Here is a 112795-nt window from a genome sequence, read left to right as displayed (position 1 = left end):
ACCTTCTAGCCGTCGCGCAAGCAGGCAGCGGGCGACAGGCCGGGCCGACCGGCTAGATCACCTCGTCCCGCAGGTAGTACCACTTGTACAGCAGCGCCTGGCCGATGCGCCGGAAGGGCGCGAAGACGTGTCCCGGCAAGGGCGAGTTGTAGATGGGCAGATCCCAGTGCGCGCCCGCCTGGCCCATCAGGCGTTGCGCCATGCGGCGGCCGGCGGCGGCGGAAAACGACACGCCGTTGCCGCCATAGCCGCAGGCGTAGTAGATGTGCTGCGACGGATCCGGCTGCGCGATGCGCGGCATCATGTCGTGGCTGACGTCGACCCAGCCCCACCACGAATAATCGATGTCCACATCGCGCAGCGCCGGGAACTTGCGCGCCAGGCCTTCCCGCAGCAGGTTCAGATGGCGCGGATGCCGCGCGTCCGCGCCCGACACGGCGCTGCGGCTGCCGATCTGCATGCGGCCGTCCGGCAGCAGGCGATAGTAGAAGCGCAGCGTGCGCGTATCGGTGATGAATACCGTGCTGCGCAGGCCGGCGGCTTCGCGTTCGGCGGGCGTCAGCACCCGCGTGACCATCGAGTTGGACAGGATGGGCATGATGCGGCCCGACAGGGCCGGATGCAGCCCCTGGGGCGTATAGCCGCCGGTGGCCACCGCCACCCGGCGGGCGCGCACCTCGCCTCCGGGGGTTCGCAGGCGGTGCACGCCGCCCACGGTATCCCAGCCCTGGACCGGGCTGGCGGTATGCACGCGCACGCCGAGCGCGCGCGCCTGCCGCAGATAGCCGTAGGCGAGCTTCAGCGGATGCACGCCGATGCCGTCCGGTTCCAGCAGGGCGCCCGCCGCCTCGCGGTCCGCCGTATAACGCGCATGCAGCTCCTCGCGGCTCAACATGCGCGTGTCGTAGCCGAATTGCTCGCGCATGACGCGCGCCTCGTTTTCCAGGAAAGCCATCTTCTTGGCGCGATGGGCGGTGTAGAGATGGCCGCCCGGCTGGGCGTCGCACTCGATGGTGCCCACGAGGCTCTTCCAGTACTCGAAGCCTTCACGTATCTCCGCATCGAGCCGGCGCGCGGTTTCCAGGCCCCAGCGCGCGATCCATTGCGATCGATACAGGCGGCCGGAGGCGTTCTGGCCCTGGCCGCCGTTGCGGCTGGTGCACCCCCATGCCGCGCGGTTGGCTTCGAGCACGACGGCCTGCACGCCGTGGTCGCGCGCCAGCGCGAGCGCCGTGGCCAGGCCCGTGAATCCCGAGCCGATGATCGCCACGTCGACGTCCATATCGGCCCGCACGGGGCCGTCGTCCGGCGGCGGGGCACCGGCGGACGCGACCCAGTACGTGGGCGCGTAGTCCTGTCCCAGGCCGGTCGGCGAAACGAGCGGGTCGAACAAGGGATCGTAGGGGGCCGGGCCGGCGCCGGGCGGGACGCCGGCGGTAGCGGCCGGGGAGGGCGTGGGAACGTATGCGGCCACGATGAATCCCCAGGTAAGGGAAGCGGAAGGAAATGACCGGCGTCAGGCGGACGCAGCTTGGCGCGCGGGCAGCGGCGGCCGGTTCTTGCGAAAGGCGTTCTTCACCAGGATCTTGCCGTCGCGGAATACGAACAGGTCGACCATGTTGGCTTCGATGCGCGTGCCATCGGCCTGGGTGCCGGTGAAGGTCGATTCGGATACGCCCCGGTCCCCCGCAACCCAGTGCGTGCCGTTGCGCCATTGCGCGTCGGGCACGTTCTCCCAAGCGGCCGCGAAGGCCCGGCGCACGGCCTGCGGGCCGACGTGGCGGCTGCCGTAGGACTCCGGGCCGGCGACGGTTTCGAATACGCAGTCCTCGTGCATGAACGACATCAGGCCATCGATGTCGTGGCGATTCCAGGCGTCGGCGAAAGCGGCCAGCATCTCGGCGCTGACGGTGGCGGGCATGGGCGGTCTCCTCGCGGTTTCATGGTGAACGTGCGGCACAGCGTACGTAGCGCGGCGCGCGCGGCTAAGTACCAGAGCGCCGCGTTCGATGGGTCCAGGCGGATGCAGGTTCCGGTTGACAGCGGGCCGTCCGGCGCCTAGAGTTGCCAAAAATAAGTGGTATGAAACGTTCCGTTTTTCGGAATGAACGACAACCCCCACGATTCCGCCAGACAACGGCGAGGAGACCCTCCCATGACATCCAGCACCGCAAATCCCCCGAGTTCCGGCCCGCAGCGCATGACGCCTTCCGAAGCGTTCGTGGAGACGCTGGCGGCCAATGGCGTGACCGACATCTTCGGCATCATGGGCTCGGCTTTCATGGACGCGATGGACATCTTCGCGCCCGCCGGCATCCGCCTGATTCCCGTCGTGCACGAACAGGGCGCCGCGCATATGGCCGACGGCTATGCGCGCGTATCCGGGCGCCATGGCGTGGTCATCGGCCAGAACGGGCCCGGCATCAGCAACTGCGTGACGGCCATCGCCGCCGCCTATTGGGCGCACACGCCCGTGGTGATCGTCACCCCGGAGGCAGGCACGATGGGGATCGGGCTGGGCGGTTTCCAGGAAACCAACCAGTTGCCGATGTTCCAGGAATTCACGAAGTACCAGGGCCATGTGACCCATCCCGCGCGCATGGCCGAATTCACCGCCCGCTGCTTCGATCGCGCCATGGCCGAGATGGGGCCGGCCCAGCTGAACATCCCGCGCGACTACTTCTACGGCGATATCAAGGCGGAAATCCCGCAGCCGCGCCGGCTGGACCGTGGCCCGGGCGGCGACGAAAGCCTGGAGCAGGCGGCGCAGCTGCTGGCCCAGGCCCGCTTTCCGGTCATCATCGCCGGCGGCGGCGTGGTGATGGGAGACGCGGTGGAGGAATGCCGCGTACTGGCCGAACGGCTGGGCGCGCCGGTGGTCAATAGCTACCTGCACAACGATTCGTTCCCGGCCCGTCATCCCCTATGGTGCGGGCCGCTCGGCTACCAGGGTTCGAAGGCGGCGATGAAGCTGATCTCGCGCGCCGACGTCGTGCTCGCGCTGGGATCGCGCCTGGGGCCCTTCGGCACCTTGCCCCAGCATGGCATGGACTACTGGCCCAAGGACGCGAAGATCATCCAGATCGATGCCGACCACAAGATGCTGGGCCTGGTGAAGAAGATCACCGTCGGTATCTGCGGCGACGCCAAGGCCGCGGCCAAGGCCCTGACGAGCCGGCTGCAGGGCAAGACACTGGCCTGCGACGCCACCAAGGCGCAGCGCGCCGACGAGATCGCCGGCGAGAAGGCCGCCTGGGAGAAAGAGCTGGACGAATGGACGCACGAGCGCGATCCCTACAGCCTGGACATGATCGAAGAGCAGAAGCGCGAGAAAACCTTCAGCGGCGGCCAATACCTGCATCCGCGCCAGGTGCTGCGCGAACTGGAAAAGGCCATGCCGCCGGACGTCATGGTGTCGACCGACATCGGCAACATCAACTCGGTGGCCAATAGCTATCTGCGCTTCGACAAGCCGCGTAGCATGTTCGCGGCCATGAGCTGGGGCAACTGCGGCTATGCCTTTCCCACCATCATCGGCGCCAAGGTCGCGGCGCCGCACCGGCCCGCCATTTCGTATGCCGGCGACGGCGCCTGGGGCATGAGCATGATGGAAACCATGACCTGCGTGCGCCACAACATCCCGGTCACGGCGGTGGTCTTCCACAACCGGCAGTGGGGCGCGGAAAAGAAGAACCAGGTCGATTTCTACAACCGCCGCTTCGTCGCGGGCGAACTGGACAATCAAAGCTTCGCCGCGATCGGCAAGGCGATGGGCGCCGAAGGCATCGTGGTCGACCGCATCGAGCAGGTGGGCGAGGCGCTGCGCAAGGCCGTGGACCTGCAGATGAACCATGGCAAGACGACCATCCTGGAAATCATGTGCACGCGCGAGCTGGGCGACCCGTTCCGGCGCGATGCCTTGTCCCGGCCGGTGCGCTATCTGGAAAAGTACAGGGACTACACCTGACCGGCGGCCATCGCTGTCGCCACGGCCGGCGCCATCGCGCCGGCCGCATTCCAGCCTTGGGTTCCCCGCGAGGTACGCCATGCTTGCCTTCGATCACATCCTGGAAGCGGCGCGCGACGATCCGCGCCGCATCGTCCTGTGCGAGGCCGAGGACGCCCGCGTGCTGCGCGCGGCGTCGCGCGCCCAGCGCGAGGGCATTGCCCGCGTCGCGCTGGTAGGCGACACCGCTCGCATCGCCGGGGCCGCCCGCGGGGCGGACGTCGTGCTCGACGGCATCGAAGTGCACGACCCCGCGGCGTCCCCCTTGCGCGAGGCCTACGAGGACGCGTTGTTCCGCTTGCGCGAGGCCAAGGGGATGAGCCGCGAGGCCGCCCGGCTGGCCGTGCGCGATCCCTTGTGCTTCGCCAACCTGATGGTGCGGGAAGGCCAGGCGGACGGCGCGGTGTCCGGCGCGGTGCATACCACCGCCGACGTCGTGCGCAGCGCCATCCAGATCGTCGGCGTGGACCCGGCCTTCCGGCTGGTCTCCAGCTTTTTCATGATGATGTTCTGCGAACCCTATCATCGCTGCCAGGGTGGAATGATCTTTTCCGATTGCGGCCTGGTCGTCGATCCGGATGCCGCCCAGCTCGCCGATATCGCCGTGGCGGCGGCCGACAGCGCGCGCACGCTGCTGCACGAAGAGCCGCGCGTGGCGATGTTGTCCTTTTCGACCAACGGCAGTGCCAGGCATCCGGCCGTCGACAAGGTGGCCGAGGCCGTGCGGCAGGTGCGCGCGCGGCGCCCGGAGCTGGCGGTCGACGGCGACGTGCAGCTGGATGCCGCGCTGGTGGAGGAAATCGCCCATCGCAAGATCCCCGATTCGCGTGTGCATGGGCACGCCAACGTGCTGGTGTTTCCCAGCCTGGAAGCCGGCAATATCGGCTACAAGCTGGCCGAACGGCTGGCGGGCGCGAAGGCCATCGGGCCTTTGCTGCAAGGCCTGCGCAAGCCGGCCAACGATCTGTCGCGCGGCTGCGAGGCGGACGATATCTACCGCGTCATCGCCGTTACCGTGGCGCAGGCGCAGGCCATGGCGTCGGCGACTTCCATGATCAGCCGCGTATCGACCGGGCGCGACAGGTCCAGCGCGATGCCGCGGGTGTAGTAGGGCGACAGGTCCTGGCCCACGCCGACCGCCAGCACGGCGGTCTGCCGCGCGGCCTGCAGGCGCGCGACCACGTGCCGCAAGTGGCTATCGAGGTAATCGGCCCCGTTGGCCTGCACCGTCGCGGCATCCATGGGGCCGCCGTCGGAGAACACCACCAGCAGCCTGCGCGGCGCGCCCTGCTTCGCCAGGCGCGCGGCCGCCCACTGCACGGCTTCGCCGTCGACCCCTTCGCGAAACAGATCGGGCTTGAGCAGGGCCGCGATATCGGCCCGGGCGCGGCGCCAGGAGCGGCCGGCGGGCTTGAAGACCAGATGGCAGACTTCGTTCAGCCGGCCGGGATGCGGCGGACGGCCCCGCGCCATCCAGTCCAGGCGCGCCCGGCCGCCATGCCAGCCGCCCGTCGTGAAGCCCAGCACCTCGGTCGGCACCGCCAGTTCGTCCAGCACCCGCGCCAGCGTATCCACAATGGCCGCCACGGCTTCGATACGATTCTTCATCGAGCCCGAGCAATCGATCAGGAAGTTCACGGCGGCATTGGCGCGGCGCCGCAATTGCGGTTGCCGGAATACATCGCGCTGCGCCGGCGAGCTGACCAGCCGCGCCAGGCGCCGGCCGTCCAGGCGGCCGGTTTCCTGGCCGAAGGACCAGCCGTCCTCGGTGGGCGCGCACATCGCGGCGGCCAGGCGATGCGCCAGGCGCGTCCGGTTCAGGCTTTCGGTGGCGATGCGCCGGTCCAGCGTCTCGCGCAGCGCGCGCAGCTGTGCCGGGCGGACCAGGCGGCCGGCGTCCGCTTCGGCGTCGTACCGCCGCGTGTAGACGCGATAGTCCCGATAAGGCGTGGCCGGGGGGACGTCGCCGCCATCCCCCGCCGTGGCGGCGCGGTCGCCATCCGCATCCGGCGGCGCCGGTAGCGGCGCGAAGTCCAGCCGCGCGGCGCGGGCATCGCGGGGCTGCGATACCGCCCGCGCCGGCGCGGCCGGCTGCGACGCCAGCAGGTGCGCCACCCGGCGGGCAATATCGCGCGCGGTCTCGCCGTAGGCCGCCTGGTCATGGCGCCGCGCGGGCAGTTCGGCCATGGCCTTGCCCAGAATGGGCGAGAGCACGGCGCGCGGCATTTCCATAAGGCCTTCCAGCGGCTCTGGCAGCGGCCATCCCGTCAGCCGCATCCAGGCCAGCTGCGTGACGGCGAACAGCAGCAGGCCGCTTTCGCTATCGGCCAGCCGCGCCTGCGCGAAGTCCAGCGACCAGCCCTGGAACAGCTGGCGCAGGTTGCGGCGCAGCCCCGGCATATGCGCCGGCGCCAGGCTTTCCGCCCGCAGCTGTTCCAGCAGCTCGACGACCAATGCCTGCGCGCCGTCGGGCGGCAATATGCGCCGGTGCAACCGCGCGTCCGAATGCATCAGGCGCATGGCGGCGGCATCGGCCACGCCGCGCAGGGCTTCGATATCGTCCTGCCCGGAATCGCGGCGCAGGTGCGGCGCGGCGAAGGGCATGGCGGCGTCGCCGCGCCACAGCATGCCGTCGCGGTAATGCAGCGTGCCGTCGCCCGTCAGGGCGCGCAAGGTGGCCGAGCACAGCGCCAGCAACCGACGCTGACGCGTCAGGCGGGCGGCATCGGCCGTCATCCGCGGCCCGATGCCGGCGCCGCCGGCCCGCCGTCCAGCTCGACGTCGAAGCAGCGCTGGAAGTATTCGCCCACGATGGGCCGCTCGGCTTCGTCGCACTTGTTCAGGAAGCTCAGGCGGAAGGCCAGGGCCATATCGCCGAAGATCCGCGTGTTCTCGGCCCATGCGATGACGGTGCGCGGGGACATCAGGGTAGAGACGTCGCCAGCCGCGTAGCCGCGGCGGGTCAGCGCCGCCAGGCGCAGCATGGCGTCCAGCCGCGCGCGGTCCTGTCCGGTGTCCATGTCGGGAACGCGCGCCAGTACGATGGCCGCTTCTTCCTCGTGCGGCAGGTAGTCCAGGGTGGCGACGATGTTCCAGCGGTCTATCTGGCCGTGGTTCAGCGCGTGCGTGCCGTGGTACATGCCGTTCAGATTGCCCAGGCCCACGGTGTTGGCCGTGGCGAACAGGCGGAAGCCGGGGTGGGGCGTCATCACCAGGTTGCGCTCCAGCAATGTCAGCCTGCCGTCCTTTTCGAGGACGCGCTGGATGACGAACATCACGTCGGGGCGGCCCGCGTCGTATTCGTCGAAGATCAGCGCCATGGGGCGCCGCAGCGCCCAGGGCAGGATGCCTTCCTCGAATTCCGTGACGTTGTGGCCTTCGCGCACCTTGATCACATCCTTGCCGATGAGATCCAGGCGGCCGATATGGCCGTCCAGGTTGACGCGCACGCAGGGCCAGTTCAGCCGGGCGGCGACCTGTTCGATGTGGGTGGATTTGCCGGTGCCGTGCAGGCCGTGCACCAGGACGCGCCGGTTGTGCATGAAGCCGGCAAGGATGGCCAGCGTGACGTCGCGGTTGAAGCGATAGGCGGTATCGATCTCCGGCACGTGCTCGTCGCGCTCGTCGAATACCGGCACCATCAACGGGGTGTCGATGCCGAAAAGGCCGCGCGCGGAGACAAATCGGTGGGGATGATCGGTGGGCGTCACGGCAGCCGGCTCCGGAGTTCTATATCGATTTCCGGAACAAATCATACCGGAATTATCCGGGCAAGGCCGTCCGAGCCAGGTGGCGGATCGGAATGGGCGGATTTCGGGACCGCGCCGGCGGGCCCTAGCCGACGTGGTGGCGCAACGGCGCGGCCGTGCCGGCCAGCGTTTCCTCCGGCCCGGCGCCCAGCAGGATGGCGCGCAGGCGCGCGCCGGCCTGCTGCAGCAGCGGCAGGCTGGCCAGCAGTTCATCGACGGTCTTGCGCGCCGTCGGGCCGTGGCAGGCGACGGCGGCGATCATCTGGTCCTGTGCGTCCAGTATGGGCACGGCCACGGCCACCATACCCAGAATGAATTCCTCGTCGTCCACGCCGAAACGCCGCGCGCGCGGTTCGGACAATTCGCGTTCCAGCACGTCCGCGCGCGTGGTGGTGTTGGGGGTGTGCGCGTCCAGCCGCAACAGCTCCAGCATGCGGCGGCGCGCGGGCCCGGGCATGTGCGCGAGGAACAGTTTGCCGCTGGCGGTGCAGTGCATGGGAACGCGCACGCCGTCGCCGAAGTGCAGGCCCAGCGGATGGGGCGCCTCGACCCGCGCGATGTACAGCACCTGGTCGCCGTCCAGCGCGGTCAGGTTGCAGGTCTCGCCGATGTCGTGCACCAGCTGGCGCAGCACCGCCACGCATTCGCGCGGCACGGGCCCGCCTTTCACCATATCCAGTCCCAGGGTGCGCGCGCGCGGCCCGGGCAGGATGCCGCCGGAGTGCGGCACGCGCACCAGCCAGCCGTCCTGCTGCATGTCGCGCACCAGCCGCATCATGGTGCTCTTCGGCACATGCATGCGCGCGGCCAATTGCGCGAGCGTCGGCGGGGCGGTCGAGCGCGCCACGGTTTCCATCACTCGCAGGACGCGCAAGGCGCGCGCGGCATCGGCAGTGTCGGTCATGTTGACGGGTCTTCTTGCGACGGTGTAATCGTGGTGGCGCGATCCGGGCGTGCCGGTAGTGACGCGATATGCGCGGTTTCCGTTTCAGTTTCGCGTTTGTTGCGCCGCGTCAGTCTGCGCCTCGTGTGGCGCGGCGACAGAATAGGCCACAACGTAGCGTAGGGGCCGTGCAAAAACAAGCTCCAGTGCGGTATGGCCTGCATGCAGGCAGGCCATCCCCGCACGGCCACCCGCGCGCGACGGAGACAAAAGCATGAAGCAGGAGTTCGACTACATCGTCGTGGGCGGCGGTTCGGCGGGCTGCGTGCTGGCCAACCGCTTGTCGGCGTGCGGCCGCTACACCGTTTGCCTGGTCGAGGCGGGGCCGCCGGATCGCAATCCGTGGATTCATCTGCCGATCGGCTACGGCAAGACCATGTTCCACAAGACCTTGAACTGGGGCTTTTATACCGACCCCGACCCGGGCATGAACGGACGGCGCATTTACTGGCCGCGCGGCCGCACACTGGGCGGCTGCAGCTCCATCAACGGGCTGATCTACATACGCGGCCAGCAGGCCGACTACGACGATTGGGCACGGCAGGGCAATGCCGGATGGGGCTGGGACGATTGCCTGCCGTATTTTCGCAAGCTGGAATCCAACGACCTGGGTCCCGCGCCCACGCGCGGCACGGACGGCCCGCTGCATGCCACGTCGATCAAGACCCGCCATCCGCTGGTCGATGCATTTATCGAAGCCGGGCGCGCCCATGGCCTGCCGCCGCGACAGGATTTCAATTCCGGCGAGCAGGAGGGCGTCGGCTATTACCAGCTGACGACGCATCGCGGCCTGCGCCGCTCCACCGCCGTGGCCTATCTGCGGCCGGCGCGCCGGCGGCCCAACCTGACCGTGCTGACGCAGCGGCACGTTACCGCGATCGTGCTGCGCGGACGCCGTGCCGCCGGCATCCGGATGCGCACGTCCGACGGGACGGTGCAGGAACTGGGCGCGCGCCGCGAGGTGCTGCTGGCGGCCGGCGCCTTGAACTCCCCGCAGCTATTGCAGCTGTCCGGCATCGGCCCGGCCGCGCTGCTGGGCGAACTGGGCATCCCGGTGCGTGCCGATGTGCCGGGCGTGGGCGAAAACCTGCAGGATCATCTGCAGGTCCGGTTGATCTACCAGGTCAGCCAGCCCATCACCACCAACGACGATCTGCGTACCTTGCACGGCAAGACGCGCCTCGCGCTGCAATGGCTGCTGTACCGCGGCGGCGCGCTGGCCGTGGGCATCAACCAGGGCGCCTTGTTCGCGCGCGCGCTGGACGAGTCGGATCGTCCGGACATCCAATTCCATTTCGGTACGCTGTCGGCCGACATGGCCGGCGGCGACGTGCATCCGTTCTCGGGATGCACGTATTCGGTCTGCCAGCTGCGGCCGCAATCGCGCGGCTATGTGCGGCTGCGCAGTCCCGATCCGCTGCAGGCGCCATCCATCCAGCCGCGCTATCTGTCGACCGAGCTGGACCGGCGCACCGCCATCGCCGGCGTGCGCTATGCCCGCCGCATCGCCGACACGGACCCGATGCGCCGGCTGATGGCGGCCGAGTTCCGTCCCGGGCGGGACGTGCGCAGCGACGACGACGTCCTGGATTTCTGCCGTGCCCAGGGCGCCACTATTTTCCATCCGTCCGGTACCGCGAAGATGGGACCGGACAGCGATCCCATGGCCGTGGTCGACAGCCGCTTGCGCGTGCGCGGCGTCGATCGATTGCGGGTGGTGGATTGTTCCGTGATGCCCACGCTGGTGTCGGGCAATACCAACGTGCCGGTGGTCATGATCGCGGAGCGGGCGTCGGACATGATCCTGGAGGATGCCCGCGCCAATGCGTAGCAAACGCGCCGATAGAGCGCATGGGGCGCCCGGCCGGGCGTACCCGGAATACACCTAGGATCGGTGTCCCGCGAGGTGGGTGCCGTAAGAACGAGAGGAGACAACCATGGAATATCACGCAGAACGTTCGCAGGTCCGCCGTGTCGTCACCGCTTCGGTGATCGGCGCGACCATCGAATGGTATGACTTCTTCCTGTATGGGGTCGTCGCGGGCATCGTATTCAACAAGCTGTATTTCCCCGCCGGGGATCCTTTGGTATCCACCTTGCTCGCGTACGCCACCTTCGCGGTGGGATTCATCGCACGGCCGCTGGGCGGCGTGATCTTCGGGCACTTCGGCGACCGCATCGGCCGCAAGAGCATGCTTATCCTCACGCTGATGATCATGGGCATATCGACGGTGCTGATCGGGCTGGTGCCGACCTATGACAGCATCGGCCTGTGGGCGCCTGTCGCGCTGCTGTTGCTGCGGGTGGCGCAGGGTATCGGGCTGGGCGGCGAGTGGGGCGGGGCGGTGCTCATGGCCTACGAATTCGCGCCGCAAAAGGACCGCGGCTTCTATGCCTCCATCCCGCAGATGGGTCTTTCCATCGGCCTGTGCCTGGCCTCCGGCGTGGTCGCCTTGCTGTCGGCCTTGCTGACGGATGCGCAGTTCATGGCATGGGGCTGGCGCGTCGGCTTCCTGCTGTCCGGCCTGATGGTGTTCGTCGGCCTGTACATCCGCCTGAACGTGCAGGAAAGCCCGGAGTTCGCCGAAGTGAAGCGCCGCAACCGGCAGACCGAGCTGCCGTTCGCCGATATGATGCGGCGCTATCCGGGCAACATCCTGAAGGGCATGGGCGCCCGCTACGTCGACGGCGTGTTCTTCAATGTCTTCGGCGTATTCGTGATCTCGTGGCTGACGCAGAACGTCAATGTCAGCCGTGGACAGGCGCTGGGCGGCGTGATGGCCACGGCCATCATCATGTGCTTTTTCATTCCCTATTTCGGACGCATGTCCGACCGGGTGGGACGCACCCGGGTGTACTTCTGGGGCGCCATCGTCAGCGGGGTATCCGCCTTTCCGGCGTTCTGGCTGATGATGACCAGCGGCGGCAATCCGCTGGTGCTGTGGCTGTCCATCATCATCCCCTTCGGGATCTTCTACGCCGCCGTCTACGGGCCCGAGGCCGCGCTGTTCTGCGAGCTGTTCGATACCCGCGTGCGCTATACCGGGATTTCCTTCGTCTACCAGTTCTCCGGCATCTTCGCCTCCGGCATCACGCCCATGATCGCCACGGTCCTGGTGCGCGCGGGCAACGGCTCGCCCTGGTATGTCTGCGGCTACGTGCTGTTTTCCGGACTGGTGTCGGCGTGGTGCGCCAAGGCGATCCAGAGCCAGATCGTGCGCAACCAGCAGCCCGCCGCCTACACGGCCGCGCCGCCGGCCTGATGGCATGCGCGGCACAAGGCCGGGCCTGGGCCGGGTGCCGCGCCGCGGGAGCGTCGACGGCCTTTAGGCCGGGACGGCCACGGCCTGGCGCTCCAGTTCGCGCACGACCCGGGCAAGCACGTCGATGCCCGCGTCGATGCGCTCCGGAGCGATGGAGTTGTATCCCAGGCGCATGGTGTTCAGCGGTATCCGCGCCGCGTCCTTGAAGAACACGTCGCCGGGCTCGATGACGACGCCCCGCGCCAGCGCCGCCTCGGCAAGGCGGTTGGTATCCAGCCACGCCGGGCCGCGCACCCAGCACGAGGAACCGCCCGTCATGGGCACCGCCTCGAAGTCCGGCAGGTGCCGCCGCAGCGCGTGACTTAACGCCTCGGCGCGTTCCTGGTAGGCCTGGGACTGGCGCCGCAGCAGGGCATGGTGGTGACCCAGGGCGATGAACAGCGAGAAGGCGCGCTGGATATAGGCCGAGGGGTGCCGCAGCATCAGCCGGCGCAGCGCGCGCAGTTCGACGATCAGCTCGCGCGGGGCGACGATATAGCCGATGCGCAAGCCGGGCGCGAATGCCTTGGACAGGCTGCCGACGTAGATGACATTGCCGCCGCGGTCCAGGCTCTTGAGCGCGGGAATGGGCGCGTCGCCATGGCGGTTCTCGCTTTCGAAGTCGTCCTCGATGATCATGCAATCGGCGTCGCGGGCCAGGTCCAGCAGGGCCTGGCGGCGGTCCATGGGCATGGTGACGGTGGTCGGGCATTGATGGCTGGGCGTCACGAAGATGTAGTCGCACGCCGCCAACTGGGGCGTGACGCGCAGGCCGTGCTCGTCCACGGGCAGGCCGGACAGGCAGGCCGTGCGGCTGGCGAAGATATTGCGCGCGTCGGGATAGCCGGGGTCTTCGATCCCCACCGCGGTGTCGCAATTGACCAGCAGGTCCGCGATCAGATAAAGCGCGTGCTGCGCGCCCACGGTAATGACGATCTCGTCCGCGCCGGCCCAGACGCCGCGCCGCGGCAATACCTGGGTACGGATCTGCTCGACCAGCGCCGGGTCGTCATGCGTGATCAGGTCCGGCGCCCAGCTGCGGATATCCAGGACGGAGAGCGCGCGGGTGCAGCATTCGCGCCATTCGGCCGTGGGAAACAGGCCGGCGTCGAACTGTCCGTAGACGAAGGGATAGGGCATCTTCTGCCAGTGCGCGGGCTTGACGATGTTGCGCTGCGCCGAGGGGCGGAAGCGCAGGCGCCGCTGCCAGCGGTTCCCGGCGTCGGGCATGGCCGCCAGCGCGGGCGGCGGCGCCGAGGGCAGCGCCAGCCTGCCGTCCAGCACATCGTCGCTGACGAAATGGCCGCTGCGCTCGCGCGAGACCAGATAGCCTTCGCAGACCAGCTGCTGGTAGGCGAATACGACGGTGTTGCGGGCAATGGCCAGCTGGTCGGCCAGGTGCCGGCTGGATGGCACGGGGGCGCCGGGCGGCAGATGGCCGGACAGAATCGCCGACACCAGCATTTGCCGCACCCGCTCCTGCAGGCTCAGCGCGCTGCCGATTTCACGTTCGAACAACTGGCCCCACATGACGGTGTGGGCCCGGGCGGCCTGGCAGGACATGGTGTTCCCCGTTGCGCGTCGCGCGGCATGCCGCCGCTGTCATGAGTCGTCCCCTTGCGCAAGATACACCGCGGGGCACGGCGGTAAAACCGGTGCCTACCCTTACCGTGGCCGCGCACGGGCCGGCAGGCACCTCGGCATGCGGCTCAGATGCGGCCTTTCCAGGGGACGAGGATTTTCTCCAACTGGCGCACCAGCAGGTCGAAGCCGAAGGCGAAGGCGCCGATCACGATGATGCCCATGATCACCGTATCGCTGGCGAGGAATTGCGCGGCGTTCAGCACCATGAAGCCCAGTCCGCGGTCCGCCGCCACCATCTCGGCGGCCACCAGCGTGGTCCAGCCCACGCCGATACCGATCCGCATGCCGGTGAAGATTTCGGGCATGGCCGCCTTCAGGATGACGTGGACGATGATCTGCAGCCGGCTCCCGCCCATGGCGTAGGCCGCATGGATCTGTTCGATGGATACCGACCGCACCCCGGCGCGGGCGGCGATCGCCATGGGCGCGAATATCGCCAGGTAGATCAGGAAAATCTTGGGGAACTCGCCGATGCCGAACCAGATGATGACCAGCGGCAGATAGGCCAGCGGCGGCAAGGGGCGGTAGAACTCGATGGGCGGATCCAGGACACCGCGCGCCACGCGGCTGACCCCCATCAAAATGCCCGCCGGAATGGCGGTCAGGCAGGCCAGCGCGAACGCCCCGAAGACCCGCGAAAGGCTGGCCTGCGTATGTTCCCACAGCGTGGAATTGGCCACGCCGTCCACCGAGGCCTGGATGAACTTCTGGTAGACGGCCTGGGGAGAGGGAAGGAACAGCGGCTTGACCATGCCGGTGTTGGTGACCAGGAACCACAGGCCCAGCAGGGCGATGGCGGTCAGCAGGCTGATATGGCCGCTGTAGCCGGCGCCCGGGGCGCCGTAGACCTTGCCGGGCGGGGCTGGGCGGCTGCCGCGGCTGCGGTCAGGCATGGAGGATGGCCGTCTCGCCGGCGGCGCGCTCGTCGCCATAGATGATGCCGAGGATGCGCTCGCGCATTTCGATGAAATCCTGACTTGACTTGATGGCACGTGCATCGCGCGACTCCAGGAACCGGCGGTTGAAATCCAGGGCGTACGTATGGGTGATGCGCCCCGGCCGCGGCGACATGACGATCAGCCGCGACCCCAGGAACAAGGCTTCCTCGACGCTGTGCGTGATGAAGAAGAACATCTTGCCGGTGTGCTTCCAGACGTCCAGCAGCAATTCCTGGATGGTTTCGCGGGTCAGGGCATCCAGGGCGGCCATCGGCTCGTCCATCAGCAGCATGGCGGGGTCGCAGGTCAGCGCGCGCGCGATGCCCACGCGCTGCTGCATGCCGCCGGACAGCTGGTAGATCATGTGCTGGTGGAAATCCTGCAGGCCGACCAGCGCCAGGTTGCGCGTGGCGCGTTCGCGGCGCGTCTGGCGCGGCACGCCTTGCAGGCGCAGCCCGAACTCGACGTTCTGCACGACATTCAGCCAGGGCAGCAGGGCGTGCTTCTGGAACACCACGCCGCGATCCGCGCCCGGGCCGTTGATGTGCCGTCCGCCCAGGGTGATCTCGCCGGTGCTGGGCGACAGGAAGCCGGCCAGCAGGCTCAGCAGGGTGGTCTTGCCGCACCCGGAGGCACCCAGGGCGACCACGAAATCGCCTTGCTCCATGGTCAGGTTCACGCCCTGCAGCGCCGTGACCGGTCCGCTGTCGCGCATCCCCGGATAGGTCACGCTGACATCGCGCAGCCGCAGGCAATCGGTCTGTTCCATCGTCCGCCGCTCCGCCTCTACTGCGCCGCGGCCGCTTTGGCGTAGCGATCGGTGACGAACTCGCTGTAGTCGCCCAGGGCCTTGTCGATCTGCTTCTGCGATTGCAGGAAGGTCGCGCTGGCCTGCAGGGCGCGCACCGCGCCGCCTTGCTTGCCGCCGCCCAGCCAGGTGGCCGACGCCTGTGCGTCCGCCACGGGGTAGTCCAGCAGTTTCAATGCGTCGATCATGTCCTGCGGCTTGCCGCCGATCAGGCGGACCATGCCCTTGATCTGCGGCGAGTCGACCGTCCAGGTCTTGCCATTGGCGCGGTAGTCGGCGTACGCCTTGGCCAATACCCCGGTGAAGGCGGCCATGAAGGCCGGGTTTTTCTGCGCCCATGCCTTGTCCGCGACGATGCCGTCGAAAGTCGGCACGCTGGCCTTGCCGATCTCGTCGGAGTCCGCGATCGTCTTGCCCGACTTCTGGATCTCGGTCAGCGCCGGCGGCCAGACGTAGGCGGCGTCGATGTCGCCGCGCTGCCAGGCCGCCACGATCTGCGGCGGCGTCATGTTCAGGATGCGCACGTCGCGCGGCGGTATCTTCCACACGTTCTCCAGCCCGACCAGCAGGTGGAAGTGCGAGGTGGAGACGAACGGGACCGCGATGCGCTTGCCCTTGAGATCCGCGGTGCTATTGATGCCGCTGCCGTCGCGCGCCACCAGGGCTTCGGATTTGCCGATGTTGTCCAGAATCCAGAACAGCTCCAGCCCGACGCCGCGGGTGGCCGCGGCGGTGATGCCAGTGGATCCGAGCACGCCGACGGGGACGTTGCCGGAAGCCAGCGCGGTGGAAATATCGCCGCCGGACTTGAACTGCCGCCAATCGATCGTATAGCCGGCCCGCTTGGCCGCGGCGTCGAAGCTGCCGTCGGCGATGGCCGTCAGGAAGGGGCCGACGATAAGCTGGTAGCCGACGACCACCTTGGTCTGCGCCAGGGCGGTGCCGCCGGTCAGCAGGGTGGCCAGCGCGAGCAGCAGGGCGCGGCACGCAATACGTGGAAACAATCTCATGGATTTCTCCTTGCGGGCGTCGGCGCGCACGGGCGCCGCTCGGGACGGGGGGTTGCCGGGCCAGTGTGCCCAGAGGCACACCACGGCACTAGGTCCAGATGCCCGCATTAGTAGGAGCCAGAGCGGGCGCCTTCCCTGTGGGAGGCACCGCGTCTAGGTATTACCACTTAGGGAGGAGGCGTGCCCGCCTATCCTATCTGACGAGGAAGCCGGCGCCGACGGGATCGTTGCGATCGAGCGTCCAGCGCGCGGTGCCCAGGATGCTGGCCGTCCCCTTCACCGTGGGCCGCACGGCACGGGTGCCATTGAGGTCGACCGTACCGAGCAGGCAGCCCTCGAAGGTACCGCTGCCCAGCAGCCCTTCCGACAGTATGGGCTGGTTCAAGCCCATTTTGCCGCGCGCCTCGAACATCGCCATCATTGCGCTGGTTCCCGTGCCGCCGGGCGAACGGTCGAGCTGGCCGTGGCTGAAGACGTGGACGTTCTTGTAGAAGGCGCCTTCGATCGTGGCCGGATGCCAGAAGGTGATGTAGTTCAGGTTGTTGATATGCGGCTGGGTCGGGTGCTGGATGGGGTGGCGGGCGTTGAGCTGATCGCGTACGGCAAGCCCCAGCCGGGATAGTTCGCTGCCGTTTTCCGGGGAGATGCGCAGCTTGCTTTGGGTAAGGTCCACGATCCCGAAATAGTTGCCGCCCCAGACGATGTCGGCCTTCAGCTCGCCGTAGCCGGGCACGGTGACGGGCAGGTCCTGGGCCGCGACGTAGGCGGGCACGTTTTCGAATCGGGTCCACAGGACCTCGTCGCCTTCCGATTTCACTTCGGACACGACCAGTCCCGCCGTGGTTTCGAAGCGGATGCGCGTCAGCCCGTCCGCCCCGCGGGGCACCAGGCCAAGCGCCACCATCGCCATGCTGACCGCGATCGTGCCGTGGCCGCACATATGCGAGTATTCGCTGCCATCGATATAGATCAGTCCCGCGTCGTATTCCGGTGTGGACGGCGGCGTCAGGAAGACCCCGAACATATCGCGGTGTCCGCGCGGCTCCCGCATGAGCGCCTTGCGCAGCCAATCGTAATTGGCTTCCAGGAAGGCGCGCTTTTCCAGGATGTTGGTACCGGCGGGATAGGGAATGCCGCTGTGGATGATGCAAAGCGGCTCGCCTTCGGTATGGGTATAGATGACATCGAACACGTCTTGCTTGCGCATGACTGATACTCCCGGATTCAGGTAAGGGATGGGTCGGCAGGAAGATTGGGGGCGCGGGCCATCGGCCCGCCGGGTTCAGCGAGGTTCGGACAGCATGTCCAACCCCACGGTCAGGTCCAGGATCACGATGGCCAGGAAGGCCGCGACGATCGTGGCGCCCGATAGGGCGGCGATGGTCGGATCGATGGTGTATTGCACGTAATTGAAGAGCTTGACGGGGATGGTGTTCAGGTCCGCCGTGGTATTGAAGATCGACAGCTCGACGTTGATGAACGACGAGATGAAGGCGAACAGCGCGCCCGTCACCAGTCCGGGTCGAATCTGCGGCAGCAATACCAGAAAGAAGGTCTGCAGGGGGCCGGCGCCCAGGTCGGCGGACGCCTCCTCCAGCGCGCGCTGTTCCGGTGTCATCATGGCCAGGACGCTGCGCAGCACGAACGGCAGCACGATCACGGTATGCCCGACCAGCAGCGCGGTAAAGCTGCGCGTCAGCCCGAAATACGAGCCGAACTGAAGCAGGGCGGCGCCCAGCACGACATGCGGCAGGACCAGCGGCGACATCAGCAGCGCCGAGATCGCCGCCCTGCCGGGAAACCGGTAGCGGGCCAGCGCCAGCGAGCACGGCAGCGCAAGCACCACGGCAACGGCCGTCGCGGCGCAGGCAAGCATGCCGCTGGTGGCGAACGCCGATAAATAGCTGGGATCGCCCATCAGTTGCCGGTACCACTGCAGCGTCATTCCCTGCGGCGGAAACGCGAGATAGGACGTGGTGGTCAAGGACGCGCCCAGGATGACCAGCAGCGGCAATACCAGGTAGGCGAGCAGGACCCACGACAGCAGGCGTATTCCGATTCGGGCGATCATGGCGAGCTCCTTGCGGGCTGGCCCAGGCGGCTCGCCAGCCCGATTAGCACGAGGGTGAAGACCAGCAGGACGATGCTCAGCGCGCCGCCCTGGTGTACGTTGAATACCGAGCTGTATTGCTGGAAGATCAATACCGACAGCACCGTGACGCGTCCGCCCGACAGCAGGGCCGGCGTGACGTATGCGCTGACGGCCAGCGTGAATGCCATGACGGCGCCCGCGGCCACCCCGGGCAGTGTCAGCGGCAGGGTGACATGGAGAAACGTCTGCCAGGGCGAGGCCCCCAGGTCGGAAGATGCCTGTTCCAGCGCGGGATCGATCCTGGCCAGCGTATTGCCCACGGCCAGCACCACGAAGGGCATCAGGATGTAGACCATCCCGACCAGGATGCCCAGCTCCGTGCCCAGGAACCGTACCGGACGTTCGATCAGGCCCAGGCCCTGCAGGGATTCGTTGACGATACCGTTCCTGCCCAGCATCACCATCCAGCCGAAGGAACGCACGATATTGCTGGTGAACAGGGGCAGCACCAGGATGATGACGCAGACCCGGCGCCAATGCCTCCAGCGCACCAGCCGCACCAGGTACCAGGCCAGGGGATAGCCGAGCAGCAGGCAGGCCAGCGTACTGCCCGCGCCGATGCGAAACGTGGTGGCGATGACGTCCCAGTGATAGCCGTCGGCCAGCACATTGATGTAGTAGGCCGGCGTGAATCCGCCCTGCGCCGGATCGAACACGCTGGCCAGGGCCACGACGCACAGCGGGGCGACGAAGAAGGCCGCGAACAGCAGCAGCGGCAAGCCCAGCAGGGCGGCGGGTACGCGCAGGGACCGGCTCATGACGGCTCCGCGATCAGGTGGACGCGGGAAGGGTCGAACGCCCAGGCGTTGGTCGCGCCTGCCTGCAATCCCGGGCGATCGCCGGCCAGCCGGGCTTGCAGCGGCTGGCCGCCGGCATCGCCCAGGACGACGGTGTGGCTGCCGGCGCGGATGACGTCCGTGATGCGTGCCTGGAACACGACGTGCCCATTGGCCATCGCGCCGCTTTCCAGTATCGCCAGATCCTCCGGACGCAGGACAGCCGTGCCGCGTTGCGGAATGCCGCGCGCGGGCTCGATGGACGCGATGCGCGTTGCCAGCGAGTCCAGGGCGATGGCCGCGCCGCCGGCATCGCGGGTAAACGGCAGCAGGTTGGCCTCGCCGATGAATTCGGCGACGAAACGCGTTACCGGCGCGCGATAGATGTCGGGACCGGTTCCGATCTGTTCGATGCGGCCCGCGTTCATGACCACGATCCGGTCCGCCATGGTCATGGCTTCCTCCTGGTCATGCGTGACGAACACGAAGGAAATGCCCAATTGTTCCTGCAGGTGCTTAAGCTCCAGCTGCATGCGCCTGCGCAACTTCAGATCCAGCGCGGACAGCGGCTCGTCGAGCAGCAGAAGCTTGGGCGCGTTCACGATCGCGCGGGCCAGCGCCACCCGCTGCTGCTGTCCCCCCGACATCTCACGCGGATAGCGCGCATCCAGGCTGGCCAGGCCTACCATTTCCAGGGCTTCGCGGGCCTGGCGAACTGCCTGCGCGCCCCGCACGCCGCGGCGCCGGGGACCGTAGGCCACGTTCTCCAGTACGGTCATGTGCGGAAACAGCGCGTAGTTCTGGAATACCGTATTCAGCGGGCGGCGATGGGCGGGCAGGCGGCTGACGTCCTGGCCCTCGATCGCGATACTTCCCGCATCCGGCGATAGGAATCCGGCGACGGTGCGCAGCAGCGTCGTCTTGCCGCAGCCGCTCGGCCCGAGCAGGGCGACGAACTCGCCTTGCCGTACCTGCAGATCGATCGCTTCCAGCGCGGTATGGCCGCCGAACTGCTTGCGCAGGCCACGGATGTCCAGCAGGACAGGCATTGTGTGTTCCCCGTTCTTGATCGGCACGGCCATGTCGTCAGCGCTTGCGCGCCACCTGCCGGTTCCAGGCATCGGTGATCTCCGCGCGCCGCGCGTTGACCTCGTTCCAGTCCAGCAGGCTCAGGTCTTTCACCGATCCCTTTTCACCCCAGGGAAGCTTGCGGGCGGTCTCCGGCGATACCTGCACGCCTTGCACGGAAGGGCCAAGGTAAAGACGGGTCGCCAGGCATGACGATGCCTGCGCCGTCAGCGCGGTATCGATGAACTTCTGTGCCGCGGCCTTGTTCGGCGCGCCCTTGACCAGGTGCAGCCGGGCGTCGGTGGCCCATACGCCTTCCCGCGGCACCGCGAATCCGATCGGCAGTTTCTTGTCGATCAGGTCCCAGGCGCCGACGTTGAAGTGCGCCCCGATCACCGCCTCGCCGGACTGGAAGGCATTGGTCGCGGCGCCGGAGCTGTCGAACAGCAGCGCGGTATCGAGCGCCGCCAGGCGCTTGTAGACGGGATCGAGATTGGACGGATCGACGCCCCATACCTTGGCCATGAACAGGACGAAAGGCACGCCGGCCGAGTTGGATGGCGACGGTATTGCCACCGCGCCGGCATATTCCGGTTTCCACAGGTCTTTCCAGGTCTGGGGCGGGGTGGCGATTTCCTTGGTGCTGTAGGTCAGGCCCAGCGAGTAATACCCGGTACCGACGGCATAGGTGGAACCGTCGCGCGCATAGATTGCCTGCGGCAGCAGATGGGCCATGTTCGGGATGGCCGCGGAATCCAGGCGGTCCAGCACCCCGGCGGCCTGGGCCAGTTCGCTGATGCCGCCATCCATCCATGCCACGTCTATCGTCGGCGCGTTCTTCTGCTGCTGGAGCTTTGCCAGCGTGGTCGTGGATGTGCCGATCTCCGGCGTCACCGTCACGCCGGTCGCCTTGGTGTAGGGGTCCGCGACGCAGGCCTTGAAGGCCTCGCCCCAGTTGCCGCCATACCAGGCCACCGTGATGCGTTCGGCGGCATTGGCGGGCCAGGCCGCGCAGGCGCAGGCGGCGCCGACGGTGCCTGCCAGCAAGGCGTTATGGATAAGTCGTGCCATGGCGATTTCCCCTTGAATGTGTCGTGGCCGCTGTGTGTGCCGTTGTCGGAATAGTGCCCGTGTGGGGGCAAACCGGGATTGAAATGTCTGGTCAGAAACTTGAATAATTGCGTCATCATGGGCACACCCGTTTCCGATCCCGCAGTGGAGGTCTCGCCGGCCTCGGGTAAACCCGAGCTGTCCGTGGGGCTGGTCCTGCTCGACCAGTTCACGCTGGCCGCGTTCTCTGGCTTCGTCGATGCGCTGCGGCTGGCCGGCGACCATGGCGGCAAAAGCCGCCGCATCCATACGACCTGGCGTGTCATGAGCTGCGACGGTCTGCCTCGCTCGTCAAGCGCGGGCCTGTCGTTGGCGGTGGATGGCGGCCTGGCGGAGGATCCCGCGGTTTTCGACTATGTCGCTTTGTGCGGCGGCAACGACTATCCCAACGCCAACCTGCCACCGGCCTTGCTGCAATGGATACAGCGCGCGGCGGGCAGTGGCGTGCGCATGCTGGGCATCTGCACGGGCACGTTCGCGCTGGCGCAGGCCGGTGTGTTGGGCGCCCGGACGGTCTGCGTGCACTGGAACGTGCTGGACGCATTCCGGGCGCGTTTTCCCGAGGTGCGGGCCGCGGTCGACAGGCTGTTCATCGACGAAGGCGATCTGATCACCTGCGCGGGGTCCACCGCGGCCATCGATCTGGCCTTGTATCTGGTCGAACGCCACTGCGGCCGTGACAAGGCCCAGCAGGCGATCCGCCATATGATGCTGCAGGGCATGCGGCCGGCGCGTGTCCCGCAAGCGCACTTCTATTCCGACGTGTCGGAAATCGGCGATTTGCGCGTACGCCAGGCGGCCCATTTCATCGAGCAGCGCATCGACGCCCCGCCGTCGCTGGACGCGATCGCGCGCTATGTGGGGGTGGGACGCCGCCAGCTGGAGCGGGCTTTCCAGGTGGCGCTGGGGGTCAGCCCCATGGTGTTTCAGCGCAATCTGCGGCTGCAGTACGGCTGCTGGCTGCTGCGGTCGAGCCGCCTGCCCGTGACGCGGATCGCCCTGGATTGCGGTTTCGCGGACGGCGCGCATTTCTCGCGGGAATTTCGCGGCCGGTTCGGGATGACACCCCGGGAGTACAAGCGGCAGGCGGCGCGGGCGGAAGCGGCCCGCGCCTTGCCGGATGCGGGCTACGACGGCGTAATCCCCGCCATCTCGACATAGCTTTTCCAGCGCGCCTTGTCCGCCTTGACGAAGGCGTCGATCTCTTTGGGGGTGGCCGGCGGGTAGGTCAGGAAGCCCTGTTCGCGATACGTCTTCTGCACGACGGGCTTGTCTATGGTCTTCTGGAATTCCCGGTTCAGCAGGTCCACGACGTCGGTCGGCGTTTTGCGCGGCGCGAACACGGCGTGCCATGTCACGACTTCGTAGTCGCTTTTGATCACGCTCGCGATGGTGGGCAATTGCGGCGCCCAGGGCAGGGGTTCGGAACTGGAAACGGCCAGCGCCACCAGCTTGCCGGCCTTGACCAGCGGGTCCACCACCGACCAGGCGTCGATGTGGAAGGTGTTGCGTCCGGCCGCCAGGTCGGACATGGCGGTCATGTCCTTGTAGGGGACGTGCAGCACGCCGGGCGCGCCGATCTTCTTGGTGAAGATGGTGCCGGCGATGTGGCTGGAGGTACCGATGCCGTAGGAACTGAAGCTGCTTTCCTTCTGGTGCGTGCGCAGGTATTCGACGAAGTCGTGGGCATTCTTGATGCCCAGGCCGGCATTGGCCACCAGGACCAGCGGCAGCTTGGCGGTGCGCGAGACCGCGGAGAAGTCGTTATCGGGATCGAAGGGCAAGGTCCGGTAGACGTAGGGATTGATGCAGAACGGCGTCGCGGTCGAGTACAGCAGGGTGCTGCCGTCCGGACGCGAAACCGCCACCTGCCGCGTGCCGATATTGCCGGCCGCGCCGGGCTTGTCCTCGACGATGAACTTGCCGCCCAGGCGCTCGCTGACGTCGTTGACCAGCAGGCGGGCGATCACGTCGGTACTGCCGCCGGATCCGTAGGGCACGATGACCGTGACCGGACCGGCGGGGTAGCCGCCGGGCTGCGCCAGCGCGAAGCGAGGCAGGGCGGCTGCCCCGCACAGGCCGCCCAGGACTTTCAAGGCATTGCGTCGCTGCATGATGTTCATGGATCGCTCCAATAGTTTTGTTCACGTCCGATCCCTTATTCACGGGCCGGGCACCATGCCCAGTCCCGCATCGGACGGTGCAAGCAAAAGCGTGGGCCGTTCGCGTTGGCGCGAACGGCCTGTAAAGAACAATAGCTTGGAAAGTCGGCCTGCCGCCCGCCGTTCAGCGGGCCTTCACCTTAGTCCGCCGCATGTCCGGCGATGGCGTCCGGCGCGGGCAGCTCGGTGTAGCGTTCGCTGAGCTGCCGGTAGATCCGCTCGATATCCCCGGCGCCGCCGTCGCGCGGAGGCTCCGTGCCGGCCAGCGCGGCGAACATCTGGTGCTTGACGAAGTGACGCCAGCTGACGGGAAGCGCGGCCATGATGCGGGTCATCGCGTCGTAGCGCGCGCTCGTCCAGATGCTTTCGAAGCGGGACCGCCCCGGTCCGTAGTCGAAATGCGCGCGCCGATGCCGGTCCGCCACATCGTCCGGCGCGCGTCCGTCGCCCCCGCGCAGCGCGCGCGTCGCCGCCACGTCCACCGTCATGTCCTCGCCTATCGCGACGCCATAGGCGTCGCGGGCGCGCTGCCGCGAGACGAAGCCGCACCGGACATCGTCCAGCACTTTTTCGACCGGGCGCTCGTAGGGGTCGCCGTAGCCGCCGCCGGCCGGGCCCTGCAGGCGGATCACGTCGCCCGGCGCGCAATTCACCAGATCGCTGTTGCGCAATTCCTCCGGCGCGGCGCCGTCCGGGTTCTTGGTAAAGCGCGAGTTCGCGCCCGCCTTGCCGCCCACCACGCCCCAGGCCGCCAGTTCCGAACGGTTGCGGTTGCGCGCGGTGACGACGCCGTTGGGCGCCAGCAGCTTGAATTCCATCGTGGCGGCATTGCCGCCGCGCAGCCGGCCCGCGCCGCCGGTGTCGGGTACCAGGCCGTAGCGGATGATTTCGATGGGGACTTCCGCCTCGTTGATCTCCACGGGGGTGTTCTTCAGGAAGGCGTTGTTCGCGCCGCAGCCTTCCACGCCGTCGTATTCCGGGCCGCCGCCGCCACCGCCGCCGCAGGGGCCGATGGACGACAGCACCTGGCGGCCGCCGCGCGTCGCGGTTTTCACGTTCAGCAGCGTCGATCCGCCGGCGGGGCAGGCCGGCAGGCGGTCGGGCAGGGCGCGGTTGAACACGCCGAAGGTGCAGGCCTGGATCACGGCCGCCGTCAGGCTGCGCATCCCCACCGCGGCGGGCGCCTGCGGATTGACGATGGATCCTTCGGGCAGCACGGCCCGCATGGGCCGCACCGAGCCGGCGTTCAGCACATTGCGCGGTGCCAGCGTATGCATCACGTAGATCAGGCCGACCGTGATCACGGAATGGTGGCCGTCGCCTCCGGTGGGCACGTTCAGCGACGACGCCACTTGCGGATCGCTGCCGGTGAAGTCCATTTCCAGTTCATCGCCGCGCACGCGCAGCGTGATGTGGATGCGGCAGGGATAACCGCCCACGGTGTCTTCGTCGGCGTACTCCGAGAATTCGTAGTCGCCGTCGGGGATGTCGCGGATCAGCGCGCGCGTCTGCTGTTCCGCGTAGTCCAGGATGGCCTCGGCGCCCTGCATGAATTCCTCGACGCCGAAGCGGTCGATGATTTCGTGCACCTTGCGTTCGCCGACGTTCAGCGCGGCGATCTGCGCGTTCAGGTCGCCGTGGTTCTGGTCGGGCATGCGCACATTCACCTGCATGATGCGCAGCAGCTTTTCGTCGATCACGCCGTCGCGCATCAGCAGCATGGGCGGTATGCGCAGCCCTTCCTGGTGCACCTCGGTCAGCGTGCGCGACAGCGAGGCCGGGACCGCACCGCCCATATCGGTATTGTGGATATGGCTGCCCACGAAGCACACCAGCGTGCCGTCGCGGAACACCGGCTTCCATACGTGCATATCGGGTGTGTGGGTAGAGACATAGCCGCTGTAGGGATCGTTCGTCAGGTAGATGTCCCCTTCGCGGTAGTCGTCGAACATCTGGATGACGCGGCCGTAGTCCAGGCCGGTGTACCAGGTCGCACCGAAGGTCTTGGGCGAGGCGAAGGTCTTTCCCGCCGGTGTCATCAGCTGGGCGGAGAAGTCCTCGGTTTCCTTGACGAAGGTGGAGTAGGCCGTGCGCATCAGCGTATAGCCCATGGCCTCGGCGGCGGCGGTGCAATGATTGGCAAGCACCTGCAGGCGGAAATTGTCTACGGTCACGACGCGGCTCCTTCGGCAGTGATGCGCAGATTGGCGTATTCATCGACCCGGCAGACATGGTCGCCGGGGATCACGGTGGTGCAATCGTCCTGCGTGACGATGGCGGGGCCGCTGAACCGATGGCCGGCGCGCAGCGCGGCACGGCTGTACAGATCCACGTCGCGGAACCCGCCGTCCAGCCACACGCGCACGGCGCGCTCGCGCGCCGGCGTGCCGGGCTGCGGTTCGTGGCGCGGGAAACGGGGCTTGTCGTTGTTGCCGGAAATCACCACGCGCAGGCTGACGATCTGTACCGGCGCGCGTTCGTCGGCATGGCCGTACAGGCGGCGATGCATGTCGTGGAAGGCCTGGCCTACCGCTTCGACGTTGCCCTGCTGCACATGCGCGGGATCCAGCACGGTGTCGATTTCATAGGACTGCCCGCGATAGCGCATTTCCGCGGAATACACGTACTCGGCATCGTCGATATGCCCTTGTTCCTGCCGCAGCCACTGGTCCGCGCGTTCGCGCAGCGCCGTGAATTCCTCGCGCACGGCGTCCAGGTTGGCGGGCGTCAGGTCGGTGTAGACGGTCTTCAGGAAGTCGCTCTTCAGGTCGGCAATCAGGCCGCCCAGCGCGCTGAGCGTGCCGGGCGAGGGCGGCACGACGATCTCCTTGACCCTGATTTCGCGCGCCAGGAAGCAGCCCAGCATGGGGCCGGCGCCGCCGAAGGCCAGCACCGCGTACTCGCGCGGGTCGATGCCGTAGCGCGACACCAGCCCGCTGACTTCCGTGTACATGCCCGATACCGCGATCTGGATAATGGCTTCCGCGGTTTCCTCGATGCCGCGTCCCAACTGCGCGGCGAGTTCGCCGACGGCCTTGCGCGACGCTTCGACATCCACTTCCACGGCCTGATAGCCCAGGTCCGAATGGCCCACCAGCCCGCAACAGACGAAGGCGTCGGTGATGGTGGCGCGCGTGCCGCCGCGGCGATAGCACGCCGGGCCGGGCCGCGAGCCGGCGCTTTCCGGACCGACCTTCAGTACACTCAGCGGGTCGACCCAGGCAATGGAGCCGCCGCCTTCGCCGACGGAAGAGACGGACACGGAAGGAATATGGATCTGGAAATCGCCGATCAGTTCGCCGACGCCGTATTGCGGCCGTCCGTCCATGATGACGGCGATGTCGGCGCTGGTGCCGCCGATATCCAGGCTGAGGCAGCGCGGGATGCCGGCGGTGGCCGCGACATGGCTGGCGCCGATCACGCCCGCCGCCGTGCCGGACAGGATCATCTGCACGCAATCGCGCTTGCCTTGTTCGGCGGTCATGACGCCGCCGTTGGATTTGGTCAGGCGCGGTTCCGGCCGTACGCCGGCGTTCTTCAATGCGCTTTGCAGCGAACCGAGGTAGTGCGCGACGCGCGGCTGCACATAGCCGCCGATGACCGCGGTGATGGTGCGTTCGTATTCGCGGATGATGGGCCAGGTTTCGCTGGAGCACGATACCGGCAGGTCCGGCGCGATGGAGGCGACGATCTCCTTCACGCGCAGTTCATGCGCGGGATTGCGGTAGGCATGCAGCAGCGATATCACGATGCCTTCGGCACCGGCGTCCTGTGCCGCCTGCACGGCACGCCGCACGCTTTCCTCGTCCAGGGGCTTGCGCACCGACCCGTCCGGCGCCATGCGTTCGGCGATGCCGAACACCATGCTGCGCTTGACCAGCGGTTCAGGCCGCCGCGACAACAGGTGGTACATGTCCGGCGTCTTCAGGCGCGCCAGTTCCAGTACGTCGCAGAAGTTCTCGGTCGCGAACAGCGCCAGCTTCAGGCCCTTGCGCTGGATGACGGTGTTGATGCCGACCGTGGTGCCGTGCGTGAAGTAGCTGATCTGCTCCGGCTGGATGCCATAGCGTTCGCCCAGCATGCGAACCCCGGCGATGACTTCCTCGCCCGGCTGGTCGGGGCGGGAGAAGACCTTGAGACTTTTGATTTCGCCGCTGTCTTCGTCGAAGACAGCGAAATCCGTGAAAGAGCCGCCGATATCGACGCCTACCCTGTACCCCATGCTGCCCCCGATCCGCGTTGCGGAACATCGTCGCGGCTTGCCGTGCGCGGGCAAGCCGGCTAAAATGTTCACTAGATGAACAATAATTTCATGCAGTGGTCAAATGAATGATAATAGGTCGGTACAAAGGTGTCTAGCCGTTCTGCGCGGTTTTCGCGGCGGCCCCGGGCAATCCCTAACCGCCTTGTCCAAGGCGGTGGATCTGCCCCATTCCACCGTGCTGCGGCTGTTGAACACGCTGCAGGGGGAAGGCTATGTGCGCAAGGAAGGCACGCTGTGGTCGCTGACGCCGCAACTGTTGGAGATCGGCTTCGCGGCGCTGGCCAACACGGGCGTGAATGAGTTCATCCAGTCATCGCTGCAGGAGTTGGCCAACCGCTGCAATGGCACGGTGAACATCGGGGAAAAGAGCCGGGACGAGGTCATCATCATCGCCCGCGCCAGTTCCGATGGAGAGCGGCGCAAGATCGTGGTGGTCAATCTGCGGGTGGGCAGTTCGCTGCCGCGCGACAGCGCCTTGTATTCGGCCCTGGACCTGCCGGAGGATGAATGGGCGATCGCGCGTTATCCCGATCGCAGGGTCACGACGGTGGGCATTCCCTTGTTCAACGGGCCCTCGCGCCGCCTTTCGCTCGGCTTGTCGGTGAACGACGATGAGTACCCGATGGCGCGGATAGAAACCGAACTGGTCGCCGGCTTGCGCACGGAGCGCGAGCGGATACGGAGCCTGATGCGCTTGGGCGAGATGTGAGTCTCAGCCAGTGACCGAAACCTTGTATATGCCGATGTTCTTGTTGAAGGACGGGTCTTTGACTCCGCCGACAAGGAGCAGGCCATGGGCGCTGTCGGCCCATGTGCCGGCGGGATTTATGTCGGCGATACCAGTGGATAGAAGCACGCGACAGAGCGGTCGGCGGCGTCGGCCCGGTGAGCGAGCTCCGGTATCCGGGTGGAGCAATCCGGGCGCGCGTTGGTGCAGCGCGGATGAAACGTGCAGCCCGCCGGCAGGTTGGTCGGCGCGGGGATCTCGCCGGTGATCTTCGCCAGCGCGATGCGGGCGCGCGGGTCGGGCACCGGCGACGAGTCGCGCAGCACGCGGCTGTAGGGATGCCGCGGCGCGTCCAGTACCTGGCGGGTGGGACCCTGCTCGATCACGCGCCCCAGGTACATCACGCACACCGTATCGCAGAAATGCCGGACCACGCCCAGGTCGTGCGATACGAAGACGAAGGACAATCCGCGTTCGCGCTTCAGGCGTTCCAGCAGCTGCAGGATCTGCGCCTGCACCGATACGTCCAGCGCCGATACCGGTTCGTCGGCAACGATCAATTGCGGATCGAGCACCAGCGCGCGCGCGATGCCGATGCGCTGGCGCTGGCCGCCGGAAAATTCGTGCGGATAACGGTCCAGCGCGGACAGCGGCAGCCCGACTTCCTGGATGGTGCGCGATACCTTGGCGTCGATCGCGGCGGCATCGCCCAGGCCATGCACGCGCAGCGGTTCGGCCAGCGTTTGCCGCACCGTCCGCCGCGGGTTCAGCGACGCATAGGGGTCCTGGAAAACGATCTGCATGCGTTGGCGCAGCGCGCGCAGTTGCGCGGCGCCCGCGGTTGCCAGGTCCTGTCCCTCGAAGCGGATGCTGCCCGCGTCGGGGTCGATCAGGCGCAGCAGCATGCGTGCCACGGTGGATTTGCCGCAACCGGATTCGCCCACCAGCCCCAGCGACTGGCCGCGCCCGACGTCGAAGGACACGCCATTGACGGCGTGGACGGTTTGCCGGCGCCCGCCCAGCCAGCCGCCGCCGCTGCGGAAGTGCTTCACCAGGCCGTTTACCTGGAGCAGGGGCGCATGCGGCTCGTCGTTGCGCACAGGCGTATGGGTGCTGTTCATGACTGTCCTTTCGATGGCGCGCGCACCAGGCAGCGCACCTGGTGCGATCCGTCGACGGCTTCCAGCGCGGGGCGCGCCGTGTCGCAGCGGGGCTGCCGCAACGGGCAGCGCGGCGCATAGGCGCAGCCCGGCGGGATGGCCGTGATGGGCGGCACGCTGCCGGCGATGGGTTCGAGCGACTCGGCGTCGGTATCCACGCGCGGCATGGCGCGCAGCAGGGCTTCGGTATAGGGATGCGTGGGTCGCGCGAACAAGGTGTCGACGTCGGCCGTTTCGACGACCTCGCCGGCGTACATGACGGCCACGCGGTCGGCGATCTGCGCCACCACGCCCAGGTTGTGGGTGATGAACACCACCGCCATGCCGCGCGCGGTTTTCAGGTCGGCCAGCAGGCTCAGGATCTGCGCCTGGATGGTGACGTCCAGCGCGGTGGTAGGTTCGTCGGCCAGCAGCACCTTGGGCTTGCAGGCCAGGGCCATGGCGATCATCACGCGCTGGCGCATGCCGCCGGAGAACTGGTGCGGATAGTCGTCGTAGCGGCTGGCCGCGGCCGGTATCTTGACCTCTTCCAGCGCCTGCACCGCCAGGGCGCGCGCCTCGCGCCAGGAAATGCCGCGGTGCTGGCGGACGGCCTCGGCGATCTGGTCGCCCACGGTCATCGTCGGGTTCAGCGACGTCATCGGCTCCTGGAAGATCATGGCGATGGCGTCGCCGCGCAGGCGCGCCATCTCTTTTTCGGGCAGGGTGGCCAGGTCCTTGCCTTCCAGCAATACCTGCCCGCCGCCGTGCCGGGCGCCGGTGGACGGCAGCAGGCGCAGGATCGACAGCGCCGTCACGCTCTTGCCGCTGCCCGATTCACCCACGACGGCCAGGGTTTCGTTCCGGTCCACCGATAGCGAGACGTCGCGCACGGCCGCGTGCCAGGCGCCGCCGATGCGGAATTCCGTGCGCAGGCCGCGCAGCTCCAGGACGGCATCCGTTGTGGTCATGAGTGCTCCGAGCGCAGCTTGGGGTCGATGGCATCGCGCAGCGCGTCGCCCAACAGGTTCAAGGCCAGCACCGTCAGCAGGATCGCGACACTGGGAAAGACGGTCAGCCACCAGGCATCCAGGATGTTCTCGAAGCCCTCGCGGATCATGCCGCCCCAGGTGGCCGCCGGCGGCGGGACGCCCAGGCCGATGAAGCTCAGGGAGGCTTCCGTGCGGATCGCGGACGCCATCCACAGCGAACCCAGCACGACCACGTCCGAGATCATGTTGGGCAGGATGTGCACGCCCATCAGGCGCAGCGGACCGTAGCCCAGCGCGCGGCCGGCTTCGACGAAGTCGCGCTGTTTCAAGGCGATGGTGGGCGCCCGCGCCACGCGCACAAAGGGCGCGATCTCGGTGATGGCGATGGCGATGATCAGGTTCTCCAGGCTGGCGCCCAGCATGGCCGCGACCATCAAGCCCAGCAGCAGCGTGGGGAAGGACAGCAGCACGTCCACCAGGCCCATGATGAACTGGTCCAGCAATCCGCCGATATAGCCCGCCAGGATGCCCAGCGAGGCGCCGATGGACATCGCGATCAGGATGGCGACGAAGCCCACCAGCAGCGATACGCGGGCCCCGTAGATCAGGCGCGACAGCACGTCGCGGCCGTAGCTGTCGGTGCCCAGCCAGAATTCCGCCGACGGCGGGTCCAGGCGATAGGCGATGTTCTGCTGCAGCGGGTCGTGCGGCGCGATCCACGGCGCCAGCAGGGCCACCAGGGCGATCAGCAACAGTAGCCCGAGGCCGACCCAGGACAGGCGATTGCGGCGCAGGGCCTGCCATAGCGCGTTGGGCCGGGTGGCGGGAGCGGGGGCGGCGATGGCGCTCATTTGTATTTCACCCGGGGATCGACCAGCCCGTACACCAGGTCGGTCAGGAGGTTGACGAGGATGACGCAGGCGGCGAAGACCACCATCAGGCCTTGCAGCAGCGTGTAGTCGCGCGTGTTGAGCGCGCCCAGGATCAGCTTGCCCAGGCCGGGCCGGTTGAAGACGATCTCCGTCAGGACCGAGTTGCCGATCAGCGTGCCGAAATACAGGCCGACGACGGTCACGATGGGGATCAGGGCGTTGCGCAGGCCGTGACGCAGCACCAGGCGCAAGGGGCGCACGCCCTTGGCGCGCGCCGTGCGCACGTAGTCTTCCCCCATCACGCCCAGCATGGACGAACGGGTGACGCGCATGACATAAGCGGTCATGATCAGCCCCAGGTTGAAGGCCGGCAGAACCAGCGCGCGCAGCTGCGCGCTCCAGTCGCCCGATACCGTGCTGCCGATGACCGGGAACCAGCGCAATTCGATGGCGAAGGCCAGCAGCATCAGGATCGCCGAGACGAAGGCCGGAAAAGACAGGCCTGTCAGCGACAGCACGCGGCCCAGGTAATCCGGCCAGGCGTTGCGCCGCAGCGCCGCCCACATGCCCAGCGGCAGGCCGAACAGCACGCCGATCAGGATGGATGCGGCGGTCAGCTGCAATGTCCAGGGCAGCACCAGCGCCACTTCCTGCAGCACGGTGCGGCCGCTGGCCATCGACACGCCGAAGTTGCCCGACAGCATGTCGCGCAGGAAGTGCAGGTATTGCAACTGTACGGGCTGGTCCAGGCCCAGCCGTTCGCGCAATGCCGCCAGCGCCGCGGCGCTGGCCTGGTCGCCCAGCATGACGGCGGCCGGATCGCCCGGGACCAGGCGCACGAGGACGAATACCGCCGTCAGCATGGCCAACAGGGTGGGTATCGCCAGCAGCAGGCGCTTGACGGCGTAGCGCATCATGATGGTGCTCCTTGCACGGTACTTTGCGCGGTGCCTTGCACGGATGCCGGCACGGCCTCGGGGGCGGTGCGCGCGGTCTTGGCCACCCATGGCGTGCCCGCGTCCTTGGGCTGGTCCGGCATCAGCCGCCGCGCGTCCAGGTTCTGGATGGCGCGCGCGGTTTGCCCGCGCAATACCAGGTCCGCCATGGCCGCGCCAACGACCGGAACCAGTTCGAAGCCATGCCCTGAAAAGCCGAAGGCATGGAAGACGCCCGGTGCATTGGGCGATGGGCATACCACCGGCAGCAGATCCTCTGTCTTGGCTTCCAGTCCGGCCCACACGCGCACGATGCGGATGTCGCGCACCGCGGGGAACAGATCCGTGGACGCCTTCGCGCCCTTGGCCAGCACGCGCATGCGCGCGGTGGATGTTTCCTTGTCCAGGTCCGGTATGCCCTGCAGGCCGCCGCCGATGACCAGCGTGCCCTGGTCCGATTGCTTGAAGGACAGGGACCGTCCCATGATGGAGACCACCGGCCGGATGAATGGGCGCAGCCGTTCGCTGACCATCATCATCGATGATTTGGTGGCCAGCGGGATATCGTCGCCCACCAGCGCGGCGATGCGCGCCGACCAGGCGCCCGCCGCGTTGACCACCGCCGGCGCCGTCCACTCCCGCCCGCCTTCGCCGACGATGCGCCAGTCCGCGCCGCGCCGTTCGAGGGCGACGATGCCGCAATGTTCCACCAGTTCCGCCCCGGCCTGCAGGGCGCTGGCGCGGAAGGCCCGCAGCGCGCGGTGCGGATCGGCCGCGCCGTCGCGGCGCGCGATCGACGCGCCCACGCAGTGCGTGCTCAGTTCCGGCAGCAGGCGGCGCAGCTCGTCGGGGCCGATGATTTCCTCGTGGGTGTAGCCGGACGCGCGCAGGCCGTCCACCCGCGCCTGCAGGCGCGCCAGCGCCGCCGGGTTCTCCGCCACGCAGACCTGGCCGTTCGCATGGAAGCCGCAGTCGTCGCCGACCAGGCCCGCCATGCCGTGCCACATGTCCATGGCTTCCAGCGACAGGTCCAGTTCGCCCAGGTCGCGATTCAAGGTGCGCACGCCGGCGGCGGTGGCGCCGGACGCGTGGCGCCCGACCCAGTGTTTTTCCACCACGACGACACGGGCTCCGCCGCGCGCCAGGTGCAGCGCGGCGGAAAGGCCATGCAGGCCGCCGCCGATGATGACGGCATCGTAGGCACGATGGCTCATTTGGCGTCGTCCCCGGTGTCCAGGCTGGCCAGTTCGCCCAGCGTCAGCGGCTTGAGGGGAGGGCGGATACGGTAGAAGCCGACTTCGGCCACCGGCCGCCGCTGTTTATCCGCCAGGATGTGCGCGATGGTGTACCCGCATTGGCGCCCCTGGCAAGGGCCCATGCCGGCGCGGGTAAACGATTTGATCTGGTTGGGACCGGGCTGGCCCAGGTCCGCGGCCTTGCGGATATCCCCTGCGGTGAGCTCCTCGCAGCGGCAGACGATGGTGTCGTCGGAGGGCGCGAAGACGCCGGGCCGGGGCGGATACATGGCGTCCAGCATGGGGCGCAGGCGCAGCATGTCCGCCAGGGCCCGGCGCACCGGGGCGGCTGCCGATGCCGCCGCGGCTTCGTTTATTTTTCCCGCGCGCAGCGCCATGCCCAGCGCCGCGATCTCGCCGCGCGCGGTCGCCGCCGTGGCGCCGCCGATACCCGCGCCGTCGCCGGCCACGTAGACGCCGGTCCGGCTGGTCTGGCCCCAGTCGTCCAGGACGGGCGCCAGGCAGGCCTGGCGGTCGCTCCAGGCATGCTCGCATTCCAGCGCGCGCGTCATATGGATGGATGGCACGACGCCCTCGTGGGCCAGCAACACGTGCGCATCGGCGCGCACCGTGCGGCCGTCCCGCGTGGTGTATTCGATCTGCTGCAGGCGGCCTTCGCCCAGCGCGCGAAACTCGCGCACGCCGCGGATGCGGCGCACGCCGGCGCGGCGCAGTTCGCGCAGCCAGCCCAGGCCCTTGCCGACTTCGCCGGCACGACGCAACGCATCGGCCAGATAGGGCAGCGCGCGGCGCCAGCCGTCGGCGGGCGAGGTGTCCAGCCAGCCGGCGACGCGGCCGCCGGCGCGCAGCAGCTGCGCCAGGTAAAGCAGCACCAGGGGCCCGCTGCCGGCGACCCAGACCGGCTGGGACGGCACCTGGCGCGAGGTCTTCAACAGGATCTGCGCCGCGCCCACGGTCAGCACGCCGGGCAGTGTCCAGCCGGGGAAGGGGTTGGGGCGTTCCTGCGCGCCGGTGGCCAGCAGCACCTGGGCGGCGCGCACGACCTCCGCGCGGCCCGCGCGGGTCATGTAGACGTGCCAGTCCGGCTCGATCTGCCACACCTGCGTGCCGGGCTCGTAGACGGCGCCGCAGCGGCGGAAGGACTCCGCCAGCGCCGCGCCGGCGCGGTACTCGTCGCCCAGCAGCCCGCCAACCGGCGTGGCGGCCACGGTTTCCACGGCGCGCCAGATCTGGCCGCCCGGCGCGGGCTGTTCGTCCACCACCAGCACGGCCATGCCGCTCGCGCGCAGCCGGATGGCGGCGCTCATGCCGGCGGGGCCCGCGCCCACGATCACTGCATCGAATTCGCGGATCATGGCAGCACGCTCCGTTTGCCGAACTGGCGCTGTACCTGCATGCCTTCGCGTACCGTCACCAGACAGGTCTGGGTCGAAGCCACGCCATCGACGATGGCCAGGCAGTCGAAACACACGCCCATCATGCAGTAGGGCGCACGCGGGCTTTCCTGCACGGGCGTGGTGCGCGTGGCGGGCGTCTGCTGCCGCAGCAGTACCGCGGCCACGGTTTCGCCGGGCTCGGCGGATACGGCCTCGCCGTCTATGTAGACCTTCAGCGCCTGCGCGCCGGGTTCATGCAGCTTGCGAAACATCGAAGCGCTCATGATGAAAAGCATCCAGAGAGGCCGGCAGCGCGCCGTCGTCCAGCGCGCGGGCCAGCGGCCCCGCGTGGAAGGACGCCAGCGTGACGCCGGAATGACAAAGCGCGGTCCACGCGCCGGGATACAGGGCCGAGCCGGCATACACCGGCCGGCCGTCGGGAGTCATGACGCGCAGGCAGGCCCAATGGCGCACCAGGCGCGCGCCGGCCAGGTCGGGCAGCACCCGCAGGGCCTTGCGGCTCATGCGGGCGGCCGCGTCGGTGGTGGTGTTCAGGTTGTAGCCGACTTCCTCCTGGGTGACGCCGATCATGACCGTGCCTTCGCCGGTCTGCCGCACGCCGCTGGCCGGCAGCGGCAGCAGGGGAGCCAGGCGCTCGGTGACCAGCAGTTGGCCGCGCTGGGGTCGCAGCGGCACGTCCAGTCCCACCATGCCGCCCAGGGCGCTGGAGCCCAGGCCGGCCGCGATCACGACGCTGGCGCCGGTGTGGCGTGCGCCGCCGGCATTGACCAGGAAGCCGCCGCCGGCCTGCGGTTCGATGGCCTGCACGGGATGCCGGTTAAAGAGCACGCCCCCGCGCCGCAGGAAGGCGCTCTGCAGCGCGGCCAGCAGGCGCAGCGGATTCAGGTGGGCGTCCTGGCTGCAAAAGCTGGCGCCGGTGACCGCGCTGCCCAGGCGCAGGGCCGGGAAGCGCCGCGCGAGCTCGCCGGCGTCCAGCATCTCGATGCAGTCCGGCAGCTCCGGGGTATTGGCATCCCATTGCGCCATGCGCCTGGCGCGGTCCTCGAATTCGTGGTCGCCCAGGCAGAAATGCAGCCCGCCGCGATTCTCGTACTGCAACATGATGCCCGTTTCGCGTTCCAGGTCGCGGGCGAAGTCCGGCCACAGCCGCGCCGCCTCGTGAGACAGCCGCTGATAAGGGATATTGCCGTAGCCTTTGCCCTGCACCCAGACCAGGCCGAAGTTGGCCTTGGCCGCGCGGTAGTCGGTATCGGCGCCGTCGAGCAGGAGTACGCGTTTTCCCTGGCCCGCCAGGCCCATGGCGATGGCGGAGCCGACCATGCCGGCACCGGCGACGATGAAGTCGTACTCGCGGTTCATGCGATTTTCCCGGTCGCGGTTAAGCTATAACCCGAAGCGCCACAGGCGCGCGGCCATTTCGGCAGGGTTATAGGGGTGTATACGTGGCGGAAACACTGAATCTTCGGCAGATCGAGGCGTTCAAGGCGGTGATCGAACACGGCACGGTCAGCCAGGCCGCGACGGTGCTGGGCGTCTCGCAGCCGGCGGTCAGCAAGCTGCTGGCGCACCTGGAAGCCGACAGCGGCCTGCATCTGTTCGACCGCGTGCGCGGCAAGCTGGCCGTCACGCCGCACGGCATGCGGTTGTACGAGGAAATCGACCGCATCTTCACCGGCTTGCGGCAAGTCGAGCAGGCAGTCGATTCGATACGCCGCGACGAGCAGCGCACCCTGTTCGTCGGCGTGCTGCCCGCGCTGTCGGGCTCCTTCATCCGTCGCGTGACCATGACCTTCCTGCGCCATCATCCCGACGTGCGCGTCAACATCCAGACCCGTGGCTCGCAGTTCCTTGCGGATTGGCTGGCCACCCGGCAGATCGATGTGGCGCTGGTCGGCAGCCGCGTCGACAACCCGTATATCGACCGCGAGCCGATGTTCCGGCAGCCGTTGATGTGCGCCTTGCCCGTCAACCACGAACTGACGCGCAAGCGCGTGATCCGCGCCCCGGACCTGGCCGGCCTGCCTTTCGTCGCCTTCGGCGCCGACAGCCAGACGCACCAGCTGGTGCAGTCGGCATTCGACCGGACAGGCATCCGCCTGAACGTGGTGCTGGATACCAATACGGCGCCGACCGCATGCGAGTTCGTGGCGGCGGGCCTGGGCGTGTCTTTGTTTCATCCGCTGTTTGCCGATGGCTTTCAGAATCGTCTCGTATTGCGGCGTTTCGACCCGGAAGTGCAGTTCCACTTCCAGTTGTGCACGATGCGGGCGTCGCGCAACGCCGGACTGGTCGAGGGTTTCGTGGCGGCCGCGCGCGAGGTCGCCGCGCAGGTCCCGCGCGATGTGCGCAAGGCGCGCGGCTGATCGCGCCGCGCGCGGACCACTAGCGTTTGACCGTGGTTGCCTCCGTGACCGGCGGCTGCAGGTTCAGCGCGCCTTTCAGGGCATAGCCATAGTCCACGCCGTTGCCGTGGGCCCAGACCTGCTTCAGGCCGAACAGCGGAATGGCGCAGACGTCGTCATGGATCTTGACCTGCGCGTCCTTCCACAAGGCCAGCTGCTTTTTCGCGTCCGGCTCCTGACGCGCCGCGCGGATGTCCGCGTCGGCCACCGAGCAATGCGAGAAATTCGACTGCGCCGCGGGCGCGCCTATCGCCGCGGACGAATCGTAGAACTCGCTCAGGTAGGCGTCGGCGTTGGGAAAGCGCGCCGCTCCGTAGAACACCAGGGCGCTCTGGTCCTTCCTGCTCTTGGCCTGGTAGGTGGCGTGGTCGACCACTTCCATGTCCAGCTTGATGCCGGCCTTGGCCAGCTGCGCCTGGACGATTTCCATGATGGGCTGTTGCGCGGAGATATTGGAAACCACCGACTTGATTTCGATGCCGTTGGGGAAACCGGCCTCGGCCAGCAGCTTTTTGGCCTTGGCCACGTCGTAGGCATAGGCGCCGGCGCTGCAGTCCTCGCCCAGATAGCCGTTGGGCACCACCGAACAGCCCTTGTCCGCCACATCCTTGCCGGCGTAGCGCACGATCTCGTCGACGTTGACGGCGGCCGCGATGGCCTGGCGCACTTTCAGGTTGTCCAGCGGCTTGATGGTGCGGTTGATGTGCAGCGTGCGGAACTCGGCGGGATCGAAGATGTCGACCTTCATGCCGCGCTTGGCCGAACGCTCGACCCAGCGCTGTTCGCGCTTGCCCTGCATGATGTCGATTTCGCCGGAGGTAAAGGCCAGTTCGCGGGCGCTGTCCGAAGGAATCATGCGGTAGACGATGGCGCCGACCTTGGGCTTGCCGCGGAAGTATGCGTCGTTGGCCACCAGTTTGACGTACTGCTGGGTGACATGCTCGGCGAACGCGTAGGGGCCGGTGCCGATGGGGCCCGCTCCGAACTTGTCGCCCAGCTTTTCGGCGGCCTTCATGCTGACGATATTGCCGCCATGGTAGTTCGATACGCGTCCCAGGAAGGCGGCGTCCGGGTACTTCAGCGTGATGCGGACAGTGTAGTCATCCACCGCCTCGACCTTGTCCAGCACATCGAAGGTGGACGCGAAGCTGGACCGCTTCGGATCGGCCGCGCGTTGTAGCGAATAGACCACGTCGGCGGCCTTCAGTTCGCCATAGCCGCCGTGGAATTGCACGCCCTTGCGCAGATGGAAGGTCCAGATTTTGCTATCGGGCGACGCCTCCCAACTGGTGGCCAGGTCCGGCTCCAGCGCCTTCGGATCCGCGCTGCCGGGCGGGAAGCGCACCAGCGCGTTGAACATCTCGGCGGCCACTCCCTTGTCCACCGTGGAGGTGGCGCGATGCGGGTCCAGCGTCGCGTTGTCGGCGGCGCCGGAACTGATGCGCAGTTCCGGCCTGTCGGCGGCGCCGGCCGGCGTGTTGGCGGTGGCGCCCAGTGCGAGCAGGGCAATGGCGAGGACGGACAGGACAGGACGTTTCATGATTCCCCTTGAAGGCCGCATGTGGAGTCGCGACGGTCGCAAGGTAGATCGGCACATCTATAGCGTCAAGGTCGCTAAATGACTACGGCTATTCCCAGGGGTTATAGGATGCTTTCGGGTGCGCGAGGCGCCCCAGGGAGCTCGGCTCGAACTCCGCGGGATGTAATGGTTATTACGGATAAGCCACCGTTACAAAAAAAGCCCCCACGCCGCGCCGGCAAAGCCGGCTTGCTGCCCCCCGAGGGGGCTTTTTTGCCTTGGGGCGGCCCGGCGGCAAAAACACCCCCACGCCGCGCCGGCAAAGCCGGCTTGCTGCCCCCCGAGGGGGCTTTTTTGCCTTGGGGCGGCCCGGCGGCAAAAACACCCCCACGCTGCGCCGGCAAGCCGGCTTGCTGCCCCCCGAGGGGGCTTTTTGCCTTGGGGCGGCCCGGCGGCAAAAACACCCCCACGCCGCGCCGGCAAGCCGGCTTGCTGCCCCCCGAGGGGGCTTTTTGCCTTGGGGCGGCCCGGCGGCAAAAACACCCCCACGCTGCGCCGGCAAGCCGGCTTGCTGCTCCGCCTGGCCACTACTCCCGTGTCGCGGCCGATGCGTTGATCCAGATGATCCGTGCGGCGTCTTCCGAGGGATTGCGAAACATGTGCGGAACGATGGAGGGAAAGCGGAAGGCGTCTCCCGGATTCAAGACGAAGGTTTCCTGCCCCAGCATCAATTGCAGCTGGCCCTCCAGCACATATCCCGCTTTTTCGCCGTCATGGCGGTGGAAGTCGTTGCCCGACGAGCCGCCCGGCAGCAGGCGCAATTCGTACATCTCGATCCACGACGGACTGTCGGGCGAGATCAGGTCCTTGATCACGCCGGTGGGACTGAGCCGCAGCCGGCGCCGTTCGTTCATGCGCACCACGAACGAGGGCGGCCGCGCTTGCGCGGGTTGTTCGAAAAAGCGCGAGATCGGTATCTCCAGGGCTTCACTCAACAAGCGCAGCGATCGCAGCGAAGGCGTCGACAGGCCGCGCTCGATCTGGCTGAGCATCGCGGCGGAAATGCCGGCGCGTTCGGCCAGCGCCTGCAATCCCAGGCCCGCCCGTTTGCGCAGGTCGCGCGCGATCGAGCCGATACGCAGCAATTCGGCGCTATCGGCATGGTCGCCGTTATCGGCCGAAGCCTCGCGAGCGATGGCTGTCGGCGTTCGCGCTTTGCGCGCGCGCGGGCGGTCGGAAACGGCCGGCGATTTTTTCGAGGGCATTCAGGTTGGTCCTAGGGGAAAACCACAGCGTGACATTTTATTCACTATAACTAAAACTCCCTATCAGTCTTTTCACTAGCGGTGAAATTTCCGGCTGGGACGTTTCACCGATTGCTGTTTTTTAGCCTTGGGGCGGCCCTGCGGCAAAAGCGCCCCCACGGGGGGCGCAGCGGGCCGGCGTTGCCGGCGTGGCGTGGGGTTCACTTTCTTGGGCAGGCTGACTATGGCTGATTCCCATGTGGCTGGTGTCGTCATCGAGAACGCCACCAAGCAGTACGAGGCGTTTCGCGCTCTGGACGATGTGAGCCTGGACGTGGCGCCCGGTGAGTTCGTCTCCATACTCGGGCCATCCGGTTCCGGCAAGACGACCTTCCTTGGCGTGCTGGGCGGTTTCGTGCCGCCGACATCCGGGTCGGTGCGGCTGGGCGGGCGCGACATTACTTACCTGCCGCCACATAAACGCGACATCGGCATCGTGTTCCAGAGCTATGCGCTGTTTCCGCACATGACGGTGGGCGAGAACGTCGCCTATCCGCTGCGCGCGCGCCGGCAGCCCAGGGCGGGATGGGCCGCCAAGGTGCGCGATGCGCTGGCCACGGTCGAACTGGCCGGCTACGAGCACCGCCGCATCTCCGAGTTGTCGGGCGGCCAGCGCCAACGGGTCGCGTTGGCGCGCGCCATCGTGTTCGAGCCGCGCTTGATCCTGATGGACGAGCCCCTGTCGGCGCTGGACAAGCAATTGCGCGAGAACATGCAGATCGAGTTGCGCCAACTGCACGCCAAACTGGGCGCGACCATCATCTACGTGACCCACGACCAGCGCGAAGCCCTGACCATGAGCGACCGCGTGGCCATCCTGAATAAAGGAAGGCTGGTGCAGATCGATACGCCCGAGCGCCTGCACAACCGGCCCAAGGATGCCTTCGTGGCCGGGTTTATCGGCGAATCGACATTGCTGCCGGTCGAGCGCGCGGGCAATGATTCGATACGCCTGGGCGCCACCACATTGCGCTGCGCGTATGCGCTGCCCGACCAGGCCGAACTCTTCCTGGCGATACAGGCGGAAAAGCTGTTGATCGACGCATCCGCCGACTCCGGCGCATCCAACCGGCTGACCGGCCGCGTGACGGACGTGGTGTTCCAGGGCGAGAGCGTGCGCGTTTTCCTGCAGTTGGAAGGCGGGGCGCGGGTCAGCCTGCGCCAGCCCGCGCACCACATTGGCCGGCAACGGATAAAGCCGGTGGGGGAATCGATGACGGTATCGCTGCATCCCGAAGACACCATCGTGGTGCCCCGGGCCGCCTGATCGCCCCGGCATTGCCGCGGCAAGCTTTCGTGCACGGCGCCGGACCGTCTGCCGGCCAATACTAGGATCCGAGAGAACCGATATGCCCGCATCCCTGGATAGTTTCAAAGTGCTTACCTTCGACGTCGTCGGCACGCTTATCGATTTCGAGAAGGGCGTGATCGACTCCATACGCAGCCTGGGCGGCGACAACGCCGTCAAGGCGTCCGAGGACGAGATATTCGAGGCCTACAAGCGGGGCCGCGATCTTCACTACGGCCGGTCCAGCGTCGCCATGAAGGACGTTTATCTGCATTTGGCCAAGGAGCTCGGCTTCCGGAGCGACGAAGCGACCGCCGACGCCTTCCAGCTTGCCGTGCTGCGCTGGCCGGGCTTCGCCGATTCCGCCGCGGCCCTGCAGCGCCTGCGCAAACGCTATCGGCTGGTGGCGATGACCAACGCGGACCGCACCGCCTTTACCGCCTATGCGCACACGCTGGGCAATCCCTTCGACGATAGCGTCACCTGCGACGAGACCGGCACGGCCAAGCCGGACCCGCAGTTCTTCGCCTTCAACCGCGGACGGCAGTCGGCCTTCGGCTACCGGCAGTCCGACATCCTGCATGTGGCCCAGAGCCAATACCACGATATCGGCGTGGCCCGGGAGCTGGGCTACGCCGTCTGCTGGATCGAGCGCAGGCAGGGCATGAGCGGGTGGGGCGGCACGCCGGAACCCAAGTCCGTCACGCAGCCGGATTATCACTATGCCAGCCTGGCGCAGTTGGCCGATGCCGTCGACGCGGCTTACGCGCGCGGCTGAGCCGGTCCACGGGAGCCGCCATGAATCCGCCGCCTTTTCCGGAGATCGCTTCGCTGTGGCGTGAGACGGCGGCGCTCAAGCATCGTTATCCTCGCTTGAAGAATATCGTGCAATGCGATGTCGCCATCGTGGGCGGCGGCTACACGGGGTTGTCCACCGCGCGCCACCTCGCCTTGCGCGGCCTGGATCCGGTCGTGGTGGACGCCAGCCGCATCGGCTGGGGCGCGAGCGGCCGCAACGGCGGCGTGGTTTCCGGAAAATTCCGCCTGTCCTTCGCCGACTGCGCCAGCCGCTACGGCATGGACATGGCAAGGCGCATGGCGGCGCTGGCGCACGAGGCCGTCGACCTCGTGGCGGAAACCGTGGATGCCTGCGGCATCGCCGACGCCCGCTTGCGCATCGCCGGAAATCTGCGTTGCGCGCATAACGATATCGCCCTGGCGCGGCTGCGCGACGAGCGTGACTGGCTGGCGAGCAACATGGGCGACACCAGCTCGCGCCTGTTGTCGCGCCAGGAGGTCATCGACGAAACCGGTTCGAGCGACTTCGTGGGCGGCTTGCTGAATCCGCAGGCCGGGCTGATCCATCCGCTGAACTACGCCCGCGGCCTGGCGGCCAATTTGGCGGAGCAGGGCATACGCTTGTTCGAGCAGAGCCCCGTACTGCGCATCCGCCGCGCGGGCGATCGCGTGGAGGTGATCACGCCGGATGGCGCGGTCAGCGCGCGGCATGTCGCGCTGGCGACCAACGCCTATTCCGATCTGACGCCCGCCACGGCGCGGCTGGCTCGCACGCTGGTGCCGTTCCGCAGCGCGATGGTGGCGACCGAGCCATTGCCGCCCGCGCTGCTGGCTACCTTGCTGCGCGAAGACCGCAGCTACAGCGAAACGCGGCGCATGATGCGCTGGTTCCGCAAGGTGGACGATCGCATCCTGTTCGGCGGCCGCGGCGCCTTCGGCAGGGACGATTCCGACGCGGCCTTCGCGGCGCTGCGCCGCAAGATGGCCGCCATCTTTCCCCAACTGGCCCAGGTCCGCATCACGCACCGCTGGTCCGGCCTGGTGGCCATGACGCTGGACAGCGTGCCGCACGTCGGTCCGTGGGATGAGCGGATCTGCTATGCCGTGGGCTACAACGGCGCGGGCGTCGCCATGGCGACCCTGATGGGCCGCTACCTGGCGGATATCGTCCAGGGCGGCAGGCCCGATATCGGGCTGCTCGCGGCGCCGCGACTCAGGACAGTGCCTTGTTACCCCCTGCGGGAACCGATCGTCCGGCTGGTCGCCGGCTGGTATCAGTTCCTGGATGCCATCGGCCGCTGAGCGCGGTCTTTTCTTGGAGTGGTCGCCATGTCGCTTCTTTACAGCAAGTTCGTGCGGACGGCGGTTGCCGCGTCCTTGTGCGTCAGCACATCGGCGATGGCGGCCGGCCAGATCACCTTCGTTTCCCAAGGCGGCGCCTGGCAGGAGGCGCAGACCAAGGCCATCCTGGATCCGGCGGCGCGCCAACTGGGTATCACCATTAACCAGGACAGCGTGCCGGACGCCTGGCCCATGATCCGCACGCAGGGCGAGACCGGCAAGCCGATCTGGGATGTCGTGGATACCCCCACGGTGAATTGCCTGCGCGGCGGTGCGCAGGGCCTGATCGAGAAGCTGGACTTCAGCAAGATTCCCAATGCCAAGGACATGCCGGCCAATTACAAGTCCGATTATTCCGTGGCTTATGAGTTCTATTCCAGCGTCCTGGCCTACGACAAAAGCAAGTACAAGGATAAGCCGCCGTCCAGTTGGGCCGATTTCTGGGATGTGAAGAAGTATCCCGGCCGGCGCGCGCTGCGCAACCACCCGCTGGCGACGCTGGAGGCCGCGCTGATGGCCGATGGCGTGCCGCCGGACAAGCTGTACCCGCTGGACGTGGACCGGGCGTTCCGCAAGCTCGAACAGATCAAGCCTTACATCACCGTCTGGTGGACATCCGGAGGACAGTCGGCCCAGTTGCTGCACGATGGCGAGGTGGACATGATCATGGCCTGGAACGGCCGCGTCAGCGCCTTGATGAAGGAGGGCGACGACGTGGGCTTTACCTACAACCAGGGGGTATTGCAGAGTACCCAATTGTGCGTGCTGAAGAACGCGCCCAACCTGGACAATGCCATGCGTTTCGTCAACGCGGCGATCTCCCCCGAACTGCAGGCCAATATTCCCGCGCAGATCGACTATGGACCCGGCAATCCCGCCGCCTTCAAGACCGGCAAGATCCCGGCGGAGCGGGCCAGGGAACTGCCCAGCGCGCCGGAGAATGCCTCGCGCCAGGCGCTCATGGCCTATGACTGGTGGACGTCGCCCGCAGGCGAAGCCGCGGAAAAGCGCTGGCTGACGTTCATGCAGAAGTAGCCGGGGCGACGCGATGAACCCGAACGCCATGGAAGGGGGGGCCGCAGCGGTTGTCCATGCGGCCCCGGACCGCGCCTCGGTACGGCACGCGCGGCGCGAGCGCTGGCTGATGCTGGGGCTGCTCGCGCCCGCCATGCTGGTGGTGATACTGCTGCTGGTGCTGCCGCTGCTGTGGCTGGGCTGGCAGTCCTTCTACGACGGCGGGTTCACGCTGGCGCATTACCGGCGCATTTTCACTGAAGACATCTATCTGAATACCTTCCTGCTGACGTTCCGCATCGCCGCCGTCACCACCTTGCTGGCCCTGCTGCTGGGCTATCCGGTCGCGTATGCCGCCGCCGCCTTGCCCAGCCGCTGGCGCGTGGCGGTGCTGGTGCTCGTGCTGGTGCCGTTCTGGACCAGCGTGCTGGTGCGTGCCTATGCCTGGTTGATCCTGCTGCAGCGTACCGGCGTCGTGAACAAAGCCCTGCTGGGCGCCGGCCTGATCGATCGGCCGCTCGGACTGATCTACAACGAACCCGGCACCGTGATCGGCACCGTGCATATCCTGCTGCCGTTCATGATCCTGCCGCTGTACGCCACCATGCAGAAGATTCCGCGCGATCTGCTCATGGCCGGCGCCAGCCTGGGCGGATCGCCCGCGCACGTGTTCCGGCGGGTGTTCCTGCCTTTGTCGCTGCCCGGCATATTGGCCGGGTCCACCCTGGTTTTCGTCCTGTGCCTGGGCTTTTACATCACGCCGGAACTGCTGGGCGGCGGCCGCACCGTGATGGTGTCCATGATCGTCAGCCGGAACGTGGAGCTCTATAACCAATGGGGCGCGGCCAGCGCCGTCAGCGTGGTCCTGCTGCTATGCGTCTTCATCATCTTCGCGGCCGTCACGCGCGTGCTGCCGCTGGATAAGGTCGTGGTCACGCGATGACGTCTCGTATGCCGGTCCGCTTCGCATATTTCCTTCTGGTGGCATTGGTGCTGCTGTTCCTGATCGTGCCCGTGCTTATCATCGTGCCGATGTCGTTTTCGGATGCGCGCTTTCTGACCTTCCCGCCCCGCGCGTATTCGTTCCGCTGGTACGAGGCGTTTTTCGGCAATCCCGCCTGGTTGCAGGCCGCCCGCACCAGTCTGACCATCGCGGTGGCGGCGACGCTGGTCGCCACGCCGCTGGGCGTGCTGGCTTCCTATGCCATCAATGCCTCCGGCGCCCGGGTGGCGCGCTATGCCCGCACCGTATTGCTCCTGCCCCTGATGGTGCCGGTCATCATCGTCGCCATCGGCGTATTTTTCATCTATGCCAGGATCGGGCTGGTGACGACCCTGCCGGGACTGATACTGGCCAATGTCATGCTGGGCCTGCCCTACGTGGTGGTATCCGTGACGGCGGGCCTGGCCGATTTCGACCCGGCGCAGGAATTGGTCGCGCGCAGCCTGGGAATGAACCGCTTGCGCGCCTTCATGACGGTCACGCTGCCGCAGATACGCGCCAGCGTGCTGTCGGGAGCGCTATTCGTATTCATCTCCGCTATCGACGAGACCATCGTCGCGCTGTTCATTTCCGGCGGCGCCAACCAGACCTTGACCAAGCGCATGTTCACCGCCTTGCGCGATGAGATCGATCCCACCATCGCTTCCATCAGCACGATGATGACGGCGGCGTCCTTTATCCTCGCCATGATTGTCATGGCGGCGCGGCGCAAGCGGTGATCCGCGGACGTGAGCGCCCGGACACCGGGCAGGCCGGCCCGCCCGCCGGCGCCGCTTTACGCCCTGGCGTCAAACCGCGAACCGGGCCACCGCCTCCGGGTCGAAGGAGTATCCCCAGCCCGGCGCCGTGGGCACTTTGACATTGCCCTCGGCGTCCAGCGGGATCGGCGCGCCGTATAGCGGGGCGAACCAGGGCATGTGCTCGACGATCATGGCATTGGGCAGCGCGGCGGCCAGCGACAGGCTCATCTCCGTGAAAAGATGCGGCGAGATCGGCGTGTTGAAGAATTCCGCGGCGTGCGCGACCTTCAGGAATTCGGTGGGGCCGCCCATGCGCTGCAGGTCGGGCATCAGGATGTCGGCGGATTTGCGCTGCAGCATCTCCATCATGCCGAAGCGCGCATACTCGCTTTCGCCGCTGGCCACGGGCGTATCCAGCGCGGCGGCGACCTGCGCCTCGCCGGCATGGTCGTGATAAGGCACCGGCTCTTCGATCCAGCCCAGTTCGAATTCTTCCAGCCGCCGTCCCAGCCGGATCGCCCGGTCGGGCGTGAACTGCTGATTGCAGTCCGCCATCAGCCGCACCCCCGGCCCGATCGCCTCGCGCACCGCCCGGACCCGCTCCACATCTTCCTGCATGCCGGGCTTGCCCAAGGACATCTTCATGGCGCGATAGCCGTCCTTGACGAAACCGGCGGCCTCCTTCTGCAACTGGTCGATGGACGCAGACAGCCGCAGGCTGCCGCTGCGGTAGATCGGCAGCGCGTCGCGGCAGGCGCCGATCAGGCGGCCGACGTTCAGCCCGGCCTGCTTGCCGCGCAGATCCCACAACGCCATGTCGATGCCCGCCATGCCCACTACGGTAGCGCCGCGATGGCCCAGGAACGAGATATCCGACCAGGCGCGCGACCAGAAGGCACCGCTCATGCCGGGATCCAGTCCAAGCACCAGCGGCTCCAGGCTGCGCAGGGTTTCGTGCAGCACGGACAGCCGGTGGCCGTTCAGCGTGAACACCATGCCTTCGCCGGTCGCGCCTTCGTCGGTTTCCAGCGTGACGAGTACGCAATCCGCCGTCCTGATGACGATGCGCGCGCTGGGGATGGGGGCAGGCAGCGGAACGCTGACGGCCTGCAGATTCAGTTTGGTGATTTTCATAGTGGCGATAAGCGATTCGGGTGGTGCTATTCAGGAACGACGCCGGCCGCGTGCAGGATGGGACCCCAATAGGCGATGTCCGCTTGCACCACCTTGCCGAACGCCTCGTTGCGACGGCCGTCCGCGATTACGCCCAGGGCTTCCAGCCGCTTTTGCACCTCCGGCATGCGCACGATCTCCGACAGTTCGCGGCCCAGCCGGTCGGCGATGGGGGCCGGCGTGCCGGCCGGCGCGAAGATCCCTTTCCACGCAACCATCTCGAAACCGGGCAGCCCCAGGTCGGCCACCGGACGCACGCCGGGCAGGGCGGTCATTTCCGTTTTGCTGGTGACCGCCAGGGCCTTCAGCCGCCCGGCCTTGATCAGGGGTTCCGCCACGGGTATGACCTCGAACGCCATATCCAGCCGCTTGCCCATCAGGTCGGTCATGACGTTCGGACTGCCCTTGTAGGCGATCTGCCGCATGTGCGTGTGCGTCATGCTCATGAAAAGGGCCGCCGACATATGGTGGAAGCTGCCATTGCCGCTGGTGCCGTAATTCAGCGTGTCGGGCGGTTGCGACTTCAGTTCGTGGATGATGTCCTGCACGGAGTTGAACTTGCTGTCGGGCGGCACGACCAGCACGCAGGGCCCGCGGTCCACCATGACGATGGGGGTGAAGTCCTTGCGCGGATCGTAGGGCAATTGCTTGTAGACGAACAGGTTCGAAACATTGGTCGTCGTGTTGCCTGCCAGCAGGGTATAGCCGTCCGGCTTGGCGCGGGCGACCATCTGCGAGCCGACCATGCCGGATACGCCCGCGCGGTTTTCGATCAGCACGGGTTGTCCCAGGCGTTTGGATAGCAGCGGCGCCAGGATGCGCGTCACCGTATCCACGCCGCCGCCTGCCGTATACGGCACGACGATGGTTACGGGGCGATTGGGGTAGGTATCGGCGTCGGCCGCGGCGGCGGACGCCGCCAGCAGCGCGGCCACGATGGCAAGCACAAAGCGCATGACTGCTCCTCTCGATGTGCCCGGACTGCGGCCGGGCTCTTGTTTCGTTTGTTTCGCCCTCCGGACAAAGGGCGGCGCGGATGATTATGTCGTGGCCGCCTGCGGCGCGCGCGGGGCGTTCGTCGATATCAGCTATGCTGGATATCGATGGCACCGACGCCTTGCCGGCAGGCCGTCACCCGCGCAGGAGGCGGACGCCATGGATCTTCGACAGCTGGCCTATTTCGTGGCCGTTGCGGACGCGAAAAGCTTTACGCGGGCGGCCGTCGCGCTGAATCTCGTGCAATCCACGCTAAGCCACCAGATCGCGCTGCTGGAAGCGGACGTCGGCCAGCGCCTGCTGACGCGCACGGGTCGCGGCGCGGTTCCCACGGAGGCCGGCGCCGCCTTGCTCCTGCACGCGCGCGCCATGTTGAATTCGGCCCGCAAGGCGCGCGAAGAGCTGCGCGACCTGCACCTGAATCCGGCCGGCCGTCTCGCGGTCGGCCTGCCGTCGCAGGTCGCTCTGTCCATGGCGTCGCCGATGGTTTCGACAATGCGCGAACGCCTGCCGCGCGCCATCGTCTCGATTTCCGAGGGCATCAGCCTGCATCTGCGTGAGCTGCTGATCGAGGGCCGGCTGGATGTGGCGCTGCTCTACGATCCCCCACCTTCGCCGCAGCTGGCCTATCGCACGCTGACGCGCGAAGCATTCCTGCTGGTGGGGCCGGCCGGCGCGCCGCCGCTGCCCAGGCGCGTGTCCCTGGCCGCGCTGGCGGGATATCCCATGCTGCTGCCCGGCCGCGGGAACGCCATCCGGTCGCAGGTGGATTCGGTGCTGGCGCCGCGCGGCGTGCAACTGAATATCGTCGCGGAAGCAGGGGTGGTATTGACGCTGTTGAAGCTGGTCGGCGACGGCCTGGGCTATACCGCCGCGCCGGCCAGCATGCTGATGCACGACGGCAACCGGCTGCGCCTGCAAACCGCGCGCATAGGGCCGCCGGCGATCCGCAACCGGCTGGTGCTGGCCACCCCGAAAGCGCGCCCCGAGACGCGGCTATTGAAAGAATTCCTGCAGGTCGTGCAGGATCTGTATCCGCCGGAAGGTGTCCAGGAGGCCGCCCCGCGCGCGCGTACCGGCGATGCCTCCAGCCGCCCTGTTACCATCAAACCTTCCTCCCGGCATCGAAAAAGAGGACCGACATGAGTACAGGGATCGATAGGCTGCGCGGCTTTGTCGCGCTTGCGACCCGCCGCGCCGAACAGGCCGGCAGCGTGGCGATGCCCGACCCGGGCCTGCTGGCTGCTTTTCGCGATCTCGTCAGCCACGACGACTGGCTACCCGCGGACTGCGCCGTGCCGCATGCGGAGCACTACCAGCAATATCTTCTTCATTGCGATCCCCTGGAGCGCTTCAGCATCGTCAGCTTCGTGTGGGGACCGGGCCAGGAGACACCCGTGCATGACCATACGGTGTGGGGCTACGTCGGCATGCTGCGCGGCGAAGAGATCAGCCAGCACTATGGCCGCGGTACCCGCGCCGGCTACGAGCCGGTGGGCGAACCGGTACGCCTGACGCCCGGCGCGGTAGAGGTGTTATCGCCGTCCGAAGGCGATATCCACAAGGTGTACAACGCCCATGCGGACCGGGTGTCGATCAGCATTCACATGTACGGGGCCAATATCGGCGCGGTGCGGCGCAGCGTATTCGATCCCGAAACGGGTCGGGCAAAGCCCTTCGTATCGGGGTATTCCAGCGCGCAAACGCCGAATATCTGGGATCGATCCGCCGCGGTCCGCGCCATGGCGCAAACGCCCGGTCAGTAGGGCGCGCGATACCGGGCCAGGGCCGCGAGGTCGGGCTCGACGCCGATGCCGGGTGTGTCGGGCAGCGTGATCCAGCCATCTTCGTTTACCGCCTGCGGCAGGGTCCATACGGTTTCCCGCAGCGGATTGGGATTGGCGTCGACTTCCACCATGCCGGCCGGGCCCAGCGCCGCGCGCAGGTGCATGGAGGCGGCCAGTCCGATGCCTCCGCCCAGCCAATGCGGACAGAAGGTCAGGCCGGCGATCCGGGCGTAGCGGGCGACCTCCATGCAGCCGGAAATCCCGCCCCACTTGCCGACGTCCGGCTGGATGAAGCGCAGGTGTCCGTTATCGATGGCGGCCTGGAAATCGGCCTGGCCCCGGATGTTCTCGCCGGCGGCCAGCGCCAGCGTGGTGCCGCGCGCGAGCCGGCGCCAGTCCGACAGCGCTTCGTCGGCCGCCAGCGGCTCTTCCACCCAATATGGACGGAATGGCTCCAGCGCCGCGATGCGTGCGTCCGCGACGTCCGGCGCCCATGCCTGGTTGGCGTCCACCATGATGCGGGCATTGGGTCCCAGGGCCGCCCGGATGTCGCGAAAGTTCGCCTGGTCGCGGTCCGGCTCGAAGCCTACCTTGAACTTGAACGCGGCATAGCCTTCCTTCTGCTTGGCCAACGCCGTTTCGGCGACCTTGTCCGGCCCGAGGCCGCTGGCATAGGGAAGGACCCGGCCATCCGCGCCATCGGCCGCGGTTCCGGCGGCGTCCGCGAGGACGCGCCACAACGGCCGTCCCGCGCGCCGCGCCCGCATATCCCACAGCGCCTGGTCGATGGCCGACGCCACCTGCGCCATCGGGCCGGGTTCGCCGGCCTGTATCGCCATGCGGCGCAGGCCTTCGTCGAGCATGCGCCAGGTGCCCCTGGGGTCATCGCTGGGCTTGCCGAGCAGCATCGGCGCGACCAGGTCGCGCGTGAGCCGCGCCCGATGTTCCGCTCCCACCGGCGGGAAGTTGCAGAACACTTCGCCCCAGCCCCAGGCCCCATCGGCGGCCGCGACCCGCACGAAAACGGCGGGACGGTTGCTGAAACTGCCCACGGCGGCCCGCACCGGCACATCGATGGGCGCGCGGAAAACATGGGCCTCGATACTTTCTATCGTCATTCGCGGTTCCTGGTCAGTCGGCTTTCACGCCAAGGTCATTTGCCACCTTGCCCCACTTCTGGAGCTCGGAGCCGATATAGCGGCGGAAATCCTCCGGCGATCCCGCGTCGGGCACGAGGCCGGCGTCCAGCAGTTTCGCATGGATGTCCTTGTCGGACTGGACCTTGTTGACAGCCTTGGCGAGTTTGTCGACAACGCCGGCGGGCAGCCCGGCAGGGCCGGCCAGCCCTTGCCATGCCACGACTTCGAAGCCGGGGATGTTGGCGGCTTCGGCGATCGTGGGAATGTCCGGGTACTCCGGCACGCGCTGCAATCCGCCCACGCCCAGCACGGCCAGCTTGCCGGCCTTGACCTGCTGCATCATCGTGCCCTGGTCGGCGAAGATCATGTCCACGTGGCCCGCCACCAGGTCGCCCAGCAGCGCGCCCGTGCCCTTGTAAGGCACGTGCAGCATCTTGATCTGCGTGCGTGCCTCGAAAAGCGCGGCGGCCATTTGCTGCATGCTGCCGGTGCCGGACGAACCGTAGCTCAATACGCCCGGATGCGCCTTGGCATAGCTGACCAGCTCCGCCGCCGTGCGCACGGGCACCTTGGTCGGATTGACCACAAGCACGTAATTGACGACGACCGTCTTGGTGATGGGCGTCAGTTGCTTCAGTGGATCGAAGGGATTGTTCTTGTAGATGACGGGATTGATGCCCAATGTGGCGATATTGCCCAGCAGCAGCGTGTAGCCGTCGGCGGGCGCCCGGGCCACGGCTTCCGTTCCGATGATGCCGCTGGCACCCGGCCGGTTGTCCACCACGATACTCTGCCCCAGTTCCTTGCCGAGCGCGGGCGCGACGATGCGCGCGTAGGCGTCGACCGCGCCGCCAGGGGAAAACGGCACGATAAGGCGTATGGGTTGGCTGGGATAGCTGTCCGCGGCAAGCGCGGCCGACGTTGTCCCGGCCAGGGCGAGTGCCGCCATGGCGTGCACGAAGGACCGCCGCACGCGGTTAGGCTGGTGTGTCATGGATGTCTCCCATATCTTTGGAGTTTCAGGCTCTCCGGCCCGCGGCACGGCGGGCTGCCGCCGGATGCCTGCGCGAATTATCCGGGCGGGGGTATTCAGGATCAATTATGGATTTATCATCAGCTCATATCTATTCCATATGAGCCCGCCATACCGTGACCGCTACCCTCGGCGCTTCGGCGCGTTACCGCCTGGACCGCCTGCGTGTGCGGCATCTGCGTCTGCTGGAAATTGTCGGCCGGGAAGGATCCTTGGGCGCCGCGGCGCGCGAACTGGGCATCAGCCAGCCGGCGGCAACGCTGTTGCTGCGCGAGCTGGAGGAGGTGTTCGAGGCCGTCCTGGTCGATCGCGATGCGCGCGGGGCGCGCTTGACGCCGCAGGGTCGTGGCGCGATGGACCGGCTCGCCATCGCCATGTCCATCCTTGACCAGGCGATGGAAGCCGCGCAGGCGCCGGGGTCGATCCCCACGCTGCGGGTCGGGTGCGTGCAAATGGCGGGTTTCACGGCGCTGCCCGATGCCTTGTCGCGCCTGCTGGCGGCGGACGAACTTGCCTACACGCGGATCGTGGAGGGAGAAAGTCAGGGCCTGCTGCAGGCGCTGGGCGCGGGCGAGCTGGATTGCGCGGTGGCCTGGCTGGACGAGTCGATCGCGGCGGCCGTCGATCTGTCCCGTTTCAGTATCGAACCGCTGTGGTCCGGGCAGATGCGTGTCTTCGCGGCCGCCCGCCACCCGCTGGCGCGGCGCAGACAGGTGTCCGTCGGGGAACTGGCGCGATGGCCGTGGGTCGTCCCGAATCCCGGCTCGCGCACCCACGCGGCCTTCCAGCGCCTGTTCCTGAATGGCGGCATGGCCGCGCCGCGGCCGCGGCTGGTCTGTTCGTCGGTCCATTCGGGCGCGCATATCGTGGCGGGCGGCTCTTTTCTGGGAATCGCGCCCGATACCGTCGTGGCGCGGTATCGGGACAGCCTGTCGCTGCGGCCATTGCGTGGCGATGCCTTGCTCCTTGCGCCCGCCAGGTTGTCCTTCTTCGCCTTGAAGGATGCGGCCGCCTTCGAGCCCGTCGCGCGCTTTCGCGAGGCGGTGCGCGCGGCCGCCAGCCCGGGCAGGGCAACCGGTCGTTTATGATCTTCAGCGGCCGCCGGACCGCGCGGCAAGCGCCGTGGCCATGCCGCGCGAATCGCGACCGTACCCAGGAGATTCCCAATGAAAGTCCAAGGCCAGTGCCATTGCGGCGCCATCGTGTACCAGGCGGAAGTCGATCCGGATACCGTCTCGATCTGTCATTGCACCGATTGCCAGCGCCTGAGCGGCGGCATCTTCCGCGTGAATATTCCCGCGCCGGCGGAGCACTTCCGCATCGTGAAGGGAGAGCCGCGCCGCTACATCAAGACCGCCGATAGCGGGGCCAGGCGGGTGCATGCATTCTGCGAGAACTGCGGCTCGCCGGTGTATTCCAGCGCGGTCGAAAACCCGACCAGCTATTCGCTGCGCCTGGGAGCGCTGGACCAGCGCGACCAACTGGGCCGGCCGCGCCGGCAAATCTGGACGCGGCGCCGGATCGGCTGGATGCCGCCCCTGCACGAGGTACCCGGGGTCGACGGGCAGCCTTGAAAAGCCGCCGCGACTCCGCGGGCTAGTGATCGAAGTGCAGGCGCAGGAAGGCCCGGCCGTCGCGCTTGCCGGTGGTCAGGCGGTCGGCCAGGCGCCGCAGCAGCACGGTCGATACGCCGCGCAGCGCGCGGTCCAGTTCCGCCTGGAATTCCTCGTCGCTGGTGTCGAGCAGCGAAGGCGATGCAGGCGCCGCGATGCCCAGGTGCAAGGGTTCGCCCGTGTGGATCAGCTCGATGTCCAGGTTGAATTCGTCGAAGCTGCCGCGGATCGCCGTCACGGTCCTGTCCCCGCCGGCGGCGAGCACCGCCTCGGTGGCTTCCAGCGCGGCCTCGGCCGCGCGCTGCACGGCATCGCGCCGCGCGCCCCAGCGGGCGCCCGATTCTTCGACGAAAGTCACGACGGCGGTACCCAGGTCCATGGCGGCGCCGCCCTGGTTGCGGGGCAGCGGCACCAGCGGCTGTTCGTCGCGCCGCGACACGCCCAGCCGGAATAGCAGATTGAGCAGTATCGCCACGACACCGGCGACGACGACGCCGCTTTCGGCGAGGATGCGCATCGACGGCGGCGCCTGCTCCGCCACGTCCGGCAGCAGGATGGTGCCGACACCGGCCACCATGGACAGGCCGACCATGAAGGTGGCGCGCGCGTCCATCGCTCGCGAGGCGATCAGTTCGATGCCGGATACGATCAGGTAGGCGGCCGCATAGGTCTCGACGGCGCCCACCACCGGCGTGGGGATCAGGGTGAGGGCGACGGTGGACTTGGGCAGGAATGCGACCAGGGCCAGCAGGATGCCGGCCACCAGGCCGGCATAGCGCGTGGTGGACCGGCTGATATGGCAGAGGGCGATATTGGCCGACGAGGTCCCGCTGGGCAGTCCGCCCAGGAAGCCGGCCAGGATATTGGAAAGCGAACCGGCGCGGATGCCGCCGCTGACGCGCCGCATATCGGCCCGTCGCCAGTCGGCATCCTCCATCTTGCTCATCAGCACGACCGTGCCCAGCGTATCGAGCTGCACCATGACGGCCAGCAGCACGATGGCCACCAGGATGGCGGGCTCGATGTGCAGGTCCGGCGTGGGCACGTGCGGCAGGCCGAAGACCGGCGCGTTCGCCAGCAGCTCGCCCCCGGTCAGCCGCCCCAGTAGGCCCGCCAGTACGACGCCCGCCGCCAGGCCGGCGAGCAGGGCGAACAGCTTGGTGCGCCGCGTCCCCCACACGGAGAGCGCAACGATGACCGCCAGCGTGACGCCGCTGATCAGGATGTCGACGCCGTCGAACCTCAGGCGCGTACCGGCGGCGGCCTGCGCGGGCGTAAACCCGGTGGCATGGTGGAAGGCGGGTTCGATCAGCGATATCCCGGTGACGCAGACCACCACGCCCGCGATCGTGGGCGGGAAAAAGGCGCGCAGCCGCGGGATGGCCTGGCCTATCAGCAGGCCGGCGACGCCGTTGGCCAGGCCGATCGCCGCCAGCACGCCGCCGCCTTGCACCGCGATCACCGACGCCGCGGCGATCATGACGATGGGGTCCGGCAGGTGGACGATGAGCGCCCCCGCGCCCAGGCGCCCGCCATAGGCTTGCAGAATGGTGGCGATGGCCATGCCGAGCACAGTGGCCGTGACCAGGCTTTGCGTGGCATCCTGCGGCAGGTTGGCAATGCGCGCGGTGGCCAGGACATAAGCCACGAAGGCCAGGGCGGTGGCGGTATGCTGCGCCGCCAGGCCCAGCAGCGTTCCCAGGGGGGGCCGCTCGTTGGCGGCGTACATCAAATCCGCGGGCCGGCGGTTGGCATGGACGTGGGGCAGGCGCAGGAGCGATCGCAGGGGCATGGCGGGGGCGCGAACCTTCGGGCGCATCGCCCGTCATTCAAGTCATGGATAGGCTGCTCAGCCCGTATTATGGGTAAAAGCGCCAGGCTTGGCGAGGCAATCCGCCTTCGGAGAATGCCGGTCGCCCGGGCGGATGGACTAACGCGAAAGGACTGCGCCGCCGCGCGGAGCCAGGCGGACGGGAGGGCGACATGCGAGAGCCGGCGGGCCGCAGGCTGGGGCTGGAAATGGAGATGGCCGTGGTACGCCGCGACAGCGGTGCCAGCCATGCGGCCGAGCGTTATCCAGAAACGCTGGCCGGGATCAAGCGCTCGCGCGGCGAGGACATACGGCTGTCCTACCTTCACGACCGTGCCGTTTGCGCCAGCGGGCCGCTGGGCGACAGCGGTTTCGACAATGGCTACAACTTGCTGGAAACCGCATTCGCGCCGGTGATGGGCGGCCCGGGCGGGCTGGACCGGCTGGACGCCGCCATGCAAACGGAACTGCGCGATGTGCGCGACGCCCTGGCCGCGGAAGACGCCACGGTGCTGAACGCGGCCGAACATCCGGCTGCCACGCTGGATAACGATCGCTACCTGCGGATCCGCATACCGCGGCCTATCTATACCGAGCTGGTCGGACATCGCGGATGGCTGCACCGGGCCGGCATCGACGCCAAGGCGCAGAACAGTCCGTGCACGGCGGTGCCGGTCGAAGACGCCGTGCGGGCCTTGAACGTCATGCTGGCGCTGGCGCCCGCGTTCATCGCTTTGTTCGCCAACAGCCCCTTGCAGGATGGGCGCGCGACCGGCCTGAAGGAAAACCGGCTGATGCTATGGGATCGCGTGTTCCGTCACGCGCGCTTCGCGGCGGACCATCGGTTGCAGCAGTTGCCGGCGCTTCCCTTTCGCGACCTGGGCGATTACTTCCGCTGGATGTTCGCCGGCGATACGGTCAGCCGCGCGTTGCCGCTGGCGGTGGACGACGACTACAAGGGCGCCGTCAGCGTTTATCTGGACGGCCATCCTTCGTTGGACCGCTTCCTGCATGCGCGCGAATGGCGGGGCCGCCGTGCCGACAATGGTCAATCGGTGCTATTGCGGCCGCACAGCGGCTACTTCGAGTACTCGCAATTCGCCCATTTCCTGGATGCGCGCTTCCGCTACCGCCTGCGAACGCGGCCGCCGTTGGAGGACCTGCTCCACGCCTGGAAGCGGCCCGGCGGCATCGAGGCGCTGTTCGTCCGGGCGGGCTTGGAGGGCTATATCGAAGGGCGGGCGCCGGGCGCGGTGTTTCCGGACCGGCAACTGCGGGCCGAAGCGGGCGCGTCGGTGGCGGGGCGCGCGCCGATGGCCGCTTCGGCGATGCAGCTGGGATTGCTGCGCGATCTCGCTACGGCGGAGGCCCTGGTGCGGGAATGGGGATGGCCGTCCCTGCGCGGCATGCGGCAGGCCGCGATCCGCGCCGCCCTGGACGACCGGCGGGTGCGCGCGCTGGCCGCGGATGTGCTGGCGGCGGCCAGCGCGGGCCTGGACGCGTCCGAGCGCCCATGGCTGGCGTATGCGGACTACGTGCTGGCAAGCGGCCAAACGGCGGCGGATCGCTTGCTCGCGCTGTGGACGGCGACGCCGGGCGGCGTGGACGACAAACTGCGGGAAGTCTGCGCCTGGCGCTCGCTGCGCCTGGGCGACGAATAACACCGCGCGATCGGCCATCCACGGGCCGTCCCGCGCCGCCGTTCCGCGATCGCGGTGGCGCTAGTGGCGTTCGTAGACTTCGTCGGCCGCCAGCAGGATATCCACGGGCGGATCGAAGCCGATGACGCGGGCGGTTTCCAGGTTCAGCGCGATCTTCGCCGGATCCATCCATATCTGGTTCAGCTGGCGCGGCCGCGCGCCGTTGAAGATACGGGCGATGGTCTCCGCGTAGAACAGCCCGACGTAGGAATAGTCGGCCTGCGCCAGGCTCATCAGGATGCCTTTTTGGACTTCCTCCGATCCCAGCATGGAAAAACTCGGTACCTTGGCGTCGCGCAGGATGCGCGCCACGTCGGACACGCTGTCCGGCGTGATGCCGCGATGCACGGTGACGTATACGGCGTCCGCCTTGCCGGCGATATCGCGATAGCAGGCCAGCACGTTGCGGGTGGCTTCTTCCTGCGGAATGCCGTTGGCGCGGGCATTGCAGGCGCGCACCGTGAAATGCCGTTCCCGCGCGACCTGTTCGACCGCGTCGACGGCGGCGTAGGTCCGGCCTTCCGGGCTGTCGTCGTAGACCAGGCCCAGCGTTTTGAACGGCACGATGTCGTGGAAAAGGCGAACCTGGCGCTGGTAGCGCTCGGGCTGCACGCGGGCATGAAGGTTGTCCAGGCCGCTATCCTCCGCGCTCTTGACGATGTGCGCGCCCACGGCGTCGCTGGTGGACGCGACCACCGTCGGCACGGGCGCTCCCAGCGTGGCCATGTCCTGGCCGGCCAGGGTGCCCATCGCGATGATCAGGTCGATATCGCCGCGCTCGCGGATGCGGGCCTGTATCGATTGCCGCACGGCGGGCCGTTTGCCGGCGTCGAAGTTGCCGGGCTGCCACCAGGCATCGGCAACGAATTCCAGGACGTCGCTTCGGGCGTTATCGGCCAGGAACTGCCATATCTGGTGGCCGGTCAGTCCCTCCGGAATCGGCGGCACCGTCAGCCAGCCCAGCTGCTGCAAACCGGCGACGATCACCCGCAGGGTGCGCGGGTACTCGCTGTAGTCGCCGCTTTCGAAATAGCCGACGCGCCATTTGCGGCCGTCGGGGCGCGGCTTGAGCGTGGTGGGAAACACACGGGCGGAAACCTGGGGCGGGGCGGCCTGGACGGCGGGCGAGGGCTGCGCGGCGGCCCCGGCGGGCGCGGCGGTCTGCGCGAACGCCAGCAGGTTCGGCGCGCACAGCACAAGCAGGCAGATGAGGCGTTTCATCATGGAAGGCGTACCACGATCAGGGTGATGTCATCGGTTTGCTCGACATCCTTGGCAAAGTCCTGGATATCGTCCAGCAGCCTTTCCGTCAGGCGCGTCGCGGAGGCGCCCGGACGCGCCAGCGTATTGACCATGCGCTCCAGGCCGTAGTGCCGGCCGAGCGTGTTGGCCGCGTCGGTGACGCCGTCGGTGTAGCCGACCAGCACCTCGCCGCGCTCCAGCCGGGCGCTGAATGCATGATAGGACACGTTATCCTGCACGCCGCACGCGGGGCCGCCGCGGCCGTGCAGCGTGCGGACAATGCCGTCGGCGCCGATCAGCAGGGCCGGCGGATGGCCGGCATTCGCCCATCGCAGCTCGCCGGTATCCAGGTCCAGCACGCCCAGCAGCAGGGTGACGAACATCAGGTTGGGATTGTTCTCGGCCAGGCGATTATTGACCCGCGCCATGATAAGGGCGGGGTCGGTCTCGTCCTCCGCCGTCGCCCGGATCAAGGTGCGGGTGACCGCCATGAACAGGGCGGCCGGTACGCCCTTGTCCGAGACGTCTCCGATGGCCAGGCACAGCTTTCCGTTGGGCAGCAGGAAATAGTCGTACAGGTCGCCGCCGACCTCCTTGGCCGGCCGCATGACGGCGTGCAGCTCGATGCGTTCCGTGACTTCGCGCGGCAGCGGTACGGGCAGCAAGCCCAGCTGGATGGCGCGGGCGATATTGAGTTCGCTTTCGAAGCGTTCGCGCGCCGTCGTTTCCCGCATCAGGCGGGCCACGTTTTCGCGCAGCCGCCTGTCCATGAAAAGGAAGGACGAGGCCAGCCGGCCCACTTCGTCGCGGTAGCGGTCCGGCAGGTCCGCGATATGGGCCGGCACGGAGGAGGGCGCGGTAAGGTCCTGGCGGGGCAGCTCGCGCGCATAGCGCGTCAGCTTGCGCAAGGGCCGCACGATATGCGACGCGACCAGCCAGGCGCACAGCAGCGCTAGCAGCAGCGTGGCGGCGAAGATCATGGCCTGCCGGTTCAGCAGCGCCGTCGCGGGCGCGGCGAAGTCGCGTTCCGGCACGACCGCGACGACGGTCCAGCCCAGCGGCTTGAAGCGCATGGCTTCGATATGCTGTGCGCCGTCGCCCGAGTCGAATTCGATGACCTGCGTGGACGACGTGGCGGTGACCCCGCGCAGCAGCTCGCGCAGCGTCCTGCCGCCACGGATATCGCGCGTGTCCAATAGCCCGGCGGCGCGCGCCGGCGGCGGCACGACCGCTTCGTCATCGTCGGCGGTAATGAAGACGAAGCCGGAGCGCGCCAGCGTCAGGCGCGATAGCGTGTCGCGCAGGGCATTTTTCATTTGCGTGCGTCGCGTATCGACCTGTTCGATGACGTCTTGAACGCTATCGCTGACGGCGATGACCCAGTCCCACGGACGGAAGTACCCGAAATACGCGTAGCGGGCCTCGTCGCGGCCGCCCGCGCCGTCCGCCCGGTCCGCGTCCGCGCGCGGCGGCCAGCGGTAGATGGCGAACCCATATCCGGAATCGTGGCTTTCGTCGTAAAGCGCCTGGGCCAGGGGGCGTCCCTTCAGATCCGTGACGCCGGCCAGGTCGCGATCCCGCATGGAAGGATTGCCGCTGGCCAGCACCTGGCCGTCGGCGTCGTAGACGAACGCGTAGCGGCGTTCGCCGAAATTCAGACGGTCGATCCAGGCGCGCGCCATGCCCTTGGCCGCGCCCGGGCTGATGACGCCGCGCTCGGCCATGTCGGCATAGCCGGCCAGTGCCGATGCCACGATGGTGCCGGTCTGCAGCAATTGGCGGCGCCCATTGCGCACCATGGTGACCTTGTCCGTGAGCAAGGAGGACCACCGCGCTTCGAGGTCGCGCTGGATCAGCGCCATGATGTTGCTGACGGCGTGCTGCTCGCCGGACGACACCGTGCGGGTGACGTCCCGCCGGCTGGTCAGCATGATGAATACCGCCACCACCAGCAGGATCGCCACCACCAGGAGAAAGATCTTGCTGCGCAGGGAATGCGAGAACATGGAGGCGGCCAGGTTGGGATGACCTCGAAAAAACTGATGCAAGACCGGGCAAGTGTAAATAATATCCAACGCGTTGTGTGCGAGGCGATCGATCCTGGAAACCACTGATGCGCGAACCATTGCAGCGGGTATTGGAAGGGCTGCGCCGTCGTCCCATATTGGAAGTGACGCTGGCTTGCCTGGCCATGCTGCTTCTTGCACAGGCCTTGATCGGCGCCTTGAGCCTATCGGCGCTGCACCGGCTGGCGGCGGACACCACCGCGGACCGGGTCGAAGTCGCGGCACGCCAGGTGGCCGGTTCGATCGAGAACGGGCTACGGCTGGGGAAACCGCTGGGGCAGTTTTTCGGACTGCGGCAGCTGCTGCGCGACGGCACCCGCGATGTCGCCGGAATCGTCGGCGTGGCCGTGCTGCTGCCGGACGGCGGCGATATCGCCGCGCTGGGTGAGCCCATCGACGCGCCGGCACTGGCGCGGGCGCTGTTCCTTGCGCCGGGCGCCGCTTTGCCGGACGGCATGACGCGGCGAACCTCCGGCGCGCTGATGACCACCGGGCGGGACCGGATCGATCTGGCGGTGTCCTTGTCAGGCGAGGGGGGCGAACCGCTCGGCGCGCTGGTGGTCTCGGCCACGCGCGACAGCGCCGCGGTGCGGGCGATGCTGCTGCGGAACGTGACGGTGCTGGCCGCCATTACCCTGGCGGTCGGGATGGGCCTGGCCGCTGGCTTCCGATTCCTGGTTTCCCCGGCCACGCTGGTTGCGGGTGGACGCGGGCGTTTCGTGGCGCCGCTGGTGGCGCTGGTCCTGGCGCAGGGCGTGTACGCCGTCTATACCGTGAATACGTTCCGCGAAGGCTGGCTGCAGGTCACGCGCGGCAACGTCGCGCTGTTGGCCGAAGGCTTGCAGCGCGATCTGGATCGCATCCTGGGCTACGGCATCGACCTGGACAGGCTGCGCGGTGTCGAGGCGCCTTTCACGCGGTTGGCCGCGACCTTTCCGGCCATCCGCGAGATCGATCTGGTCGATGCCGCGGGGCGCACGCTGAACCGCGCGGACGGCCGCGGTCCCTTGCCGGTGGCGGGGGGAAGCGCCGAGGCGGCTCCGGCGGCCGATGAATTGACGCTGGTGTTGCCGCTGGGGCACGGGTTGCCGCGCGCGCAGTCGCATGGCAGCCTGGTCGTGCGCTTGTCCGAAGATGTGCTGGCGCGCGGCGTCCGGAGCCGGATGATGGACGCCATCACCGTCGTGGCGGTCGCGCTGGTGGCAACGGTGGAGATGCTGTTGTTGCTGTCGCTGCTGCTGGACCGGGGCTTCAGGATACCCGCGCCGGGTAGCGCCGGCACCGCCGCCTTGGACGACACTTCGGATATCGGCCGCATCGCGCGGCCGGTGATGTTCGGTTTCCTGTTCGCATGGGCGATGCCGCTGAGTTTTCTTCCCCTGTACGCCCGCAGTCTGCCATCCCTTGGGCTGGCCCTGCCATCCAACCTGCTGCTGGCTTTGCCGATTTCGGTGGAAATGGGTTGCGGGCTGTTGACGGCGCTGCTGGCAGGCCGGCTGACCGATCGCCGCGGCTGGCGGGTACCGGTGCTGGGCGGCCTGGCCGTGTCCTGCGCCGGCATGCTGGCCTGCGCTGCCGCCGCCAATCTGCCAATGTTCGCCGCCGCGCGCGGCCTGGTGGGATTGGGATACGGACTGGCCTGGATGGGCCTGCAGGGCTTTGTCGTGACACGCAGCAGCCCGCTGTACCGGGGGCGCAATATGAGCGGCGTGATCGCGGGCCTGTTCGCGGGCCACCTGACGGGCGCGGCGGTGGGCGCCATGCTGATGGAGCAGTTGGGGTTTCGCCCGGTGTTCGTCATAGGCGCGGCCATGTTGATCGTACCGGTGCTCGGCGTCCTGGTGCTGATGCGGCCTTACATGAGCCATGGCCCGCGTGCCGGCGTTGTACTGGACGACGCGCGGAATGCGGCCGTGGCGCGCCGTATGGCGGAGGCCGCGCCTGCGGCCGTTGCGAGGCACGTGGGGCACGCGACGGACGACGCCGCGCCGGCCGGCGGCGGGGCTTTGCGGCGCGCCGCCGGCGGGCTGGCGCGGACGGCGCGGCTGGTATGCACCCGCGACTTCGGACTGCTGCTGCTGGGCAGCGTCATTCCGTTTTCCATTGCGCAGGCGGGCCTGCTGTCCTTCGCCTTGCCGCTGTATCTGGAGTCCGCCGGCGTGGCCGCGTCGACCGTGGGTCGCGTATTGATGATCTACGGCCTGTGCGTCATCTATGTCGGGCCGCTGATGGGCCGCCTGGTGGATCGTTCGCCGTCCAGGAAAGCCTGGATCGTGCTGGGCGGGCTGATCGGCAGCGCCGGCATGCTGGGCCTGTATTTCGACACCGGCCTGGCCGCCGCGACGCTGGCGGTGCTGCTGCTGGCCCTGGCCAGCTGTTTTTCGGGTGCGTCGCAATCGCCCTATATGCTGGCGCTGCCCGACGTACAGGACTACGGTCCGGCGGGCGCGACCAGCGTGATGCGCGCGGCCGACAAGCTGGGACAGATGGCGGGCCCCTTGATGGTGGGCGCGCTGTTCGGCACGGCGGGCATGGGCGCCAGCCTGGCCATTACCGGCCTGGTCTATCTATGCGCCACCTTCGTTTTCATGGCGTTCGCGCCAGCAAGGCCGGCGCGAAGGGGATGACCGGCACACGGCGCGTCAACGACGTCAGCAGCTCGGCCGCGATGGTGCCCATATGGCGCGCGACTGCCTCCACCGGCAATTCAGGCGTCCCCCACAGCACGACGGGCGCGCCGATGGCAATGGGCGGCAAGCCCGTCAGGTCCACCGGGAGGAGGTCCATCGTGACGCCGCCGAGTATCGCGGCGGCATGGCCGTCCACGCGTACCGGTGTGCCGGGCGGCGCGTGACGCGGATACCCGTCGCCATAGCCGCAGGCAACCAGTCCCACGCGCAAGGGCACGGAAACCCGCACGGCGCCGTTATATCCGATGTGCTCGCCGGCTGCCACGTCGCGCAGGCCGACGATGCGCGAATGCAGCGACATCGATGGCCGCAGGCCCAGTGCGGGGCCGTCCATGGCGGGCAGCGGGCTCGCGCCATACAGCGCCAGTCCGGGCCGCACCCAGTCCGTTCCGCGCGCGGCGTCCGGGTGGCGCAACAAGGCCGCGGAGTTGCTGCAGCTGCGCGGTCCCGGCAGGCCGCGCGCCAGCGCCCGGAAGCGCGCGTCCGCCCGCGCCAGGCCGTCCGCGTGCTCTGCGCTGCCGTAATGGTTCAGGTGGCCGATTCCTGCGATACGGCCCCTGGCCGCCAGCACGGCGCAGCGGGCGTAGGCTGCCGCATAGCCGGCATCGTCGAAACCCACATAACCGATATCGCCGGTGTAGCGCAGCCAGATCCAGGGCGGCGGTCCGGATGGCTCGGCGGCTTCCAGCCAATCGATTTGCGCCGCATGGGACAGCACGAGGTGCAGGTCCGGCATGTCCAGCCTGCGCGCCTCGTCCGCTTCCAGCAGGCCGCCGTAGACCAGGATGGGGGCATTCCAGCCCGCCTCGCGGCAATCCCGCGCATCGGCCAACTGCGTCACGGCCAGCCCGTCGGCGGCCGCCAATGCCGGCAGGATGCGGCGTATCCCGTGTCCATAGGCATCGGCCTTGACGGTGGCCCAAATGCGCGGGGCATCCGCCGGCGGGCCGGCCACCAGCGCGCGTATCCTTGCCAGGTTGTGCGCGATCGCGGCGATGTCGATACGCGCATGGACACGAAGGCCGGTGGTTTCCGTATCCATGGCGATCAACCGTGGCCGGCGACCAGGGTCAATCTGTTCCAGCCGCCGTCGCGCCGGTAGCGAAGGTCTTTCAGGTAGTGCCGCATCAGGCGCAATCCCTGGCCGCCGGGCGTGGCGTCCTCCAGGGTGTGGGGCAGGGAAGCCGGCGACCATGCCGTGGGATCGAAGGCGCGCCCGTTGTCGGCGATTTCGACGCAGAGGTCCGTCGCGTCGCGATGGTAGGCCAGTTCCACCGTGGGCGAGCCCGACACCGGGATGCTTCCGGCGAAGGCGTGCGTCAAGACGTTGGTCAGGGCTTCGTCCATGGCCAGCGCCAGTGCGAAACGGGTGCGCTCGGGCCACTGCTCGCGCTCGGCAATGGCTTCCAGCCATTGCATGGCGGGGCTGACGGAATCGTGGCCCGGAATCAGCCGCAGCGTATCGGATCGGGGAGCCATCGCGAGATCGACCTTGAGTGCCAGGCGCCAGTATGCCCGATGCCGTCCGTACGTCGTAATCCGCATGGCCGGCACGCCCACGCTCGCGTATGATTCCGCAAAAATGCGGCGTGCACGCCGCGTGCCGTGGACGTCGTGATTATCTACCAGGATGCCCTATCCATGACTCTCGCCATCGAAAAAGTCGGTTCGGCGCTGGTGGTATCGCCGCGCGGCCAGATCAACAGCGCCAACGCCGCCGCCGTCGAATCGGAGCTTCTCTCGCACGTCGATAACGGAGAACGCAAGCTGGTCCTGGATTTGTCCGGACTGGACTACATTTCCAGCGCCGGCCTGCGCGTCATGCTGCTGGTCGCCAAGCGCCTGAAGCAGCAGGCCGGCGCGCTCGCCCTGTGCGGTATCCAGCCGCACGTGCGCGAAGTATTCGATATCAGCGGATTCCTGGCCATCCTGACCGTGGTGGAATCGCGCGGCGATGCGCTGGCCCTGATGGACTAGGAACGTGTCAATAACGCAAGGAGGAGAAGGAGCATGACCCAAGACCACACCCAGGACTATCTGCCGCGCGACGCCGCGCAGGCCACGCTGGTGGGGCGCGTCTGGCGTCCGGCGCCGATAGACGGGCCCAGTATCGTCGCGGTGCGCAATGGCCTGGTGTTCGATATCACGGCGACCGTGCCGACCATGGCCGACCTGCTGGACCAGCCGGACCCGGCCGACATCGCGCGCTCCGCGCCCGGAGAATCCCTGGGCCCGGTGGGTGCGCTGCTGCAGGCGAGCATTCGCCATGGCGGCGCGGATACCGCCGCCAGTCCCTCGGCCGTGACGCTGCTGGCGCCCTGCGACGTGCAGGCGATCAAGGCATGCGGCGTGACCTTCGCGGTCAGCCTGCTCGAAAGGCTGATCGAGGAACGCACCGGCGGCGATGCCGGCGCCGCGCAAGCCATGCGCGCGACGCTGCAGGAAACCCTGGGGACCGACCTGCGCAGCATCAAGCCGGGGTCGGACGGCGCGCTGCGCCTGAAGGAAACCCTGATCAGCCGGGGCGCGTGGTCGCAGTATATGGAGGTCGGCATCGGGATCGACGCGGAGGTGTTCTCCAAATCGCAACCCATGTCGGCGGTAGGCTTCGGCGCGGACGTCGGCCTGTTGCCCGCCTCGGAATGGAACAATCCCGAGCCGGAAATCGTGCTGGCGGTCAACAGCCGCGGCGAGACGGTCGGCGCCACGCTGGGCAACGACGTCAATCTGCGCGACATCGAGGGCCGCAGCGCGCTGCTGCTGGGCAAGGCCAAGGACAACAACGGCTCCTGCGCCATCGGCCCCTTCATCCGCCTGTTCGATGCGCACTACGGCATCGATAACGTGCGCGACGATAGCGTGTCCCTGCTGATCGAAGGCGCGGACGACGGCTTCGTGCTCAATGGGGTGAGCCATATGCGCGAGATCAGCCGCGATCCCCTGGAACTGGTGTCGCAGACCTACGGCCGTCACCATCAGTACCCGGACGGCTTCATGCTTTTCCTGGGCACGATGTTCTCGCCGATCCAGGACCGCGGCACACCGGGCAGCGGTTTCACGCACAAGACGGGCGACCGCGTGACCATCGCGTCGCCGGGGCTGGGCAAACTGGTCAACACGGTGCGGAAATGCACCGAGATCCCGCCATGGACCTACGGCGTGCGCAAGCTGTACGCCAACCTTGCGCGGCGCGGACTGCTGCGCTAGCGGCCCGATCGGCGGGGCGCAGCCGCGCCTCGCGTCGCATCGCGCTCGCCTGGACACAAGGCCAGCGCCCATGTCGCGGAGATCCTCCGCGCGATAAGAGTTGACTGAAACCTGAATTTGGGGGCGCCGTGCGGGGCACGGCGCTTGCTTTGGCCCAGACGGGATCATTGCTGCGGGCGGCCGAACGGCTGGCCATGCCGGTGGCGCCCCAGCACGCGGCCGTGTAGTTCGGCGTACTGCCCACCCTGGCGGCCATACTGGTGCCGCTGGCGTTTGCCGGGCATGCGCAACGCTTGGACCGACGTCAAGCTGGAAGTGGTGACCGCGTCAAATTCCGAACTGCTGGGGCAGCAGCATCGGAAAGGCGCCGCCGGCAGCGCGTGCCGGCGGCAATTCCGGGCAGCGAGGAGCGGGTCGGCATCACTACCCGGCGGGCCGCTGTGCCCACGACGGCGGCGCCGTCGATGATGGCCTCTTCTGCAAGAGGCAGCGACGGCACGGAAGTATTGATGGCGGAGGCGTCCGTACGATCGCGATACGCATGACGCCCGAGCGTGTCCGACTGGTGCCTTGAAGGGATCACGAACTGGCCCCGGGTCAAGAACGCGTTGCGCGCCCTGGCCAAGTTCCGGCCCGCAAGTGGCACATCATTTCGCCGGCTACGGCGCGGTTGAAGATGGCACCGATCTTGGTGGCTGCCGCGGCGCACAAGGAGGCGTTGCGAATGGCTCCGCAATCTTCCAGAGACAGCTTGCCATTCTTTAGCACTGCAAGAAATTCCTCGTCGGTTGTTCCGAACGCGTCCACCGCACTGGCGGATTGCAGTGCTTGCGCCGTGGTTGCGTCGAACTCTTTCGCCTGTGCCAGTGATGCCTTGATGGCCGCTTCGGGCGTATAACCCTGCCGATTGGCTTCATGCATGCCGTCGACGATATTTGTATTGACGGCAATGTCGCGAATTTGCCGGATCTGCGTGTTGTTGACTTCGGGAATTCTGTTCGCCAGGAATACGGTCGTGACTTGGCAGGTGCCGTTGTAGCTTCTCGTGGTGGAGGCAAGAACCGCTTGCGCTGTGCCGTCCGTTTCTTCTTGTTCTTCGGCTTCGCTGCTCGAGGCGGTTGACGAAGCCGTGGTCAAGCTTGTGCTGCTACTGCTGTCGCCAGTAATGCTTTCGATTGCCGCCATGTTGGCCCTGCTTTGGCGCAAGGCTGTCGCGGTCGACCCCGCGGGCGCGTACCCCTTGCTTTCTGCATAGCTGCCCAGTGCCGATGCCCCGGTTTCCGGATCAACGCTGCCGCCTAGCGTAAATACATCGAGGATCAATGTAATAGGAGTGAGCAGAAGTGCGACACCCGCCTCGCCATAGTCACCATTGGAGGCGGCGTCGCCGGATTTCTTCAGCTGGTCCATCGTATGACAGCCTGCCAGCGCGGCCAACGATACGGCGCAAGCAATCTTCAAGACTATCGATTTCATCATTGTCTCCGTCTCGGCATCCATCAGCGTCCAATCCCGCATCGCGCGGCCAGTGCTTCGTATTCAGCGTGGTGCTCGACCACCAATTCCGTGCGCCCTGGGCCATCGAGCTTGCTGCATTCGTCGGTGGTCCCAGCCGGGAGTGTCGTGCGTCTCGGGGTGCCGTTGCTCGCGTTGCTTGATGGCCGTGCCTCGCTTTGCGCATTGAGATCCCGCATGCTCTTGTCCGCCTTAGCGAACTCCATGACAACCTCGTTCTGGATCTGGTTTACGCGCTCCAGCATCGCGGTCTGGATCAACGCGATCGCGGGATTGCTCGTCATACCGAGCGGAGCATGCAAGCTGAAGTCAACCAACGATTGGCGCGTGGCAGCCATGCAAGCCTGTCTTACCTGTGAGATGGGAGATGTCGTCTGGCATATCTTTAGTACATCTCGCGTGAGAACGGCCAGCTCCACTATCTTGGCCGGGACGTCGTAAGCGGCGTTCACGGTATTCTTGCTTACCCCCAGCAGCTTGGCGAATGCGTCCGTCATGGCGTCGCTCGCGACCATGCTCGCTGCTTCCTTTGGCCCGGCCATGAGCTTTTCGCCGATCTGGAAAAAATGATCTTCCCGCGAGTGGTCTGCGTTATCGGCATTCTTGTCGGATGGAACCAAAGCCTTGCGGCATTGCCGATAGCCATCCTGGGCTTTCTCCTGTAGCGCTTCGCGCATCACGTGCAACCGCTCGCATCTTTGAAGTGCGCAGCGGCGACCGGAGTTGCCGCCCGTACTGCCGGACGATGAGCTGCTCGCGTTCAGACAGCGGTTGTGCGCGTCGTTGAGCGTCTGCAGCGGCCGCGCCATCCGTTCCCGGAACGCATCGCAGTCCTGCAAGGACGAGGGATTGCGGGGCGCGGACAGGCCCATGTTGATGGGTACGCCGTCCACGATTACGGTCGGGGCAGCGATTACGCCAGGTGACAGGAAGGCTAACGCCTGAATTGCAAGCAGCGATGCCCATGCAGCGGCCATGTCCATTCCCTTGATTGATGCTTTACGGCGAATGGTAAGAGCGCGAGGGGCGTGCCGCGTACTCAGAATTGGGTATGCGGCGTCGATGCGGGAAAATAAGCCGGGCGGGGGAGGACGGCGCTACTCCTGCAGCAAACAGGCGAGCCTGACCAGCTCGGACTGCCGATTGCATTCCATCTTTTTCATTAGCGAGGCAACCTGCTTGCGCACTGTGAGGACCGCTGTTCGCCGCAATACCGCGATTTCATCCACACTGTGACCGGCGGCGAGTCCTGCCAGCACGGCTGCCTCGCCGCGAGTGATGTCGAACACGGAGGCAAGCCGTTCGGCGTCCGGCGTCGCGAAGGCGCTTTTCCGGCGCATGCGGACGAGCAGCATGCGGTTTCCAAGCAGGCTGAGACCGGGCGATGCCGCGGCGATATCCAGCAGGATGACATCGCCCCAACCGGATGTCGTAGCGTGCAATCGTGCCCGACCGTCCGCGGTGACGGCACGGCATTGCGCCTCGAAGCGCGCCTGGATATCGCGGTCGGCATGCTGCAATTTTCCTCCACGGATACGCCATCCTTTCATGGCCTCCAGGTAGCGCTCCGCAAGCGGCGATCCACGGATAAGCGAGGCGTCGTCGCCCAACAGGAATATCGCCTGGTCGGCGCTGGAAAAAGCATCTTCGATTGATTGGAATCTCATTTCCACCGCCGCGTGGCGCCTAGCCATTTGGCTGCGCAGGACACGAAAATAGGCCGCCAGATTGCCGGAGTTCAGGTGGTCGCCGGCTTTGTCATCGACCGTTCCACGCTGAAAGCCCAATGCGGCACGTACGGACGGCCCGGACTCCAGGACGAGGGACACGATCTGCCCCATCCGATGCTTGGTCATGAAGTCAGTGTGGAACTCGCTGCGCCGGAGTTGGGCGGAGGTGTACATCTGTGCGGTATCGAGCCACGTCCCCGCAGGGGCATGGCGCGAGCCCTGCTCAAGAATATCGCAGCTATGAAAGTGTGATTCGTAATCAGCGAAGCATTGTTCCTCGAACCCGACCGCCGAAAAATTCAACAGCGTATTTTTGGAATCGAAGATGATGAGCGTGGCACTGTCGGCACCTGCCAGATCGCGTGCGGTCTGCAGGATATCGCTCCATGGAGGCGCAGGATCAGTCAGGTGGTCGACAGCCTCCAGAGCTCGTCTGAAGGCAGTTCGATACGCTGCCATTTTTTTCTCCAATTCGTGCGCGAATGAAATCGGAATAACCATATGTTATCCAGACGTCCGCGCAGTCGCCTCGTCCAAAAGCGTAAGCCGAATTGCCTAATAGCAGTGTGGTGCAGGCATGCGGTCTTTCGATGTGTCCCGGCGCATTGCGCTCTTCCAGGAACTCGATACGCTCGCTTCGGTCGGCGCGGTCATCGCCAGTTCGACCAGCGGCGTGCGGCCCGGTACGTTCACGGCCGGCCTAGCGCATCGCGAACGTTGCCTAGTCGCGCATCCTCCGAATCATGATCAGCCAGGGCGCGTGGTCGCAGTGCATGGAGGTCGGCATCGGGATCGACGCGGAAGTGTTCTCCAAATCGCAACCCATGTCGCCGGTAGGCTTCGGCGCGAAAGTCGGCTTCGTGCTCAATGGGGTGAGCCATATGCGGGGCGCAGCCGCGCCTCGCATCGCGCTCGCCTGGACACAAGGCCAGCGCCCATGTCGCGGAGATCCTCCGCGCGATAAAAGTTGACTGAAACCTGAATTTTGGGGGCGCCGTGCGGGGCACGGCGCTTGCTGTTCTGCGCGCGCTTTTTCCACGATTTTTCGAGGGGCGTCGCAGCCGGCCGCATGGGGCAATGAGCCAGATATTCGATAAAGCCGCAGTCCTGTGCGTGAAGCTGGTCCTGATAGGTACGGCGGGCCTGCTTGCCGTGACCATCGCAGTCGTCGTCTGGCAGATGAACGCGCCCGTGGCCGCGGGCGTGGCGGTGGCCCAACCCATTCCTTTCAGCCACAAGCACCACGTCGGCGACGATGGCATCGATTGTCGGTATTGCCATGTGTCGGTGCAGACCTCCGCGTCGGCCGGCATGCCGTCGGCCGAAATCTGCCTGACCTGCCACGCCGTGCTGTTCAAGGATGCGCCCGTGCTCGCGCCGCTGCATGCCAGTGCCGCGAGCGGGATACCCATACATTGGAACCGCGTCTACGACCTGCCCGACTTCGTTTACTTCGATCACAGCGTGCACGTTGCCAAAGGCGTGGCCTGCGTGACTTGCCACGGGCGCGTGGACCAGATGCCGCAACTGGTGCGCAACCAGCCGCTGGAAATGCAATGGTGCCTGGACTGCCATCGCGCACCCGATAAAAGGGTGGGGCCGCCCGACCAGGTGTTCGCCATGCGCGATCCGCCCGCGCTCTCCGAGGACGACATCGCGTCGCTGCGACGCATCTACCGCTTCGAGAGCGAGGACCGCATGACCAGTTGCACGACCTGCCATCGCTGACCGGGGACGCCATGCGTATCATTCCTGTCCATCACGATGCGGGCCGGCCCGATGCCGAAGCCCGCCGCGCGGCCGGCGCACCGGACGATCCCGCGCGCCGCGCGCTGTTGAAATGGATGGCGGCATCCGCGGCGCTCGCCACGGCCGGGTGCAGCGGCCCGCCGGCGGAGGCCATCGTGCCGTATGCGCGGATGCCGGAAGGCGGGCCGGGGGACGAGCCTGTTTTCTACGCGAGCGCCGTCACGCGGGCAGGCTACGCCCAGCCCGTATTGGTGGAGACCCATATGGGGCGGCCCACCAAGATCGAAGGTAACCCGCTGCATCCCATGAGCCTGGGCGCGACGGACCCGCATGCGCAGGGCGCCATCCTGCAACTGTGGGATCCGGACCGCTCGCGTACGGTCATGCGTGGCGACGCGGTGTCGACGTGGACGGCGGCGCGCGACGCGCTGGGCGAGCGGCTGGCGGCGCATCGCGCCGTCGGCGGGTCGCGCCTGAGGATACTGACGGCGGGCACGACTTCGCCGACCTTGGCGCGTCAGCTGGATGCGCTCGCGAAGCGCTATCCCGGCATGCGGCACTATCGCCACGATCCGCTGCATGATGCGGCCCAGGCGTCGGGCGCGCACCGCGCGCTGGGATATCCCGCGCGTGCGCTGTACCGCCTGGACCAGGCCACTGTGGTCGTGGCCGTGGGAGCGGACATCTTCACGGATACGCCGGCGGGCGTGCGTTACGCCCGCGACTTCGCGCGCGGCCGCGGCGACGGCGGCACGGCGCGGCCCCGTACCCGCCTGTATGCGATCGAGGCGATGCCCGGCCTGACCGGCGCGATGGCGGACCAGCGCTGGGCCATGACGCCCGATGCCATGGGCGCGCTGTTGCGGCGCCTGGCTTACGCGCTGGGCCTGCCTGACGCCGGCGCGCCGGCAGGCAAGGGCGCGCCCTGGGAATCGCGGCTGGCGGATGCGCTGAAATCCCAGGCCGGTACCGCGCTGCTCGCGGTGGGCCCGACGCTGCCCGCGCGGGACCACGCGCTCGCGTGGTCCATCAATGCGCACCTGGGCGCCCTGGGCCGAACCGTCATCGCCGTGCCGACACGGCCCGCGCCCGGCATCGGCGAGCTGTTCGCGGAGATCCAGGATGGCCGTGTCGACACCTTGCTGCTGATCGATGCCAATCCGGTCTACGACACCCCGGGCGCGCGGCGATTCGCCGATGCGCTGCGTCGGGTGCCGCTGACAATGCACCTGGGCCTGTATCGCGACGAGACTGCGCGCGCCTGCACGTGGCACATACCGCGCGCGCACGAACTGGAAAGCTGGAGCGACGCGCTGGCCTGGGACGGCACGCCGACGATCCTGCAACCGATGATCGCGCCGCTGCATGGCGGGCAGTCGCCGCACACGCTGCTGCAGGCACTGCGGGAGGGCGCCGACCCGAGCGCGCATGAAGCGGTCCGCGAGACGTGGCGGACGCTGTGGACGGATGATTTCGATCGTCATTGGCGTGCGGCTTTGCAGGCTGGTTATGTCGATGGCCAGGCGCCGGGCATGCCCGGCCCGCCGGAAGGCAGACCGCCGCGCAGTCCAGGCGCGCCCATCCGGACCGAAGCCGTGCCGGCCGCGCCGCAAGGCGCGGGAGCGCCCGACGGAACCTTCAGGATCGTCGCCCAGCTGGTGCCCGATCCCTATCTGGGCGCCGGCGCGGATGCCAACAACGCCTGGTTGCAGGAGCTGCCGCGGCCGTTGACCCGGCTGACCTGGGACAACGCCGTGTTCATCGGGCCGCTGACCGCGCGCGCCCGCGGCGTTTCGACCGGCGACGTGGTCAGGTTGACGGCGCCCCACGGCGGGACGGTGGATGCGCCGGTGCACGTCCTCGACGGCCATGCGGAGGACCTGCTGACCCTGCCGCTGGGGTACGGCCGCCGCTTCGCCGGACGGGTCGGGGACAACGTCGGCTTCGATGCCTACGCCTTGCAGGCTATCGATGGCGACGGTACGCCGCTGCCGACGGTGACGGTCGCCATGGAACGCACCGGCCGCACGCACGCGTTCGCCCATGTGCAGACCGAGATGTCCATGCACGGCCGCGACATCGTGCGGGTGGAAGACATCTCCATCGTGCCGGCGGCGACGGCGGCTCCGCCCTCGCGCGCGCCGGAAGGGCCATCCCTGTACCCGGAGGTGGCCTATCCCGACTATGCCTGGGCCATGACCATCGACCTGGACAAGTGCATCGGCTGCAACGCCTGCACGGTGGCCTGCCAGGCAGAGAACAATATCCCCGCGGTCGGCGCGCAGGAGGTCCGGCGCGGCCGCGTCATGCACTGGGTGCGCGTCGACGTCTACCGCGAGGCGCGCGAGACCCTGTTCCAGCCCGTTCCCTGCATGCATTGCGAAGACGCGCCTTGCGAACTGGTGTGTCCCGTGGGCGCCACGGTGCATGATTCGGAGGGCCTGAACGCGCAGGTCTACAACCGCTGCGTGGGCACGCGTTTCTGCTCGAACAACTGTCCGTACAAGGTCAGGCGCTTCAATTTTTTCGAGTACGCCGACCATTCCGAGGACGCCGCCGCGCACCAGAATCCGGACGTCACGGTACGCCAGCGCGGCGTGATGGAGAAGTGCACCTACTGCGTCCAACGCATCAGCCGCGCGCGGATACGCGCGCAGAAAGAGGACCGGCCGCTGCGCGACGGCGAAGTCGTCACCGCCTGCGAAGCCGTGTGTCCGACCCAGGCCATCGTCTTCGGCAACCTGAACGATCCGGCCAGCCGCGTCAACGCCACGCGCGCCTCGCCGCGCGCCTATACCTTGCTGGAGGAACTGAACACGCGTCCGCGCACCCGCTATCTGGCCCGCCAGGCCGATGCCGATGCCACCCTGGAGCCCGACGATGCCTGAGCGCCACGCCAGCCGCGCCGTCACCCGCGCGGAGCCGGACCATGGCTGACACCTACGCCAGCATCAGCGATCGCATTTCGGACATCGTCCTGGCGCGCCGCCGCCAGGGAGGCACCGGGTGGCTGTGCGGTTGGCGGGTCCATTGGCGCTGGCGCGCGATGTTCCTGGCCACCTTCGCCGCCACGCTGGTGTTCTGCGGCGCCAGCGCCGCTCTGTTCGCCGTCGGCGTCGGGCTGTGGGGCGTGAACATCCCGGTCGCATGGGGATATGCGCTGGCCAACTTCGTCTGGTGGATCGGGATCGGCCACGCCGGCACCTTCATCTCCGCGGTGCTGCTGCTCCTGCGCCAGCAGTGGCGCACTTCCATCAACCGCTTCGCCGAGGCCATGACGCTGTTCGCCGCGAGCATCGCCGGCCTGTTTCCCATCCTGCACCTGGGACGGCCGTGGTTCGCGTACTGGCTGCTGCCGTATCCGGACCGCATGAACCTGTGGCCGCAATGGCGCAGCCCGCTGGTGTGGGACATCTTCGCCATCAGTACCTATCTGCTGGTCTCGCTGATGTTCTGGTACGTGGGCCTGCTGCCCGACCTGGCGACATTGCGCGACCGCGCGCGGACCCGCGCGAAGCAGATCGTCTACGGCCTGTTCGCCCTGGGATGGCGGGGCGACGCGCGCCATTGGGCCCGCTACGAAAGCGCCTATCTGCTGCTGGCGGGCCTGGCCACGCCCCTGGTGGTGTCCGTGCATACGGTGGTATCGCTGGATTTCGCCATCGGCAACACGCCGGGCTATCACTCCACCATTTTTCCGCCGTACTTCGTGGCGGGCGCGCTGTACTCGGGCTTCGCGATGGTGCTGACGCTGGCGATCCCGCTGCGCCACTTCTTCCGCCTGCACGACCTGATCACCGATCGCCATTTGTCGCTGGCGGCACGCGTGCTGCTGGCGACCGGCGCCATGGTCGCCTATGGCTATGTATCGGAGGCCTTCATGGCCTTCTACAGCGGCGATGAGTTCGAGATCGCCATGACGGTGGATCGCTGGACGGGCGCCTACGCGCCCGTGTACTGGGCCGTCATCGTGTGCAACGTGGTCATCCCCCAGTTGCTGTGGAGCCGGCGCGTGCGCAGCCGGCCGGCGTGGCTGTTCGTCATCGGCATCGTCATCAACGTGGGCATGTGGATGGAGCGGTTCATGATCGTGGTCCAAAGCACGCATCGGGACTTCCTGCCTTCGGCCTGGGGCATATTCGTGCCCACGGCCTGGGATTGGACGTTCCTGTTCGCGTCCATGGGCATGTTCGCCTGGCTGTTCCTGTTGTTCCTGCGTTTCCTGCCCATGATTTCCATGAGCGAAGTGCGCGAAATGGAATACGAAACGCGCGGCCCGGCCGCGGCGGATGGCGACCCGGGGCCGCCTTCGGCGGGCGCATCGGCGGTCCATCGCCCCGCGGCCAGGAGGTCCGACGCATGAAGCCGCGCCTGTACGGCCTGATGGCGGAATTTCGCCAGCCCGACGCGCTGGTAAGGGCCGTGCGCGCCGCCCGCGCGAGCGGCCATGCGGACATCGAGGCCTACGCGCCGTTCGCGGTGCCCGAGCTGCCGGAGGCGATCGGTTTCACAGGCGGCCGCGCGGTACCCCGCGCGACCCTGGCCGGCGGCATCGTCGGTGGGGTGGGCGGGTACTTCATGCAGTGGTATGCGGCGACGCAGTCCTATCCGATCAATGTGGGGGGGCGGCCGCTGCACAGCTGGCCCATGTTCATCCCGGTCAGCTTCGAACTGACCATCCTGTGCGCGGCCATCTGCGCCGTGGTGTCGATGCTGTGGGCGAACGGCTTGCCACGGCTGCATCATCCGGTTTTCGCGGCGCCGGATTTCGACCTGGCCAGCCGCGACCGCTTCTTCCTGTGCCTGCGCCTGCCCGAAGGTTGCACCGGGGACGACCCGGCATGCCAGGCCGCGCGCGCATTCCTGGCAGCGCAGCAGCCGCTTGCCATTCGCGAGGTGCCGGCATGAGGACGAAGGCGGCGATCCGGCTTCCCGCCCGCGCCGTGGCGCTGGCTTGCCTGCTGGCATTGGCGCTGGGCGGCTGCGAACGCGCCGCGCAGAATATGTACGACCAGCCGCGCGGCAAGCCTTACCGTGCCAGCACATTGTTCCCGGATGGCGCGATGTCGCGGACGCCGCCGGCCGGGACGCAGGCCTTTGCGCGCGGCAGCCAGGCCGACACGACCAGCGGCAGGGAAGGGACCGAGGACGTGGCGCGCGATGCGCGCGCCCTGGCCGCCACCGCCATGCCCGAGCCGGTCACGCCGGCGATGCTCAAGCAGGGCCAGACGCTTTACGGTGTGTACTGCCTGCCATGCCATAGCCCGGCGGGCGATGGCGACGGCCGTATCGTGGAACGCGGCTTCCCGGCGCCGCCGTCCTATCACGACGACCGCCTGCGCAATGTGCCGGACCGCCATATCTTCGACGTGATCGGCAAGGGATATGGCGTCATGGCGCCGTATGGCAACCGCATACGGCCGCAGGACCGCTGGGCCATCGTCGCCTTCGTGCGCGCGCTGCAGCTCAGCCAGCACGCGGATGTGGAAAAGCTGCCCCCCGATGTGCGGGCGCAGGCGCGGGCGGCCCTGGCGTCTACGGCCGGCGCCGCGCCCGGTACGTCTGACCTTGGCAACGCGGGGAGCCGGCCATGACGATTGCCGGCCGCACGGATTCGCGCACGCGGAGCGGCCTGGCGCTGCTTGCCCTGGGCATCGTGCTGCTGGCTTTGTGCGGGCTGGGCGCCGTCCTGGACCCGCGCGCCTGCCTCGCGGCATGGCTGACGGCCTGGTGGTTCTGGGCGGGACCGATGCTGGGCGCGCAGGCCACCCTATGGCTGCAGCGCCTGACCGGCGGCGCATGGATCGCGCCGATCGCGATCCCGCTGGACCGTTTGCGCGCCGCCATCCCGGTACTCGTCGTCCTGATCCTGCCGGTCCTGGCGTGGCCCGGCCCCCTCTATCCCTGGGCGCGCCCCGGCTGGGTCGATACGGCCGGCGAGCCGGCGTTCCGGGCGGTCTGGTTCTCGCATGCCGGCATGGCGCTGCGGGTCCTGGGATGCGCGGCCCTATGGAGCGTGCTGGCGCGCCTCGACGGCAGCGGACGTTCCGTCGCCAGGCGCGCGGGCTACGCCGCGGCCGGCCTGTTGCTGTACGCGTTCACGATCAGCCTCGCGGCCATCGATCTGCTCATGTCGCTGACGCCGCAATGGTATTCGACCGCCTTCGGGTTTGTGGTCCTTACCGCGCAGTTGAAGGCCGCGATGGCCGCCGGCGCATGGAAGGGCGCGCGCGGCTCGTCCGACGCGGCGCGCGGCGACCTGGGCAATCTGCTGCTGATGTACGTCATGACCTGGGCCTACCTGGCCTTTACCCAGTTCCAGATCATCTGGGCCGAGAACCTGCCGGCGGAGATCTCCTGGTATCTGCCGCGGCTGCAGGGCCCGTGGCAGATCATGGGCATTGCGCTGGCGGTCGCGGGCTTTGCCGTGCCCACGGCCCTGTTGCTGTCGCGTCCCTTCAAGCGGTCCGTCACGGGCCTGCGCGCCATCGCCGCGCTTCTGCTGGCGGTAAGCCTTTGCGAAACCGCATGGTGGGTATTGCCCTCGGTGGCCGCGTCGGTATCCGCCTCGGCGCGACCGTCAGGCTGGCATGTTGCCTGGATGCTGGCGCTGGCGCTGGCCGGCATGGGGCTGTTGGCGCGGGCGGCGACGATCTTGTTTCCGACGGCGTCGCCGCCTGTCGCGCGACGCGAGGAAACTGCAGCCAGCGCTTCGGCGCGGCGGGATGCGCCGGTGGCGAGTGCGGATACGGCGACGCGGCGGCAGTCGACGGCCGAAGGAAGCGGGGACACGCAAGTCCCCCAACGGCGGCCAAGGGAGGGGAAGGAACATGCGTGACGGCATCGATGTCAAGCGCGTCACCCGGATCGGCGTTGCCGGAATCATCGTCCTGGTGGCGGTGGTGGCGGGTGCCGCGCTGCTGACCTCGCGGTGGGCCGACGATCGTCCGCCCGGCAGGGACGCGGCGCCGCGGTCGTGGATATCGGGCCCGCTGCTGGAACGCCGTCCGCAAGAGGACATGGCGCACTACCTGGCGGCCAAGCGCAAGCTGACGGAAGGCTACGGCTGGGTCGACCGGCAGGCGGGCATCGCGCGCATCCCCCTGGACCAGGCCATGCAGGCCGTGGCGGAAGGGGCCCGGCCATGAAGCGCCTGGCGCTGCTGCTGCTATGCCTGGTCCTGGCGCGGATCGCCGCGGCGGCCCCGCCGGACCCGGCATCGCTGGAATTCCGCCAGCACCCCGGCCGGGCCATCCCGCCGGTCGCGGGCCTGCGCGACCAGGACGGCCGCTCCGTCGCCATCGCCGATTACCTCGGCAAGGGCCCGGTCATCTTCGTGCTGGGTTACTACCGCTGCCCTATGCTGTGCTCCACCCTGATGGACGCGGTCCTGGAACGCGTGCGCGGCGTCGCCGTGCCGTTCCAGGTGGTGGCGGTCAGCATCGATCCATCGGAGACGCCTGCCGATGCCGCGCGCAAATACGGCTATTACAGCGGCCTGATGAACGCCGGCGGCCCCGCGCCGACAGGGCCGGGCACGGCTGCGCCGGATGCCGCGCGGCTGCACCTGCTGACCGCCACACCGGCCGCGATCGCCGCCCTGACCGATGCCGTGGGATTCCCCTATCGGCGCGATGCGGATACCGGCCAGTACTATCATCCGGCCGGCTTCGCGGTCCTGACCCCGGAGGGCCGGATCTCGCGGTACTTCCTGGGATTGGGCTTCAGCGAGCGCGACGTCAGGCTCGCGCTGGTGGAGGCGTCCCATGGCAAGGTGGGCGGCCTGGCCGACCGGCTGGTGCTGCTGTGCTCCCACTACGACCCGGCCACCGGACGCTACAACGTCGCCGCGATGGCCATGGCCCGCGCCGCAGGTCTGGGCACGTTGGTGGCCCTGTTGTCCGGGCTGTTCATCCTGCGCCGCCGCGGCCGCAAGGGGAGCCGCGCATGACGTCCACGCCTTCCCTGATGCCGGTCGCCGCCTCGACGATGGCCCGTCATACCGACGCGCTGTTCTACAGCCTGCTCGGGCTCTCCGGGTTCATGGCCCTATTGTTGACCGCGCTGGCGGTCATCTTCTGCGTGCGCTATCGCAAGGGCTCGCGCGCGGATCGGCGCAACGCGCCCGAACACGGCAATGGCCTGGAGTGGACCTGGACCATCGCGCCGCTGCTGGCCTTCATCGGCCTTTACGCATGGGGCGCGTATACCTATAGCGCCCTGACGCATCCGCCCGACGACGCCATGCCGGTTTATGTGGTCGCCAAGCAATGGGTATGGACGCTGGAGCATGCCAACGGCAAGCGCGAGATCGACGAACTGCACGTGCCGGTGGGCAGGCCGGTACGGCTGCTGATGACGTCGCAGGACGTCATCCACAGCTTCTACGTCCCGGAATTCCGCATCAAGCAGGATGTGGTGCCAGGTCGCTACACCGCGCTCTGGTTCACCGCCACGCGCCCCGGCACCTATCATCTGCTGTGCGCGGAATTCTGCGGCACCGATCATGCATCGATGGGGGGCGGCATCGTCGCCATGCCGCCGGAGCAATTCTCGCGCTGGCTGGCCCAGGGTAGCGAAGGACCGGGCCTGGTCCAGCGGGGCTACCAGCTGTTCCGCGAACATGGCTGCGCGGGCTGCCACGATGCGCGCGCCACCGTCCACGCGCCGGACCTGAACCATCTGTTCGCGCGCCGGGTTTTTCTGCAGGACGGCCGCATGGTCGTCGCGGACGAAACCTATATCCGCGATTCCATCCTGGAGCCACGCAAGGACGTGGTGGCGGGCTATGCGCCCATCATGCCTTCGTTCGCCGGCCAGTTCGACGAAGCGCAGCTGATGGCGCTGGTCGCCTACCTGAAGTCCGACCGCGACAAAGAGGCCGCCCCGCAATGACGCCGCATACCTACCTGAACGAGGGCTATACCCTGCGCTCCTGGCTGCTGACGCGGGACCACAAGCGCATCGCGATCCTGTATGCCGTCAGCATCACCGCGTTCTTCGCCATAGGCGGATGCGCGGCCGCGCTGATGCGGCTGGAGCTGGTCACGCCGCAAGGCGACCTGGTCAGCGCGGACACGTACAACAAGCTGTTCACCGCGCATGGCGTAATCATGGTGTGGATGTTCCTGATCCCGTCCATCCCGTCGGTACTGGGCAATTTCCTCATGCCGCTTATGGTGGGGGCGGAAGAGGTCGCCTTCCCGCGCCTGAACCTGACGAGCTGGTATCTCTATGTGATCGGCGGCGCTTTCACGCTGGCGGCGCTGGTGCTGGGCGGCGTGGACACCGGCTGGACTTTCTACACGCCGTTCTCCACGATGTTCTCGCACAGCAATGTGGTGATCACGCTGTTCGGTGTCTTTATCGTGGGATTCTCGTCCATCCTGACCGGGCTGAACTTCATCGTGACCGTGCATACCATGCGCGCGCCGGGCATGGGCTGGTTTCGCATGCCCCTGTTCGTCTGGGCGAACTACGCCACCAGCATCATCCTGGTGCTGGCCACGCCCGTCCTGGCGATCACCTTGCTGCTGCTCGCGGCCGAGCGCCTTTTCGGCATCGGCTTCTTCGACCCGCAACTGGGCGGCGATCCGCTGCTGTTCCAGCATTTGTTCTGGTTCTACTCGCACCCGGCGGTCTATATCATGGTGCTGCCCGCCATGGGCGTGGCCAGCGAAATCATTCCCTGCTTCGCGCGCAAGCGCGTCTTCGGCTATCGCAGCATGGCCTACGCCATCATCGGCATCGCGGCGATCGGCTTCCTGGTCTGGGGACATCATATGTTCGTCAGCGGCCAGTCCGTCTACGCCAATATGACCTTCTCGCTGCTCAGTTTCCTGGTCGCCGTGCCGTCGGCCATCAAGGTATTCAACTGGACCGCGACGCTGTACAAGGGCACGATTACCTTCGGCGCGCCCATGCTGTACGCGCTGGGCTTCGTCGGGCTGTTCATGGTGGGCGGGCTGACCGGCCTGTTCCTGGCGACCCTGGCGATCGACGTGCATGTGACCGACACGTATTTCGTCGTCGCGCATTTCCACTACATCATGGTGGGCGGCGCGGTCATGGCCTACCTCGGCGGACTGCATTTCTGGTGGCCGAAGATCAGCGGGCGGATGTACCCGGAAATGCTCGGGCGCATCGCGGCCATTACGATCTTTATCGGCTTTAACCTGACTTTCTTCCCGCAGTACATCCTGGGCTACGAGGGCATGCCGCGCCGCTACCATGCCTACCCGCCGGAATTCCAGGTGCTGAACATCCTGTCTTCGATGGGCGCGGCGGTCCTGGCCGTGGGCTATGTGCTGCCGCTGTGCTACTTCCTGTGGGCCTGGTTCAAGGGCCGGCCGGCGGGGGACAACCCCTGGAACGCCAGCGGGCTGGAATGGCATACGCGCTCGCCGCCGCCCAAGAACAACTTCGATGCGCCGCCCGACGGGCACCACGATGTCTATGACTATGCGTCCCGCGGTTCGGCATCCGGGAGTGCCCCATGACCGAAGCCGCGCTGGATATCCCGGATACCGCCCGCGCCTATCAGGCTCGCCTGGGCATGTGGGTATTCCTGGCCACCGAGATAATGTTCTTCGGCCCGATCTTCCTGGCCTATGCGGTCGGCCGCCTGCATCTGCCGGAGGCATTCATCGCGGCCGGCCGCCACACCGATGTCCTGCTGGGCACGATCAACACCATGGTGCTGCTGACCAGCAGCGCCGCGATCGCGATGTCGACCGAGTGCGTGCGCGACGGCGCCATGCGCCTTGCCCGGCGGCTGATGTGGTTGACCGTCGTCCTGGGCTGCGCCTTCCTGGCGATCAAGGGCTACGAGTACGCCAAGGACCTGCGCGAGGGGCTGTTTCCCGGCCCCTCGTTCCACGCGGCCGGCCTGTCGGGGGAAATGGGCGCGCGCCTGTTTTTCTTCCTGTATTTCGTGGCAACCGGACTGCACGCGCTGCATTTGACGGTGGGAATCTGCCTGGTCCTGGTCGTGCAGTGGCAAGCGGCGCGGGCACCGGCGGTCCCGCTGGCGCGGCGCCTGGAAGCCACCGCGCTGTATTGGCACTTCGTCGATGTCGTCTGGGTGTTCCTGTTTCCCATCCTGTACCTGGCGGGGAGGGCGTCATGACGGGCGCCGCGATGGAACCCATGGGGCTTCGGCGCCGATTGCTGCGCGTGGCCGTGGTATGGCTGGCGCTGATACTGTTTGCCGCGCTAACCGTCGGCACGGCCTATATCCCCTTGGGCGCCGCCAACATGGCGGTCAACATCCTGATCGCCGGCATCAAGGCCGTGCTGATCGCCGTTTTCTTCATGCATCTGGCCAGTCCCCACGCCGTGCCGCGCATGATCTGCGTCATCGCCACGGTGATGCTGGTCGTGATGTTCGCGCTCAGCGGGGTGGATTTCTACACCCGCGACATGGCGCCGGCCTCCGCTGCCGGGCGGGCTGGCCCCGCCGCCTCGCGCTAGCCGCCGCGCGGCGGCTGCGGGCTGTTGGCGGGATTCGTGTCGATCTTGCGCACGGCCACGATGCCGTCGGGCTCGCCCAGGGCCGACAGGCTTGCCAGCAGGGCATCCGCGATGTCTTCTTCGTAGACTTCCCGGCCGTCCACGTACACGGTAAGGACCCGCCGGTACTTCGATTCCTTGTCCGGATTGCGAATGGTGTCCAGGGTCCACTGGTATAGCGGGTAGTCCTGTACGCCTTCGCGCTCCGCTTCGGCCACATAAGCGGCGAAGGCGTCGTACTGGGAAGCGAAGGTCGCGCGGTGCGCGCGCAGGACGTCGCGCAAGCGGGCAAGCGGCGGGGTGTCGCGATGGTCGCGGCAGGCCTCGGCCAATTCCTGCGTCACGGTGATCCGCACCTGATACTGCCACGCCTGCGTCATCGATATCCCCTGTGTCCGGCCGTCAGCCGAATTTGCGCGCCGCATCGAGCGCGAGACCGGCGCCGATGCTGCCGAACAGATCGCCCTCGACGCTGCGGGCATCGGGCAGCAGGGCGGAAATGCGCTCGCGCAATTGCGAAACCCGGCTGGAGCCTCCGGTGAAAAACACGGTGTCGATGCCGCCCGCGTCGATGTCCGCATCGCGCAGCAGGGCGGCGACGGTGTTCTCGATGCGCTCGATAAGCGGCGCGGTGGCGTCGTCCAGGTCGGCGCGCGTCAGGTCCAGCGACAGGCCGGCGGAAATCCGTTCCAGGTCGGCTCGGGCGGCGGCCGTTTCGGACAGATCGATCTTCGCCTTTTCGACCTGCAGCGACAGCCAGTGGCCGGCGCGTTCCTTGACCAGGCTGAGCAGCAGGTCGATCTTGTCGCGCTCGCCGGCATTGGCGCGGATATAGGACAAATGTTCCCACGCCTTGTTGGTGTACGCGAAGTTGATCGTGTGCCACGAGGCCAGGTTCAGGTACTGCGTGGAGGGTACGTCCTTGCCGCTGCGCAGCTTGCTGCCCAGGCCCAGCAGCGGCATGAAGGCGTGCAGGTTCAGGTGCCGGTCGAAATCGCCGCCGCCGATGTGAACGCCGCCGTGGGCCAGGATGTCGGCCCGGCGGTCGGGCAGGGCGGCGCGGCTGGGGCCCAGGCGGATCAGCGAGAAATCCGATGTCCCGCCGCCGATGTCCACGACCAGGACGAGTTCCTCGCTGGAGATCTGCGACTCGTAGTCGAAGGCCGCGGCCAGCGGTTCGTACTGGAACTCGATGTCGGTGAATCCGACCGACCGCGCGATTTCGCCCAGGGTGTCCTGGGCCTGCTGGTCGGCTGCCGGATCGCCGTCGACGAAATACGCCGGCCGGCCGAACACCGCGCTGGTGAATTCGCGTCCCGCCGCCTGTTGCGCGCGCAGCCGCAACTGCGCGATGAAGTGCGTCAGCAGCGTGCGGAACGGCACGCCGCGGCCGCGTATCTCGGTATGGCCGTCGATCAGCGAACTGCCCAGCAGATTCTTCATCGACCGCATCAGGCGGCCCTCGTAGCCGGCCAGGTAGTCCGCCAGCGCCGCGCGGCCGTAGCTGACCTCCGCGTCTTCGTCATGGAAAAAGATGGCCGACGGCATGGTCGGCTTGCCATCCTCCAGGGACAGCAAGGCTGGATGGCCGGGCCGTTTCCATCCCACGGCGGAATTGGAGGTGCCGAAATCGATTCCGCAGGCGAGGGCGGGAGAAAAAGAAGTCATCGATGCGAATGTCCCGCGCCGTTCCGGCGCCAAGCGCGTTACCAGGCTGAAGGGGCGATTGTACGGGGCAGGGCCTGACGAGATCCTGCCCAAAGGCGCGTGGTTTACGCCTGATGCCTTAAGGGGGTACCGCTGTTCGGGGGGGACGGGGTATCGTCCTGGTTCCGCGGTTCGCGGCAGGCCGCGCGAAGGATACCTCTTTTTCAGGAGAAGACCCATGCGCAGAATGCAGGCAGTACAGGTGACGAAGGCAGGCGGTCCGTTGGAAGTCGTCGAACGCGACGTGCCCGAGCCGCCCGCCGGACATGTGCGGATCAAGGTGCAGGCATGCGGGATATGCCATAGCGATGCCTTCACCAAGGAAGGGCAGTGGCCGGGCCTGCAGTTGCCGCGCGTTCCTGGCCATGAGATCGCCGGCGTGGTAGACAAGGTGGGCGACGGTGTCGAGGAATGGCAGGTGGGCCAGCGTGTCGGGGTGGGTTGGCACGGCGGCCACTGCGGCCACTGCGAGAACTGCCGTCATGGCGATTTCGTGCTGTGCAAGACCGCGCAGGTCCCCGGCATCAGCTATGACGGCGGCTACGCGGATTACATGGTGGCGCCCCGCGAGACCCTCGCGCGGATCCCGGACGACCTGTCCGATGTCGATGCCGCGCCCCTGCTTTGCGCGGGCATCACCACGTTCAATGCCTTGCGCAATAGCGGCGCGCGCGCCGGCGATGTGGTCGCGGTGCTGGGCATAGGCGGCCTGGGCCACCTGGGCGTGCAGTTCGCCCGCCGGATGGGCTACGTGACGGTCGCGATCGCGCGCGGCCAGGACAAGGCGCCGCTGGCGAAAGAATTGGGCGCCCACCATTACATCGACAGCCAATCGCAGAATGTCGCCGAGACGTTGCAGGCGCTGGGGGGCGCGCGCGTGATCCTGGCAACCGCCACCAGCGGCAAGGCCATGAGCGCCGCGATCGGCGGCCTGGGGCCGAACGGCAAACTGGTTTTCGTGGGGGTGTCGCAGGAACCCGTAGAGGTGCCCATCGCCCAGTTCATCAGCCAACGCAATTCGGTGCAGGGCTGGCCTTCAGGCACCGCAGCGGATTCGCAGGAGACCCTGGCCTTCAGCGCGCTGTCGGGCGTGAAGCCGATGATCGAGGAATACCCGCTGTCGCGGGCGCCGGAGGCCTACGACCGGATGATCAGCGGCAAGGCGCGCTTCAGGGTGGTGTTGATCCCGGGACAGTGATGTGGGGATCCGCTGCTTCACTCTGGCTGGATGCCGGCCTTTTCCACGATCCCTTGATAGGCCGAGGTGCCGTTCCGTATCAGGCGATCGAATTCCGCCGCCGAGCCGGTGGCGACCTCGAAGCCGGCGGTGTCCAACTGTTCACGAACGGCTGGGGCTCGGATGGCCTTCTCGACTTCGTCGTGCAGCTTGGCCAGCAGCGGTGGGGACAGCTTGGCGGGTGCCAGCAGGCCGACCCAGGTGGCCGGCAATGCGAAACCCGGTACGCCTGCCTCGGCCAGGGTGGGAACATCCGGGGCGGCGGTGGCGCGCTGCGCCTCCAATACCCCCAGGACCTTGAGCTTGCCCGTCTTGACGAAGGGCAGAACGTTGGACAACACCAGAATGCCCACGGGCACCTGGCCGCCGACCACGTCGTTCAGTGCCGGCGCGCCTCCCTTGTAGGGCACATGCATCATGTCGATGCCGGCCATCGCGTTGAGCAATTGCCCGCCCAGATGTTCCGAGGTGCCTATGCCCGCGGTGGCATAGGACATTTTCCCCGGATGGGCCTTGGTATAGGCGATCAGTTCCTTGACGCTGCCGATGGGCATCGACGCGTTGACCACCAGCGCCTGTGGCGCCGTGCCGACGATCGCGATGGGAGTGAAGTCCTTGACCGGATCGAAAGGCATGTTGCGGGTGAAGAACGGGAGGGTGGTGTGGGGCGGTCCCACCTGCATCAGCAGGGTATAGCCGTCCGGCTGCGCGCGGGCGACGAAATCCGAGCCGATCAGGCTGTTGCCGCCGGCGCGATTGTCGACGATCACGCTTTGCCCCATGTCCATCCCCATGCGCTGGGCGACGGAACGCGCCACGGTATCCGCGGCGCCGCCGACGGAGAAGGGGACCACCATGCGGATGGCATGGTCCGGATACGAGGACTGGCTCCAGGCCGCGAGCGGCGCGGCGCACAAGGCCGCGACGGCCAGGCGGATGATGGGGTTCACGATATATCCTCCTGTCCGCCCAGGCGGCCTGTTCGTTCGCGCGTCCGGCGTGCGGGCACCGGCCGTCGCGCGCGTGGTCGACGGGCCGCCCTTACCGCTATAGCTGGAATCGATCGACATAGCTCAGTTCGCGGATGTCGTTCCGGTTCACCCAGTGCGCCAGTTCGTCATGGCGCGGGAACCACACATCGGGAAAGGACCGTAGATGCGTCAGGATCCGGTCAAGCATGGCGCTCACCAGCGGCCGCCCGCCGAAGTGGCCGTGCATGGTGATGTTGATGAAGCCGTTCGGTTCCTTGCGGTGCAGGTATTCGAAGGTGTCCAGGTAGCACTGCAGGAAGTCGCGCGGCGAGGCGCGCAGCACGCGGTTGTCGGCGTAGTCGCTGTGCGGAATCGCCACCAGGCCCCCATTCGGGGTGTCCAGCTTGCAGGGCAGGTCCAGGTAGTTGTAGTCGCCATGCCACAGCATGCCGGCCTCGGCCAACAGCGACGATGTGCGTTCCGTAACCGCGATCGTCGAACTCAGCCAGCCGCAAGGACGCACGCCCGACACGCGCTCCAGGATATCCAGGCTGCATTGGATCACCTCGCGCTCTTCCTTCTCGTCCAGGCCGGGCAGCACCTGATCCTGGGCGTAGTTGTGGCCGGCCAGTTCGAAGCCGGATTCGAGGATCTGTTTGACCACTGACGGAAATAGCTCCGCCACGCGGGCGTTGACGCAGAAGGTGGCGGGCAGGCCATGGTCGCGCGCCAGGCGCATGAGCCGATAGGCGCCGGCGCGGGCGCCGTATTCGGACCACTGGATACCGGTCAGGTCCAGCGCCCCGGGCCGGGGCGGGCTGGTCATTGGGGAATAGGGCGGCGCCTTCCCCTCGGACCAGCTTTCAACCAGGAATGTCAGGACGACGGCGGTACGGGCGCCGTTGGGCCAAAGGGACGTCGTGGAGGGCATCGTGTATCCGGAAGAAGATTGCGATAGGCGCGAGGGCCGTCATCCACGGGAAATGCGCAACCGCGCCGCTGGCACTATGCGGTCGACCCGCCCTAAATACAATTTGAATTTTCATAATTAAAATTAAGTTTTCCTGTGGGGCCAGCCATGTCCGCGCCGCTCAAGATCCAGCAATTGCGCCAGTTCGTCATCGCCGCCCGCAACCAGAGCTTCCGTGTCGCGGCGTTGGAAACCCATCGTTCGCAGGCCGCGATCACCCTGGCCATGCGCGCCTTGCAGGAAGAAGCCGGCGGCCAGCTGTTCGAGGACGGCCACCAGGCCCGGTTGACGCCCCTGGGGCAGGCCCTGCTGCCCTTGCTGAACGAGTTGATTACGGTGCATGACCGGGTGCAGAACGAGATGCGCCGCATTGTCCGCGGGGAGCAGGGCTCCGTGACGCTGGCGTTGATGCCGTCGCTGGCCGAGGAGTGGTTGCCCGGCATGTTGCACCGCTATCGGCACGAGCACCCCGGGGTCAAGATCCACGCCGCCGACGTGTCGTCGCCGCGCGTGACGGAAATGGTGGAAAGCGGTCTGGCGGAATTGGGCGTGGCCGGCCTGGCGGCGCCCAACGTGTTGCTGCGGTATACGCCGGTGGCGCGCGATAGCTTTGGCGTGGTCTGCAGGCCCGATCACCGCATCGCGGCGTCAGGCAAATCGGTGCAGTGGAAAACCCTGCGCGACGAGACCTTGATCGGCAACACCACTTTTCACGCGCTGCAAGGGCATGACCTGGGTAGCTGGCTGGAGACGCCCGACCTCGTCCTGCAGAACCGCGGTTCGCTCATCGCCGCGGTACAGGCGGGGCTGGGCATTACCGTCCTGCCCGCCTTGGCACGTCCTCCGGCGCGGCACGGCCTGGCCTTCGTGCCGCTTACCGCGCCGCGCGTCACGCGTATCGTCGGTACCCTGCGGCGTTCCGGGCAATCGCTGCTGCCGGCCGCGGCGCACATGCACGAACTCATGTTGAAAAGCCTGGCGGAGTTCGCGCGGGCGCGCGGCGCGGCCTGCCTTATATAGCGCCGCCAGGATGGCCGGCGCCGGCCGGCGGCGGTTCGAAGGCGCGGACCGGCGGCAGCGGTCCGTCGTGGCGACGGACCTGCACGACGGTGAGCTGTCCGATGCAACCCTGCGCCAGTGAGGAGGTACCGACGTCGCGCGTCAGCACATTCGGATTGCCGTGCACGCAGAAGGCGCGGCCGGGCACTTCGTCGTCCGGCGCCGGGTCGTACCAGGCGCCGGTGGGCAACTGGACGACGCCGGGACGGATGCCATCGCTCAAGGCCACGCAGGCCAGGCATTTGCCGCGCGCGTTGTACAGCGCGACGATATCGCCTTCGGCGATGCCGCGTTCTGCGGCATCGCGCGGATGCATGGTGCAGACTTCGCGATCGCGGCGTTTGTTGGCCACGCTGTGCGCGCCGAAATCGAGTTGGCTATGCAGGCGGGTCGCCGGCTGGTTGGCGACCAGGTACAGGGGATGGTCGGCGGTCGGTTCGTCGCTCGGCGCCAGCCATGCGGGATGTCCCGGGCAATCCGCGTACCCGAAACCGGCCACGACGGGCGACGATATCTGTATCCGCCCGCTGGGCGTGGGCAGCGGCTTGCCCACGGGGTCGTCGCGAAAGGCGCGCAGGATGCCGCCATCGTCCGCCTGCTGCGGCAGCAGGAGCTCGCCGCGTTCCCAGAACGTATCGAAGTCGGGGGCCTCCAGGCCGCGCTCGGCCAGGGCGGCGCGCGTGCGTTCGTACAGGTGCCGCAGCCATTGCGCGCTGGTGCGGCCTTCCGTGAAGGCGTCGCGCGTGCCCAGGCGTCCGGACAGGTCGGCGAATATGTCGTAGTCATCGCGCGCCTGGCCGTTCGGCGGCGCGATGCGATGCATGGCGACCATGAGCGGATCGGTCGGCGCGGCGCCGATGTCTTCTCTTTCCAGGGTCATCGTGCAGGGCAGCACGATGTCGGCGTGGCGCGCCGTGGCGGTCCAGCCGATCTCATGGACGATAAAGGTATCCAGCGTGCGGAAAGCGCGCGCCAGGCGTCCCAGGTCCTGATGGTGATGGAAGGGGTTGCCGCCGGCCCAGTAGGCCAGGCGAATATGCGGATACACGTGCCGCTTGCCGTTGTAGTCGAATTCCGTGCCGGGATGCAGCAGCATGTCGGCGATGCGTGCCACGGGGATGAATTCCCTGACGCCATTCGAACCCTGCGGCAGCGCCGCGATGGGCACGGCATTCATGCGTTTGCCGTAGTGGGCCAGCGTGCCCAGCGCGTAGGCGTAGCCGCCGCCGGGCAGGCCGATCTGGCCCAGCATGGCGGCCAGCACCGCGCCCATCCAGACGGGCTGCTCGCCGTGTTCGGCGCGTTGCAGCGCGTGCGCCACCGTGACGAGTACCCGCTTGCCGGCGAGCGAGCGCGCCAGGTCGCGGATGATGCCGGCCTGCAGGCCGCATAGCGCCGCAGCCCATTCCGGCGTTTTCGGCACGCCGTCCGCGCCGCCCAGCAGGTAGGCTTCGAAGACCTCCCAGCCGTCGCAGTACGCGGCCAGGAAGGCGCGGTCATGCAGGCCTTCGGCGACCAGTACCTGGCCCAGCGCCAGCATCAGGGCGGCATCCGTGCCGGGCACGATGGGCAGCCATTCCGCGCGCGATTCCGCCGGCATATCGCCGCGCAGCGGGCTGACCGATACGAAGCGGCAGCCGCGCGCGGCGGCGCGGGCCATCGATTCGCGTTCGATATGGCGGCTGATGCCGCCGCTTGCCACGCGCGAATTCTTCAGCGCCATGCCGCCGAAGGACAGGACGATATCGGCGTGGTCGACGATCTGTTCCCAGGTGACGTTGCGGCGGGCCACATCGTCCATGCTGCCCAGGATATGCGGCAGGATCACGCCGGATGCGCCCGCGCTGTAGCTGTTGACCGACCGCACATAGCCGCCCAGCGCGGTATTCAGGAATCGGTGTACCTGGCTTTGCGCATGATGGAAGCGTCCCGCGCTGGACCAGCCGTAGGATCCGCCGAAGACGGCCTGCGCGCCGTGGCGGTCGCGCACGCGCGTCAATTCGCCCGCCAGGCGATCCAGCACGTCGTCCCAGGCCATCGGGACGTAGCTGTCGCGGCCGCGGCGGTCGTCGGGACCGGGGCCGCGCTCCAGCCAGCCGCGCCGCACCATCGGCGTCGTCACGCGCGCGCGGTGATTCACGGCGGTCGTGAAATTCTGGATAAGCGGATTCGGATCCGGGTCGCCCGGATGCGGCTGGACGGCCAGGGCACCCTGGCGCCATGCCGCGCGGAACACGCCCCAATGCGCGCTGTGCGGCCGCATGGCTGCCGAGGGCGGAAGGACGGAAGATTCGATGCCGGATTCAGGTTTCATGCGGGGCCTGCATTGGATGCCTATTGCGTTTGCGGTCGCGCGCGGGCCGCCCGGTCCGGACGTGGCCCGCGCGCGGTGCGGCGTCGGTCGCCGGTCAATCGGCGGCCCCGGTCGCGACCGGGGCGCCGGGCTGCGCGCACCATTCGCTCCATGATCCCGGATACAGCGCCGCGCCGCCCAGGCCGGCGATTTCCATGGCCAGCAGGTTGTGGCACGCCGTCACGCCGGACCCGCACTGGTTGATCGTCCCTTGCGGCCCGTAGCCGTCGAGCAGTGCCGAAAAGGCGCCACGCAGTTCGTCCGGCGACCGGAAATAGCCGAGCGCATTGAGATTGTCGCGGAAAAGCCGGTTGCGCGCGCCCGGAATATGGCCGCCGACGGGGTCCATGGTTTCGTTCTCGCCGCGAAAGCGGTCGGGGGCGCGGGCGTCGACGACGATATGGGCGCGGGAAACGAGGTTGTCGCGCACGTCCTGGTAGGACACGGTGCGCACCAGGCTGTCGCGCTGGGTAAGGCGGGCCGGGGTCGCGGGCACGGCGGCGGGCAAGTCATCCATCGGAAGACCCGCGGCGCGCCAGGCTTGAAGGCCGCCATCCAGCACCGCCACGGCGCGGTGGCCGATCCAGCGCATCAGCCACCACAGGCGGGCGGCGTACATGCCGCCCGAGTCGTCGTAGGCGACGACCTGCGTATCGTCCGCCACGCCAAGGCCCGCCATGCGGGCGGCGAAGGCGTCGCGGCCGGGCAGGGGGTGCCGGCCGTTGCGTCCGGTGAGGGGACCGCTCAGGTCCGTTTCCAGGTGCAGATAGTGGGCACCCGGCAGGTGGCCCTGCCGATAGGCACGCAGGCCCGCCTGGGGATCCATCAGGTCGAAGCGGCAATCGACGACCACGGGCGCGTCGTTGCGCGACAGCAGGGGCGCCAATCGCGGCGCCGGGATCAAGGTATCGAACGGCATTTTGCGTCAGTCTCGCGGTTCGTTCAGCGCGTCCATGGCGCGCAGGGAATAAACATAGGCGGCACCCGCGTTCAAGGCGATGGCGGTTGCCAGCGCCTCGCTCAGTTCGGCCTCCGTCACGCCCGCCTGCCGCGCCGCGGCGGCGTGCGCCGCGATGCAGCCGTCGCAGCGCGTCGTCACCGCGACCGCCAGCGCGATCAGTTCGCGTGTCCTGGCATCCAGCGTGCCGGTCGCTCCCTGCGCCTCGTTCAGGCCCCGGAAGGCGGTCAACAGCTTCGGATGGTTCTTGGCCAGGCTGCCGGCCGCCTGGCGATTGTTGGCCAGGACCGCGGTCCAATCGTTCAGCATGCAAAATACTCCTTGGCGTGCGCGGCGCTAGGCGCCGATCTGTTTGAGCAGGGCCGGGGTGGCGACCGTGCGGTATTGCGCGATGTCGCGCTCGATATAGGCGCTGAACTGCTCCAGCGGCAGGTCGTGTTCGACCGCGGCGTCCCGGCGGATGACTTCCCGCACTTGCGGGTCCTTCAGGGCCTGGCTCAGGTGGTTCGACAGCAGCCGCAGGATGGCCGGTGGCGTGCCGGCCGGCGCGGCCAGGCCGTACCACTGCGTCAGCGTCATGTCCACGCCCAGCTCCTTGAAGGTGGGCACATCCGGCAGACTGGGATTGCGGTTTTGCCCCGATACCGCGAGCAGGCGCAGCGCGCCCTGCCGCACCTGCGGCATCAGCGGCGATGCGGTGGCGAAGAACATATCGACCTGGCCGCCGAGCAGATCGGTAATGGCCGGTCCCGAGCCGCGATAGGGGATGTGCAGCAGCTTCAGCCCGGCCAGCTCCTTGATGCGCTCCATGCCGATGTGGGCGGCGCCGCCGGCACCGGTGGAGGCAAAGGTCATCTCTTTTTTCTTCGCGGTGGCGAGCAATTCCGCGGCGGTCTTGAAGCGGGAATTCGGCGCCACGAACAGGCCGTGCGGGGCTTCCAGGATCAATCCGATGGGCGCGAAGTCCTCCGGCACTTTGTACGGCAGGCTGGCGGGCTTCAGCGCCGGCGATACCGCCAGGTTGCCGCTCATCGCCAGCAGCATGGTATAGCCGTCGGGCGGCGACTTGGCGACCAGCCCGGCCGCGATGTTGCCGCCCGCGCCTGCCTTGTTTTCGACGACCACGGTCTGCTTGAGCGTGCGCCCCATCGCCGTGGCGATAAGGCGGCCGTACAGGTCGCCGCCCCCGCCGGGCGGAAAGCCCACCGCCAGCGTGATGGGCCGTTCCGGAAAGTCCGTGGCCGCCAGGCTGGCGCGGGACACCGACATGCCGCCGCCCAGGATGCCCGCGGCGCCCCATGCTCCCGCCGCCAATAGCCGGCGCCGCCCCGGAAGTGGGGCTCGATCGTTCTGATCCATGTTGTCTCCTTTGGTTTTTATGTATTGCCGTGCCGGCGCGGCTCGCAGGCCGCGCCACGCGGAATCAGGCCTGTAGCCAGCCTGCTGCTTCCTCCTGGGCCACCAGCCGGTCCACCGCCGGGCCGCACTGGCCCAGATAGCCGGCGGGATCGGTCAGGCGGCGGATTTCGTCTTCGCCCAGCAGGCCGGCAAGCGCCTTGTGCTGGCGCATGGCGTCGGCGAAATCCAGCTTATGGGTAATGCCGTGCATCGATGCTTCGTATATCCACTCGTGCGCCGTCTGCTTGCCGACCCGGCTGCTCAGCTCCAGCATGACGTGTTCGGAAAGCAGGTAGCCGCGCATCAGGTCGAGGTTTCTTGCCATGCCGCCCGCGTCGACGCGCAATCCCGCCAACAGGTTCTTCGCCTGGAACAGCATGGCGCCGGCGATGACGCAGCATTCGGGCAAGGCTTTCCATTCCATCTTCCAGGCGATGCCGTCGCGTTCGCCTTCCTGCACCATGCCTTCCAGCATGAGGGTGGCGTTGTAGCGCAGCGGCCGCGACAGGCCGGCCAGGTTCTCCGCGGAGGTCGGGTTGCGCTTGTGCGGCATGGTGGACGAGCCCAGCTTGCCGTCGGAGAATGCTTCCTCGACTTCGGCGACCTCGTTGCGCTGCATGTTGAAGAGTTCGTTGCCGATCTTCGATAGCGTGGCGCCGATCATCGCCAGCAGCATGGCGTATTCGGTGAAGCGGTCGCGCGCGGAAGCCCAGCTGATGGCAGGCGTGGACAGGCCCAGGCGCTGCAGGGTTTGCGATTCCACTTCGGCGGCCTGCTCGCCCAGCGAAGCCTGGCTGCCCACGGCGCCGACGACCATGCCCACCAGGACGCGCGACTCGCACTCCCGCAGGCGCCGGTAATGGCGTCCCATCTCGTCCAGCCAGATCGCGCATTTATGCCCGAAGGTAATGGGCAGCGCCTGCACGCCATGCGTGCGTCCGACCATGGGGGTATCGCGGTGCTCGCGCGCCAGGCGGGCCAGTTCGCGTCCGACCGCCTGGATATCGCGCAGGGCGATGGCATGGAATTCCTTCAGCTGCAGGGCCACCCCGGTGTCCACGACGTCCTGCGTGGTGGCGCCGTAGTGCACCCATTCGCCGTTCTCGGCGCTGCAGCAGGCCTGCAGCTGCCGCAGCGCCGGCACCAGCGAATGCTTGATGCGGCGTATCTCGGCGGACATTTTGCCCAGGTCGATGTTCTCGACCTTGGCCTTCTGCGCGATCTCGCGGGCGGCGGCGGCCGGAATGATGCCCAGCTCCGCCTGCGAGGCCGCCAGGGCGGCTTCGAAATCGAGCCATTTCTGCACGCGGTTATCTTCGGAAAAAATCGCGCGCAGTTCGTCGGTGCTCCATAGATGCTGGAGCGATTGCATGTCGAATACGGATACGGGCATCGGGTGTCCTCGCGAGGATGGGAAAGCGAAAGGGAAGGGATTAGGGCGTGCCGCCAAGAGCGGTCCGGCGTGCCAGGGGCAGGACCCGTCCCGGGTTGAACACGCCGTCGGGATCGAGCGCGACCTTGATCCGCGCCATCAGGTCCAGCGCCACCGGCGACTTGTGCCGCATGAAGGCGTCCTGCTTCAGGCGGCCTATGCCATGCTCGGCGGATATCGATCCCTGCATGCCGGCGGCAATGCCGTGGACGATGTCGTGGATCTCCGGGGCGCGCGCGCGAAATGCCGCGTCCTCCATGCCGAGGGGCTTGCTCTGGTTGTAATGGAGGTTGCCGTCGCCGACGTGGCCGAAGCAGACGATGCGGATGCCCGGCATCGCGGCGCGCAGCGCCGTATCGGCGGCCTCGATGAATGCGGGAATGGCCGAAACCGCTACCGAAATGTCGTGCTTGAGCGACGGGCCCTGCAGGCGCTGCGCTTCCGGGACATGTTCACGCAGCGACCAGAATTCCTGTGCCTGCCGGCCGGATGCGGCCAGCGCGGCATCGCTGGCCAGGCCGCGTTCCAGCGCCTGGCCCAGGACCTCCTCGACCGCGCCGGACGGGTCCAGGCTGGCCGAGGTTTCGGAGACGTCGAACAGCACGGCCCACGGATAGCCGCCGCCGAGCGGATCGCGCATACCGTCCAGGGGATGGGCAAGCACCTGGTCCAACGCTTCCCGGCCCAGCAATTCGAATGCGGTGACCCGCTCGCCCACGGCATCGGTCAGCATCGCCAGGATCTCCACGGCGGCTTGCGGATGCGGCAGCGCGACCCACCCGGTGACCGTCCGGCGCGGTTGCGCGTACAGCTTGAAGGCAGCGGCCGTGACGATGCCCAGGGTGCCTTCCGCGCCGATGAACAGCTGCTTGAGGTCGTAGCCGGTATTGTCCTTGCGCAAGGTCGTCAGCGCGTCCAGCACACGGCCGTCGGCCAGCACGACTTCCAACCCCAGGGTCAGGTCGCGCGTATTGCCATAACGCAGCACCTGTTCGCCGCCGGCATTGGTGGACAGGATGCCGCCGATGGTCGCGCTGCCTTCCGAGGCCAGCGACAGGGGGAATAGCCTGCCGCATTCGAGCGCGGCCTGCTGCGCCGCCAGCACTTTGCATCCGGCTTCCAGGGTGATGCTGTTGTCCAGCGGGTCGACGCGGCGCAATGCCGTCATGCGCCCCAGGCTGATGACGATTTCGCGACCGGAATCGTCGGGCGTGGAGCCGCCGACCAGGCCGGTATTGCCGCCCTGCGGTACCAGCGGCACGCCGGCGTCGGCGCACAGGCGTACGACGCGCGATACCTGCGCGGTGCTGGCGGGCCGCACGACGGCGCGGGCGATGCCGGGGTAGTGGCCACGCCATTCCGCGACGTAGGGGGCGGTGTCCTGGGCGCCGGTCAGTACATGGGCGTCGCCCACGACGGCCGCGAGCGCGGCGAGCAGGGAAGGGGAATGATGGTCCATGGTGGAAAATCTCGCTTCACGTCGACGGCCCGGCCGCGTCGCAAGCGATACTTGTCTCCTCGGTGCGGCGCGCGAAGATCCCGATGGCGCGCCGACATTTCATTGAATAAAATATGTTTTATTGAGCGAAAATATAGGAGCTGGGACTCAACGTGTCAAGCAAAAACACTCCCACGCCGCCGGTCGGCGTGCTCGAGCGCGGCATCAGCATCCTGGAAAGCTTCAGCGACGACGCCCTGCGGCTGTCCCTGGGCGATCTGGCCGAACGGACCGGCCTGGACAAGGCCACGCTGCTGCGGCTGCTGGGCGTGCTGGTGCGCGCGCGGCTGGTGCATCGCTACGACAACGGCAACTACGCGATGGGGCCGGCGACCCTGCACATGGGAATGCTGTATCGGCAGACCTTCGATCTGGGCGCGCGCATACAGCCGGTGCTGCAGAACGTGATGCAGCAAACCGGAGAAACCGTGGCGCTGTATGTGCGCAGCGGCGACGAGCGGATCTGCCTCTATCGCGAAAACACCTCGCAGGAGCTTCGGCATCATCTGGAAGTCGGTACCCGCATTCCGCTGAGCGCGGGCGGCTCGTCGGCGCATATCCTGCTGGCCTTCACCGGCGGCGCCACGCCGCACGCCAAAACGATCCGCGAGAAGGGCTACGCGATGACGCGTGCCGAGCGCGTGGCTGAGATGGCTTCCGTGGCGTTGCCGGTCTTCGAGGCCGACGGGAGTTTCATCGGCGCGATGGTCGTGCTGGGCCTGGCGTCGCGGCACAACCAGCAGGCGCAGCTGAAGGCCGCCGATATCGTGCGGCGCGAACTCGGCGCGCAGGGTTTTTCCGCGTCCGCGCCCGCGGATCGGCAACTGCCCGCGGATGCGCCGGCCAAGGCCCCGCGGCGCTAGGGCCTGTTAACCCTGGCGTTAACAGGCCCTAGCGGCCGGCGCCGAACAGGCTCGCTTCGGGCGCGCCTGCCGCGGCGTCGTGCGCCGGATCGGCATAGCGGCCGCACCAATCCGCGATGCGTGCCGCCGCGGCGTCGTCCATGGTGGGGGCGAACGCGCGCATGCGCGCCTGCATGCCGGCCCAATCGTAGGGTTCTTCCGGATCCCCGCGCCGCAGTTCGCGCAACGCGCTCAGCGTGCGGCCATCGCGCAGGACCAGGGTCACGCGGCTGGGGCGCTTGCGTGGAAAAGCCTGCTGGAAGCCCTCGTCGGTCTTGACCGTTATCCGTTCGGCAAGATCGAGCAACGCCGGGCAGGACAGGTCGGGCGTTTCCATGTCTTCGATGCCGAGCCTGCCCGCAAGCAGCAGCCGGGCCATGACATAGCGCAGGCAGAATGCCGTTTCGGCCGGCTTGGACGGCCAATGCACGCCCGCTATCTTCAATGCGTGCGGAAAAATAACGACTTCGACCGAGGCGATGTCTTCCGCGCCGATCGCATGCGCCTGGCGCAGCCCGTGCGCCGCATCCAGCGGCGTGAAGAGCTGCGCGCAGCACGGCCAGGCCTTGATGGTGGCGGTGTTGATCCGCTCCGGCGCATCGCGCTCGCCGTCCAGTACCGAAACCGGTCCATCGCCGGCCAGCAGGGCGTACATGCCGCGCCTGCCGGTAAAGAAAGCGCGCGCACCCGGCAGCCCCGCCCGGGCGGCATAGGCCGCCGTCAGGCCGTTGCGCACCGCCATGGCGGGATGCAGCGATTTGGATTCGTGCGCGTCGTCGTCGACCAGCTGCCACAGGCCCGCGGCCTGGGTGGCGGCGATGCCCAGCGCGTGATGCATGCGGTCGGCCGGCAGGCCCAGGGCCACCGCCGCCGCCGCGGCCGCGCCCAGCGCGCCGGCGGTGGCGGTGGCGTGGAAGTTTGCCGCGTGCCGCGTTCCCAGCGCTTCGCCGACCCGCAGCGCCACCTCGTATCCCGCGATGATGGCGTCGGCCGCCCGCCGCTGCGTGAGGCCTTGCTGGGCGGCCAGCGCCAGCACCGGCGATACCGCCACGATGCCGGGATGCAGCATCGCGGCGCGATGGGCATCGTCGATTTCCCGCAAATGCGCGATGCCCGCATTGGCGAATGCCGCGGCCATGACGCCCAGGCGCTCGCCGCCGAAGGCCGGCGCGTCGCCCGGGCCGGGATGGCATAGCGCGGCCAGTTGCCGCAATCGTGCGGCCGCGTCCAGCGGCATGCCGGACCAGCCCGCCGTGAACCAGTCCAGCAGGGCCTGCGCCAGGCGCTGCCGCGTCGCCGACGCGATGGGGCGCGTCTGCAGGGAAACGACGTGCTCGACCAGGGTTTCTTCCGGCAGGGGATGCATGGCGCCTCTATTTTGTTCAATGAAATTGAATTCATTGTACGAAATAGCAATGCGGTGCGTCCATCCCGCCGGCGCGGGCGTCGCGTGCGGCGGGGCGCGGCCTCAGTCGGGAACCTGGATGCGCGTCAGCGGCACGTGCTGCTGGCAGCCGTAGACGTCGCGGTCCAGCACGTCGCCCGAACTGACGGGGCGCCTGATCGTGATCTTGAATGCGCGCGCGGCATCGAAGGGCGTGCACACCAGCACTTGCGCCGGCGCGATGGAAAAGGCGCGGGCGACGTTTTCGGTGCTGATCACGCCGCTGCGCTTGACGTGCAGGTAGGGCGCGTCCTGGTCGAACATGATGTCGAAGGTCAATTCGAAGGGGCCGGAATTCTTGCTGCGGATGACCTTGGCATAGGCCGTCATGGGTTGGGTCCGGGTCGCCATGGCCTTAGTTCCTGATGGTCTCGTAGTGGATGGGAAAGCACTCGCACGCATCGGCGACGGGCATGAGGTGGTAGACCGAAAAGCGATAGGCGGGCCCCACCGGAATGCCGAAAGGGGAAAATGGATAAGCCATGTTGCCGGCCGTGGTCAGGATGCCGGGATAGTGGGCGTGCTGCAGCACGCCGCGGGTGAACATCGCGACGGCGGTCGCGGTGTTCTGGTCCGGCGCCACCGCGTCGATGACCAGGCCGACTTCCTTGGCCGGCGGGTCCCGGTCCGGTTCCAGCTCGCCCATCACGCCATCCTTGCCGTAGGCGCGGAAGAACAGGCTGATGCCGTTTTCCCGCAGGCCGAAGCGTTCTTCGGCCCGTTCGCGGGCATGCTCCAGCACGCCGTCCAGTTCCTGGATCATGACCGCGTCGCGGATGCCGACCACGACGATGCTGCGATAGCCCAGCTGTTCCGCGGCCTCCAGCTTGACGCGGTATTGCGTGTCCTTGACGTAGGCGCTGCCGCGCACGCGCACCGTGCGATCGTCCGTCTGTTCGAAGCTGGCATGCGTCAGGTCGTTCAGCCCGCCCGGGCCCGCCTGCAGGAAGGGATCGCTGCGTTCGTACAGCGAATGTCCCGCCACCGATACCGTGGTGCAGCGGCTGCCGGGATTGCCGGGCTCGACCTCGAAGTGGTCCTGGCGCACACGCCCGATCATCGGTTCGCCCAGGTCGTAGGGCACCGCCGACAGGCCGGCGCATTCCAGTATCTTGCCGCAATGCAGGGAAAGCCCGGGGTCGAAACCGCGCAGCACGGGCAGCGCGGCGAAGATGGCGTCGTCGCAGGCGCGGCCGGCGATGATGACCTCGGCGCCCGCTTGCAGCGCCTGCATGAAAGGCTCCATGCCCATCTGCGCGACGATGGGGCCGGCGGCGTCCACCACCTGGGCCGTCAGGATGCCTTCCGGGCCCATCGGTTCGATGGGGCCGGCTTCGATCTTGCGTTTCAGGTAGGACTTGTCGATTTCCGCGCCGATCACCGCGAGCTTGAACGACAGCTTGTGTTCGGCCGCGACTTCACGTACCAGCCCGATCATCAGCTGCAAGGTCCGGTTCGACCCGTTGGTGATGGCCGAACCGATCAGCAGCGGAATCTTCGCCGCGCGTGCCGCCTGCAGCATCACGGCCAGGTCGCGTCGATACGCCGACATCGGCAGGAACGGCTGGTCCGCGCCGTGATAGTAGGGGCCCATGTCGGTGGACCCCGCGTCCTGGCCGATGAAGTCGGGATTGGCCTGCATGGCGCGTTTGAATGAGGCAAGGTTGTAGCCGCTTCCCATGGAGCCGGAAGGCGCGACGCCCGTGATCTGTTTCATCGAAGTTCCTGCGTTGAACAAAGTTGCCATCAAAAAATGGGGCTGCCGGGGCGCCGACGGCAAGGACCTTATCGGAGTCGTGTCGTCCGCGCGGCGCCCCGCGGCGATCGCGCGCGGCCTTATTTGCCGGCCAGGTTGACCGACTTGGCCAGCGCGTCCCACCGCGCGGCGTCCGCGCGCATCATGTCCTGGAATGCCTGGATGGACCCGCCCCGGACCTCCATGTTGTTGTCGGCCATCAGCTTCTGGAAATCGGCTTGCCGCAACAGGCCGCCGACGACATCCGAAAGCCGGTCGATGCGGTCTCGCGGCGTGCCCTTCGGCGCCATCAGGCCGATCCAGACCGACGCTTCGACACCGGGGTAGCCGAGTTCGGCGAAGGTGGGGACCTCGGGCAGGGCGGCCAGCCGGCGCGGCGACGCGACGGCCAGGGGGCGGACCAGGCCGGCGGCCGTCAGCGCCTTGGCCGAACCGACGAACGTGAACAACAGCGGCACCTGGCCGCCGGCCAGGTCCTGCAGCGCCGGCGCGGCGCCCCGGTAGGGCACGTGGTTGAACTTCGCGCCCATTTTCTGGGCCAGCAGTTCCAGCGCCAGGTGCGAAATGCTGCCGTTGCCGCTGGAGGCGAATTGAATGCTTTCGTGCCCGGACTGCGCGGCCGCGGCGACATCGGCAAACGTTTTGTAGGGAGATTTGGCGCTGGCGTACAGGACGGCGGTCTGGTCCACGAGATGGGCCACGGGCAGCAGGTCGCGCGCGGGGTCGTAGGGCATGTCCTTGTACATCAGGGGCGCGATCGTCACTTGCCCGTTGCTGGCCAATAGCAGCGTGTAGCCGTCGGGCGCGGATTTCACGACCTTGCCCGCGCCGATCAGGCCGCCGGCGCCGCCGGCGTTCTCCAGGATCATGGGCTGGCCGGTGGCCTTCTCGAACATCTGCGCGATCGGCCGTCCGACCGTATCGAGCGAGCCGCCGGCCGGATAGGGCACGACCACGGTAACGGGCCTATCCGGATAGGGCGCGGCGCGCGCCAGCATCGGTAGCGACAACAGCGCGGCCGCCAGCCAGCGGCCCAGGCAAGGCAATGCGAGCTTCATGTTTTACCCCTTGTGCGGTCGGACTTCCCGCCGCCTATGCCGGCGGCTTCGCGGAAATTCTAGGCAGCGGCCGGGCGTATGTCGTATTCCGATATGGAAAATTTCCATAACGCCGTGTTATTCGCCGCGCCGGCATTGGCTTTGCGGGGAGGTATTACGCCGCGGGCGCCAGCAGCGGGTGGCGCAGGGATTGCAGTTCGTCGACGAATGCCTGCGACGTGGCCGACAGCGGTTCATGGCGGGCGTAGCCCACGCGGATCTGCAGGTCGATGGACGGGGTGATCTCCCGCATGCGCAGGTCTGGCCAGGCGCCGCCCAGCTGCGCCTGTTCATCCACCAGCGCGATGCCCATGCCTTGTTGCACCATGGCGCAGGCCACATGGGTCTGCTTGACTTCGGCGACCCAGCGCGGGGCCAGATGCGCGCCGTCGTACAGCCGTCCGATGGCATGGGCCAGCGGCGTTTCCGGGCTGTAGCCGATGACGCGTTCGTGGCGCAGGTCCGTGATGCGCAGCCGCTTGCGCTCGGCCAGGCGGTGCCCGGCAGGCAGCACCGCCACCACGCGGTTGCGGAACAGCCTATGTGTCTGGATGCGGGGATGCTGCAAGGGCACGATGGCCACCGCGACATCCACGGTCTGCGTCAGGACTGCGTCCGCGAGCGGCTTGGCGAGCATGCCTTCGACGACGACCTTGGCATCCGGATAGCGCTGGGCGAACGAGGCGATCGCCATGGGCAGCAGGCCGTAGGCCAGGCTGGGGCTGCAGGCGATGCGCAGCACGCCGCCGGCCTGGTTGGCCATGTCGCCGGCCAGCCCGTTGATGCGTTGCACGCCCTGGTATAGCGCTTCCACCTCGGTGAACAGCTTGTGGGCTTCGGCCGTCGGATGCAGGCGGCCGCGCAGCCGCTGGAACAGCGGAAAACCCAGCCGCTGTTCCGTATAGGCGATGAGCCGGCTGACCGCCGGCTGGGAGACGTGCAGCAGCTGGGCGGCTCCGCTGACCGAGCCGGCCATCATGACCGCACGGAAAACTTCGATCTGGCGCAGATTCATGCGGCCAGTTCAGCATGGCCGGGCCCGCGTGGCAATCGTGTGTATCCCTGCGTCGGCCGTGGCCTTACACGTAGCAGGGTCCCTCGATCAGCGGATGCGCGGCAAGGAAGGCCGCATCGATGCGCAGGCCGATGCCCACGCCCTCATGCGGCTGCACGCAACCGTCCTTGTCCAGCGTATAGGGAAGCCGGTCCATCATGTCGTCGCGGAAGGGATTCAGCGCGGTGACGTCCGCCTCGAAGTAGCCCGGGTTGTCCACGGCGCACAAATAGTGGATGGACGTCGCCATGTTGATCGCCGTGGCCGACGTATGCGGGTTCACCGACAGCTTGCGCGCCGCCGCCATCGCCGCCACCCGCATGGCTTCGGTGACCCCGCCCACCTTGGACAGATCCGGCTGCACATATCCGACGCTGCCGGATTCCAGCAGCGGTCCGAATTCGTAGCGCGTGTAGTGGTTTTCGCCGGCCGCCAGCGGCACGCGGCCCAGTCGCGCCGCGGTGGCGTAGGCATGGTGATCGTGGGCGGGGAAGGGTTCTTCCAGCCATACCACCTGGCACTCCTCGTAGGCGGGCATGACGCGCCGCACATCCTCGATACGGTAGTTGGTGTTGGCGTCGACCAGGATGTCGACGTCCTCGCCCACCGCCGCGCGCACGGCCCGCACGCGCGCGATGTCGCGCGCCGGCGTATCGCCCACGCGCAGCTTCAGCGCGCGGTACCCCTGTTCGACCAGCCCCAGCGCTTCCTGCGCGAGGCTTTCCGGGGCCTGCCAGCCCAGCGCGATACCGCCCGCATAGGCCTTCACCGGCCTGGCCGCGCCGCCCAGCAGGCGATACAGCGGCCAGCCGGTAAGCTGGCAGCGGATGTCCCATAGCGCCAGGTCCACGCCGCTCAAGGCCAGCGCGGCCGCGGCGCCCATGCCATGGCTGGCGAACTGCATCTTCAGGACCCGCGCGGTCACCCCGCTGACGTCGCGCGGGTCCATGCCCAGGACCAGTTCGCGCACGGTGGTGTCGATCAGCCTGGCGATGGCGCCCGGGCAGCGCCCGTGATGCGCTTCCCCCCAGCCCGTCACGCCTTCATCGGTGTCGACGCGCACCAGCACGGCATCGCGCTTGACGCTGCGGCCGATGCCCAGGCGCACGGATTTGTTCTCCGGTACGGGAAAGGAAATCGGTACCGCTTTCAGGTCGGTGATTCGCATGGTGCCTCCTCTCTTTTCTTGAATCGCGCCGTCGCCGCCGCGTCCGTGCCGCAGGCCGCCGCCGCGGCGTCCGCGCCGCGGAGGACGATCTCAGTCGGCGTTTATTTCATGTTGGTTGACCCAGTTCAACGGCGCTTCGCCGCGCAGGATGCGCAGCATTTCGTCCACCGCGCCGCGGCTCATGCGCCGCATGCTGGCGGCGGTGCTGCCGGCCAGGTGCGGCGTCAGCAGCAGGCCGGGATGCCGGAACACCTGGGCATCGGCGGGCAGGGGCTGGACATCGTGAACGTCCAGGGCGGCGCCGCCCAGGCGGCCCGCGCCGATGGCCGCGAGCAGCGCGGCGGCATCCACGACGGGCCCGCGCGCCACGTTGATCAGCAAGGCTTGGGGCTTGGCCAGCGCCAGGGCCTGCGCATCGATCAGCCCGCGCGTCTGCTCGTTCAGCGGGCAGGCCAGCACGATCACATCGGATTCGCGCATCAGCGTGGGTTTGTCGACCGCCTGCACGCCGGCCGGCAGCGTCTGCGGGCGGCGCGTCAGGCCGAGTACACGCATATCCAGCGCCTGGGCCAGGGCGGCCAGCCGGCTGCCGATGGCGCCCACGCCAACGATGCCGAGTGTCTGGCCGGCCAGTTCGTCGCCGCTTTCGCCAAAGGAACGCGCCGGCGACCAGCCTTGCGCGCGCAGCATGGCGTCCACCGCCGCCAGGCGGCGCCGCAGGTGCAGCATCGCGGCCAGGCAGTATTCGACCACCGATGCCGTATTGGAGCCCGGGATGTTCGCCACCGGGATGCGGCGCCGGTTGGCCGCCTCCATGGGGATCATGTCCAGCCCCACGCCATGGCGCACCACGCCCTTCAGCCGCGGCGCCTGTTCGAAGATATCGGCCGGCAGCGGATTGCGCACGACCAGGCCGTCGGCATCGGCCACGGCGGCCTTCAACGTTTCGGGGCGCGCGTCCGGCGACACGCGCACCGTCGCATGCCCGGCCAGGCGGGCGTGTTCGTCGGGATGGATGGCGCTGGTCAGCACCACGATGGGTTGCGAGGGCATCAGGAATCGTCCGTTGTGATCGGGTTGCGCAGCGCGCCCAGGCCCTGGACTTCGGCGACCATCGCCGAGCCGGGCCGCAGCCATGCCGCGGGTTGGTGGGAGGCGGCCACGCCGGCGGGCGTGCCGGTTGCAATGATATCGCCCGGGTCCAGGGGCATCTGGGTGGAGGCATACGCGATCAGCTCGGCGACGCCGAACACCAGGTCGGCGGTATTGCCGGCCTGGCGCAGCGTGCCGTCCAGCCGCAGCGTGACCGCCAGTGCCCCGGGCTCGGCGACCTCGTCCGGCGTGGCGATCCAGGGACCGCAGGGACAGAAGGTGGGTTGGTTCTTGCCGCGCACGAAGGCTTTGTCGGCGCGCACCATGTCGCTGGCGCTGACATCGTTCAGCGTCAGGTAGCCCGCGATGTGGGCCGGCGCCTGCGCCGCGTCGATGCGCAGGGCGGTACGGCCGATCACCACCGCCAGTTCCGCCTCGTAGGTGACATTGCCGACGTCGGCCGCCAGGCGCACGGGCTGGTCCGGCCCGATGACGGTGCGGCCGGACTTGATGAAAATCACCGGCGTGGCGGGCGGCGCCATGTCGCGCTCCCGCAAGGCGTCGCGATAGTTGAATGCCGCGCCGACGATCTTGCCGGGCCTGGGCAAGGGCGCCGCCAGCCGCCCGTCGCCCAGCGGAATGCGCGCGCCGGCGGCAAACCGGCAGTCGCGCAGCCGCGCCGCCAGGCGGTCCAGGCCCATGTCGACCCAGGACAGCATGTCGGGCGGCAGCGCGGCCGCCCATGGATCGTTGCCGGGCAGCGTGACGTCGACCACGCAGGCGGCGCCGGAATGGTCCTGGTCGATGAAGCCGGGCACCGCGCGGCCGTCGGCGCGGTAGAAGGAAACGAATCGCATGGCGGCCTCAGGCGACGCGGTAGCGATCGAGCACGTCGCGCTTGATCTCGATGCCCAGCCCCGGACCGGTGGGGATTTGCACGACACCGCGCCGCTGCTCGATGGGCTCGACGGTCAGCAGGTCGCGGAAGGGGTTTTCGCATTGCTCGAATTCGAGCAATGGCGGCATGGGCCGGAAGCTGGGCGGCTGGTCGGGCAGGGCGGCCAGGAAATGCAGCGTGGCGGCCAGGCCGATCGCCGAACCCCAGGCATGCGGCACGCACTCCACGCCATGCGAGATGGCCAGCGCCGCGATCTTGCGGCATTCGCTGATCCCGCCGGCCGCGCATACGTCGGGCTGCACGATGTCCATGGCCTTGCGCGCGACGATGTCGCGAAAACCCCAGCGCGTGAATTCGTTTTCGCCGCCGGCCACGGCGATGTCCAGCGCGCGCGTGACCTCGACGTATCCGTCCAGGTCTTCGGGCGAAATCGGCTCTTCGAACCACTCGATGTTCAGGCGCTCCAGCTCGCGGCCCAGGCGGATGGCGGCAGGCACGGTGAAGCAATGGTTCGCGTCCACCATCAGGCGGACATCGTCGCCCACCGCTTCGCGCACCGCCGCCACCCGCTGGATATCCAGCTTGGGCGATCCCAGGCCGATCTTCATCTTGATCGCCTGGAAACCCTGGTCCACGTATTCCCTGGCCTCTTCCACGGCTTCTTCGATCAGGCGATCCATATCGATGAAGTACAGGCCCGTGGCATAGGACTGGACCTCGGTGCGGTACGCGCCGCCGATCAGCTTGTGCACGGGCTTGCCGCACACCTTGCCGATGATGTCCCACAGCGCGATATCGATGCCGCTCAGCGCCGATATCGCCATGCCCGTATTGCCGTAGTCCTTGATGCGGTTGTAGAGGTCTTCCCAGATGACCTCCACGTCGAAGGCATCGCGGCCGACGATGCGCGGGCCGTACTGCGATTCGATATAGGCGCGCGCCACCTGCGCCGGTCCGTAGCATTCGCCCCAGCCCACCACGCCGTCGGCGGTCTCGATCTCGACGATGCAAGAGCCGCGCGTCTTGTACAGCCAGCCACGCGAAGAGGTGAATGGCCGTTCGATGGGCGCGGCGACGACGTGGCAGGTCACTTTCTTGATTGTGCTCATTGTTTCCTCAGTGCTTGAAAACCTTGGTTGCCACGCTGTTCAGCGTGGCCTGGACATCGCGGACTTCGGTGTCCAGCGCCTGGCCTTTCATGTCGTCGACCAGGAAGCCGTTCTGCTGGGCGAAGGTCTTGAACTTCTCGCTCTGGATGGCCTGCGAGAAGATATCGATCAGGCGCTGGCGCACCTGGGGCGGGATGCCGGCGGGGGCGACGACATAGGCCATCTGCACCAGCGGGCCGTACGGATAAACGTCGTAGCCCTTTTCCTTGAACGTCGGCACATCGGGGTAGACCTGCAGCCGTTCGTTGCTGAAGACGGCGATCGGCCGCACATAGCCCGCGTCGATCTGGCCCTTGCTTTCCGAGGGCTTGAGCACCGCGGCCTGGATCTGCCTGCCCGCCAGGTCGGCGATGACGCGCGAACCGCCGGGATAGGGCACGTTGACATAGCCCACGCCCGCCGCGCGCGCGGTCATCTCGGCGAAGATGTGGTTCAGGTTGTTGGTGCCCGGCGTGCCGATGGATACCTTGCCCGGGTTCTGCTTCATGTGGGCCAGGAATTCCTCCAGGTTGGCGGGGCCGTCCTTGGGCACGAGCAGGATCAGCGGGTCGGTCGATACGCGGGCGATATGGGCGAACTGTTCGTTGCGCAGCGGCGTCAGGTTCTGCGCGATCTGCGCCAGGGTCGAACTGGTGCCCATGCCGACGACGTAGCCGTCGGGCGGCGACGCCGCCACCTTGCCCAGGCCGATCGCGCCGGTGGCGCCCGGCGCGTTTTCGACGATCAGGGTGATTTTCTGTTGTTCGGCGACGATCTGCTGCAGTTCGCGTGCGGCGATGTCGTTCGATCCCCCGGCGTTCCACGGAATGATGAACCGGATGCTGCGGTCGGGGAAATTGTCGGGCGCGGCGTGCGCGCCGGCGATGGCGCAGGCGCACGCCAGGGCGCCTGCCAGTCGGGATAGCAAGGTCATGCGGGTCTCCTCCGTTTGGGGCGCCCGGTTGGGGGCGCAGGGCGCGGCTCTTCGGCCACCGTCGAGGGGATACTATCATTCGTTATAACAAATAACAATCATCCGTCCGGCCGACCCGACAGCCCTGGACTTATGCCCGCCAGGCGGCCCGAAGGTGCGAAAATAGGGCGGTTCAACGACCCCGAACAAAAAAGGTAGCCAGATGTCCTCTTTGAAAGGCGCCGGCGCGGCGGGCGGTACCAAGCCGCCCGCGCTGCAGCCCATAGATCGCGAAACCCTGTGGGATCGCGCCTATGCCGCCCTGCGCGACGCCCTGTTGAGCGGCCGCTACGAACCGGGGCACCGCATCCTGCTGCGCGATGTCGCGGCGGAACTGGGCATCAGCCTGACGCCGGTGCGAGACGCGGTGAATCACCTGGTCGCCGAACGCATCCTGCGCCGGGGCACCGGCGGGCAGGGCGGCGGGGCGGTCGTGCCCGAGGTGGACGCCGACCAGTTGCGGCAACTGCTGATCATGCGGGCGGAACTGGAAAGCCGCGCCGCGTATGAAGCCGCCGCGCATGCGACGCCGGAGGACATCGCCACGCTGCGCGGCCTGCTGGCCGATATGAAGCGGCTGATCGATGTGGAGGGGCACCAGGGCTACCTGGATGTCCATCGCCGGTTCCACTTTCACATCTACGCGTTGAGCGGCATGGACATCATCGAGGATGCCATCGAAACGCTGTGGCTGCGGTGCGGGCCGGTCCTGAACCTGGTGCTGGCGGAGTACGTGCCTTACCTGAAGCAGATGGACTATCACGCCGAAGCCGTGGAGGCCCTGGCGCGCAACGACGCCGACGGCACGGCGCGCGCCATCCGTTGCGACATCCTGGAAGCCGGCCGTTATATCCAGGCGCTGCTGCGGCGCGGACAGGCCTGAAGGGCGGTCGCCGTGCCCTGGCGGCAGCGGCCGCGGGCTATCCGCCGCGGTGGCGGGACAGGCTGTACCGCGGCTGCCGTGCGGATCAGCGAGACTCGTCCAGCAGCCGCGCCGCGCGCAGCGTCGGCGCGGCGCCGGCGCGGTGATACCCGACCACGCTATTCACGCTGGCATGTCCGGTCATCGCCATGACCTCGGCCAGGGGCACGCCCTGGCGTCCCGCCTCGGTGACGAAACCCGCGCGCAGGCTGTGGGCGGCATAGCGCTCGTCCAGGCCGGCCAACCGGCAGCGCTGCTTCACGATGCGGCGCACCGCTTCGCCGCTGAGTCCTTCCGCGCCCACCACGCCGCCACGGCGCACGCGGCGGAACAACGGGCCGCCGGCGATGCCGGCGGCGCGCAGCCAGGCGTCCAGGGCCTGCGCCGCGCGCCCGACCACGGGCTTGTACATATCCGCGTGCTCGGCGCCGTCCTGGTGGGTCTTGGACTGGCGCAGGATATAGACGTAGCCTTCCGGCGCCGGCTGCAGGTCGTCGACGCGCGCGGCGATCACTTCGGAGCGCCGCCGGCCGCCGCTGGCCCACGCAAACAGCAGCAGCGCGCGGTCGCGCAAACCGATCAGCGAGTCGTCGCAGGTGGCCAGCAGCTGTTCCAGCGGTTCTCGCGTCAGGGCCGGCTGCTTCGCCGCCCGCACGCCGCGCCTGGCGTAAGCCGCGCGCGTGCGCGCCATCAGCGTCTGCACGGCGCGGCTGCGGCAGGGGTTGGGCAGGTCCCGCGTTCGATGGGCTTCGGATAGCACCGCCAGGCGGTGTTGTACCGTGGACAAGGCCAGCGGGCCGGGGCGCGCCTTGACGCCCAGGGCAACCAGCGCCGCATCGGCGTCCGCCGGCAGGCCATGCGCGAGACCGGTCCCGCTGGTGTGCTGCAGGTGATCCGTGATGAACAGAATGACCGCGCGTACCGGGACCGGCAGCGAAAGCGGCGTACCCAGCCGTTGCCCGTGCCAGGCGGCCAGATAGCGCGCCGCGGCGCGATAGGACGCCACCGTGTGCGGCGATGCGCCTTCGCCCAGCAGCGCGCGCGCCGCCTGGGCGCTCGCGGACGGTGCATCCCAATCGAAATCCGCGCAGTGCGCATCCGCGAGCGTGATACCTGGATCGACATCCGCGCCCGTGGCTCCCCGTGGGGGCGTGCCGGTCTTCGGGATGGCCAACTCCCCTTGTCGGGCCCGTCTGGCTTGCATGCGCTGGACTACGTATCGGTGGACTGGCCGATATGGTACCGCCCCGTCAGGCGGGATTGAGCCCGGCGGCAAGCTTGCCGCCGTCCAGCCGCCGCCATACCAGCGCCGACAGCCAGGTAATCAGGCCCACGCAGACGAAGGACCAGGCAAAGGCCGGCGCCAGGTGCCGCTCGGGTCCCGCGAGCAGCGTGACCAAGGCGCCGCCCACCGTCACGCCCAATCCCATCGCCACCATCTGGAACATCGAGAAAAGGCTGTTGCCAGGACCCGCCTGCTGCGGGCTCAGCGACGTCAGCGTGACGCTGTTCATGGCCGAGTACTGCATGGAGTTGCCCAGTCCGAAGGCGGCCAGTTGCACGATCTGCAGCCAAAGCGGCCAGTCGCGCGAGAACAGGGCAAAGGAAATGATCCAGAAGCCGACGAACAGCGTATTGGCGATAAGAAAGCGGGAATAGCCATAGCGCTTGAGCAATGGCGATACCCACGATTTGGATACGGCCCCGGCGGCGGCGACGGGGACCAGCATCAGTCCGGAGTGCAAAGGCGTGTAGCCCATGCCCAGCTGCATCATCAACGGCAGCAGGAACGGCACCGCTGCGGCACCGATCCGGCAGACCAGGTTGCCGGCGATGCCGACGGTGTAGTTCGTCTCGCGGAACAGGCTCAGGGGGAAGAGCGGATTGCTGCGGCGACGCGCGTGCAGGCAATAGCCCACGGCAGCCAGCGCGCTCAGCGCCAGCAGGCCGGCGGCCCAGGCGCCCGCGTGCGTGTCCGCGGGGACGTCCAGCGCCGTGGAGAACGCCACCAGCCACGTTGCCAGGAGCAGGCAGCCGACGAAGTCGAACGGCGGCGTGTCGTCGCGCGCCTGCGCCGGCATATGGCGGCGGACGGCCCACATGCCGACCAGGCCGACGGGCACATTGATCAGGAAAATCCAGTGCCAGCTCAAGGTTTCGACGAAGACGCCGCCCAGCACCGGGCCGAAGATGGGCCCGATCTGCCCGCCGATGGCGATGAACGCCAGGGCCGAAATGAACGCCGAGGGCGGCACCGTGCGCAGCACCGTCAGCCTTCCGACAGGCAGCAGCATGGACGCCCCGGCGCCTTGCACCACGCGCGCCATGACCAGCTGGGTGGGCGTGCCGGAACAGGCGCAGAGAAAAGACCCCACCACGAACGCCAGGATCGCGGTGAAGTAAACCTTGCGGCTGCCATAGCGATCGGCCAGCCAGCCGGAAGCCGGCATGATCATCGCCATGGTGATCATGTACGCCACGACCACGGGCTTCAAGGTCAGCGGTGGGACGCCCAGATCCCGGGCGATGGCGGGCAATGCCGTGTTGACGATGGTGGTGTCCAGCGTCTGCATGAAAAAGCCGGCGGCGACGATCCATAGTAAGGGGGCATGGGTATTGGATCGTGGCATTGCGTCTCGGGCTGGGAAAGGGGCAGGGGGCGGACCGCGCTTCGCGGCCAGCCCACCGGTGCTCATGTATGAAAGGCAGGGGTACAGCCTCAATCTTAATAGCCGCTCCTGAATGCAGCCTGTGTGCCCCTGGCCGCCCAGCTCGGCGCGGCACGGCGGATCGGCCGGCGCGCTACTGTTTGTCCAGTCCCATCTTGCGCACCAGCGCGCCATAACGCCCATATTCCGCCTTGACGAAATCCGCGAACGCGGCGCCGTCCTTGTAGACGAGCGGCGTGTCCAGCTTGGCGGCGGCGTCCTGGTAGGCCTGGGTATGGACGGCGCGATCGCAGGCGGCTTCCAGCTTCGCGCGCACGGCGGCGGGCACCCCGCGCGGCGCGATCAGCCCACCCCATACCGTGGACGTAATGGGATAGCCGAGTTCCGTCGCGGTCGGCACATCCGGATAGGCAGGCAGGCGCCGGTCGTCGAATACCGCCAACGGACGCAGCTTGTACTGGCGCGAAAC

The 112795-nt window shown here is 67.7% G+C and carries 100 protein-coding genes and 1 pseudogene (2 of these 101 running past the window's edge); 39 read left to right on the top strand and 62 right to left on the bottom strand.

Annotated features, from left to right (window positions below):
* On the top strand, window positions 1-9 hold the 3' portion of the coding sequence (locus CAL28_RS16110) for an IclR family transcriptional regulator (protein WP_094842310.1). The gene continues 744 nt to the left of window position 1, outside the view; only the last 9 of its 753 coding nucleotides appear in the window; its start codon lies off the left edge, out of view; its stop codon occupies window positions 7-9.
* Between the two features lie 43 nt (window positions 10-52).
* Here the strand turns inward: CAL28_RS16110 and CAL28_RS16105 are convergent, their stop codons facing one another.
* Window positions 53-1474: an NAD(P)/FAD-dependent oxidoreductase gene (locus CAL28_RS16105; protein WP_094842309.1), complete on the bottom strand. Its 1422-nt coding sequence runs from the start codon at window positions 1472-1474 to the stop codon at window positions 53-55.
* A gap of 42 nt (window positions 1475-1516) precedes the next feature.
* Window positions 1517-1921: a nuclear transport factor 2 family protein gene (locus CAL28_RS16100; RefSeq protein WP_094842308.1), complete on the bottom strand. Its 405-nt coding sequence runs from the start codon at window positions 1919-1921 to the stop codon at window positions 1517-1519.
* Window positions 1922-2155: 234 nt separating this feature from the next.
* Here CAL28_RS16100 and xsc point away from each other — a divergent pair, with 234 nt between their 5' ends.
* Complete coding sequence (gene xsc, locus CAL28_RS16095) at window positions 2156-3967, top strand: sulfoacetaldehyde acetyltransferase (protein ID WP_176464019.1); 1812 nt, start codon at window positions 2156-2158, stop codon at window positions 3965-3967.
* A gap of 79 nt (window positions 3968-4046) precedes the next feature.
* Window positions 4047-5114 (top strand): phosphate acetyltransferase, encoded by a 1068-nt coding sequence (gene pta, locus CAL28_RS16090; RefSeq protein ID WP_094842307.1) that lies wholly within the window; start codon window positions 4047-4049, stop codon window positions 5112-5114.
* Here the strand turns inward: pta and CAL28_RS16085 are convergent.
* From CAL28_RS16085 to CAL28_RS16075, 3 genes are all read right to left on the bottom strand, one after another.
* Complete coding sequence (locus CAL28_RS16085) at window positions 5000-6742, bottom strand: cobaltochelatase CobT-related protein (RefSeq protein WP_094842306.1); 1743 nt, start codon at window positions 6740-6742, stop codon at window positions 5000-5002. The genes pta and CAL28_RS16085 overlap by 115 nt on opposite strands.
* A complete protein-coding gene (locus CAL28_RS16080; RefSeq protein ID WP_254926145.1) occupies window positions 6739-7716 on the bottom strand; it encodes an AAA family ATPase in 978 nt (325 codons plus the stop codon). Before CAL28_RS16080 ends, CAL28_RS16085 begins: the two co-directional genes overlap by 4 nt.
* Window positions 7717-7840: 124 nt before the next feature.
* Window positions 7841-8659: an IclR family transcriptional regulator gene (locus CAL28_RS16075; RefSeq protein ID WP_094842304.1), complete on the bottom strand. Its 819-nt coding sequence runs from the start codon at window positions 8657-8659 to the stop codon at window positions 7841-7843.
* 253 nt (window positions 8660-8912) lie between these two features.
* Between CAL28_RS16075 and CAL28_RS16070 the strand changes: the two genes are divergently transcribed.
* Complete coding sequence (locus CAL28_RS16070; protein ID WP_094842303.1) at window positions 8913-10529, top strand: GMC family oxidoreductase; 1617 nt, start codon at window positions 8913-8915, stop codon at window positions 10527-10529.
* A 106-nt stretch (window positions 10530-10635) separates the two neighbouring features.
* Window positions 10636-11961, top strand: a complete 1326-nt coding sequence (locus CAL28_RS16065; RefSeq protein WP_094842302.1) for an MFS transporter — start codon at window positions 10636-10638, stop codon at window positions 11959-11961.
* Between the two features lie 63 nt (window positions 11962-12024).
* Here the strand turns inward: CAL28_RS16065 and pdxR are convergent, their stop codons facing one another.
* From pdxR to CAL28_RS16020, 9 genes are all read right to left on the bottom strand, one after another.
* On the bottom strand, window positions 12025-13563 hold the full coding sequence (pdxR, locus tag CAL28_RS16060) for a MocR-like pyridoxine biosynthesis transcription factor PdxR (protein WP_094842301.1): 1539 nt from the start codon (window positions 13561-13563) through the stop codon (window positions 12025-12027).
* Window positions 13564-13709: 146 nt separating this feature from the next.
* Entirely contained in the window at window positions 13710-14537 is an 828-nt protein-coding gene (locus CAL28_RS16055; RefSeq protein ID WP_094842300.1) for an ABC transporter permease subunit, read from the bottom strand.
* On the bottom strand, window positions 14530-15351 hold the full coding sequence (locus CAL28_RS16050) for a taurine ABC transporter ATP-binding protein (protein ID WP_094842299.1): 822 nt from the start codon (window positions 15349-15351) through the stop codon (window positions 14530-14532). The genes CAL28_RS16055 and CAL28_RS16050 overlap by 8 nt, the downstream gene beginning before the upstream one ends.
* A gap of 17 nt (window positions 15352-15368) precedes the next feature.
* Entirely contained in the window at window positions 15369-16400 is a 1032-nt protein-coding gene (gene tauA / locus CAL28_RS16045; RefSeq protein ID WP_094842298.1) for a taurine ABC transporter substrate-binding protein, read from the bottom strand.
* Between the two features lie 193 nt (window positions 16401-16593).
* On the bottom strand, window positions 16594-17607 hold the full coding sequence (locus CAL28_RS16040; RefSeq protein ID WP_094842297.1) for a proline racemase family protein: 1014 nt from the start codon (window positions 17605-17607) through the stop codon (window positions 16594-16596).
* Between the two features lie 75 nt (window positions 17608-17682).
* Entirely contained in the window at window positions 17683-18471 is a 789-nt protein-coding gene (locus CAL28_RS16035; protein ID WP_094842296.1) for an ABC transporter permease, read from the bottom strand.
* Entirely contained in the window at window positions 18468-19310 is an 843-nt protein-coding gene (locus CAL28_RS16030; protein WP_094842295.1) for an ABC transporter permease, read from the bottom strand. The genes CAL28_RS16035 and CAL28_RS16030 overlap by 4 nt, the downstream gene beginning before the upstream one ends.
* Entirely contained in the window at window positions 19307-20377 is a 1071-nt protein-coding gene (locus CAL28_RS16025) for an ABC transporter ATP-binding protein (RefSeq protein WP_094844665.1), read from the bottom strand. Before CAL28_RS16025 ends, CAL28_RS16030 begins: the two co-directional genes overlap by 4 nt.
* A gap of 37 nt (window positions 20378-20414) precedes the next feature.
* Window positions 20415-21467: an ABC transporter substrate-binding protein gene (locus CAL28_RS16020; protein ID WP_094842294.1), complete on the bottom strand. Its 1053-nt coding sequence runs from the start codon at window positions 21465-21467 to the stop codon at window positions 20415-20417.
* A 117-nt stretch (window positions 21468-21584) separates the two neighbouring features.
* On the opposite strand from CAL28_RS16020, the gene CAL28_RS16015 reads away from it, so the two are divergent.
* Window positions 21585-22667 (top strand): GlxA family transcriptional regulator, encoded by a 1083-nt coding sequence (locus CAL28_RS16015; RefSeq protein WP_094842293.1) that lies wholly within the window; start codon window positions 21585-21587, stop codon window positions 22665-22667.
* Here the strand turns inward: CAL28_RS16015 and CAL28_RS16010 are convergent.
* The 3 genes from CAL28_RS16010 to CAL28_RS16000 all read right to left on the bottom strand — a co-directional run bounded on the left by CAL28_RS16010 (window position 22634) and on the right by CAL28_RS16000 (window position 27890).
* On the bottom strand, window positions 22634-23629 hold the full coding sequence (locus CAL28_RS16010; RefSeq protein WP_094842292.1) for a Bug family tripartite tricarboxylate transporter substrate binding protein: 996 nt from the start codon (window positions 23627-23629) through the stop codon (window positions 22634-22636). The genes CAL28_RS16015 and CAL28_RS16010 overlap by 34 nt on opposite strands.
* 179 nt (window positions 23630-23808) lie before the next feature.
* Window positions 23809-25842 carry a hydantoinase B/oxoprolinase family protein gene (locus tag CAL28_RS16005; RefSeq protein ID WP_094842291.1) on the bottom strand — a complete coding sequence of 678 codons (2034 nt, stop codon included), beginning with the start codon at window positions 25840-25842 and terminating at the stop codon, window positions 23809-23811.
* Window positions 25839-27890: a hydantoinase/oxoprolinase family protein gene (locus CAL28_RS16000; protein WP_094842290.1), complete on the bottom strand. Its 2052-nt coding sequence runs from the start codon at window positions 27888-27890 to the stop codon at window positions 25839-25841. Before CAL28_RS16000 ends, CAL28_RS16005 begins: the two co-directional genes overlap by 4 nt.
* 103 nt (window positions 27891-27993) lie before the next feature.
* On the opposite strand from CAL28_RS16000, the gene CAL28_RS15995 reads away from it, so the two are divergent.
* Window positions 27994-28641: an IclR family transcriptional regulator gene (locus tag CAL28_RS15995; protein WP_094842289.1), complete on the top strand. Its 648-nt coding sequence runs from the start codon at window positions 27994-27996 to the stop codon at window positions 28639-28641.
* A 116-nt stretch (window positions 28642-28757) separates the two neighbouring features.
* On the opposite strand, the gene CAL28_RS15990 is transcribed toward CAL28_RS15995, so the two are convergent.
* The 8 genes from CAL28_RS15990 to CAL28_RS15955 are packed head-to-tail and all read right to left on the bottom strand — an operon-like array spanning window position 28758 to window position 36609.
* Window positions 28758-29780 (bottom strand): ABC transporter ATP-binding protein, encoded by a 1023-nt coding sequence (locus tag CAL28_RS15990; RefSeq protein WP_094842288.1) that lies wholly within the window; start codon window positions 29778-29780, stop codon window positions 28758-28760.
* Window positions 29777-30769 carry an ABC transporter ATP-binding protein gene (locus tag CAL28_RS15985; RefSeq protein ID WP_094842287.1) on the bottom strand — a complete coding sequence of 331 codons (993 nt, stop codon included), beginning with the start codon at window positions 30767-30769 and terminating at the stop codon, window positions 29777-29779. The genes CAL28_RS15990 and CAL28_RS15985 overlap by 4 nt, the downstream gene beginning before the upstream one ends.
* Complete coding sequence (locus CAL28_RS15980) at window positions 30766-31641, bottom strand: ABC transporter permease (RefSeq protein ID WP_094842286.1); 876 nt, start codon at window positions 31639-31641, stop codon at window positions 30766-30768. The genes CAL28_RS15985 and CAL28_RS15980 overlap by 4 nt, the downstream gene beginning before the upstream one ends.
* Window positions 31638-32579 (bottom strand): ABC transporter permease, encoded by a 942-nt coding sequence (locus tag CAL28_RS15975; RefSeq protein ID WP_094842285.1) that lies wholly within the window; start codon window positions 32577-32579, stop codon window positions 31638-31640. Before CAL28_RS15975 ends, CAL28_RS15980 begins: the two co-directional genes overlap by 4 nt.
* Window positions 32576-33811 carry an NAD(P)/FAD-dependent oxidoreductase gene (locus CAL28_RS15970; protein ID WP_094842284.1) on the bottom strand — a complete coding sequence of 412 codons (1236 nt, stop codon included), beginning with the start codon at window positions 33809-33811 and terminating at the stop codon, window positions 32576-32578. Before CAL28_RS15970 ends, CAL28_RS15975 begins: the two co-directional genes overlap by 4 nt.
* Window positions 33808-35208 carry an NAD(P)/FAD-dependent oxidoreductase gene (locus CAL28_RS15965; protein ID WP_094842283.1) on the bottom strand — a complete coding sequence of 467 codons (1401 nt, stop codon included), beginning with the start codon at window positions 35206-35208 and terminating at the stop codon, window positions 33808-33810. Before CAL28_RS15965 ends, CAL28_RS15970 begins: the two co-directional genes overlap by 4 nt.
* A complete protein-coding gene (locus CAL28_RS15960) occupies window positions 35205-35501 on the bottom strand; it encodes a (2Fe-2S)-binding protein (protein ID WP_094842282.1) in 297 nt (98 codons plus the stop codon). Before CAL28_RS15960 ends, CAL28_RS15965 begins: the two co-directional genes overlap by 4 nt.
* On the bottom strand, window positions 35482-36609 hold the full coding sequence (locus CAL28_RS15955; protein ID WP_094842281.1) for an NAD(P)/FAD-dependent oxidoreductase: 1128 nt from the start codon (window positions 36607-36609) through the stop codon (window positions 35482-35484). Before CAL28_RS15955 ends, CAL28_RS15960 begins: the two co-directional genes overlap by 20 nt.
* 83 nt (window positions 36610-36692) lie before the next feature.
* Here CAL28_RS15955 and CAL28_RS15950 point away from each other — a divergent pair, with 83 nt between their 5' ends.
* Entirely contained in the window at window positions 36693-37613 is a 921-nt protein-coding gene (locus CAL28_RS15950; protein WP_094842280.1) for a LysR family transcriptional regulator, read from the top strand.
* 19 nt (window positions 37614-37632) lie between these two features.
* Here CAL28_RS15950 and CAL28_RS15945 read toward each other — a convergent pair whose 3' ends face one another.
* Window positions 37633-39192 carry an ABC transporter substrate-binding protein gene (locus tag CAL28_RS15945; RefSeq protein WP_094842279.1) on the bottom strand — a complete coding sequence of 520 codons (1560 nt, stop codon included), beginning with the start codon at window positions 39190-39192 and terminating at the stop codon, window positions 37633-37635.
* A gap of 566 nt (window positions 39193-39758) precedes the next feature.
* On the bottom strand, window positions 39759-40436 hold the full coding sequence (locus CAL28_RS15940; protein ID WP_094842278.1) for a helix-turn-helix domain-containing protein: 678 nt from the start codon (window positions 40434-40436) through the stop codon (window positions 39759-39761).
* A 223-nt stretch (window positions 40437-40659) separates the two neighbouring features.
* On the opposite strand from CAL28_RS15940, the gene CAL28_RS15935 reads away from it, so the two are divergent.
* The 6 genes from CAL28_RS15935 (at window position 40660) to CAL28_RS15910 (ending at window position 46638) form a co-directional block, all read left to right on the top strand.
* Complete coding sequence (locus CAL28_RS15935) at window positions 40660-41742, top strand: ABC transporter ATP-binding protein (protein WP_094842277.1); 1083 nt, start codon at window positions 40660-40662, stop codon at window positions 41740-41742.
* A gap of 82 nt (window positions 41743-41824) precedes the next feature.
* Window positions 41825-42541 (top strand): HAD-IA family hydrolase, encoded by a 717-nt coding sequence (locus CAL28_RS15930; RefSeq protein WP_094842276.1) that lies wholly within the window; start codon window positions 41825-41827, stop codon window positions 42539-42541.
* Window positions 42542-42561: 20 nt separating this feature from the next.
* Window positions 42562-43863 carry an NAD(P)/FAD-dependent oxidoreductase gene (locus CAL28_RS15925; protein ID WP_094842275.1) on the top strand — a complete coding sequence of 434 codons (1302 nt, stop codon included), beginning with the start codon at window positions 42562-42564 and terminating at the stop codon, window positions 43861-43863.
* 96 nt (window positions 43864-43959) lie between these two features.
* Entirely contained in the window at window positions 43960-44937 is a 978-nt protein-coding gene (locus CAL28_RS15920; protein WP_254926287.1) for an ABC transporter substrate-binding protein, read from the top strand.
* A 28-nt stretch (window positions 44938-44965) separates the two neighbouring features.
* Complete coding sequence (locus CAL28_RS15915) at window positions 44966-45859, top strand: ABC transporter permease (RefSeq protein ID WP_094844664.1); 894 nt, start codon at window positions 44966-44968, stop codon at window positions 45857-45859.
* Window positions 45856-46638 (top strand): ABC transporter permease, encoded by a 783-nt coding sequence (locus CAL28_RS15910; protein ID WP_094842273.1) that lies wholly within the window; start codon window positions 45856-45858, stop codon window positions 46636-46638. Before CAL28_RS15915 ends, CAL28_RS15910 begins: the two co-directional genes overlap by 4 nt.
* A 69-nt stretch (window positions 46639-46707) precedes the next feature.
* Here CAL28_RS15910 and CAL28_RS15905 read toward each other — a convergent pair whose 3' ends face one another.
* Window positions 46708-47793, bottom strand: coding sequence for a mandelate racemase/muconate lactonizing enzyme family protein (locus tag CAL28_RS15905; RefSeq protein ID WP_094842272.1), 1086 nt, complete (start codon window positions 47791-47793; stop codon window positions 46708-46710).
* Between the two features lie 26 nt (window positions 47794-47819).
* Complete coding sequence (locus tag CAL28_RS15900; protein WP_094842271.1) at window positions 47820-48788, bottom strand: Bug family tripartite tricarboxylate transporter substrate binding protein; 969 nt, start codon at window positions 48786-48788, stop codon at window positions 47820-47822.
* A gap of 199 nt (window positions 48789-48987) precedes the next feature.
* Between CAL28_RS15900 and CAL28_RS15895 the strand changes: the two genes are divergently transcribed.
* Together CAL28_RS15895 and CAL28_RS15890 are read left to right on the top strand one after the other, a co-directional pair.
* Window positions 48988-49974, top strand: a complete 987-nt coding sequence (locus CAL28_RS15895) for a LysR family transcriptional regulator (protein WP_094842270.1) — start codon at window positions 48988-48990, stop codon at window positions 49972-49974.
* On the top strand, window positions 49971-50594 hold the full coding sequence (locus CAL28_RS15890; protein ID WP_094842269.1) for a cysteine dioxygenase: 624 nt from the start codon (window positions 49971-49973) through the stop codon (window positions 50592-50594). Before CAL28_RS15895 ends, CAL28_RS15890 begins: the two co-directional genes overlap by 4 nt.
* Here CAL28_RS15890 and CAL28_RS15885 read toward each other — a convergent pair.
* Together CAL28_RS15885 and CAL28_RS15880 are read right to left on the bottom strand one after the other, a co-directional pair.
* Window positions 50588-51733, bottom strand: coding sequence for a mandelate racemase/muconate lactonizing enzyme family protein (locus tag CAL28_RS15885; protein ID WP_094842268.1), 1146 nt, complete (start codon window positions 51731-51733; stop codon window positions 50588-50590). The two genes, CAL28_RS15890 and CAL28_RS15885, sit on opposite strands and share 7 nt — an antisense overlap.
* 13 nt (window positions 51734-51746) lie before the next feature.
* Window positions 51747-52748 (bottom strand): Bug family tripartite tricarboxylate transporter substrate binding protein, encoded by a 1002-nt coding sequence (locus CAL28_RS15880; protein WP_094842267.1) that lies wholly within the window; start codon window positions 52746-52748, stop codon window positions 51747-51749.
* Window positions 52749-52903: 155 nt separating this feature from the next.
* Between CAL28_RS15880 and CAL28_RS15875 the strand changes: the two genes are divergently transcribed.
* Both CAL28_RS15875 and CAL28_RS15870 read left to right on the top strand, forming a co-directional pair.
* Window positions 52904-53875 carry a LysR substrate-binding domain-containing protein gene (locus CAL28_RS15875; protein ID WP_094842266.1) on the top strand — a complete coding sequence of 324 codons (972 nt, stop codon included), beginning with the start codon at window positions 52904-52906 and terminating at the stop codon, window positions 53873-53875.
* Window positions 53876-53953: 78 nt separating this feature from the next.
* Window positions 53954-54361 carry a GFA family protein gene (locus CAL28_RS15870; protein WP_094842265.1) on the top strand — a complete coding sequence of 136 codons (408 nt, stop codon included), beginning with the start codon at window positions 53954-53956 and terminating at the stop codon, window positions 54359-54361.
* Between the two features lie 22 nt (window positions 54362-54383).
* Here the strand turns inward: CAL28_RS15870 and CAL28_RS15865 are convergent, their stop codons facing one another.
* Window positions 54384-56192, bottom strand: coding sequence for a uracil-xanthine permease family protein (locus tag CAL28_RS15865; RefSeq protein ID WP_176464018.1), 1809 nt, complete (start codon window positions 56190-56192; stop codon window positions 54384-54386).
* A 191-nt stretch (window positions 56193-56383) separates the two neighbouring features.
* On the opposite strand from CAL28_RS15865, the gene CAL28_RS15860 reads away from it, so the two are divergent.
* Window positions 56384-57871 carry a glutamate-cysteine ligase family protein gene (locus CAL28_RS15860; RefSeq protein ID WP_094842263.1) on the top strand — a complete coding sequence of 496 codons (1488 nt, stop codon included), beginning with the start codon at window positions 56384-56386 and terminating at the stop codon, window positions 57869-57871.
* A 60-nt stretch (window positions 57872-57931) separates the two neighbouring features.
* Here CAL28_RS15860 and CAL28_RS15855 read toward each other — a convergent pair whose 3' ends face one another.
* Both CAL28_RS15855 and CAL28_RS15850 read right to left on the bottom strand, forming a co-directional pair.
* A complete protein-coding gene (locus tag CAL28_RS15855; RefSeq protein WP_440588389.1) occupies window positions 57932-59134 on the bottom strand; it encodes an ABC transporter substrate-binding protein in 1203 nt (400 codons plus the stop codon).
* The gene (locus CAL28_RS15850) at window positions 59131-61158 is read right to left on the bottom strand and encodes a SpoIIE family protein phosphatase (protein WP_094844662.1); all 2028 of its coding nucleotides are present in this window, start codon (window positions 61156-61158) and stop codon (window positions 59131-59133) included. The genes CAL28_RS15855 and CAL28_RS15850 overlap by 4 nt, the downstream gene beginning before the upstream one ends.
* 107 nt (window positions 61159-61265) lie before the next feature.
* On the opposite strand from CAL28_RS15850, the gene CAL28_RS15845 reads away from it, so the two are divergent.
* Window positions 61266-63845 carry an MFS transporter gene (locus CAL28_RS15845; RefSeq protein WP_176464017.1) on the top strand — a complete coding sequence of 860 codons (2580 nt, stop codon included), beginning with the start codon at window positions 61266-61268 and terminating at the stop codon, window positions 63843-63845.
* On the opposite strand, the gene alr is transcribed toward CAL28_RS15845, so the two are convergent.
* Both alr and CAL28_RS15835 read right to left on the bottom strand, forming a co-directional pair.
* Window positions 63805-64950, bottom strand: coding sequence for an alanine racemase (gene alr, locus CAL28_RS15840; RefSeq protein ID WP_094844660.1), 1146 nt, complete (start codon window positions 64948-64950; stop codon window positions 63805-63807). The two genes, CAL28_RS15845 and alr, sit on opposite strands and share 41 nt — an antisense overlap.
* A 5-nt stretch (window positions 64951-64955) precedes the next feature.
* On the bottom strand, window positions 64956-65453 hold the full coding sequence (locus CAL28_RS15835; protein WP_254926144.1) for an ATP-binding protein: 498 nt from the start codon (window positions 65451-65453) through the stop codon (window positions 64956-64958).
* A 96-nt stretch (window positions 65454-65549) separates the two neighbouring features.
* Between CAL28_RS15835 and CAL28_RS15830 the strand changes: the two genes are divergently transcribed.
* Both CAL28_RS15830 and CAL28_RS15825 read left to right on the top strand, forming a co-directional pair.
* Window positions 65550-65885 (top strand): STAS domain-containing protein, encoded by a 336-nt coding sequence (locus tag CAL28_RS15830; protein ID WP_094844658.1) that lies wholly within the window; start codon window positions 65550-65552, stop codon window positions 65883-65885.
* Window positions 65886-65918: 33 nt separating this feature from the next.
* The gene (locus tag CAL28_RS15825; RefSeq protein ID WP_094842262.1) at window positions 65919-67115 is read left to right on the top strand and encodes a fumarylacetoacetate hydrolase family protein; all 1197 of its coding nucleotides are present in this window, start codon (window positions 65919-65921) and stop codon (window positions 67113-67115) included.
* 597 nt (window positions 67116-67712) lie between these two features.
* Here the strand turns inward: CAL28_RS15825 and CAL28_RS15820 are convergent.
* From CAL28_RS15820 to CAL28_RS15810, 3 genes are all read right to left on the bottom strand, one after another.
* Window positions 67713-68615 carry a hypothetical protein gene (locus CAL28_RS15820; protein WP_141218197.1) on the bottom strand — a complete coding sequence of 301 codons (903 nt, stop codon included), beginning with the start codon at window positions 68613-68615 and terminating at the stop codon, window positions 67713-67715.
* Window positions 68615-69607 carry a hypothetical protein gene (locus CAL28_RS15815; protein ID WP_094842260.1) on the bottom strand — a complete coding sequence of 331 codons (993 nt, stop codon included), beginning with the start codon at window positions 69605-69607 and terminating at the stop codon, window positions 68615-68617. Before CAL28_RS15815 ends, CAL28_RS15820 begins: the two co-directional genes overlap by 1 nt.
* A 120-nt stretch (window positions 69608-69727) precedes the next feature.
* Entirely contained in the window at window positions 69728-70861 is a 1134-nt protein-coding gene (locus CAL28_RS15810; protein WP_254926143.1) for a helix-turn-helix transcriptional regulator, read from the bottom strand.
* Between the two features lie 76 nt (window positions 70862-70937).
* Between CAL28_RS15810 and CAL28_RS30030 the strand changes: the two are divergent.
* The 13 genes and pseudogenes from CAL28_RS30030 to CAL28_RS15745 form a co-directional block, all read left to right on the top strand.
* Window positions 70938-71066, top strand: a pseudogene (locus tag CAL28_RS30030) (hypothetical protein); the annotation flags it as partial.
* Window positions 71067-71437: 371 nt separating this feature from the next.
* Window positions 71438-72088 carry a cytochrome c3 family protein gene (locus tag CAL28_RS15800; RefSeq protein WP_094842258.1) on the top strand — a complete coding sequence of 217 codons (651 nt, stop codon included), beginning with the start codon at window positions 71438-71440 and terminating at the stop codon, window positions 72086-72088.
* Window positions 72089-72099: 11 nt separating this feature from the next.
* On the top strand, window positions 72100-74997 hold the full coding sequence (locus CAL28_RS15795; protein WP_094844656.1) for a 4Fe-4S dicluster domain-containing protein: 2898 nt from the start codon (window positions 72100-72102) through the stop codon (window positions 74995-74997).
* Window positions 74998-75038: 41 nt separating this feature from the next.
* Window positions 75039-76472, top strand: a complete 1434-nt coding sequence (nrfD, locus tag CAL28_RS15790) for an NrfD/PsrC family molybdoenzyme membrane anchor subunit (protein ID WP_094842257.1) — start codon at window positions 75039-75041, stop codon at window positions 76470-76472.
* A complete protein-coding gene (locus CAL28_RS15785; protein WP_094842256.1) occupies window positions 76469-77017 on the top strand; it encodes a DUF3341 domain-containing protein in 549 nt (182 codons plus the stop codon). Before nrfD ends, CAL28_RS15785 begins: the two co-directional genes overlap by 4 nt.
* Complete coding sequence (locus CAL28_RS15780; RefSeq protein WP_094842255.1) at window positions 77014-77703, top strand: c-type cytochrome; 690 nt, start codon at window positions 77014-77016, stop codon at window positions 77701-77703. Before CAL28_RS15785 ends, CAL28_RS15780 begins: the two co-directional genes overlap by 4 nt.
* Window positions 77700-78947, top strand: a complete 1248-nt coding sequence (locus CAL28_RS15775; protein WP_094842254.1) for a hypothetical protein — start codon at window positions 77700-77702, stop codon at window positions 78945-78947. The genes CAL28_RS15780 and CAL28_RS15775 overlap by 4 nt, the downstream gene beginning before the upstream one ends.
* Entirely contained in the window at window positions 78940-79257 is a 318-nt protein-coding gene (locus tag CAL28_RS15770; RefSeq protein ID WP_094842253.1) for a hypothetical protein, read from the top strand. Before CAL28_RS15775 ends, CAL28_RS15770 begins: the two co-directional genes overlap by 8 nt.
* Window positions 79254-80060 carry an SCO family protein gene (locus tag CAL28_RS15765; RefSeq protein WP_094842252.1) on the top strand — a complete coding sequence of 269 codons (807 nt, stop codon included), beginning with the start codon at window positions 79254-79256 and terminating at the stop codon, window positions 80058-80060. The genes CAL28_RS15770 and CAL28_RS15765 overlap by 4 nt, the downstream gene beginning before the upstream one ends.
* Entirely contained in the window at window positions 80057-81004 is a 948-nt protein-coding gene (gene coxB / locus CAL28_RS15760) for a cytochrome c oxidase subunit II (RefSeq protein WP_094842251.1), read from the top strand. The genes CAL28_RS15765 and coxB overlap by 4 nt, the downstream gene beginning before the upstream one ends.
* On the top strand, window positions 81001-82608 hold the full coding sequence (gene ctaD, locus CAL28_RS15755) for a cytochrome c oxidase subunit I (RefSeq protein WP_094842250.1): 1608 nt from the start codon (window positions 81001-81003) through the stop codon (window positions 82606-82608). The genes coxB and ctaD overlap by 4 nt, the downstream gene beginning before the upstream one ends.
* Window positions 82605-83237 (top strand): cytochrome c oxidase subunit 3, encoded by a 633-nt coding sequence (locus CAL28_RS15750; RefSeq protein WP_094842249.1) that lies wholly within the window; start codon window positions 82605-82607, stop codon window positions 83235-83237. Before ctaD ends, CAL28_RS15750 begins: the two co-directional genes overlap by 4 nt.
* The gene (locus CAL28_RS15745) at window positions 83234-83581 is read left to right on the top strand and encodes a cytochrome C oxidase subunit IV family protein (RefSeq protein WP_094842248.1); all 348 of its coding nucleotides are present in this window, start codon (window positions 83234-83236) and stop codon (window positions 83579-83581) included. Before CAL28_RS15750 ends, CAL28_RS15745 begins: the two co-directional genes overlap by 4 nt.
* Here CAL28_RS15745 and CAL28_RS15740 read toward each other — a convergent pair.
* Both CAL28_RS15740 and CAL28_RS15735 read right to left on the bottom strand, forming a co-directional pair.
* Window positions 83578-84000: a hypothetical protein gene (locus CAL28_RS15740; protein WP_094842247.1), complete on the bottom strand. Its 423-nt coding sequence runs from the start codon at window positions 83998-84000 to the stop codon at window positions 83578-83580. The two genes, CAL28_RS15745 and CAL28_RS15740, sit on opposite strands and share 4 nt — an antisense overlap.
* 22 nt (window positions 84001-84022) lie before the next feature.
* Window positions 84023-85288, bottom strand: coding sequence for an Hsp70 family protein (locus CAL28_RS15735; RefSeq protein ID WP_094842246.1), 1266 nt, complete (start codon window positions 85286-85288; stop codon window positions 84023-84025).
* Window positions 85289-85505: 217 nt separating this feature from the next.
* Here CAL28_RS15735 and CAL28_RS15730 point away from each other — a divergent pair, with 217 nt between their 5' ends.
* On the top strand, window positions 85506-86525 hold the full coding sequence (locus CAL28_RS15730) for an alcohol dehydrogenase (protein WP_094842245.1): 1020 nt from the start codon (window positions 85506-85508) through the stop codon (window positions 86523-86525).
* 17 nt (window positions 86526-86542) lie between these two features.
* Here CAL28_RS15730 and CAL28_RS15725 read toward each other — a convergent pair whose 3' ends face one another.
* Both CAL28_RS15725 and CAL28_RS15720 read right to left on the bottom strand, forming a co-directional pair.
* On the bottom strand, window positions 86543-87514 hold the full coding sequence (locus CAL28_RS15725) for a Bug family tripartite tricarboxylate transporter substrate binding protein (protein ID WP_176464016.1): 972 nt from the start codon (window positions 87512-87514) through the stop codon (window positions 86543-86545).
* Between the two features lie 97 nt (window positions 87515-87611).
* Window positions 87612-88466: a polysaccharide deacetylase family protein gene (locus CAL28_RS15720; protein ID WP_094842243.1), complete on the bottom strand. Its 855-nt coding sequence runs from the start codon at window positions 88464-88466 to the stop codon at window positions 87612-87614.
* 147 nt (window positions 88467-88613) lie between these two features.
* On the opposite strand from CAL28_RS15720, the gene CAL28_RS15715 reads away from it, so the two are divergent.
* Window positions 88614-89525: a LysR family transcriptional regulator gene (locus CAL28_RS15715; RefSeq protein ID WP_094842242.1), complete on the top strand. Its 912-nt coding sequence runs from the start codon at window positions 88614-88616 to the stop codon at window positions 89523-89525.
* Here CAL28_RS15715 and CAL28_RS15710 read toward each other — a convergent pair.
* The 6 genes from CAL28_RS15710 to CAL28_RS15685 form a co-directional block, all read right to left on the bottom strand.
* Window positions 89518-91878 (bottom strand): molybdopterin guanine dinucleotide-containing S/N-oxide reductase, encoded by a 2361-nt coding sequence (locus tag CAL28_RS15710; protein WP_094842241.1) that lies wholly within the window; start codon window positions 91876-91878, stop codon window positions 89518-89520. The genes CAL28_RS15715 and CAL28_RS15710 overlap by 8 nt on opposite strands.
* Window positions 91879-91972: 94 nt before the next feature.
* Window positions 91973-92836 (bottom strand): sulfurtransferase, encoded by an 864-nt coding sequence (locus CAL28_RS15705; protein ID WP_094842240.1) that lies wholly within the window; start codon window positions 92834-92836, stop codon window positions 91973-91975.
* A gap of 6 nt (window positions 92837-92842) precedes the next feature.
* Window positions 92843-93184 (bottom strand): carboxymuconolactone decarboxylase family protein, encoded by a 342-nt coding sequence (locus CAL28_RS15700; RefSeq protein WP_094842239.1) that lies wholly within the window; start codon window positions 93182-93184, stop codon window positions 92843-92845.
* A gap of 27 nt (window positions 93185-93211) precedes the next feature.
* Window positions 93212-94234: a Bug family tripartite tricarboxylate transporter substrate binding protein gene (locus CAL28_RS15695; protein WP_094842238.1), complete on the bottom strand. Its 1023-nt coding sequence runs from the start codon at window positions 94232-94234 to the stop codon at window positions 93212-93214.
* A 64-nt stretch (window positions 94235-94298) separates the two neighbouring features.
* Window positions 94299-95666, bottom strand: a complete 1368-nt coding sequence (purB, locus tag CAL28_RS15690; RefSeq protein ID WP_094842237.1) for an adenylosuccinate lyase — start codon at window positions 95664-95666, stop codon at window positions 94299-94301.
* A gap of 40 nt (window positions 95667-95706) precedes the next feature.
* Window positions 95707-97164: an FAD-binding oxidoreductase gene (locus CAL28_RS15685; protein WP_094842236.1), complete on the bottom strand. Its 1458-nt coding sequence runs from the start codon at window positions 97162-97164 to the stop codon at window positions 95707-95709.
* A gap of 152 nt (window positions 97165-97316) precedes the next feature.
* On the opposite strand from CAL28_RS15685, the gene CAL28_RS15680 reads away from it, so the two are divergent.
* Entirely contained in the window at window positions 97317-98066 is a 750-nt protein-coding gene (locus CAL28_RS15680; protein ID WP_254926142.1) for an IclR family transcriptional regulator, read from the top strand.
* Between the two features lie 28 nt (window positions 98067-98094).
* Here the strand turns inward: CAL28_RS15680 and CAL28_RS15675 are convergent, their stop codons facing one another.
* The 10 genes from CAL28_RS15675 to CAL28_RS15630 all read right to left on the bottom strand — a co-directional run bounded on the left by CAL28_RS15675 (window position 98095) and on the right by CAL28_RS15630 (window position 108696).
* On the bottom strand, window positions 98095-99471 hold the full coding sequence (locus tag CAL28_RS15675) for an MmgE/PrpD family protein (RefSeq protein WP_094842235.1): 1377 nt from the start codon (window positions 99469-99471) through the stop codon (window positions 98095-98097).
* A 102-nt stretch (window positions 99472-99573) separates the two neighbouring features.
* Window positions 99574-99900: a DUF4387 domain-containing protein gene (locus CAL28_RS15670; protein WP_254926141.1), complete on the bottom strand. Its 327-nt coding sequence runs from the start codon at window positions 99898-99900 to the stop codon at window positions 99574-99576.
* A 4-nt stretch (window positions 99901-99904) separates the two neighbouring features.
* Window positions 99905-101266: an acyclic terpene utilization AtuA family protein gene (locus CAL28_RS15665; protein WP_176464015.1), complete on the bottom strand. Its 1362-nt coding sequence runs from the start codon at window positions 101264-101266 to the stop codon at window positions 99905-99907.
* Window positions 101267-101385: 119 nt separating this feature from the next.
* Complete coding sequence (locus tag CAL28_RS15660; RefSeq protein WP_094842233.1) at window positions 101386-102363, bottom strand: Bug family tripartite tricarboxylate transporter substrate binding protein; 978 nt, start codon at window positions 102361-102363, stop codon at window positions 101386-101388.
* Between the two features lie 154 nt (window positions 102364-102517).
* Entirely contained in the window at window positions 102518-103417 is a 900-nt protein-coding gene (locus tag CAL28_RS15655; protein ID WP_094842232.1) for a LysR substrate-binding domain-containing protein, read from the bottom strand.
* Window positions 103418-103481: 64 nt separating this feature from the next.
* Window positions 103482-104624 (bottom strand): mandelate racemase/muconate lactonizing enzyme family protein, encoded by a 1143-nt coding sequence (locus CAL28_RS15650; protein ID WP_094842231.1) that lies wholly within the window; start codon window positions 104622-104624, stop codon window positions 103482-103484.
* 90 nt (window positions 104625-104714) lie between these two features.
* Window positions 104715-105677, bottom strand: coding sequence for an NAD(P)-dependent oxidoreductase (locus CAL28_RS15645; RefSeq protein ID WP_094842230.1), 963 nt, complete (start codon window positions 105675-105677; stop codon window positions 104715-104717).
* Window positions 105677-106573: a fumarylacetoacetate hydrolase family protein gene (locus CAL28_RS15640; RefSeq protein WP_094842229.1), complete on the bottom strand. Its 897-nt coding sequence runs from the start codon at window positions 106571-106573 to the stop codon at window positions 105677-105679. Before CAL28_RS15640 ends, CAL28_RS15645 begins: the two co-directional genes overlap by 1 nt.
* Window positions 106574-106580: 7 nt before the next feature.
* Window positions 106581-107723, bottom strand: a complete 1143-nt coding sequence (locus tag CAL28_RS15635) for a mandelate racemase/muconate lactonizing enzyme family protein (protein WP_094842228.1) — start codon at window positions 107721-107723, stop codon at window positions 106581-106583.
* A 7-nt stretch (window positions 107724-107730) separates the two neighbouring features.
* A complete protein-coding gene (locus CAL28_RS15630; protein ID WP_094842227.1) occupies window positions 107731-108696 on the bottom strand; it encodes a tripartite tricarboxylate transporter substrate binding protein in 966 nt (321 codons plus the stop codon).
* A 202-nt stretch (window positions 108697-108898) separates the two neighbouring features.
* Here CAL28_RS15630 and CAL28_RS15625 point away from each other — a divergent pair, with 202 nt between their 5' ends.
* Window positions 108899-109618, top strand: a complete 720-nt coding sequence (locus CAL28_RS15625; protein ID WP_094842226.1) for a GntR family transcriptional regulator — start codon at window positions 108899-108901, stop codon at window positions 109616-109618.
* An 85-nt stretch (window positions 109619-109703) separates the two neighbouring features.
* Here the strand turns inward: CAL28_RS15625 and CAL28_RS15620 are convergent, their stop codons facing one another.
* From CAL28_RS15620 to CAL28_RS15610, 3 genes are all read right to left on the bottom strand, one after another.
* The gene (locus CAL28_RS15620) at window positions 109704-110693 is read right to left on the bottom strand and encodes a site-specific integrase (RefSeq protein ID WP_094844653.1); all 990 of its coding nucleotides are present in this window, start codon (window positions 110691-110693) and stop codon (window positions 109704-109706) included.
* Between the two features lie 214 nt (window positions 110694-110907).
* Window positions 110908-112287 carry an MFS transporter gene (locus CAL28_RS15615; RefSeq protein WP_094842225.1) on the bottom strand — a complete coding sequence of 460 codons (1380 nt, stop codon included), beginning with the start codon at window positions 112285-112287 and terminating at the stop codon, window positions 110908-110910.
* 172 nt (window positions 112288-112459) lie between these two features.
* Window positions 112460-112795 carry the 3' end of a tripartite tricarboxylate transporter substrate binding protein gene (locus CAL28_RS15610; RefSeq protein WP_094842224.1) on the bottom strand. Its footprint extends 657 nt past the window's final position, so only the last 336 of its 993 coding nucleotides appear in the window; its start codon lies beyond the right edge, outside the window; it ends in the stop codon at window positions 112460-112462.

The organism is Bordetella genomosp. 11 (assembly GCF_002261215.1).
Taxonomy (GTDB): domain Bacteria; phylum Pseudomonadota; class Gammaproteobacteria; order Burkholderiales; family Burkholderiaceae_B; genus Bordetella_C.
The sequence above is the reverse complement of the archived record's forward strand: the minus strand, read 5'-3'. Positions and strand labels throughout refer to the sequence as shown.

Coding starts and splice junctions, on each gene's coding strand:
- purB (WP_094842237.1), bottom strand. CDS start 95,666: ATGCCCGTATCCGTATTCGACATGCAATCGCTCCAGCATCTATGGAGC.
- CAL28_RS15800 (WP_094842258.1), top strand. CDS start 71,438: ATGAGCCAGATATTCGATAAAGCCGCAGTCCTGTGCGTGAAGCTGGTC.
- CAL28_RS16010 (WP_094842292.1), bottom strand. CDS start 23,629: ATGAACATCATGCAGCGACGCAATGCCTTGAAAGTCCTGGGCGGCCTG.
- CAL28_RS15735 (WP_094842246.1), bottom strand. CDS start 85,288: ATGACTTCTTTTTCTCCCGCCCTCGCCTGCGGAATCGATTTCGGCACC.
- ctaD (WP_094842250.1), top strand. CDS start 81,001: ATGACGCCGCATACCTACCTGAACGAGGGCTATACCCTGCGCTCCTGG.
- CAL28_RS15960 (WP_094842282.1), bottom strand. CDS start 35,501: ATGTTTCGCAAGCTGCATGAACCCGGCGCGCAGGCGCTGAAGGTCTAC.
- CAL28_RS15625 (WP_094842226.1), top strand. CDS start 108,899: ATGTCCTCTTTGAAAGGCGCCGGCGCGGCGGGCGGTACCAAGCCGCCC.
- CAL28_RS16030 (WP_094842295.1), bottom strand. CDS start 19,310: ATGAGCCGGTCCCTGCGCGTACCCGCCGCCCTGCTGGGCTTGCCGCTG.
- CAL28_RS15630 (WP_094842227.1), bottom strand. CDS start 108,696: ATGACCTTGCTATCCCGACTGGCAGGCGCCCTGGCGTGCGCCTGCGCC.
- CAL28_RS16035 (WP_094842296.1), bottom strand. CDS start 18,471: ATGATCGCCCGAATCGGAATACGCCTGCTGTCGTGGGTCCTGCTCGCC.
- CAL28_RS15860 (WP_094842263.1), top strand. CDS start 56,384: ATGCGAGAGCCGGCGGGCCGCAGGCTGGGGCTGGAAATGGAGATGGCC.
- CAL28_RS15925 (WP_094842275.1), top strand. CDS start 42,562: ATGAATCCGCCGCCTTTTCCGGAGATCGCTTCGCTGTGGCGTGAGACG.
- CAL28_RS15945 (WP_094842279.1), bottom strand. CDS start 39,192: ATGAAACGTCCTGTCCTGTCCGTCCTCGCCATTGCCCTGCTCGCACTG.
- CAL28_RS15705 (WP_094842240.1), bottom strand. CDS start 92,836: ATGCCGTTCGATACCTTGATCCCGGCGCCGCGATTGGCGCCCCTGCTG.
- CAL28_RS16065 (WP_094842302.1), top strand. CDS start 10,636: ATGGAATATCACGCAGAACGTTCGCAGGTCCGCCGTGTCGTCACCGCT.
- coxB (WP_094842251.1), top strand. CDS start 80,057: ATGACGTCCACGCCTTCCCTGATGCCGGTCGCCGCCTCGACGATGGCC.
- CAL28_RS15980 (WP_094842286.1), bottom strand. CDS start 31,641: ATGAGCGCCATCGCCGCCCCCGCTCCCGCCACCCGGCCCAACGCGCTA.
- CAL28_RS15990 (WP_094842288.1), bottom strand. CDS start 29,780: ATGAACAGCACCCATACGCCTGTGCGCAACGACGAGCCGCATGCGCCC.
- CAL28_RS15830 (WP_094844658.1), top strand. CDS start 65,550: ATGACTCTCGCCATCGAAAAAGTCGGTTCGGCGCTGGTGGTATCGCCG.
- CAL28_RS15845 (WP_176464017.1), top strand. CDS start 61,266: ATGCGCGAACCATTGCAGCGGGTATTGGAAGGGCTGCGCCGTCGTCCC.
- CAL28_RS15865 (WP_176464018.1), bottom strand. CDS start 56,192: ATGCCCCTGCGATCGCTCCTGCGCCTGCCCCACGTCCATGCCAACCGC.
- nrfD (WP_094842257.1), top strand. CDS start 75,039: ATGGCTGACACCTACGCCAGCATCAGCGATCGCATTTCGGACATCGTC.
- CAL28_RS15910 (WP_094842273.1), top strand. CDS start 45,856: ATGACGTCTCGTATGCCGGTCCGCTTCGCATATTTCCTTCTGGTGGCA.
- CAL28_RS15795 (WP_094844656.1), top strand. CDS start 72,100: ATGCGTATCATTCCTGTCCATCACGATGCGGGCCGGCCCGATGCCGAA.
- CAL28_RS15660 (WP_094842233.1), bottom strand. CDS start 102,363: ATGAAGCTCGCATTGCCTTGCCTGGGCCGCTGGCTGGCGGCCGCGCTG.
- alr (WP_094844660.1), bottom strand. CDS start 64,950: ATGGATACGGAAACCACCGGCCTTCGTGTCCATGCGCGTATCGACATC.
- CAL28_RS15885 (WP_094842268.1), bottom strand. CDS start 51,733: ATGACGATAGAAAGTATCGAGGCCCATGTTTTCCGCGCGCCCATCGAT.
- CAL28_RS15820 (WP_141218197.1), bottom strand. CDS start 68,615: ATGGATGCCGAGACGGAGACAATGATGAAATCGATAGTCTTGAAGATT.
- CAL28_RS16075 (WP_094842304.1), bottom strand. CDS start 8,659: ATGACCGACACTGCCGATGCCGCGCGCGCCTTGCGCGTCCTGCGAGTG.
- CAL28_RS15700 (WP_094842239.1), bottom strand. CDS start 93,184: ATGCTGAACGATTGGACCGCGGTCCTGGCCAACAATCGCCAGGCGGCC.
- CAL28_RS15970 (WP_094842284.1), bottom strand. CDS start 33,811: ATGAGCCATCGTGCCTACGATGCCGTCATCATCGGCGGCGGCCTGCAT.
- CAL28_RS15710 (WP_094842241.1), bottom strand. CDS start 91,878: ATGAAACCTGAATCCGGCATCGAATCTTCCGTCCTTCCGCCCTCGGCA.
- CAL28_RS16015 (WP_094842293.1), top strand. CDS start 21,585: ATGGGCACACCCGTTTCCGATCCCGCAGTGGAGGTCTCGCCGGCCTCG.
- CAL28_RS15810 (WP_254926143.1), bottom strand. CDS start 70,861: ATGGTTATTCCGATTTCATTCGCGCACGAATTGGAGAAAAAAATGGCA.
- CAL28_RS15775 (WP_094842254.1), top strand. CDS start 77,700: ATGACGATTGCCGGCCGCACGGATTCGCGCACGCGGAGCGGCCTGGCG.
- CAL28_RS15635 (WP_094842228.1), bottom strand. CDS start 107,723: ATGAGCACAATCAAGAAAGTGACCTGCCACGTCGTCGCCGCGCCCATC.
- CAL28_RS15930 (WP_094842276.1), top strand. CDS start 41,825: ATGCCCGCATCCCTGGATAGTTTCAAAGTGCTTACCTTCGACGTCGTC.
- CAL28_RS15870 (WP_094842265.1), top strand. CDS start 53,954: ATGAAAGTCCAAGGCCAGTGCCATTGCGGCGCCATCGTGTACCAGGCG.
- CAL28_RS15670 (WP_254926141.1), bottom strand. CDS start 99,900: ATGGCGACCCGGACCCAACCCATGACGGCCTATGCCAAGGTCATCCGC.
- CAL28_RS15785 (WP_094842256.1), top strand. CDS start 76,469: ATGAAGCCGCGCCTGTACGGCCTGATGGCGGAATTTCGCCAGCCCGAC.
- CAL28_RS15920 (WP_254926287.1), top strand. CDS start 43,960: ATGGCGGCCGGCCAGATCACCTTCGTTTCCCAAGGCGGCGCCTGGCAG.
- CAL28_RS15890 (WP_094842269.1), top strand. CDS start 49,971: ATGAGTACAGGGATCGATAGGCTGCGCGGCTTTGTCGCGCTTGCGACC.
- CAL28_RS16050 (WP_094842299.1), bottom strand. CDS start 15,351: ATGGAACAGACCGATTGCCTGCGGCTGCGCGATGTCAGCGTGACCTAT.
- CAL28_RS15995 (WP_094842289.1), top strand. CDS start 27,994: ATGAATGATAATAGGTCGGTACAAAGGTGTCTAGCCGTTCTGCGCGGT.
- CAL28_RS15855 (WP_440588389.1), bottom strand. CDS start 59,134: ATGATGAAACGCCTCATCTGCCTGCTTGTGCTGTGCGCGCCGAACCTG.
- CAL28_RS15715 (WP_094842242.1), top strand. CDS start 88,614: ATGTCCGCGCCGCTCAAGATCCAGCAATTGCGCCAGTTCGTCATCGCC.
- CAL28_RS16070 (WP_094842303.1), top strand. CDS start 8,913: ATGAAGCAGGAGTTCGACTACATCGTCGTGGGCGGCGGTTCGGCGGGC.
- CAL28_RS15650 (WP_094842231.1), bottom strand. CDS start 104,624: ATGCGAATCACCGACCTGAAAGCGGTACCGATTTCCTTTCCCGTACCG.
- CAL28_RS15850 (WP_094844662.1), bottom strand. CDS start 61,158: ATGTTCTCGCATTCCCTGCGCAGCAAGATCTTTCTCCTGGTGGTGGCG.
- tauA (WP_094842298.1), bottom strand. CDS start 16,400: ATGAGATTGTTTCCACGTATTGCGTGCCGCGCCCTGCTGCTCGCGCTG.
- CAL28_RS15740 (WP_094842247.1), bottom strand. CDS start 84,000: ATGACGCAGGCGTGGCAGTATCAGGTGCGGATCACCGTGACGCAGGAA.
- CAL28_RS15895 (WP_094842270.1), top strand. CDS start 48,988: ATGGATCTTCGACAGCTGGCCTATTTCGTGGCCGTTGCGGACGCGAAA.
- CAL28_RS15750 (WP_094842249.1), top strand. CDS start 82,605: ATGACCGAAGCCGCGCTGGATATCCCGGATACCGCCCGCGCCTATCAG.
- CAL28_RS15640 (WP_094842229.1), bottom strand. CDS start 106,573: ATGCGATTCGTTTCCTTCTACCGCGCCGACGGCCGCGCGGTGCCCGGC.
- CAL28_RS15655 (WP_094842232.1), bottom strand. CDS start 103,417: ATGAATCTGCGCCAGATCGAAGTTTTCCGTGCGGTCATGATGGCCGGC.
- CAL28_RS15825 (WP_094842262.1), top strand. CDS start 65,919: ATGACCCAAGACCACACCCAGGACTATCTGCCGCGCGACGCCGCGCAG.
- CAL28_RS16055 (WP_094842300.1), bottom strand. CDS start 14,537: ATGCCTGACCGCAGCCGCGGCAGCCGCCCAGCCCCGCCCGGCAAGGTC.
- CAL28_RS16100 (WP_094842308.1), bottom strand. CDS start 1,921: ATGCCCGCCACCGTCAGCGCCGAGATGCTGGCCGCTTTCGCCGACGCC.
- CAL28_RS15730 (WP_094842245.1), top strand. CDS start 85,506: ATGCGCAGAATGCAGGCAGTACAGGTGACGAAGGCAGGCGGTCCGTTG.
- CAL28_RS15695 (WP_094842238.1), bottom strand. CDS start 94,234: ATGGATCAGAACGATCGAGCCCCACTTCCGGGGCGGCGCCGGCTATTG.
- CAL28_RS15880 (WP_094842267.1), bottom strand. CDS start 52,748: ATGACACACCAGCCTAACCGCGTGCGGCGGTCCTTCGTGCACGCCATG.
- CAL28_RS15965 (WP_094842283.1), bottom strand. CDS start 35,208: ATGATCCGCGAATTCGATGCAGTGATCGTGGGCGCGGGCCCCGCCGGC.
- CAL28_RS16085 (WP_094842306.1), bottom strand. CDS start 6,742: ATGACGGCCGATGCCGCCCGCCTGACGCGTCAGCGTCGGTTGCTGGCG.
- CAL28_RS15905 (WP_094842272.1), bottom strand. CDS start 47,793: ATGAAAATCACCAAACTGAATCTGCAGGCCGTCAGCGTTCCGCTGCCT.
- CAL28_RS16020 (WP_094842294.1), bottom strand. CDS start 21,467: ATGGCACGACTTATCCATAACGCCTTGCTGGCAGGCACCGTCGGCGCC.
- CAL28_RS15975 (WP_094842285.1), bottom strand. CDS start 32,579: ATGATGCGCTACGCCGTCAAGCGCCTGCTGCTGGCGATACCCACCCTG.
- CAL28_RS15770 (WP_094842253.1), top strand. CDS start 78,940: ATGCGTGACGGCATCGATGTCAAGCGCGTCACCCGGATCGGCGTTGCC.
- CAL28_RS15915 (WP_094844664.1), top strand. CDS start 44,966: ATGGAAGGGGGGGCCGCAGCGGTTGTCCATGCGGCCCCGGACCGCGCC.
- pta (WP_094842307.1), top strand. CDS start 4,047: ATGCTTGCCTTCGATCACATCCTGGAAGCGGCGCGCGACGATCCGCGC.
- CAL28_RS16040 (WP_094842297.1), bottom strand. CDS start 17,607: ATGCGCAAGCAAGACGTGTTCGATGTCATCTATACCCATACCGAAGGC.
- xsc (WP_176464019.1), top strand. CDS start 2,156: ATGACATCCAGCACCGCAAATCCCCCGAGTTCCGGCCCGCAGCGCATG.
- CAL28_RS16025 (WP_094844665.1), bottom strand. CDS start 20,377: ATGCCTGTCCTGCTGGACATCCGTGGCCTGCGCAAGCAGTTCGGCGGC.
- CAL28_RS15745 (WP_094842248.1), top strand. CDS start 83,234: ATGACGGGCGCCGCGATGGAACCCATGGGGCTTCGGCGCCGATTGCTG.
- CAL28_RS15765 (WP_094842252.1), top strand. CDS start 79,254: ATGAAGCGCCTGGCGCTGCTGCTGCTATGCCTGGTCCTGGCGCGGATC.
- CAL28_RS15935 (WP_094842277.1), top strand. CDS start 40,660: ATGGCTGATTCCCATGTGGCTGGTGTCGTCATCGAGAACGCCACCAAG.
- pdxR (WP_094842301.1), bottom strand. CDS start 13,563: ATGTCCTGCCAGGCCGCCCGGGCCCACACCGTCATGTGGGGCCAGTTG.
- CAL28_RS15685 (WP_094842236.1), bottom strand. CDS start 97,164: ATGGACCATCATTCCCCTTCCCTGCTCGCCGCGCTCGCGGCCGTCGTG.
- CAL28_RS15985 (WP_094842287.1), bottom strand. CDS start 30,769: ATGACCACAACGGATGCCGTCCTGGAGCTGCGCGGCCTGCGCACGGAA.
- CAL28_RS15835 (WP_254926144.1), bottom strand. CDS start 65,453: ATGCGGATTACGACGTACGGACGGCATCGGGCATACTGGCGCCTGGCA.
- CAL28_RS15815 (WP_094842260.1), bottom strand. CDS start 69,607: ATGGCCGCTGCATGGGCATCGCTGCTTGCAATTCAGGCGTTAGCCTTC.
- CAL28_RS15720 (WP_094842243.1), bottom strand. CDS start 88,466: ATGCCCTCCACGACGTCCCTTTGGCCCAACGGCGCCCGTACCGCCGTC.
- CAL28_RS15615 (WP_094842225.1), bottom strand. CDS start 112,287: ATGCCACGATCCAATACCCATGCCCCCTTACTATGGATCGTCGCCGCC.
- CAL28_RS15780 (WP_094842255.1), top strand. CDS start 77,014: ATGAGGACGAAGGCGGCGATCCGGCTTCCCGCCCGCGCCGTGGCGCTG.
- CAL28_RS15955 (WP_094842281.1), bottom strand. CDS start 36,609: ATGAACCGCGAGTACGACTTCATCGTCGCCGGTGCCGGCATGGTCGGC.
- CAL28_RS15900 (WP_094842271.1), bottom strand. CDS start 48,788: ATGCGCTTTGTGCTTGCCATCGTGGCCGCGCTGCTGGCGGCGTCCGCC.
- CAL28_RS15940 (WP_094842278.1), bottom strand. CDS start 40,436: ATGCCCTCGAAAAAATCGCCGGCCGTTTCCGACCGCCCGCGCGCGCGC.
- CAL28_RS16000 (WP_094842290.1), bottom strand. CDS start 27,890: ATGGGGTACAGGGTAGGCGTCGATATCGGCGGCTCTTTCACGGATTTC.
- CAL28_RS15665 (WP_176464015.1), bottom strand. CDS start 101,266: ATGAAACAGATCACGGGCGTCGCGCCTTCCGGCTCCATGGGAAGCGGC.
- CAL28_RS15675 (WP_094842235.1), bottom strand. CDS start 99,471: ATGCATCCCCTGCCGGAAGAAACCCTGGTCGAGCACGTCGTTTCCCTG.
- CAL28_RS15645 (WP_094842230.1), bottom strand. CDS start 105,677: ATGCCCTCGCAACCCATCGTGGTGCTGACCAGCGCCATCCATCCCGAC.